The following is a 114,267-nucleotide window of genomic DNA, read 5'->3' on the forward strand; positions in this document are numbered from 1 at the left end:
GCGGGCGACACCTCCTTCAGACCGCTTGCTCTTCTCACCGAGGACACTGATGGCAGCGCCTTCGTCCTGGCACCTCTACGCTCGCCGTGACGGCTATCGAGCCGACTTCTTGGACCACTTTCCAGGCCCTCACCGTCGGCCGAGGAGGTAACGATCCTGGATGGTCTGGACGCGTATGCCCATTTGTTACCGCGCGCTTGGCTCGTAGCGTCCGACGCTCCGCGACAAGGTCGCCGGTCTCTCGGACAAGGCCTTCCTAGGCGCCTCCGTTTGGGTGGCGATGATACTTCGAACCCAATGCCGCGGCCCGTGCCCGCGCCTCCAGCGCCTTGACGCGATGATGCCTTGCAAGGCTGAGGAAGCCGTCGGCGGTCTGGCGGCCGCCGGCCTGACGGCAGGCGTGGGCGATCTCCGCAAACTCTCGCGCGATGCCCTCGTCCGCAACGATGGCGCGGAGCAGTTCATCCATGAGACCGTCGGCGGCGTCACGCATCCGTGCCCTCCCCGGCACGTGTCTCTCCCCGAAACGGGTCGTCGCGACCAATCTGTGGTAAGGCCGTAAAAAACTCAATCAGGGGGATGGATTTGACGGACAAGGCCGCGCCGGCCGTTGCGCCCGAGCAGGGCGGCAGCGTGGCCGAGGAACTTGCCTACCGCCTGCGCCAGCAGCAGCTCGCCGCCGAATACGGGCTTTTCGCCCTGAGAACCCACGATACCGCCGCCTTGCTGCAGGAGGCGACGCGGGTCTGCGCGCTCGGCCTCCACAGCGAGCTCTGCAAGGTCATGGAGTACCTACCCGACGAGCGGCAGTTCGTCGTCCGTGCAGGCGTCGGTTGGAAGCCGGGCGTGGTCGGCCATGTCCGCACGGGAGCCGACCTTGAGAGCCCTGCGGGGTACGCCTTCAGGACCGGCGAGCCGGTCATCTCCAACCACCTGCAGGCCGAGACGCGGTTCCGCACGCCCTCCATCCTGGTCGAGCACGGCGTGAGGCGGGCCGTCAACGTGCTGATCCAGGGCGAGTCCAAACGTTTCGGGGTCCTGGAGGTGGACAGCCCGACCGAGGGCCGGTTCACGCACGCCGACCTCGCCTTCTTGCAGGGCTTCGCCAACCTGCTCGGCGTCGCCATCGAACGGCAAGAGGCCGAGGAGGCGCTACGGGCCAGCGAGAACCGGACCCAGGCCAACGAGACCCTGCTGCAGGGCGCGCTGGCGCATCAGGAGGTGCTGATGCGCGAGATCAGCCACCGCGTCAAGAACAGCCTCTCCATCGTCGCCGGCCTGCTCAGCATGCAAGGCCGCACCGCGACCGATCCGGCCCTGCGGCAGGCGCTTGAGGATGCCCGTTCCCGGGTCCAGACCATCGCCGGCGTCCATGACCGGCTCTGGCGCTCCGACGAGATCCACAGCGTCAACCTCGCCGAGTTCATGGGCGAGCTGTGCGAGGAGCTTCGCTCGTCCGCCCGGCCTGGGCAGACCCTGGTCTGCGACTTCGCGTCGGTCTCGGTCGCGACGGACCAAGCCGTGCCCCTGGGCCTGCTTGCCAACGAGCTCGTCACCAATGCCTTCAAGTACGCCTACCCGGACGGTGGGGGTGAGGTACGGCTCTCGATCCACCCTGGGGAAGCAGGATGCCTGCGCATCACGGCCTGCGACCGGGGCGCCGGATTGCCGCCGGGCTTCGACGCGGGCCGGTCGAGGAGCCTCGGCATGAAGCTCATCGCGACGCTTGGGCGGCAGCTTGGCGGCGAGCCGACGTGGGAGTGCGCCGAGCCGGGAACCCGGTTCTTGCTCGACTTCCTCCCGCGACCGGGCTCGCGGGACAAGGCATAGGGGCAGGCCCCTTCCGGCAAGAGTATAGGATCACGCGGCGTGGATTGCGGGTGCCTTCGAAGTTGCGGTTTCGTGGCCCTCGCCAAGCTTGGCGGTGTCGGGCATATCCTTCATGGGGCACGTAACGAACTTCGGTCCAGCAGCGCCCACGATGCTTTGGGCATGGCAGCGCGGTGGGCGGGTCACCCCCGGACCGCCATCGTCGCGCCTACCGTTGGGAGGGCGGGGTCCTGCAGGACCAACGTCTTCCAACCGTGCGTGGCCGTAGGAAATCACCAGGGTCTCGGCATTTTCCGGGAGCCACGTGTGTCGGCTGTCTTACTGGATCGAATCTGATGCCTGGTGCGCACCGTGGGTGTCTATCACCGGTGGCAATCGCAACCTGGCTCCTCGTCCGGAAGCGGACGTTCCGAATTCGACCCAGCCCCATCGTACGAGCTGCTGCGGGGACTGCCCGAAAGCGGACATACGCCTGGGTTCAATTCGACGGCGAAAAATGAACCTTCGCGGAAGCTGGCCACATCTGCTTCCGTGCTGTCCGATTTGCTAAGTCCGAATGATTGCGATGGGTGGCTTTCTGCTCATCTGGGCGAATGAGGCAATCCTTACCTCAGCATGTGCTCCGCAGCTGGACTGAAGATGTCGATGGATCCCTCGCTTCCGACAGAACGGATGCAGCATGCGAGATGGTTCGCGCGCGCGAAAGCCGACCCACGCTCCGAGCCGAGGACCATCAAGGCTGTAGCCAGCGCATCGGCGACCATGCAGGAGGCATGGATCACCGTGACCCCGAGCAGCCTCGTCTCAACTGGGTGGCCCTGGCGCGGGTCGAAGGTATGGCCGACAAGACGTCCCCCAAGATTGAGGGCGCGCCGGTAGTCGCCTGAAGTGGCGACGGACAGGTCGTGCAGGGCGACAACGATTTCGTCCGCCTCCAACCCGAGAGGTTCCAGGGCGACCCACCAGGGATTCCGGTTTGGCTTAAGGCCCCGCCCGCGTAGCTCGCCGCCAATCTCGACGAGGTGGTTTCTCGCACCCTGTGCCGTGAGCAGCTCCGACAGAACATCGACCGCATAGCCCTTAGCAATGCCGGACAGGTCGAGTTGCAGCCCACCGGGCTGAACTGCGCTCCGCGTCGCCGAGTCGAGGGCGAGCTCGCTCCAGCCAGTCCGGGCGAGTGCCGACGCGATGGCCTCTGCCGCGGGAGGTTTTTCGACGGGACCCGGTGGCCCAAACCCCCAGAGATCCACGAGGGCGCCGAGAGTGGGATCGTAGGCGCCGCCACTGGCTTCGGCGATTAAGCAGGCTGTGGCCAGGACGGTGAACAGCGCATCGGGCAGAGGCTGACGGCTGCCTGCCGGAGCACGGTTGAACCGGCACAATGCGGAATCCGGCTCCCAGTGACTGAGCTGCGCGTTCAAGCGTCCGAGTTCGACCTGGATCAGATCTCGGAGATGGGCAACGTCGCGATCCGGTGGCGGCACGAAGCTGACCGACCAAGTGGTGCCCATGGTCCTCCCGCCAATAACCTCGACTGTGCCGCCAAGCACGGCATCAGGCCCGATCGGTGCCAGCGTCAGCGGAATTAGGAGGCGGCGCACCAGCCGTGCTCTTCGCGTGAGGGCTCGGTGGCGGGTCGACGGGGACTGCGCGCGCTCATCACTGAGGCAGAACCTCGAAGGTCGCGTTGTAGACCGCGCGGCGGCGAGCTCCCGGAATGCTCGACTTATCGTCCTGCGTTTCGGCACCGAACCAGTACAGACCCGCCTGCGAGAACGGCACGGTGACACTGCCATCGGTGGCGGTGGTGAGCTTCGTCTCCTCCGACTTGTCGCGGTAGCGGCTTCCGCCGCGCACCACCTCGATGGCGACGTTGGCGGCCGGCACCCCGTCCAAGAGAAGGGTAAACCTAGCAGCTTCGCCCGCCGCGAGGTTATTGGGATGCGTGTCGAAGCGAAGTTCCAGGCCCTTGCCGCTGGGGGCGAAGGCGCCGCTGTCGGGCTTGCCGAGCGTGACGAACGTTTCCGTGCGCTGCGCGATCTCGGTGACCTTTACCTCCTGGGCATCGGCGGGAATCTCGCGGGCCATCGCCTCGGCGCGGCCGCGCCAACGCTTGGGTTGTCCGCCGAGCTTGTAGCTCGCCATGACCCCATCGTTGACGACCGCAGCCCGGTAGCTGCCGGGCTTAATTAGGTGGAGGTCGAAGGTGCTGCGGAACTTACTCGTCGCAGTGTTCTCCGGCGTGACGGCCGTGCCATCCGGTCCGGTGACCACAAGGCCGTTGAGGCGCATCGGCATGTGCTCGAACACGAAGAGGTCGTTCGAGATCGCCGCGTCGAGGGCGACCCAGGCGTCGCCGCCCGAAAGCACCGTCGACGAAGGCAGCATCCAGGCACGGTGTGCCGCAGCAGGGCCGGCGAGGGCGATGGTGAGGGCGGTCACCAGGGAAACGAGGCGCATCGGAGACAATCCTCAGGGCTTGAGTTCGAGGGAAACGATACCGAGCTCGTCTTTACCCTGGACGGCAGCGTGCACGGCGGCGGTGGGCGGCCAGGACAAGGGCAGGCGCACGACTTCGCGGCCGCCGACCTCGCGGGCCGCCTCGACCACCACTTCGTAGGTGCCGGGTTTTAGACTGGCGAGCGGCGCCGCATCGGCGGCGAAGCGCAGGGCATGGGTGCCGGCGGGACGGGTGGCGCCGCTGATCCCGTCCAGCGGCATCTCGGTCTCACGGCCGATGCGGCGCCACCACTGACGCAGGTCCTTGAGCCACTTGGCGCCGCCCTCGCCCTCGCGTTTGCGGACGTCGTACCAGACCGCGAGGTTGCCGGCAGCAACGCCGCCCGTGCCCTCGATCCAGGCCGCCACGTAGGGGCGGTGGTACTCGGACACGTCGAGACGCGGGATCTGCACGCTGAGGGTGACGTCCCCCGCCAGGGCTGGGGCGGCGAGCAGGGGCGAGAACAGCGCGGTGACGGCCAGACGCATCGGGCGGGGCTTCTCTCAAGCGTGGATGAACAGCAGGAGGACAAGGAGCGGCGCCAGCAGGCCGAGACCCACTACGGGCCAGGTGGCCGGCCGGCGCGTGGAATGGAATTGCAGCAGCACCAACCCGGTGAGGCAGAACACCAGGCAGGCCCCGGCGAACACGTCGAGGAACAGGCTCCAAGCCGCCCCGGTATTGCGGCCCTTGTGCAGGTCGTTGAGGTAGGAGATCCATCCGCGCCCTGTGCGCTCGTGAAGAACGGCACCGGTTGCTCGGTCGAGGCTCACGAAGGCGTCGCCACCGGGGCGCGGCAGCGAGACCAGGGCCTCGTCCCGCGTCAGCTCGGCCTCACGTCCGGTGAGCTTCACGCCGAACTGCGCCGAGAGCCAGTCCCGCACCACCTCAGGCAGGGCCGTCCGGCCGCTCGCCGGCAGGGCGCGCAGCTGGCTGGTGAGATCGGCGGGCAGCGTCGCCTCGCGGCTTTCCACCCGAGGACGTGCCTCAAAGGATCCGGCGTGGTTCAGAGTGATGCCGGTAACGGCGAAGAGCAGCATGCCCACGAGGCACAGCCCTGAACTGACCCAATGCCAAGCATAGAGCTGCTTCAGCCAAAAGGCCCGCCGGGCCCGGGACCGCCGAGTGCGGTCGGCCTCGCTCCGCCCTGCGAGGGTGATGGCGCTCACAGCTCAGCCCAGCGCCGGAGCAGGTTGTGGTAGACGCTGGTGAGCGCGATGACGGAGGCGTTGTCGTCGCTGAGATCCGCCCGCGCGCCCGTGATGCCGCGGTCGAGGTCGTAGAGCAGCGCCCGCGCGCCGTCGTCCTTCACCATGGATTGCGACCAGAAGAACGCCGACCAGCGCGAGCCGCGGGTGATCGGCTCGACACGGTGCAGGGAGGTCGCCGGATAGACGATCATGTGCCCCGCCGGCAGCTTGACCGCGTGCGCGCCGAATGTGTCCTCGATGATCAGCTCGCCGCCGTCATACTCGGATGGGGCGGTTAGGAAGAGTGTGGTCGAGATATCGGCCCGCATGCGGATGCCGGCCCCCGGCACCGCGCGGATCGCGCCGTCCACGTGAGCTCCGAACCCCATGCCCACGTCGTAGCGGTTGAAAAGGGGCGGCAGTACCCGGAGCGGGAGGGCCGCGGCATTGAAGAGCGGGCTGCGCCCGAGCGCCCGCAGGATTAGGTCGCCGAGCTCGCGCGCGGTGGCCGAATCCTCCGGGATCTGAAGGTTGTGCTTGGCACGCGCGGCCTGCTGACCGGCGGTTACCCGCCCATCTACCCAGTCTCCGGCCTCAAGGCCTGCGCGGCAGAACGCGACCTCCTCGGGGGTGAGAACGTTGGGAACCTCGACCAGCATCGGCTTAGTACCTCAGGCCGAGGCTGACCAGCACGGTGCGACCCGATGTCGGGATTGCGCGCGTCGAGAAGGCACCAGCGTAGTTGAGCTCGTCCGTCAGGTTGTAGGCGTTGACGGCCACCCGGTAGGCATCGGTCTCGTAGGACAGGAGCGCATCGAGGGAGAAGGTCCCGGGAATGCGGGTGATGTTGTCACTTGCCGGAAAGTAACCGTCGTCGAAGGAGACGCCGCCGCCGACCGTGATTTTGCCCGGCAGGTTCCACCAGGACCTGCCAAACGGCGTCAGATCGTAGGTCGTCCAGAGCGTGAAGGCGTTCTCCGGCACGTAGGGTGCCGCGTTGCCGATGTAGGTTCCTGAACGCACCGAGCTGCTGAGGTGGGTGTAACCGGCGAGCACGTTCCAAGCCTCGGTGAGCTGGCCTGTCGCCGTGAGCTCGAAGCCCTCGACCCGGCGCTTCTCGCCCGCGTCCAGGGCACCGGTGATGAGAAGGCCCGTGACAGGATCGATATCGAAGCTGTTGCTCTTATCGACCCGGAACAAGGCTCCGGCGAGGCCCAGGCGTCCGCCGAGAACGCTGATCTTGGCGCCGAGCTCGTAGAGCTCGCTCTCCTCGGGCTTCAGGGCGGCCGTGTTCGTCACCTCGATGTTGGTGGAATTGGCGACATACTGCCCCTGCGGGGAGAAACCCTTGGCGAAGGTGACGTAGTAGGTCTGGTCCGGGGTCGGCTGCCAGATCGCACTCGCCTTCGGGCTCACGCCAGTCGAGGCTGCCGTGACGTCGGCCCCGAACACGCCAGTGGTCGTGTTGGTGGTGGCGTAGCTGCTCACGAAGCGATCGACCCGCACGCCGCCGAGGAGCGAGAACTGCTCCGTGAGCCATACCCGGTCGCTGAAGAAGCCGCCAAGATTGGCGCCATCGCTGACGCGGCGATTGTTGTAGTTGCGGGTCAGCGCGTAGCCGGTCTGCTCGAACTGTGGAGTGAGCAGTTGCTGGTTCGGCCGGGTACCGGTGACCGCGAAGCTCGTGCGGCTGTCGGCCTGGTAGAACACGTCGAGGCCCGTCACGACCTCGTGCCGCAGGAAGCCCGTGTGGAACTTGGCGATCGCCGTGGTGACGTTCTGGGCACCCCAGGCATCTTGGTCGAAGGCCGAACCGCCGCCTGCGCTATAGGCGACGAAGGGATTCCCGCCGCTGAAGAAGCCCGACAAGCAGGCGCCAGCGCAAATCGGTGCCGTTGAGGCGAAGTTGCGCTTGTAGAAGGCGAGCCGGCTGTCGTTGGTGACGGTCAACCAGGGGGCGATCTCCCACTTCATCAGCGAGGTCAGCATGTGCACGTTGGCGTCGTCACGGTCGGTGGCGCGGGCGTAGGAGGTTGCGCGGTCAAGGCCGAACTCGGTGAGCGGACGGGCGTAGCGGTCTCCGGGGCGCAAGCCCGTCGGCACGCCGTAATCGGGTGTGCGCTCGCTGCGCTGGAACAGATAGTTCAGGTGCCAGGTGGTGTTGGTCCCCAACCCGAAGCCGAGGGAGGCTGCGATGCCTTCCCGGTCCGACCGGATGTTGTTGCGGTCTTGGATGTCCTGGCGGTGAATGACGCCATTGAGGCGGATAGCCGTGGTGTCGTCAATGCGACGGTTCACATCGAAGGTGCCCCGCCCTGTCGGCCCGCTGCCGCCAAGGCCGTCCACGGCGGTGAAGTCGGTCAGCAGGGCCTTCTTCGAGTTGATGTTGATGGCGCCACCCACCGTGCCGAGGCCCAGGGTCTCACCGGTCGGCCCCTTGATCACCGCGACGTCGCCGATGTTGAAGGCGTCGCGGGCGTAGACACCGAAATCGCGCAATCCGTCGACGTAGACGTCGTTCTTGGCCTGGAAGCCGCGGATGCGGAACTGGTCGCCGTTGAGGCCGCCGTTACCCTCACCCGAGCTGAGGGTGATGCCCGGTACGTTGCGCAGGGCCTGCTCAAGGGTGGTCGCCTGCTGCTGGCGGATCACTTCGCCCGGGACCACCGTGATCGCCTGGGGCGTGTCCTGGATGCGTCCTGGTAGGCGGGAGAGGCCCGTGCTCTCCTGAAGGGTGTTGGGCTGGCGCTCACCGAAGCCCTCGACGCTCAGCATCGGCAGTTCGGCCGCCGCATCCTGTGCCACGGCATCGAAGGGCAGGAAGGCTCCCAGCGTCGCGGCCAGGCCGACACCGAGCGAGGCTGTGGCGCCCGTGTCACGCAGCGAGAGGGAGGCTGACATCTCAAAACTCCTCGAACAAGATGTCAGCGTGTTAGACGCTCACATTCCCGTGAATCAAGTCATGATTGTGTATTTCGCACCGATTGATGCGCAAAAGGGACATATTAGAGTGGCTTCAAACTGGCCAAGACGGAATGATGCAGCAGGGCGACGCTTCATCTCACTAGTTTATAACCCATCTAATTAAAAACAAACGCCTGATACTTGTCCCTAACGCCACCATCTGGCATGCGGCCGAAGATCCCGAGGGCGCTTCACGGTCGCGTGGCCGGGGGCGCAGAGTAAGATGCGGCAACGACTGAACCCGACAAAACCCAAGCTAAACGCCCCCGGATGGGCTGCACCGACGCTTGCTTCCCTGCACCGGCACAGTGAGGCTGATTGGCAACGGATCTTCGCGACACAACCGGACGCGGCCGTGGCCTGGATTCAGCTCTCCGCGCGATCTGGCTTCAAGGCAGCGCAATTGGTCCTCGGGCAGATGCATCTAGACGGACAGGGCGTCGCGCGCGATTCCGCGTTGGCCTATGGCTGGTTCATGAAGGCAGCCGCCCTCGGGAGTATCGAGGCGCGCAACATGGTCGGGCGCTGCCACGAACTTGGCTGGGGTGTGCCGGTCGATCAGGCGGAGGCACTTTGCCACTACCGCAAAGCTGCAGCGGCGGGCCTGGCATGGGGTCACTACAATGCCGGCTGTCTTCTCCTCTACGGAACGGGCCTGCGGCGGGATCACCAGCAAGCCCTCTCGCATTTCCTGGCGGCTGCCTCACAGGAGCACGCCAAAGCCATGGGCCTTCTCGGGCGCTGTCATGAGGAAGGGTGGGGAGTACCAGTCGACCAAGCCGCGGCCGCGACGTGGTATGCGCGTGCCGCCGAAGGAGGTGATTGCTGGGGCGCCTTTAACCTTGGGCTCATGCAGGCCGAGACTGGAGCATCACGGGACGCCGCCATATGGATGGAGCGTGCCGTCGCAGCAGCAACACCGAACTGCCTCGCTGTCATCGTGAAGACTTTGGTCTCGCACTCTGATCCTAAGCTTCGCCAAATTGCCTTGATGGCATCAGATTTGCTGCTTCCTGAGAGTCTGAAGACAGCATATGCCGTACCAGTTCTTGATCGCCTAACTGTGCACGCGTCGGTCCGCTCACGTAAGTCGTTGGGCAGCTTGCATTCGGCTGCCGCGGCAGTGTTCGGGCTTGCACTCCTTTTGTTGGCTCACGTCTTGCCAATGAACCGAAGGGCAGGATAGCAGGAAATCTGCAACCTACTGATATTACTGACTGCGTTACTTTAGCATTGAGGCAGGCGCGAACCACCTGTGCGCTTCGGAGCGCACAGGTGGTTCGCGCCCAGCTTATTGGGAAAACTGACCCTGAACCGAGGTCCGCTTCCGGAAGCAAGGCTAGTTCCCGCTTCTGGCGCAAAGCGTTCCGACGCTATCTTGGGAATGAATGTCCGCCCATTTGGTTTTGTCTCCCGTAAGCGGACAGGCAGAACCCCACCCACTCCGGCCGACGAGCGGACGGACGCGTCCCGATCCGTTTCAGTCCCTAGGCAGGTCCGCTTCCAGGCTGCCGGTGTGGCAGAGGTCGATGACCGGATCTGGCGCGGACCCGATGCGCCGGGTGCACAGCCGGTGGGTTCGGGGACCATATGTCGCCCTACGGCTGAGCTCGGCATCATGGCAGGATCGAATATGACTGGGCGGAGGGGAGCACCGCGGTGGTTCGAGGGGGAACGCATATGGATCAAGTGACCCCGCTCGCCTTGTCCTACGATGCCATCGCCGCCGCCCGGCAAGTGGCGGAGACCGCCGCGACGCGAGCGGAGGCCCACGACCGCGACGGCGGCTTCCCGACCGAGGACGTCGCCGACCTCGGCTGCCTGGGCCTTCTGGCAGCGCCTATCCCGTCCTTGGCGGGCGGCGCCGGCCTCGGCGAGGAGCCGGGCGGCCGTAGGCTCGCGGCGGTGCTGCGACTGGTGGGCTACGGCAGCCTGGCGCTCGGGCGGCTCTACGAGGGACATGTCAACGCGTTGCAGCTCGTCGCCCGCTACGGCACGCCCGCGCAGCGGGAACGGCTGTTCGCCGACGCACGCGACGGCCACCTGTTCGGCGTCTGGAATACCGAGCCGCATGGTGGCGGCCTCGTCCTGGAGGACGGCGCTGACGGGCTGCGACTGACAGGTGCGAAGACCTTCGCCTCGGGAGCGGGCCACGTCACCCGTGCCCTTGTGACAGGTCGTGGTCCGGGCGGAAGCGGCACAGTGATGCTGGTCGTGCCGCTGACGCCTGGGAGCCGGGCGGACCTGTCCGCGTGGCAGCCCCATGGCATGCGCGCCTCGGCCACCGGCACACTCGACTTCGCCGGCATCACCGTCACGGCGGAGAACATCCTGGGCGACCCGGACGATTACTTCCGCCAGCCGGACTTCTCGGGCGGCGCGTGGCGGTTCGCGGCGGTGCAGCTCGGCGGCATCGAATCCGTATTCGATGCCTGGCGGGGGCATCTCGCCGCGACCGGCCGCGGCGGCGACCCGCACCAACTCGCGCGCCTCGGCGAGGGTGCCATCGCGGTCGAAGGCGCCAGGCTTTGGGTGGAACGCGCTGCGGGAGCGGTATCCGATGGCGTCCTGTCGACGGAGCGCGTCGTTGCCCTCGTCAACTTGGCACGGCTCGCCGTCGAACGGGCTGGGCTCAACGTACTGCAGCTCGCTCAGCGCTCGGTCGGGCTGCAGGGTTTTTTGCACCCGCATCCCCTGGAGCGGCGGTCGCGCGATCTCGCCACCTACCTGCGCCAGCCGGGGCCGGACCGGGCCCTCACCGCGGCCGCCGAGGAGATCCTCAGGGCCGGAGGCATGGCCGGGGACCTGTGGGGGGACGGGGCCATGCCGTGAACGGCGTCGGGGTACGGACGCAGCCCCGATTACCGGTAATGCCTCGGCGGCATGTTGCGCCGCTTGCGCGAGGATGACGCCCAAACCCGCAGGAGGTGGGTCCACTTGGCGGAGGAGAACCTCCGCTATGCGTATCGACGGACCTTGGCTGCGGTAACATCCCGGCTCGCCGCAAGCTTCATGGCATGCCTTGCCACACGGCGTGCCAGCACCTGGGCTTCCTTGAGAGACCGCTGGAATGTGCCCAATCCTTCCTGTGCGATCCGCTGCTCGTTGCAGCACTCAAGTGCATGGCAAGCCGACGACAGCGCAAGGAAACCAAGGGTCCCGGCCGAGGACACGCAGCTGTGCGCCTGGAACCGGATCAAATCCCTCTCGGCCAGGGTCGTGCCTTCGCCGAGGAAAAGCGAGCCCAACTCCTCTGCGAGTGCCTCAAGGATGCCCTTCGCACGCGCGGCACCGATCAGGGCGGTGACCTCGTCGAAGGCCGTCCGGTCGAGGAAGCCGGGATCGTTCGCCGCCTCCGTCCGCCATGACGCGTTCGCATCCGGTTTCCGCGACAGCCAATGGTCGATCATCCGATAGAGGTCGGCGCGTTTGAACGGCTTGCCGACGTGATCGTCCATCCCGGCCTCCCGAAACATCCGCACCTGCTCAGGAAGGACGTTGGCCGTCATGGCGATGATCGGCATCGTGGCGGCGGGCGCGTCCAGCGAGCGGATGAGGCGGGTCGCCGCGAGGCCGTCCATGCCGGACATCTGCACGTCCATCAGCACAAGGTCGAACGGCATCCGCTCCAGGGCGCGAACGGCGGCCCTGCCGTCCGGAACCACCTCGACCGCGTAGCCGCCTGCCTCAAGGACCGCGCGGGCAAGCTCCTGGTTGATCGGATTGTCCTCGGCGACCAGGATGCGTCCAATCCGGTGCGGTTCCGGCGCGGGCCTTGCCAGCGTCGGCGGCCGTCCGGCGGCACCCGGCGGCAGCATCAGCGAGAACCAGAACGTCGCGCCGGCACCCTCCGCCGAGAGAAGGCCGATCTCGCCGCCCATGAGGTCGATGAGCTGCTTGCAGATGGCCAGGCCGAGGCCGGTACCGCCGAAATCCCGCTCGATTGAGCCTTCGACCTGGCTGAAGCGCTTGAACAGCCGGTCCTGCTTGCCCTTCGCGATTCCGATGCCGGTGTCCACGACGCCGAAATGCAGCCTCTCGCCGGTCGGGCCGGTGCCTACATGTTTCACGGTTAAAGTGACGCCGCCGCGATGCGTGAACTTGATCGCGTTGTTGAGGAGGTTCAGCAGCACCTGCCGCAGGCGTGCCTCGTCGCCGAACACGTGACGTGGAACCGCCGGATCAATCTCGGCCCGGATCGCCAGGCCCTTCCCTTCGGCCGAGCCGCGGACGATGTTCAGGCAGCTGTCGATCAAGGCGTAGGGAGCGAAATCCTGCCGGTCGAGCTCGATGGCGCCGGCCTCGACCTTGGAGAAGTCGAGGATGTCGTTGACCACCGTGAGCAGGGCAGCCCCGGAAGTGCGCACCAGCTCGGCCTGCCGCTGAAGGTCGGGCTGGAGCCGGCCGGAACCGACCATAAGGTCGGTGAAGCCGATGATGGCGTTGAGGGGCGTCCGGATCTCGTGGCTCATGGATGCCAGGAACTCCGTCTTGGCCGCGCTCGCGCGCTCCGCCTCCAGACGCGCGGCCTCGGCATCCCGGGTCCGGGCGGCGACGCGGTCGCTCAGCGTCGCGTTGAGCTCGCGCAGGGCCGCCTCGCTGTCGCGCAGGGAGCGTTCGGCGGCGTCCCGGGCGGTGTCGTCGCGCATGGTCAGGACGGCGCCCACCGACCGGCCGTCGCGTCCGACCAGGGGCCGGGCCGAGCCGATTGCCAGGACCTCGACGCCGTCCGGCCGCCGCACCCGCCAGCGGGCGTCCCGCACCGTCTCGCCGCGTACCGCCCGCGCCAGCGGTAGGTCGTGGGCGGCGTAGGGCTCCCCGCTCTCCGTGTAGAGATGATAGGACTCGCTGTAGTGGTCCGGCACGACGTCGAGGCGCGCCACGCCGTGGATCGCGGCGGCGGCCTCGTTCACGAGGGTGATCCGGCCCGTGGCGTCGGTGACGATGACGCCCTCGGCGAGCTGGGCCAGGATGGCGTTGTGCGCCGTCTCGACAACCTCGCGATAGCGGGCCTCGCTCTCGGCCGCGGCAAGCTCGGCCCGCTTGCGGGCGTCGATGTCGCGCAAGGCGGCCACGTAGCCGGTGGCGCGACCGTCGACGGGATGGCGGATCAGCGTGAAGGAGACCTCGGTCCAGAGCCAGGTGCCGTCCTTGCGGCGGTAGCGTTGCTGGCTCACGGCGCGTTCCGTCCGTGCCGCCGTCAGGCCGTCGAGCACGGCCCGGTATGCCTCGGCATCGTCCGGGTGGACGCAATCGATGGGGCGGACGCCGAGCATCTCCTCCGGCATGAAGCCGAGGACGCGCACGGCCGCGGGTGACACGTAGCGCCGGGTGGTGTCGAGATCGCAGCGGATGATGACGTCGGAGGTGTTCTCCGCCAGGAGGCGATAGCGGGCCTCACTCGCCTGCAGGGCTTCCTCGGCGGCACGCTTGCGCGTCGCGTCCCGCGTGATCTTGGTAAAACCCAGCAGCCCGCCTGCCTCGTCCCGGATCGGGTGAAGCACGACGCTCGCCCAGAAGCGCTGGCCGTTCTTGCGGACGCGCCATCCCTCGTCCTTGAAAACGCCTTGGTGCCGCGCCGTGTCGAGGGCACCCTGCGGCGCGCCGCGTTCGCGCTCCTCCTCGGTGAAGAAGCAGGAGAAATGTGCACCGACGATCTCCTCGGCGGCGTAGCCCTTGATCCGCTGCGCGCCGTCATTCCAGTTCATCACCGTTCCCGCCGGATCGAGCATGTAGATCCCGTAGTCGCGAACGCCTTCGACCAAGAGGCGGTAGGTCGCCTCGCTTCCCGGGAGGGCTCGGCCCGAGTGCATGCGCTCGCCCGAACCGGCTTCGCCGACCGCCGTCGCGTTCGTCAGGTCCAGGTGCGCGGCGACGATGCGGGCAAGGTCACGGAGCTGCTCGCGCTGCCGCTCGGGGAAGGTGCGCGTCGCGGTATCGACGAGGCAGAGGACGCCGGCGCATACCCCAGGCCGTAGGAAGACCGGCGCGCCCGCATAGAACCGTATGCCCGGCTCGGCCAACACCTGGGGATCCGCGGAAAACCGGGCATCCCGGATCGCATCCTCCACGACCATGATCTCGTCGGACAGGATTGCGTGCCCGCACAAGGGTGTCCGCAGGGACCACGTGCCCGAAACGGACCCGTACTCGGCCTCGCCGCTTCGCTCGTGTCGCGCATCGAGTGAAATCAGGCAGGTCGGGACGTCGAACATCGTCCGCCCGGTTCGACAGATGGCGTCGAGGAAAGCTTCGGATGACCCGCCTAGGGGGGCGGCTGCATGCGCCGCGTCCGCGCAGTCGGTCTCGGTGGGCAGGGGCGTACGCATGGATCTAGGGCTGAACCGGAAAGCCGTATCGGCGAGGAACTGGAATATAGTCTCCAGCGATACCGAAGTGTAAACGCTACCTTAGGCTAGGCTCTCTCGGATCGCATCCCGATAGCCCTATCCGCAAACAAGGCGTAGGGCGTGAGAGCGGGACATCCCGCCGGTTTCCCGAAGGTTTCTCTCCGATGTGGCACCGGCGCCGGACCGCAGACGGGGGTCGTCGCCCGTGGCCGCCTTGCCAGGCCGGCCTCTGTCCCCCCGCGTTGTCCCGGGCGCCGCCGCCGGCCTCGTGCCTGGAATTGTCCGGCTCGGGAGTTCTAACGAACGGCTTTGAGCCCGGTGCGGAAGCTGTGTAAGCAAAGCTTTCCTACCATGAGACGATGCCCTCCATGCCTGAAGACGCACCCTCGCGGTTGCCGGCTGAGACACCCCCGGGCGGCGCCCGCCTCTACGCCTGAATGTTCCTGGCCGTGTCCGTAATCGGCCTCCTCACGGGAGGCCTCGAAAGGCTCGCGCTCCTGCCCGACGCCGCCGCGAAGGCTTGCCGCGCGTTCTACCTGTGCGGACCCCGCCCTCTGAACACGCTCCCGCCGTTCGAGGTGGTCCACGGCTCTGGGTCCACATGGGAACAGGTCGAGAAGGACGATGTCCCGCCGGAACAGAGGCGACTTGAGGCTGAAAACCCTGATTTCAACATCGTCTGGCATCGCGGCGAAGAGACCGGCGGCTGCAGCGGGGCGTTCAACACCACTTGCCGATACCACTACCATGGCCGATGGAGCGCAGGGCCGAAGTGGGAGGCTGCATCGAAGCTGCCGTGGATCGTCCTGGGCTGCGTGTTCCTCGTATCCCTCGCCGTCATCCTTCGTCGCCGCGGCGCGCGCTCCGCATGAAGTCCCCGCGATGAACGACCCCGGCCCTTCGCAAACGACGCCCTTTCCAACGTCGTGACTCGTAGTCCTGGTCGACGCGGAAGATTCTGGCCGCCGAATACCTTCGACTCACCCTCCCGCATGAAAACCCAGGGGGGCACGTCTGGACGCGTCAGCGCGTCCTTGCCGCCATCCAAGAACGGGATCACCGCTCGTTGTGCGGAAGCGGCGGGACAGGCCCGACGCCGACAAGACGGCGTGATGACGAACGATGCGCGTGTGCCTGCAACTTCCCGGACGGAACGAGATAACCATCGGGCAGGCCCTACAGGAGTACGGACCTAGTCCACTCGTGGACGTCTTCGCCTGCCCCGTTTGCAACGGTATCCTATCAATTCGGGCGCAAGCGGCCCTGGCGAGAACGGCACACTTCGCGCATGCCCGCGGCGCTGACTGTCCCACCATCGATGCCGCCGCGGCCCCGTTCGAGAACCTTCGAGCGCTCGACCCCGTTTCCTTGGCCCGCATCCAGCGACAGGCGAGGTTCCATGCGAACTGGCGTCGCCACCTCCTGCATCTTAGTACCTGGGCCCCCGCGCTCGCCGTCGAGGAATTCGTTGCCCGGCTGGAGCTATCACTCGAATTGAACATCTAGTCCTACGTCGGCCTCGCCGACGCTGAGATCCCCATCGTCCTCGCGTTGCTGGACCAGTTCTCGCCCGACGATGCAATGAAGACCCATACTCACCGGCCCCGCGATCACTGGTACCGGTTCTTGGTGAGCCACAGCGAGGCGGCCGGGGCCGACTGACCCTAGCCGGAGCAGGGCGCGACCATCTCGCGCGGCCGCTTCCGGTACAACCGCGAGGGCGTCGCCCCGGCCGGTGCAGACTTCATCGACCTGGAGATCGTGCCGGTGTCGGGCGCCTTCCTGGAAGGGCCCGAGCCGCAGAGGCTACACGACTACAGGGAGGACAAGGTCGACGCCTGGTTTGCTAGGCATCCGGCCTTCGGTCGATGAGCAGGCCCATCAACACGACGGCGGTGCGTTCCAGCGAGACTTCGTCGCCGAGCATCAACTCGGCGTCGAAGGGCCGCCCGGCGGCCGCCGCGTACGGGTCGGCTTCGACAAAATCGCAAGCCCAGACCCGGAGACCGGGCGCGTCGGGCACACCGTCCCGACCAGGTTCCGGCCGGTCGTCGATGGGCCAGGTCAGCCAAAGGCCCCGTTCTGCGAGTTCACATGCGCGGAAGCGGGTGAGGCGCTCCTTCATCGCCGGGAGGTCCATCGGCGCATCGATTGCGCAGACCGGGGCGGACCCGCTCCACAAACCAGCCAAGAGCAGTTGCCGTGCCATACGTTCCTCGACGGTTTACTCGTGCGCCGAGCGTCGGCCAGCGAATCGGCGTGTCAGCTATGATCGTGGGCGGACACGCACGTCACAAGCTGCGTCCGCTCACGCGATACCGTCGAAGGGGATCATTGAGCGCCGAGCGACGGGGGGTGGCTTGCAGCCATAGAGCCGCGACGGGGCGGACGCGAAATCAACGGTCGGGCCGTCCGCCTACGAGCGCGAGGTTAGCTCGGAAGCCTCCAGTGAGTGTCAGACGTTGCGCCCGAGGCGCATGATGTGGTCGCGCAACGCGTTGCAGGCTGGCCCCATCATGGCTCCGACATCGGCTCCGGGCCTAAAGTTGTACTTGATCGTCGTGATGCCGGCCAAGTCGCTCGGGAGCTTCAACTTCGCTCCTTTCGGCTCCATTAGGACGGCGCGCTGGCGTCCAAGGCTTCCCATGAAGAAGCCCAGCTCAAAAACGACGTTGTCCCGGGGTGTCGGCCACTCCTCGTCCCGAACCTCGGTCTTGTCGTCTGGATGGGCGACTGCCACCGCAAAATCGGATTGCATCAACTCTTCTTCGAGCGTCTCAAGCGTGTAGTTCGTTACCTTGAACACGCCGTTCGCCCAGACGACCGTCAGGAACGGGTCGTTCATGAGTGCATTCTCGATGGCCCGCGCCACCGGCAGAGCCTCCGAGGACGAGAACAGGAAGACGCGCGGCTTCTCGTTGGCAGGTCGGATCAGTGCGTTCCGTTGCTCCAGGCGTCGCGCCAATTCCTGCGCCATGCGTCGCCAAATCTCGGGGTGCCGGTCGGCGACGGCGGAGAATGCCGCCTCACCGACCTTTAAGACGACGGCTTCAGTGATCGCCGTGACGGTCGCCGCACGTGCCTGAGACGGCGCCACGGCAGCCATTTCACCGACTTGGTCACCCCGGCCGCGCACGTTGACGCGATGGTCGTTCACCACGACCTCGAAGTCCCCGACCACGATGAAGAACAGGTCGTTGTTAGTGCCTCCCTGTTCGATGATTGAGGTCCCGAGTGCGACGGGCATGAGCTCCCCGACATCAACCAGCGCCTCGGCGAGGCCGGGCGTTCCGGTTACAAGCCTCTGTCGTTCCATTTCCTCCACGAGGTGCTTCCGGCCCCGTTCTCCCTGAAACCGTCCGAGCATGACGCATCCTCTCAACTGTCACCCGCACTGTTCAATGGGCGTCCAATCCATTAGGGCTTCAAGGCTTGGCGACGCCAAGCGGGCACCCGTCCATGGTCCCGCAACAAGCCTTGCCTTCGAATGACTTCCAGAACGACCGCTCCGCGGTGGCGGTGTCCTGCATCGCGCCGACGATCTCGACTAGGCGACCGGCGTGGTCGCGGCATCGCCGGAGCGTAAGGGGACGTTCGTCCTGCCCGCACGGGCAGGCTTGCCTAAGCGTCGCCGGGCTACGTTGCTTGACGAAGATGCGCGCCATCGTCCGGCCGTCGACCTGCAACCGAACCGCGCTCCCCCGAGATGAACACCCTTTTGACCGAACCGTGGCCACGCGTCCGTGGAACAGCCGATCGCGCAGCCGGGGCGAGACCGCCGCGGCCGCTTCGAGCGCCTTGCGCTGGTGTACGGCAGCGCCGCCATGGGCCCATTCGCGACGGTCCGGCCATCGGCGCAGGCGCCGCGCCCGTTCCTGCAGGCGCAGGAACTGCAACACGGCTCCCCACCATGTCGCGCCGTCCGCGGTGGCTTCAAGCGCTAGGCTCTCGTAGGGCTCCCAGTTTAGGCAGAACGACCCATCGGAATTGATATGCCGCATCGGGCAGAACGCCGGGAGACGAGCCCCTAGGGTCGCCTCCCGAACATAAGGCCGCCCGCCGCTCTCCTGGACCTCAAGTTCGTAGCCGTGGAGGCTCCCGTCCGTCATCAGGACGGGCACGGCGGCGCGTAGGCGACCATGAATCGAGGGAAGCGGCGTGATCCCATATGCCGAGGCTGCCGACGCCAGGATTTCGACCGCCGGCTGCGTCATTCCCCGCCGACCTCGACGTAGGGTGTGACCACTTGGTCGGAAGCCCTTTTGACCGCCGGCGCCGCGGCGGCGAACGCCTCCGCCTTGATGGCCTTGGCGGTCCGGTCGCCGTCGGCCGCAAGTCCCTCCACCGCCTCGTTGTAGTCGAGGCCGTCGAAGCGCCGGGACGGACCGAAAAGGTCCCTGACGGCTTGCGTCCCGGAGTCGTATGCGACCTGCCCGATTGCCGTCTGCGTGCCCGTGCAACGCTTCTGTTCAAACTCCGATGCCAGTACGCCGCGGCTAACCGAGCATCGCAAGCGGTCCCCGTGCGCACCGAGCCGCGTCAAGGCTATCGGGCCGAACTCGATGCCTATCGCAAGCCCGCGCTTTTCCACGTCGACCCCCTCCTCGTTGAGCTTCTCCAGGGCGAGCTCGAAGCTGCTCCGAAGGGCCCCGGCGCACAGTACGGCCGTACTCACCGTCCCCTCATCGTCGGTCGTCTGCGCCGTTCCCTCGCACAGCAGGCCATGGACACAGTCGCCAATGAAACGGACCCGACGGCCCTCGAAGTCCACGCCCAGCACCCGGTCGAGTTCAGCGCGGATGACGTGCAGGGCGCGCACGACATCCTCCGACGTCCCCGCTTCCAAGTGGCGGGCCACGTAGGCCGTAAAACCATCGATGTCGGCATAGACGGAGACTGCCTCCTGGCGCCGCGAGTTGGAGGGTGTCAGGGCACTGATGTCGATGGTGCGCAACGGTGGCGTGTGGCGCGAGAAGCCGTAGTTGGAAAGCGGGTTCTTGGCGACGTCGGTACGCCATTCCTCCGCCAAGTCCTCGACGTCAAGACCGAGCTCGGCGTCGGCCTGCGACAGGGCGACCTCGCTGGTGGTCAACTTGGTCTTGGACGGCTCCTTGACCTCCGGCAGGCCTATCGCGCGTCGGGCGTTGTTCGTCAGAAATATGCCGATCGCAGACCCCGCCGCCGAGAACTTCGCGGCATGGTTTGCCGGATTCCCCAGGAACAAGGGCTCGCGACCGCCGTTCCGGCCGTTGTTCACGACGAGGGCGAGACCGCTGTCGATTCCGACCCTGACCCTGGCAGCGGGTACATGCTCGTCGTCGTCGCCTGTGACCGCGCAAACGTCGATGACGAGCTGTGCAACGGCTATCGCGCGATGCAGTCTCCGGCCTTCGGCGCTGCCGTCCTCGTCGTCATCGCTATCGTAGGGCTTGTGAACGACGGCGTGCAGCCGCTGGTTATGGAAATCGACGCGCAGCGCGTCCGCCCTGTTAAGGATGCGGCGCACGCTTCGACCGTGCAGGTCGAGGAACCGGAGCGTTCGCTTGTGGCATGTCTCCCCCTCGCTCGACGTGCAGTTCAGCATGTCATCGAGGTTGAGGATGTCCGCGTAGAGATGCACGGCCTCCATCCGATAGGCTTTCGCCGTGGGGATGTTGCCGAGCGACATCTCGCGCTTGAAGTCGACGATCTCGACCTTCTTCACGTCCTTGATCTTGGCGGCGATGTGTTCGGCCGCTCGGTCACGCTTCCAGCTATGTGCCATATCAACTTCCGCCTGTCGCCGGACCGGGCAAGGACCAGCCTGATTGTGAGTTCCGCGATGGATCGAGGGATGCGGACGTCAGCGCTGCACCGGGCCAACGACATGGCGCCGCCCCTCGATGGTCCCTCACCCGAACGTCATGAGATCTCTTCGGAGAATATTTCCTCCGTGCCGGCATCGGTGACCTGCAGGTATCGGGCCCGACATGAGCTGACCCCGACGTCGAGGACGGCGTAGCCATGGGTGAAGACTCCGCCGCGCGTTTGAAGCCTCGTGCCCTCAATGATGGCGGGCGTCTGCTCAAGGTCGTCGATAGGCTTGTAGATGTCGTCAAGGACGGACACCGGGACGGCGCCGTGGCCGATGCACCGACCGACTTTTATCCCGGAGAACGGCTCGTAGATCCCCAGCGAGTGCTCGTGGCCCCAGAACCAGGCCGCCACGCGGCCGTCTCGGTTCATGCGCTCGAAGGCACGCATCAGGTGGGGGTTGCTCGCCTTCCGCTTGCCTTGCGCCGGCTTGGCGCCGATGGCCGAGAACGCGGAGAACGGCTGGTGATGCGATAGGAGTATGGTCCGACCTCTGAACTCCTCGATCCGCTGGCAGTGCCATTCCAGCTCGTCGTCTTCGAGGTACGTCAGGGCGTCGGCAATCGAGCGGGGATTGTCGTCGTGCAGGCCAGTATCCATGGCAAGAAACTGCCACCTCTCGTCTGTCGAGCGCAGGCAGAAGAAACTCGCGCGCTGCTTGAGGGTATCCTCGTTCAGCTTCGGCAGCAGATCGTAATATCCAACCCCGCCGCAGTACATGTCGTGGTTTCCGGACAGCGTGTACACCAAGGTCGGTCGTTTAGCCCGCAACTCCCGCGTCACTGGGCGGAGGAAGTTGTCCTCGCACTCCTTCCCGGTCCCCGAGTAATAGATGTCTCCGAGGTGGACCAGTACGTCCGGGTGCTCCCCTGCAATGGACCTCAAGACCTCTGTGGCCGGCCGTGCGCCGGTGCCCCAATCGCTTACGAGCGCCAGGCGCGAACCGGCCTTAATCTCGTGCGTCCCCGGACCGGCCTGCGCGGGCCGGACGTACGGGATCGGCTTCCGCTTCCCGTCCGGACCGAAATACCCCGCGTAAGCGCGCAGGGTCGTCACCCATTCCACGTCGCAGGTCCCGGTCCTGTATTCGTCCTCGACCTCGGCCAGCGCAACCTGGTTCCCACTGGCGAGGGCCTTCACGTAGCGCAAGGCTAGCTCGACGCACACCTTGCCCATATCGGCCGGGGAAAGATCCCGCGCCGCCGGCAAGGAAGGCCGCAGCCCTGACCCGATTCCCTCGTCGCGCCCGTACTCCCGTCGCGCAATTGCGGTCGCCTCATCATTGAAGGTTGCCGAGGCCGACCGTTCCAACCCCCGTGCACCCGGCCCGGAGGGCTTAGCGTCGATGCGTTCGGCGACCTCCGCGACCGCCGACTGGAAAAGGGACAGCACCGGATCGCGCACGCTCTCGAAAGTTTCCGGCATCGACTTCACCCACTCCTCTCTTCGTCATCCTGAAACCAGCGCTTCAGCACCGGGAGATATCGCCGGACCTGCTCCCGGTCGCTTTCCTTCTCGTCCTCGGGCAGGTCCTCGTACCGCATGCCGAATTGGCGTTCCCATCGCTCGACCAACTCGGCGGGGAGTACCAGCGAGCCGTCCGACTGGCGGGCCGACTTGCCATGGACGTAACGCTGCCAGTGGGACCAACGCTCGTGTTCGATGGCCGCCAGTTCCTCGATGAGCGCCTCGTCATCCCCACGGTCGCGAGTCATTGCCTGCCCCCCGGTCAGATCAGCTTCTCGGCTACCAGTCGCCTGTAGTGCTCGCCGAGCACGGTCAGTTCGCAACTCTGACTGTCCATCGCGGCATGCCACATGTGGGGCGCCCCGACCGGGCGGACCAAGTTCACCTTCACGTATTTCTGGAGCACGGCGAAGATCTCCGTGTTCGCAGGATCGGGCGCCACCCCCGTGTCTGGCCGTTCCCGTTCCGGCTCGAACGATGGATCGAGCTTGATCCTGTGACCGGGGGCCGGGAAGAGCGTGGCGAGCTTTTTCAGATCGGTGAGAGATATGGGAGGCTTGGCCCTTCGCAACGACACGAACGACTTCACGTTGGTCTTGAACACCGGTCGCTGCCCGCCCCACGGTCCGAGCGACTGGTCGATGTGGGCGTAGACGCTGCCCGGCGTTACGTCCCCGACGAGGTTCGCGGCCGCTCCGTCGAGTGCGTGGACCAGCAGGTTGGTGAACACGCCGGGAGCGCCGTTCCCACCTTCATACGCGTACTCCTTCTCGGTCGACGCGGTCAGGAGGGTCATCCCCTCGGCGATCTCGGCGACGCCGCCGCCGCCCGCCCGGTTCCCGGCTATGCCGCCGTAACAGCTATCAAGGATGATGATCCGGTTCTTCGCCTTCGACTGCCTGGCGAACGTCATGATTTCGCTAAGCGGGAGGCCGTCGTTGCCGTCCTGGCTGTCGCTGGCGCAGAGGAAGCCGCCAGTCTCGTCGACGAAACCGTGGCCCGCGAAGTAGAACAGGGCCACGTCGGGATCGCCCGCGAAGACGGCCTCGACCTCCGTGCGTAATTGCCGACGGTCGAGCGGGTTGCCTCTGTCCGCCGCCGTCAGGAGCCTCGGCGTGGTGAAGTTCACCGACTGGTCGCAGTTGGTTTCGAGGACGCCGGCGACGGCGGTCGCATCGGCGACGCAGCCCTTCAACGGCTTGAGGCGGTCGTAGTGGTCGATGCCAATGATCAAGGCCTTCCGCATCCGGCCCTCACAGCGAGTCGATGAAGGCGGCGATGTTGGCATCGCTCCAGGCAACGGTCCTCACGCCGGCGATTTCGGTCCGGTCGCCGGCGTAGGCCCAGACGCCGATGATCTTCTTACCCTCCTCCTTCGCGCAGGCGATCTCCCACTTTTGGCCGCTCGACTGCGACGAGTTCCTGCTGACCAACACGATTACCCCATGACAACGCCGTATCCGCGTGCGGACTTTGTCCTTCCAATCCGTCTCGTAGGCTTCCTTGACAGATAGGTCGATAAATTCATATGGCGCCCGCGGATGCAGCGACTGTCCTTTAACAAAATCCCGCTGTCGTTCGTCCTCCATCGCGAATGCGACGAAGACAATCTTCTTCGTGGACAAATGCTGCCTCCCGTCATTCTGTTCTTTGCCGCTGTCCAAGCGACGTTTCTAGAGAGCTATGGAAGGACCTGAAGCCGCGCGATTGCGCGGTACTCCCTTGCCCTTGTCGTCGGTAGTTCTCGACGAGAAGCTGCGCGCGCTTAGACTCCGAGATATACTTATCCAAGTCTGACATGCTCTGCAGGTACGGCCATTTCTGGAGGAATTCAGGTGCGGTCGCACCGTCCGAAACGAAGGAGGCCAGGAAGCGCCCCTTCTCCGTGGCAACCCCGATTTCCCATGTAATTACCCACCAATGTGACAGCCGGGTTCAGGCGCCGACGGTTTTGAGGATGGTGCCGAAGGGGCTGCTGCCTGTGAGGCGTGCGGTATCGACGACGGTGCGGATGGCGGCTTCGCCCTCGGCGGCCCACATCGCGCGGTAGCCGTTGGTGACCTTTCGCTGGATCACGGATGGGCGCAGCAGCCGCTCGGAGCCGTTGTTGGTCGGTTCGACCGCGCTGGGATGGGCCAGGAAGACGAGGAGCTGATGGCGAGCCCGACCGATCTTGGCCTGCAGGTCGCGGGTCAAGTCGCAGTGGCTCGGCGTGGCGAGGATGGCGCCCAGTTGCCGATCCAGGCTCCGGCGTTTAGCGGCCAGCGTCGAGGCGGCCAGATCGGTGGCGCGCTCGGCCAGGGCGAACACGGATTGGAGCCAGAGCTGCAGGCGCCAGGGGACAGGATCGTCGCTGGTGTCGACAGCGTAGGCGACATCGCGGGCGAGATGGGCGAGGCAGGTCTGGTGCGCGGCCGCGTGTCCCTGCTGGGCGGTGTAGCGGTCCGAGATCCACACCGCGGGCCGGTGGCCGTCCATCATCTCCCGAACCACGATGGCCCCCCGCGTCGGCGAGGCCGTGTGCACCACCGCGTCGACTGAGTGGAAGACCCAATGGTAGGCGTTACTGCCCTCGATGCGCACGCCGGTCTCATCCGAGGCGACCACCGCGGCCCGACGCAGGGTCGAGACAGCCTCGTCGCGACCGGAGCGGAAGCGCCTCTGCGCGCGCTGGAGCAAGTTCATCAGCCCGCCCTGGCTGAGCGTGAGCCCGAAGAGGTCGGAGAGCGCCGCCTGCAACCGCGCGTAGGACAGCGCCTGGAAGGTCTTGAGATACGTCGCCACAGCATGCAGCCGCGGGCCGAAGGGTGTTCCCCGCGCCGCCTCCGGCACGGCTGCGGCCACCCGCGTCCCGCAGGTCGGGCAATGCACGGCCAGTCGCCGATGCTGCGTCACCACCGGAACAACCTCCGGAAGTTCGATCCGCTCGGAAACGCCGACGACCTCTGTCGGAAGAGCGGTGTGCAGGTCGCCGCCGCAGCATGAGCACCGATCGGGACGATGATCGATCACCGTATCGGGATCGTCACTCATCACCCGGCTATGACCTTCGTGACCAGGCTTGGCGCCGCCAGGCTTGGATTGCTCCCGCCGCTCCTTGCGGTCCGTCGCGGGAGGCTTCGACGAGGTGCGCGAGGTCTTCGCAGGGCGCTGCAATCGCAGCACCAGCTCGATCAGCTCCTCGCGGCTCAACCGCTCAAGATCGATGCGACCCATCCCGGCAGGGAATCAGCGAAACCTAACCCGCGCAAGGGGGTGGGTAATTACCTTCCCATGGCACCCACTACGACGCCCGAGCGATAGGGCTGATCACCGCGAGTAGCTGCGAGCATTCGTCGAGGCGCATCCGTATATAATCTGCCAAATCGGGTCCGCTCTTCATCAACTGAGCGTCGATGACGTCGATATATACGTCCAGGCAGCCCATCCGGAGACGAGTGGCAATTAGTGAAGCGCGCTGAGAGTCTTCCTGCTTGTGAGAGACGAATACCTTCGCCAACCTGCGCTCCCATTCGGAACATAATGGCAACATGGCAGAGGCCGGGGCGCCTGTCGAGTCGACACCGCTGCGGGTGGGCAGTTGTCAGGGTGACCCGCGTTCAAGTGTACTCGCTGGGCCGTACACGGACCGACCAACGAGGCGACGGTGTGGATGGGCAATGAGCTTCTTGCGTTTACGCAAGGTCAGGTTTGGCGTCCGGTTGATGTCAAGACCTGATTGGCGTGGCGGTTTTGTGCCTGCTCGTGCGCCGAATGGGCGATGGCCGGGACGCACATGCACCCCGACCATCGTATAGTCGCTTTCGGTTGGCTTGCTGGAATGTCTGGGGCTCAGGCCACGATGGCAAGGTGCGCGGGTGAGCGCAGAGGAACAGGCGCACTTGACTGCCCTCTCGGGGCGATACCGTGAACCCGTCTGCGTACCGCGCCCTCACTCGGCTTCAGGAGGCGCTTCTGAACCGCGCCGGGTTTCCCGGAGGCCATTTGGTTTGATTCAGGCTGCCAAGGTTTGCACCTCGGCCTGGGCATAGTAGCGCGCTTCAGCCTCGGCGGGAGGGATATTCCCGATCGGTTCGAGCAGACGACGGGTGTTGAACCAGTCGACCCATTCGAGGGTGGCGAACTCGACGGCCTCGAACGACCGCCATGGTCCACGCCGATGGATCAGTTCGGCTTTGAACAGCCCGTTGATCGTCTCGGCGAGGGCATTGTCGTAGCTGTCGCCGACGCTGCCGACGGAAGGCTCGACACCGGCCTGGGCGAGCCGCTCGGTGTAGCGGATCGACAGGTATTGCGAGCCCCTATCGCTATGGTGCACGAGCCCACCACCCTGGTGGGGACGGCGCTCGTGCAGGGCCTGCTCCAAAGCGTCGAGCACGAAGGCGGCATGGGCGGTTCGGGAGACCCGCCAGCCGACGATGCGGCGGGCGAAGACGTCGATGACGAAGGCCACATAGACGAAGCCAGACCAGGTCGCGACGTAGGTGAAATCGCTGACCCACAGGGCGTTGGGCCGCGGTGCCTTGAACTGTCGGTTGACCCGGTCGAGCGGGTACACCGCGGCCGGATCGGGGATCGTCGTCCGGACTGTCTTGCCCCGCACGACACCCTTCAGTCCCATCGCCCGCATCAGCCGCGCCACGGTGCACCGAGCCACCACGATCCCGTCCCGGCCGAGCTGCCGCCAGACCTTGCGCACGCCGTAGACGCGGAAGTTCGCCTCGAACACGCGCCGGATCTCGACCATCAGCGCCGCATCGCTCCTGGCCCGTGCAGGCAGCTTGCCGGGATCGGCACGCCGCGCGGCATGGGCATGGTACGTCGACGGGGCGATCGGCAGCACCCTGCAGATCGGCTCGACCCCATAGACGGCCCGATGGTCGTCGATGAACGCGATCATGTCCGCGACCGGCGGTCGAGCTCCGCCATGGCAAAATACGCCGACGCCTTCCTCAGGATCTCGTTGGCTTGGCGCAGTTCACGGTTCTCGCGCTCCAGCGCTTTGATCCGCTCGCGCTCGTCCGTGCTCGGGCCGCCCCGCTGTCCCGTGTCCCGCTCGGACTGCCGGATCCAGTTCCGGAGCGTCTCGCCCGAACAGCCGATCTTGGCCGCGATCGAATTGATCGCCGCCCATTGCGAGGCATGCTCGCCCTGATGATCAAGGACCATCCGCACCGCGCGGGCACGGACCTCGGGGGAATAGGGTGGGGTTCGCTTCGTCATGGCTCCATCCTCTCAAGAGTTGGAGCCTCCGGGAAACCCGGCGCGGTTCACTTCCGGCTCGTGCGCATGGCCAATTCGGGGTTGAAGGTCGTCCTGAGGACGCCTTCGCCTGTACAGCTCTGGATCGGATCGCGCGAAAAGTCGTTTGTGGAAGATCCGCTGTTCGATCTTCTTGCGAAGGGCCTTGAGCGACCACTCCTCCTCGTGGGTTCTCGCCTCTTCCGCGAGGTCGGCGCCGAGCCGATCCGCAATCTCTCTCACACTCATGGAGCCGTCTGCCGGTAGGATCGCATGGATGTCGCGGACGACACGGTCCCAGAAATGGTCGGTTCGCACGGCCTGCAGGTGCCGCCGGGTCTCGGCTAGCTCGGCTTCCAATGCCGTGACCTGAGCGAGTAGCCCGTCGGCCATGACCAGCGTCTCAGCGCGCAGGGCCCGCTCATCGCACAGGATGATCTCGAAGCGCTCGCGGTCTCTCTCAAAGGCTTGGTCGGCCTCGTTCTGTGCCGCAGCCCACAACGTGGCGGCCGCCCTGGCCAAGCGGGCCGAAACCTCCGGCGGAACCCATCCGCGTGGGGGTACGGGCACGTAGGTCCTGTCCGCTTTTCATTCCAGGAGAAGTGGACCAACGTCACGGGGTGAGCCACCCCGGCTGGTATTTTGCAACAGGCGTGTCCTCACCGTCGACTGCGAGATGAAGCCGCCCTCGGCCTGGATCTCGTCGGCGGCTCAAAGACCATGTTCCCGTCTACCATTGCCACCGCCCCCGGGGGGGTAGAAGCACAATCGGCAGTTGTTAACGGCGGTTCGCAGCCTCTCCCATAAGGTAGCGGTAGTGGTAGCGACGGTTTTATCGCTACTACTACCATTCGGCACAATCCCCGTTGCTTCGAACCTGCTCAATTGGGTGGGTTGGCGGGAGGCCAGGCACGCTTGCCCGGACGCCGCCAAGCTGCCTCAGGGGACCTCGGGTTCGGTGGAAAATCGTCCCGCAGGTTTCTCGCAGATTTTAAATTACCCGAGGGGACGAGGCCTCATCAAGATAGATTAAGCCGAAGGGATTCGTTCATCCTCAATGGGTTGTGGACAGCTTGTTTCGTGACGGCGCATTCGGCCCTGCGGTGGTGCGAGCCGAAGTCTGGTCAAGCCAAGTCCCGCCCAGGTCTCGAATGCCGCGTGGCTTTGCAGCCTGGGGAAGGTGGAACACTCCTCCCACGGGAGGCCTGCGCAGGTCCATTGGACAGCGGCCCCAACATTGCCGTCGCCCCGGCCCCGGATGCCTGCTTCCGTAGGGAGCCAGCGGGCCCGAACGATGCCGGCGCTCACCTGCATGTTGGCCTAACGGGAGAAGTCACGGAGCTGCTTTCGATCCCGACGATCCTGTGCGATGAGGGGTCATCACAATATCGTGAGGACCTACGGCCGGCAGGGCGCCGGTCCGTCGGACCTTGGGTACGCCGGGGGGCCTGGGCTGCGTCGCCGCAACGGCATGCTTCGGAAGATGACCGGCCGCGCGTCCGCTGAAAGCAAAGGCGCTTCAGGGCGTCGCGCGTTTATCAAGGTCCATCGTTCGCCTCGGCCGCGGTCGGAGCGAGCCTCGTCGACAGGGACAGGATGGCTGCGGAGGCCATCAGGCAGAGGGAACCGGTGACCAGGAGGGCGGGTAGGTAGCTCCCGAGCCCGATGCGCGCGGCACCCGCCCCGAAGGCCGCCACCGCACCCCCGAGCTGGTGTCCGGTGAATACCCATCCGAATACGAGGCCCGCCCGTTGCGGGCCGAAGCGCGCGACCACGAGCCTTGCCGTTGGCGGCACGGTCGCGGTCCAGTCCAGGCCGTAGAGCAGGGCGAAAAGCGATAGGCCGGCGAACGAGATCTCGCTGAACGACAGGGCGACGAGGGAGAGTCCGCGTAGGCCATAGAACCAAAAGAGCAGCCAGCCGGCGTCGAACCGGTCGGAGAGCCACCCGGAGATGGATGTGCCGGCGAAGGCGAGCAGGCCTATCAGCGCGAGGACACCGGTCGCTTGGCCGGGGACGACCGCATAGTCAGCGCAGAGCGGGACGAGGTGGGCCTGGATCAGGCCACCGGTGCTCGCCCCGCAGACGGCGAACGTGCCGAACAAGCTCCAGAACACCCCCGACCGCGCTGTCTCGTGGAATGTCGAGGCCATGTCGCGGAGAGGTACGGGGCCGGCGGCGGACGCCGGGTTCGCCCGCGTGCCGAATGGCCGGAGCCCGATATCCTCGGGACGCTCGGGCACCAACGCGGAGACCGCTGCGGCTGCAAGCACGACCAGCCCGCATATGGCCAGGATGCATCCCCTCCACCCGCACGTCTCAACGAGCGCGGCGAGCGGCGGAAGCATGATCAACTGCCCCATGGTCGCGGCGCCGCCGAGGGCCCCGATGACGAGGCCTCGTCGCTCCGAAAACCAACGCGTCGCCACCATCATCCCGAGCGTCACCGAGAGGAGGCCGCTTCCGACCCCGACGAATACGCCCCAGAGGAGGATGAGGTGCCATGTGCGCGTCATCGCAAGCGATGCAAGGAGCCCGGCGGCGATCAGTGCTAGGGCGGACAGCACCACGCGGCGCAGGCCGCAAGCATCGACCAATGGTGCCGCCAGCAAGCCTGCGACGCCGAACAGGAGCCATCGAACCGAGACCGCGGAGGAGACGGCGCCGATGTCCCAGCCGAACTCGCGCTGCAGGGGCAGCATCAGGATGCTCGCGACTCCGGCGGCGGCCGATGCCGCGAGCATGGCGAGGGACGCCACGCCCGCGACGATCCAGGCGTGATGAACGCCTTCTCGCGTCACAGTCGCAGGTCGCCCCGGATGGCTGCCTCAATCCTCGTCGAGCACTCGGTACTCGGCGCCCTCGATGTCCTCGTACTGGCCGGAACCGAGCGCCCAAAGGAATGCAAGCAGGCCGAGCCCTCCGAGCGCGAGGGCAAGGGGGATGACGAGGAGGAGGACGTTCATCGCTCGTTCCTATGCCGCCGGGACCGCGGAAGGAGCTTCGGGCGCGATGTCGGCGGCGCGCGGTTCCGGTCGGGTGAGGCGGACGAGGCGCGCGCGACGTGCGCGCAGCGCGTTCAGCGTGACGATGACCGACGAGCCGGACATCGCCAGCGCGGCGATCAGCGGCGTCACCTGGCCGGCGGCGGCGAGCGGGACGGCGAGCAGGTTGTACGCCGCGGAGAACCACAGGTTCTGCACCATGAGGCGCCTGGCCCCTTTGCCGAAGGCCAGGACGGCAAGCACCGGCGAGAGGTCGCGCCCCAGGAACAGGGCGTCCGCCGCCGCCTGGCTGACGTGCGCCGCCGTGACGGGCGAGAGCGATGCATGGGCGGCGGCGAGGGCCGGCGCATCGTTGAGCCCGTCGCCCACCATCAGAGCCCTACGGCCCCCGCGGGCGAGCGTCTCGATCCGGGCGATCTTGTCCTGGGGCGAGAGGCCGGCTTCCCAATCCTCCAAGCCGAGCCGACCTGCAACGCATGCGACGGCCTCGGTGCGGTCCCCCGACAGGATCATGACCCTGTACCCCGCGTCCTTCAGCTCGGACACCACCTTGGCTGCGTCCGGGCGTAGGGCCTGCCGCACCGGAAAGGCCATCGGCCCGCTATCGCCCGCCCTGAAGCAGATCACCGATGCGTCCGGGTGCGCGGCGAGGGCCGCCGCCGCCTCGTGCGCGGCTCCGCAATAGGCCGGGGACCCCAGCCGCAGCTCGATCCCGTCGACGGTGGCCCGCACGCCGAGACCCGCCGCTTCCTCGGCTCCCGGATACGGCATCGCGCCACCGGCCGCCCGCGCGAGCGCAACGGCCATCGGGTGCCGGCTCGACAGGGCCAATCGGGCGGCCTGCGACGGGATCTCGGGTTCGTCGCCTATCCCGGAAAGCGTCGGCTCGGGAAGGGTGAGCGTGCCGGTCTTGTCGAACACCACGGTATCGACCTCGGCAAAGCGTTCCAGGGCCGTGCCGTCGTTGAGCAGCACGCCCTCGCGGAACAAGGCCCCCGCAGCGACGACCTGGACGGTCGGGATCGCCAGTCCCAACGCACAGGGACAGGTCACGATCAGGACCGCGACCGCGTCGAGGAGCGCCGCGTGCCAGCCGGCGCCCGCCGCGAGCCAACCGACGAGGGTCAGGGCGGCAGCGGTGTGGACCAGGGGCACGTAGAGGCGCGTCGCCTTGTCGGCGAGCACCAAGGCGCGGGAGCGGGCCTCCAGCGCGCGTCCCATCAGGCCCTCGACCTCGTCGAGGAGCGTGGCGCCGGCCGCGGCGCTGACATGGATCGTGAGCGCGCCGCTGCCGTTCAGGGCACCCGCGTAGACCTTGTCCCCGCCACGGACCGTGACGGAGGCGGTCTCGCCGGTGACGAGGCTCTGGTCGAGGTCCGTCGTGCCCTGCTCGACGGTGCCGTCCACCGGGACACGCTCGCCGGGGCGGACGAGCACGCGCGCTCCTGGCGCGAGGTCCGCGACCGGGACGTCGCGGATGGTGCCGTCCGCCTCGATGCGTGCGGCGGTCTCGCTCCGCAGGGCGGCCATGTTCTGCGCGAACGCACGCGTTCGGCGGCGCATGGCCTGGTCGAGGGCGCGCCCGATCAGAAGGAAGAACAGGAGCATCACGGCGCCGTCGAAATAGGCGTGCGTGGCGCCCGACGCGGTTTCAATGACGGACATGGCGAGGGTCAGGACGACGCCGAGGGTTATGGGAAAGTCCATCGTCACCCGCCCGGCGCGCAGGCCCCGGAAAGCGCCTTCGTAGAAGGGGCGTCCCGCGTACGCCGCCGCCGGCAGCGCGATGAGGGCCTGTATCCAGTGGAAGAGGTCGCGGTTCTCGGGAGGCATGTCCGAGACGTTGCCCGCCCAGACCGAGATGGCCAGAAGCATCACGTTCATGGAGGCGAAGCCGGCCACGGCCAGCGCCCGGATCAGGCGCCGGGATTCGACGGCGTCGGCGTCCGACGGGCGCAGGGGATCGAACGGCTGGGCCTTGTAGCCCAGCGTCTCCAGGCGAGCGAGCACCGCGCCGAGGTCCGGCTCGGCGGATGGCTGCCAGGTCACCGCGAGGCGCCGGTCCGTGAAGTTGAGGCGTGCCTTGGCGACCCCGGCAAGATCCGCCAGGCCCCGCTCTATCGCGCCCATGCAGGCGGCGCAGCGCACGCCTTCCACGGCAAGCTCGGCACTCGCCGTCCCGTCCGGCGCGCGCGACAGGAACGTCGCGTAATCACGCGCGAGCGTGGGCCTGGTGTTCGTCTCGTTCCAGGACGCATGGGCCTCGACGTAGGCCAGCGCCATATCGGTGCAGCACATGGACGGTGATCCTTGCAAGGTGGCGCCTAGGGCAGGACGAGGCGGCTCCTGCGCCGGAAGTCGCTGCCGTCCCGGCCGACCACGTCCACGACGAGGTTCCACTGCCCCGCGGCGACGGAAGCGAGGTGCGCGACGTACTCGCCCGGCCCGGCCTCGGTCAGGTCGGCGCCAAGGTCGCTCCGCTTGTCGGTCGGACGCTCGAAACGGGCTTGCAGGCGTCGTCCGGCGAGCGGGGATCCGTCCGTGGCCTGCAGGGTGACGGCGAGCTCCAACCCTCCCGCCTCGTCACGATGCGTCCGGCTGGCAAGCCGCCAGCCCTGCGCCTCGTGCCGGCGGGCGGTTCGGGTCTCCTCGTTGAAGTGCTGGCTGGCTTGGTACGGCGAGGCTACCTCAAGGCCCGACCATGTCCGTAGCGCGGACGCGACGAGGATCGCGTCGGCGCTCGCGATGGTGCCGAAGAAGGCGGCGAAGAGCGCGAGGACCTTGGTCCCGGTCAGCCGGAACTGTCCTCGCGTGGCGGTCGGGAGCTTGCGCGCGATGTCCATGGGTTCAGGGTGCCTTGAAGTGGTCGGTGGCGACGGCGCCCTCGCCGGAGGCGGGGTCCGTGATCCGGAAGGCGACGGGAAGCGATGGGCCGAGGCGGGCGCCCCCTGGTGCGAACACGAGGACGCGGAACTCCTGCGTGGCGTCGGACGGAACGGGCAGGCGGTCCGGCGTGCCGCCGACGACCTCGACGCGCGCATCGGGCAGGCCCTCGACCGAGAGCGAGAGGTGCCGTTCGACGGGCCGCTTATTGATGAGCCTGACCGTATAGCCGTTGCGGATGGTGCCGTCGGACAGGGTGACGAAGAGCGGGTTACGGTCGTGCAGGACGCTCATGCCCGTGAGGCTGCGCGTGGCGAGGCTCTGGAGCATCAGGCCCCCCACGCCGGCCACGAGGAGGCCGTACACGACGGTGCGCGGCCGGACGATGCGCAGGGATGTGGGTCGGCCCTCTGCACGGCATCGGACGTTGGCCTCGGTGTCGTAGCCGATGAGCCCGGCCGGACGACCCAGCTTGCCCATCACCGTGTCGCAGGCGTCGACGCATAGGCCGCACTGGATGCAGTCCATCTGAAGCCCTTCGCGGATGTCGATCCCCGCCGGGCAAGCGGTGACGCATGCGAAGCAGTCGACGCAGCCGCCGGCGGGTTGCCCGGCCGCGCGCAGGACGGCTGTCTTCTTGGCCGAGGTCCGCGGCTCGCCGCGGTCGACGCGGTACAGGATGTTCAGGGAGTGCTCGTCGGTCAGCGAGCCCTGGATGCGCGGCCAGGGACACATGTAGGTGCAGACCTGCTCCCGCATGTGGCCTGCGAGCAGGTAGGTGGTCGCCGTGAGCGTCAGGATGGCGACGTAAGCCGCGGTCGGCGCCCGCAGGGTCGCCAGTTGGCCGACCAGCGTCGGCGCGTCGGCGAAGTAGAGGACCCACGCACCCCCGGTCCACCACGCGATCAGCAGCCAGACGGCATGCTTCGTGGTGCGCAGGCGGACCTTCTCCATCGACCAGGGCGCCGCGTCGAGCCTCAGGCGCTCCCGCCGATCCCCCTCGATGAGCCGCTCGACCGCCAGGAAGAGGTCGGTCCAGACGGTCTGTGGGCAGAGGTATCCGCACCAGACGCGTCCGGCGACCGCGTTCATCAGGAACAGCGTGAAGGCCGCCAGGATCAGCAGGCCCATGACGTAGGTGACGTCCTGGGGCCACAGCTCGATGGCGAAGAAATGGAATCGCCCTCGGTCGAGGTCGAGCAGCACGGCCTGGGAAGGTTCCCCGGGGCCGCGGTCCCAGCGCAGGAACGGCACGAGGTAGTAGATGCCGAGGGTGACCGCGAGGATCGCCCACTTCACCGTCCGGAAGGTGCCCCGGACGGCCTGTGGCTGGATCTTGCGGCGGGCCGCGTAGAGGGCGCCGTTCGGGTCCGGGATGGCGGTGCGGGTCGCTGCGGTCCCGAACTTCTTCGTGCGTCCGGAAAGCACGGTCGTGGACCGTGGTTTCGGGGGAACGGATTTCCGGGCCGGCTCGATCTGCGACATCGTCGTCTTCCCCGCCGGCCTCCCGGGCCGGCACCGATGCCTTCTAGGAAGACGCCCGTGCGCTTTCCTTGATCTCGCTCAAACGCGTTCCGACGAGTGTCGCGCGACCCGCCTCACTTACCCCCGCCCAGGCCATGGACGTAGACCGCGAGCGACTTGATGGTCGCGGGGTCGAGCCGACCCTCCCAGGCGGGCATCACGCCCTTGCGTCCGTTGCCGACCGTCGTGACCACCTGCTGGGGCGACGAGCCGTAGAGCCAGATGGGATCGGTGAGGTTGGGGGCTCCCATCTCCGGGTTTCCCTTGGCCCCCTCCCCGTGGCAGGCCGCGCAGTTGCCGGCGAAGACCTCAGCGCCCTTTTCCTGGCTCGCACCGGGTACCCCCGGCTTGCCGGAGAGCGAAAGTACGTAACTGGCCACCGCTTCGATCTCGGCCCGCGCCAGGACGCCGTCGCGGCCGAAGGCGGGCATGTCCCCGATGCGGGCCTCGCCGTGGCCGGAGCGCGCGCCGTAACGGATGGTGCGTTCGATCTCCTCGGGCGTGCCGCCCCAAAGCCAGTCGTCGTCCTGCAGGTTCGGGTAACCCGTCCGGCCGGTCGCCGAGCCGCCGTGGCAGCCCGCGCAGTTGTCGCCGAACGCCGCCTTGCCGGTGGCGAGGGCCAGGCGCAGGAGCGCCGGGTCCGCGCGTATCTCGGCGATGGGGACGCTGGCGAGCTGCGCCTGCCCGCGGGCATCGCGGACAGCGCGGACGCCATCGACCTCGGCCAGCACGCTGTCGCGCTGCGAATAGCCGAGGACGCCGGCCGTGTAGCCGCTGACGAGCGGCCAGGCGGGATAGGCGACCCAGTAGCCGAACGACCAGATCACCGTCGCGTAGAGGGTGTATAACCACCAGCGCGGAAGCGGGTTATTGTATTCGCTGATGCCGTCCCATTCGTGACCGGTCGTATGGGAGGTTCCGGAATCCGGCTCCCCGGGAAGCGTCGTCTGTGGCACGGCTATCAGTCCTCGCTCAGCGGGAGTTGGGCGGCGGCTTCGAAGCGCGAGCGGTTGCGCGGCCAGAAGGCGTACAGGATCACGGCGGCGAAGATGCCGACGAAGTAGAGGAGGCCGCTGGTCTGCGCGAAGGCGGCTGCGCTTTCGTAGGTCATGGCGCTCACCTGAGGTTCTTCTTGTCTTCGTAGATCTTGAAGTCGACCATGGTGCCGAGGACCTGGAGGTAGGCGACCAGGGCGTCGATCTCCGCGACCCGGGACTTGTCGCCGCCGAAATCGCGGACGTTGGCGCCGGGATAGCGGCGCTGCAGGTCCGCGGCGCCGGGACCGTCCGCGTCGAGCTGGGCCCGCAGGTCGGTTCGGGCGAGCGCGACCATCTCGTCGCTGTAGGGCACGCCCACCGCCCGGTTCGCCTTCAGGTCCTCCGCGATGGCATCGGCGTTCAGGGGCCGGTCGAGGAAGGCATAGGCCGGCATGATCGAGGCCGGCACGACGGAGCGCGGATCCAGCAGGTGCTCGCGATGCCAGGCGTCCGAATACTTGCCGCCGACGCGGGCAAGGTCGGGGCCCGTGCGCTTCGACCCCCACTGGAAGGGGTGGTCGTACATGCTCTCGGCGGCGAGCGAGAAGTGGCCGTAGCGCTCGATCTCGTCGCGCATCGGCCGGATCATCTGGCTGTGGCAGAGGTAGCAGCCCTCGCGGATGTAGATGTTGCGTCCGGCGAGTTCGAGCGGCGTATAGGGCCGGACGCCCTCGACCGCCTCGACCGTGCTCTTCAGGTAAAAGAGGGGCGTGATCTCGACGAGGCCGCCGATGGCCACGACGATGAGCGCGCCGATGAGGAGGAGGATGGAGTTCTTCTCGAAGACCTCGTGCCTCTTCCAGAGGCCCGGCTGGGCGTGCGCCATGGCGATGTGTCCGTGATGTTGAGGAAGGGAGCGTGGGCCGGGAGCCGCCACTGGAAGGCGGCTCCCGGAGGGTCATTCGGCCGGTGCCAGGACGGGCGCGATGGCGTCGTCGGGCGACGCGTCCCGCGTTGCGGCCGTGCGGCCCGCGATGGTCATGGCGAGGTTGAAGGCCATGATCAGCGACCCGATCAGGAACAGCACGCCGCCCAACGCCCGGACCAGGTAGTAGGGCTGCATCGCCTCCACGGTCTCCACGAAGGAGTATTCAAGGAACCCGAGGGCGTTGTAGGCGCGCCACATCAGCCCCTGCATGATCCCGGCGACCCACATCGAGGAGATGTACAGCACGATGCCGAGGGTCGAGACCCAGAAGTGCCATTCGACCAGCTTGAGGGAATACAGCTCACGCCGGTTCCAGAGCCACGGGACCAGGCAATAGAGGGCGCCGAAGGAGATGTAGGCGACCCAGCCGAGGGCGCCCGAATGCACGTGCCCGATGGTCCAGTCGGTGTAATGCGACAGGGAGTTCACGGCCTTGATGGCCATCAGCGGCCCCTCGAAGGTCGCCATGCCGTAGAAGGCGAGCGACACCACCATGAAGCGCAGCACGGGATCGGTGCGAAGCTTGTCCCAGGCGCCGGACAGCGTCATTAGGCCGTTGATCATGCCGCCCCAGGAGGGCATCCACAGCATGATCGAGAAGGTCATGCCCAGGGTCTGCGCCCAATCCGGCAGCGCGGTGTAGTGCAGGTGGTGCGGGCCGGCCCAGATGTACATGAAGATCAGCGCCCAGAAGTGAATGATCGACAGCCGGTATGAGTAGATCGGCCGCTCGGCGCGCTTGGGAACGAAGTAGTACATGATCGCCAGGAAACCGGCGGTGAGGAAGAACCCGACCGCGTTGTGTCCGTACCACCACTGGATCAGGGCATCCTGGACACCGGCGAACATCGGGTAGGACTTCGAACCGAAGAACGAGACCGGGACCGCCAGGTTGTTGACGATGTGCAGCATGGCGACCGTGACGATGAAGCCGAGGTAGAACCAGTTCGCCACGAAGATGTGCGGTTCCTTGCGCTTCCAGAGCGTCGCCAGGAAGACCAGCAGGTAGGCGACCCAGACCAGGGTCAGCCACAGGTCGGCGTACCATTCGGGCTCGGCGTACTCCTTCGACTGGGTGACGCCCAGGAGGTAGCCGGTGCCGGCGATGACGATGAAGAGGTTGTAGCCGAGGACCACGAACCAGGGCGCGAGATCGCCGGCCAGCCGCGCCCGGCAGGTGCGCTGGACGACGTAGAACGAGGTGCCGATCAGGACATTGCCGCCGAAGGCGAAGATCACCGCCGAGGTGTGCAGCGGCCTCAGGCGTCCGAAGGTCGTGAATTCGAGCCCGAAATTCAGCGACGGGGCCCAGAGCTGGAAGGCGATGGTGCATCCGACGAGGAACCCGGCGATGCCCCAGACCATCGCGGCGATGACGGTGAACTTGACCGGGCCGAGATTGTAGTTCGGCTTACCGTCGATGGTCTGGGGCGGCGCGGCCGCCGGGCGCCACTCGTAGCGCTTCAGGATGGCAAGGAACCCGCCAAGGGCGGCAAGGGCGAACAGGCCCATATGGAAGCCGAAGGGAGCATCCACCGCATGGGCCGATGCGAGGGCGCAGAGCAGCGCACCGGTGAGGAAGGCGAGACTGAGGCCCGCCTCCCCTTCGGTCATGTACTTGGGTGAAGGTATCGCGGCCATGGCTTCGTCGATTCGCCTCGCGCAGGGATGGATGTCATCGCGCTTAAGGAGGGGGGCTGCACCGGGCCTTGATTTGAATCAAACGACGGCATCCTCGACGGCGCCGGGGAATTCCGTGGCCTCGGGCCGGCCGGTGCGAGGACGGGGCTCCTGCCCCACGCAGGCACGTCAGTCTTCCAGGATGATGAACCGGATCGAGGAGAGCCATCGCTCGCCGCGCATGTGCCGGCTCTACGGCGTCCGCGGACCCCGGCTCACGGCGGGCGTGGGTATGCCTGTGCCGCGTGCGGCCTGCCTCATGGCGTCCTTCGCGCGGCGATAAACGGCGTGCGGCTACCGCGCCGACAATGATGACGCCATCGGGTTCGATGATTGATCCGGATCAATTGATGTGCCGGCTTGTGTGTTACGAAGCTAGAAGGTGCATATAGGTACAGCCTCAAGCAGAGCGGCCGGAAGCACCAGGAGATCGGCGGGCGGGCGGTTACGGAATAATACTAATCAGGTTCGGCACTGCCTCATCAAGGCTCTTTCCGCCCTGTGCTGACTTGTCGCCCGGCCTTGCCGACAACGTGCAAGAACAATCAGGAGGATACGCGATGAACAAGCCGGAGTTTCTCAACCAGGGCACCAAGGCGCCGTTCTCGGCGCGCTACGACAACTTCATCGGCGGTCAGTGGGTGGCGCCGGTGGCCGGCCGCTACTTCGAGAACACCTCGCCGATCACCGGCCGGGTGATCTGCGAGGTCGCCCGCTCGGACGCCGCCGACGTCGACAAGGCCCTCGACGCCGCCCACGCCGCGAAGGAGGCCTGGGGCCGCACCGCGCCGGGCGAGCGCGCCCGCATCCTGAACAAGATCGCCGACCGGATGGAGGAGAACCTCGACCTGATCGCGCTGGCCGAGACCTGGGACAACGGCAAGCCGATCCGCGAGACGACCCACGCCGACATCCCGCTTGCCATCGACCATTTCCGCTACTTCGCCGGCTGCGTCCGCGCGCAGGAAGGCTCGATCTCCGAGATCGACCACGACACCGTCGCCTACCACTTCCACGAGCCGCTCGGCGTCGTCGGCCAGATCATCCCGTGGAACTTCCCCATCCTGATGGCGGTGTGGAAGCTCGCCCCGGCGCTCGCGGCCGGCAATTGCATCGTGCTGAAGCCCGCCGAGCAGACCCCGGCCTCCATCCTCGTGGTGGCCGAGCTCATCGCCGACCTGCTGCCGGCGGGCGTGCTCAACATCGTCAACGGCTTCGGCCTTGAGTGCGGCAAGCCGCTGGCTTCCTCGCCCCGCATCGCCAAGATCGCCTTCACGGGCGAGACGACGACGGGCCGGCTGATCATGCAGTACGCCTCGCAGAACCTGATCCCGGTGACGCTGGAGCTCGGCGGCAAGTCGCCGAACATCTTCTTCTCCGACGTCGCCAACGAGGATGACGACTTCTTCGACAAGGCGCTGGAGGGCTTCACGATGTTCGCCCTCAACCAGGGCGAGGTCTGCACCTGTCCGAGCCGCGCCCTGGTGCACGAGTCGATCTACGACCGCTTCATGGAGCGGGCGATCAAGCGCGTCGAGGCGATCACGCAAGGGTCGCCCCTGGATCCCGCCACGATGATCGGCGCCCAGGCCTCCTCGGAGCAGCTGGAGAAGATCCTCAGCTACGTCGACATCGGCAAGCAGGAAGGCGCCCAGTGCCTCACCGGCGGCGAGCGCAACATGAAGGACGGCGAGTTCGCGGAGGGCTACTACATGAAGCCGACCGTGTTCCGCGGTCACAACAAGATGCGCATCTTCCAGGAGGAGATCTTCGGGCCCGTCCTCTCGGTGACGACCTTCAAGGACGATGCCGACGCCCTGAGCATCGCCAACGACACCCTCTACGGCCTCGGCGCCGGCGTCTGGACCCGCGACGGAACCCGCGCCTACCGCTTCGGCCGCGCCATCCAGGCCGGCCGCGTCTGGACGAACTGCTACCATGCCTACCCGGCCCACGCGGCCTTCGGCGGCTACAAGCAGTCCGGCATCGGCCGCGAGAACCACAAGATGATGCTCGACCACTACCAGCAGACCAAGAACATGCTCGTCAGCTACTCCGCCAAGAAGCTCGGCTTCTTCTGAGGCGGCATAGACCGCAGGAGCCGACGTTCGATCCGCCCCGGCATCGCGAAGGCCGGGGCGTTTTCGTGTCCTCCAACGGAGCGGGCGACTTCCCAGGGCACGTGGAAGGAAGCGGGGCTCCGTGCCGCCAGCTCGCAGGAAAGGGCGTGGGCTTCACCCGCCCGCATCTCATTGCGCCGCCCGAGCGATCCTCCCGGCGCGGATGAACCCTGGCGCGGAGTCGTTCGACCGTGAACGACGACGAGTAGGCATCGTCAAGCCTCGTAGTGGCCACCGCCCTCACGCTTTCCTCGCACCGACCTGTCCCGAGGCTTCCTTGATCCAGCTCAAGGTTGGCGGGAGCGCCTCATGGAATGAACGTGGTTGTCCATAGGAGGAACAACCGATGCCCAGATCTTCAGAAGCCGTCATTCCCGAACCGGCACGAGCGTTCATGGCGCTCTTCCTGTCAGCCGCAGCGCTGGCCCTGGTGATGGTCATCTCCGCTTTTGCTGCGTTGATATCCGTCCTGGTCTTCAATGCCGGAGCCTTTATCCTCAACCTGATGTTCGTGGTCGGTAAGCTCGTTCTGCCTGTTGCCGTGCTCGGATTGATTATGATCAGCGGTGTGCTTTGGTTCTCCCGCACGCACAGGTCCAGGGCGGCTTGATGTGCCGACGCTCGGTTCAGCGGCGCTCTGCGCCTGGTTAAAGCCTTGGCGACCGTGGCCAAGGCTCTGCCCTGGGTTCGAGGTGCACGTTTCCGGCGTTTACTCGTCGGCATCGGGACGGCGCTAAGTGGTGGGCCACTTCGTGCGACGTAGGTTCACGGCTGTTGGCCGAGATCCCGACATGCTGGCATGGCAAGCCTTCTAAGGAACGAACGGCCAAGACCTGGCATATCCCTCCGTCAGCGCCCACCGTCTCAGATCGATTTATACGAGCCTCATGGTGGGTGCGCCGGAATGCGGTTGATGCGTTCTTGACCTGCAGGATGGCGTCGACGCGGGACGACCAGAGTGCAACTGCAACGGTTGTCGTACGACAAGGCCCTACTCATCGTATAGACCGCCGGGCTGAAATGTCAGGGTAGGTCGTGGTGGCCTCCGGGCCCTCACTAGCTTGCCTCACGACAACGGCCCCCGACCTAGCGTGTCTGTAGGACCGTGAGGACATGGGTGTCCCTCCGCATGCCACGTACATCCCACGGGGATGACAGCCCTCCAAATCCGAGGTACAGTTATATGTATATCTGTATCGCATCGGAGGCTGTTATGCGGCAGTTCACCATGAACATAGATGATGCCCTCCTTCTGGCTGCCAAGCGACATGCACTGGTAGCGGGTTGCACCATGAGCGACCTTGTCCGTGATCTCCTCGCCCGCGAAGTTGGCTGGTCCACGATGAAGGCCGAGCCACCGGTCGACGCGAAGGCGGCTGCGCCGATATTGCAAGCATACTCCTGCGGCCGCCTGAGCCGCCGGCAGGCCATGGGGCGCCTGGGTTTGTCGCCTGATCGCTATCCGGAGTTCGTCGAAGCGATGAATCGCACTTCCGTCGCTTGGCCGACACACGATCCTGAACAGATCGAGCGGGAAGCAGCACTCGTAGCGGCTGCCATCGAGGAAAACGATGATGCGGACTAAGGTCTTGCTACCGGATTCAGGGCCGCTGTTTTCTTTTGTCTCTGTTTCGGGAGGATTGGATCTACTGTTGGCGCCTGGTCTCCCGCTCGTTCTGACCGACTACATCGAATGGGAGGCGACGAGGAGTGGTAGCGCGACTGCGCTGGAGATCAAATCGTGGATCGCCGCCCATCCGAACAAGGTTCGTGTCGTCGAGACGGAACTCGGCCAAGCTCGTATCGCCAGTGAGGTCGCCAAGACCTCCAAGAAGGTCGAGCGGCGAAACGTCGGTGAGGTCACGGTGTTCGAGGCGTTGGCCAACGGCGACGTAGGAGATGGACCTTTCCTCTTCCTGTTCGAGGAGGACAAGTTTGTCGATCCGGGGTTCTACGGACGCCATCCGGTGCATTCGGTGACGACCTTCGGTTTCCTGGTTGGCCTGGAGCGAAGCGGCATCATCCCTTCTGCCGACGTTATTCTCGGCGCGATGCGGTCCAACGGCCGTGAGGGCGTCAAGGCCGTCATTCTCGACCGACCTCATCGAGCTTCGAGGGAGGACGCAGACACGACTTGGCGACCGTAACCTATCCTCCGCCAGCCCGGTGATGAGGCGCCGACACCTTAAGAGCGTCTGACAACCGCGACTGGCGCGTTGAGGTGTATGGCCGAAGCCCTTGTCCCCGACGATCTCCGGGCGGTGACCGTTCCGCCTCCGCCGCCCGCCTGGCCATACCCGAAAGTCGCGTACCGCCGGTCCCAGATCGTGCCGCACTCACCGGGATCCTGTTCGTGCTGCACACTGGATTGCCCTGCGCGTGCCTGCCCCGGGAGATGGGCTGCGGTTCGGGCATGTTGTGCTGGCGACACCTACGTGAGTTAAAAGCAGCGGGCGTGTGGGCGGCCCTCCATCGCGCCTTGCTGGATCGGCTGGATGGAGCCGCGCAGCTGGACTGGCGCCGCGCGGCGCTCGACGGCGCAAGCATTACGGACAAACGTATGGCCCGCCCTGTCCGCAAGTGGCTCTGGATCCGCTAGTCTGAACAGCCTGCACAAACAGCTCCGACCTTCCGGCAAGCCGTTGGCCAAGATGGAGATCCGCGCGTCCTGGAGACCTCATAATGGGATCGGCGTCGAGCGCCATTTGCCAGCCAAAGGCTTCAAGGGCACTTATCGACGGTCAGGCCATCTTCCTCGCCCTACACGCAGATATCGGAAGACCGGCGAGGGCTTTGCCGACCGAGCTTGGTTCAGGCAGCGATAACGGCCGTCCCTTAGCTACGAACGCCGCGTCGACATCCGCCTCGCCTTCAACACCCTCGCCTGCACTGTTGTCATATTCGACCAATGCATAAGCTTGTGTCAGGCGCCCCAAGCCCCTGGCTGTGAGGGAAATGCCTCTTATCTATGCGGAATGATCAAAATCATCCTCCCGATAAGCTTCATTGTCGTGTCCGCAAGCTTCGCATTGGCTGCTTCCAGCAGTGCTCCATCTGACGGTGGAAAGGCCGAGCTGCGGAAGTACTGCACGGGCGATGCGTTGAACCTCTGCGGGGATCTCGACTCCGATGATCCAGCCATGAAGGCCTGCTTCAAGAAGAATCGCTCCAAGCTGTCGGAGAACTGCCGACGCGCCATCGATGCCTATGGGCGGTCTACCAGCAGGTAGCTCAAAGCAGTTCAACTGCATGCCGTAGGCTGGGCGGAACAACCACTCTGATGCCCGGTTCACCGAACGATTCCATGGCGGGATGAGCAAACTTCACCCACCCAGCGAAAGCTGCGGTGGGTTCTTCATGCGCATTGAGACGATGGAAGACGGAACTGAGAGGCTCCAACTCCTCTTGTCTGAACCTGAAAGACCCAGAACGGGTCTGTCGTTGGCCCAAATGAAAGTGTCCTCGTGAAAAAGCTACTTCTTGCCGGCGCCGTTCTCTTCGCTGCTGCACCTGCCTTCGCCCAAAGCGGCTTGCCGCGCCAGCCGGGTACGGGCGGTGCCATCGTAACCCAGGAGCCAAACAGCACTGGCAATGATCGGGATGTTGTCATCTCACGCGGGGCAACCGGCGCCGACACGGCAACCTCTGACTCCGCTGCGGGCGGCAACGCTAACTTGCCGGAGCGAGCCGTACCGAACAGCAGCGCAGGCGGGGGTGGCGGCAGCGGCCAGTAAGCACTTCGGACAACCCTGGCGCTCCTAGTTCATCTACTGCCTGTAGAAATCATCGTCGCCCGCCCGGTGAAATCCGGGCGGGTTATTTGTCGAAAATTTCACTGTTCACCGAGACAGGCACGACCGAACCCTCTCGGTTGGAAGCTCAAGGTAGCGGATGAAGCCCGGAATGACCCTCTTCTTCCCGAGATGGCTGCCGACCGTGAGGTCTTAGAAGACGATGCAGGCTACGAGGTCTCGGACGCGGAGCCGGCACGTTTGGATGCGGTTAAGACATTATTTGAGGCTTCACGATCCGCGCCTTCCGATGGAGAGGCGCATCACTTCTAGATCAGCATCGGGGATGAAGCTAAAAAGCTGATCTTTGAGGCTGAGACCACTGCGAGGTCTCGCGGGGTGAAGCATGGGCCTTAGTTTCGCGAAGCGCCTCACCGCCGCATCGAGTCTCATTCGCCCGATTCCCCGTGCCCAGCATTCACGGCGGGACCGGCGGGGATCATAGGCCTTGTCGGCATGCAGCTTTTCGGGCCTGCGGCGCGGGCGTCCCCGTCGGCCCGAGCGTATCGGAGGGATCGCGTCCGGCGTAGCGGTCAGCTTGGTGCTGTCGTGGGCGTTGGCCCAGCTCAGGACAACGCCGAGCGCCATGCTGCGGGCATCGACGACGCGGTGGCGTCTCGTGCCCGGTTTGCCGTGGTCCTACTCGGCCGCCTGCGCCAAGGCAGTGCCGAAGCGCCGAATCCTTAGGAATTCCCAGGTCTGGGTGAGCGCCGCCGTGAGCCGGGCGATGCGGGCATCGTCGTGGAAGGGCGAGGGCGTGATGCGCAGGCGCTCGGTGCCGCGCGGCACGGTCGGGTAGTTGATCGGCTGGATGTAGATGCCGTGGTGCTCCAGCAGGTGGTCGGCCGCCGCCTTGCACAGCTCGGCATCGCCCACCATCACGGGTACGATGTGGGTGTCGGTGTGCAGCACCGGCAGGCCGGCGGCTTCGAGGGCGGCCTTGGTGCGGGCGGCTTGGCGCTGGTGCGCCTCGCGCTCGCCGTTCGAGCGCTTGAGGTAGCGCACCGAGGCGATGGCGGCCGCCGCGATGGCCGGCGGCAGGGCGGTGGTGAAGATGAAGCCCGGGGCGTGGCTGCGGACCGCGTCGCAGAGCACCGCCGAGCCGGTGATGTAGCCGCCGACGCAGCCGAAGCCCTTGGCCAGGGTGCCCTCGATCACGTCGACCCGGTGCATCACCCCGTCCCGCTCGCTGATCCCGCCGCCGCGGGGACCGTAGAGGCCGACCGCGTGGACCTCGTCGAGGTAGGTCAGGGCGCCGTACTGGTCGGCGAGGTCGCAGATCGCGCCGATGTCCGAGACGTCCCCGTCCATGGAGTAGACGCTCTCGAAGGCGATCAGCTTGGGGCGGTCGCCCGCCGCGATCAGAAGCTCCTCCAGATGGGCGAGGTCGTTGTGGCGGAAGACGCGCTTCTCGCAGCCCGAATGGCGTACGCCCTCGATCATCGAGTTGTGGTTGAAGGCGTCCGACAGGATCAGGCAGTTCGGGATCAGCTTGGCGATGGTGGAGATGCCGGCCTGGTTCGAGACGTAGCCCGAGGTGAAGACGAGGCCCGCCTCCTTGCCGTGCAGGTCCGCGAGCTCACGCTCCAGGTCGACGAGGGGCGAGTTGTTGCCCGCGATGTTGCGGGTGCCGCCCGCGCCGACGCCGCAGCGGGCGGCGGTGCGGGTCATGGCGCCGACCACGTCCGGGTGCTGGCCCATGCCGAGATAGTCGTTCGAGCACCACACTGTGATCTCGGAGGTCCCGCCGTCGGGCTTGCGCCAGTGCGCGGTCGGAAAGCGGCCCGCGATGCGCTCGATATCGGCGAAGACGCGGTAGCGGCGCTCGCCGTGCAGGCGGTCCAGCGCCTCACGGAACATGCCATCGTAGTTGCATCCTGTGCGGATCCTAAGCGGCATGTAGGTGGTCGTGTCCTTACCCGGTCAGTGTTCATCGCCCATCGTTCCCACGAAAGCCTACCGACCGCCCAGGCCGAGGCGACATGCCTGGCGTCGGGGCGGTCACCGCAAGCACCCTCGTCAGCGCGCGACGGCTTCCTACTGCAGTGCCTGGACGGCGGACGCGTTGATGTGGATCAACCGGTCGATGCCGCTCGCCCGTCATCGGGTTCAGGCCGCCTCCAGCACTGCCCGGCCGGCGATGGGAAGGGGCTCTGTCCTTCCGGACGCGCTCCGGGACGAGGCGCGCCGGGTGGGCAGCCCCGCGGATGGTGGGCGAACGGCGTGTTTCCGGAGCAATGCCATCGGCGGGTAGGGCGAATTGCGCCGAAGGGACACCATAACCCGAACGAAGGTCAGTGGCTCATCAGGCAGCACGCATTGCATTGGCCCAACAGATCCCGCGTCACGCCTCCGAAGGCCCATTCGCGCAGCCTGCCATGACCGTAACCGCCCGTGACGATCAGGTCCGATCCGAAGTACGAGGCGGCCTCGCGCAGATCCTCCGCCACGCTCACGCCGGGCGTCCGGCGCCGGATCGGATGGGCGATAACGTCATGTAGCGCGAGGTACGCGGCGACGTCCTCGACCCCTCCCCCGTCCTCCCGCTCCGTCACGGAGACCACTTGCACGCTCTTGGCGCGCTTGAGGAAGGGCATGGCATCGGAGACGGCGCGCCGGGTCTGCGGCGTATCCTTCCAGCCGATCAGCACATGGCGCGCCTCGACGGCCTCGACGCCTTGCGGGGCGACAAGGACCGGCCGGCCTAGACCCATGAGCGCGGCTCCGGCATCCACCGCCATGCCATGGTCAGGACCCCCGTCCGTCCCGCGTCGCCCTACGATGACGAGGTCGGCAGCCCGCGCCTGTTCCTCGACGAAACCGAGGGCGTCCGTGAGACCGGAGCGCCACTCGACGCGGTCCCGACCGTTCGCTGCCTCCCGAAACACCCGTTCGGCAGCCGCCAGATCGTCCAGCGCGGCTTGCCGGATCTTCTCCAGGTTGAGGGCGCTCGACACGGAAGTCTCGCCGTAGCCGCGCGGGTAGTTCGGCTGACAGGCGGCAACGCCTACGAGCCGGGCCCCGAGGCGCTCGGCGACCCCGGCTCCGAGCCTGACCCGTGACGGGACATGGAGCCCTGGATCCACGGAGACCATGATGCTGGCATAGGACATGCGATCCTCCTTCGACGCATCACCCTGTGCATGGTCGGATCAACCTGCCTTGATCTGGCTCAAACCGGATGACCCGTCGGAGTGGGCCTGACAGCTTCGTGAGCATCGGACACGTGTGACGGAGAGGACATAGCCGCAGGCCGCGAGGGCCATTCCAGACGGGGTCGCGGAGCCGAGCGGAAGGATGGTGAGGGAAGCATCCCCTTGATGGGAGGAGCATCGCCGATGAACGGAAGGACGGTCCGACGTCGATCCGAACGCGATGGCGCCGGCCGCGAACAGGGGGACGGAGCCAATCGGGCGGAGCAAGGGCCATCCGTCATTCTCGTTGGGCGAGAGGCGGAGTTGGCGGATTTGATTCAGGTCAAGGTTGGGTCAGCGACGGCCGCGCACAAGGAGGCCGTCCGGCACGGTCACTACCTGCCGGGCTTCTCAGGAGCCATCGTCATGCGTGCATCGACCCTCGTTCTCGCAACCCTGATCGGCTGCGGCAGCCTACCAGCCCTCGCTACCCCATGTGCGCAGCAGATTTCCGCCCTCCAGCGACGTCTCGACAGCATTGGGGCCGTACGCGTCGCGGGGCTGGAGCCGGGCCACACCCTCACGACCGGATCGACCAACGCGCTCCGCCGGTACCTTGCCGATAAGCCGAGCGATCCTCGCGTGACACCGACCCGGGAGAACGTCGCGGCTGCCAGGACACTGATGCAGGAAGCCATCGCAGAGGATGGAGAGGGTAACCAGCGCGCCTGCGAGAACATCCTCACCGACGCGAAGCGCCTCTTGGGTGCCCTGCCGTAGCGCCTGCCGCTCCCTGTATGCCGTCAGCGGACGGCGGGGGCCGTACTCCGACGGACGGGTCCCGTCGCCCTGAGCCGCGCGTACACGGGCCTAACCGGGTCACATCCCCGATTTGGCTCCCCTTTCTGAGCGCCGGGAGCCCAAGCTTACCTTCGGATTGCAGCCCCCGCCTCGCCATGCCGCCCAATGAAGGCAGCGCGCCGCCCCTCGCGGACGGTCCACGGCGTGTATGGTCAAGCAACGACACGAGTGGGAGACAGGATCGTCCCTGCTTCTCGACCCATGACGGACTTCCGAAGGCCCCACCCTCCGGACCCTTGATACGTCTGACCCCGCCCCGGTCGGCCATGCGCTGGGGCGGTGTTCGAGTATGGTCTACTTCCCGCGTGGCGTTCAATCGGAGAGACGGAGCCTCAGGATGTTCCGGAGCACAGATCGCATGGGCCCTGGCGTCGACGGCCTTACAGCCGGCCTCGACCTGCCCTGGCCTCGTGCAGAAAGGCGCGAGGACCCAAAACGGCGCCCCCGGAATCCGACCCGAGGACGAGGCGCGGCATCGAAGGGCGCCTCGGTGCCATGTCCCTGCGCAATCGACCTAACGGACGGCGACTTCACTCGCGGCGTGGCGTGCTTGGCACCGCGCCTTCCACCTGCCGGGGAGCGTCGGGTCCCGTGGGGTTCCCCGCCTCGAAGGACGGTCGCGTGACGTCCGCTGCTTCTACCAGACCATCGGGGCCGCCGGCGGAGGATCCCGAGGGCCTGGGTCCAACGCTCGTCCCAAGCAAGTCAGGCTTGCTGCGGGTGCTGGGGCCAGGGCTGATCACGGGTGCCTCGGACGACGATCCAAGCGGCATCGCCACCTACGGGCAGGCCGGGGCGCAACTCGGCTACGGCCTATGCTGGACGATGCTGTACTCACTGCCCCTGATGGTGGCCGTGCAGATGGTCAGCGCCCGCATCGGCCGAACCACCGGACAAGGCATCGCCGGCGTCCTCAGCAAGCATTATCCCAACGGCCTCTTGCAGGTCGTCGTATTACTGCTCCTAGGAGCCAACATCCTGAACCTGGGGGCCGACCTCGGTGCCATGGCGGATGCCCTGAGCCTGCTGCTTCCGGGGCCACGGTGGTTTTACGTCACGTTGTTCGCCGGCACCTGCGTGCTCATGCAACTCGCCTTGCGGTACACGCGCTATGTCGCCGTCCTCAAATGGCTCACCTTGAGCCTGTTCGCTTATCTCGGGGTGGTGGGCTTCGCTCACGTTTCCGTCAGGGACCTGGCAGCCGGCCTTTTCCTCCCGCACCTCGACGGGAGCGGGGAGTCCCTGACAACCCTGGTCGCCATCTTCGGGACCACCATCAGCCCCTATCTGTTCTTCTGGCAGGCAGCCGAGGAGGCTGAGGATCTGCACGCCTACCCGTTGCGGCATGACCTCGCGCATGCGCCGGAGCAGGGCAAGGCGGCCCTCCACCGGATTGAGGTCGATACGGTCGTCGGCATGACGTTCTCGAACGTCGTCGCGCTCGCCATCATGGTCACCACGGCCGCGGTGCTGCATCCGCTCGGCATCACCGACATCCAGACCACCGCACAGGCCGCCGAGGCATTGCGACCCCTGGCCGGACCGTTCTCGGCAACGGTCTTTGCGCTGGGCATCGTCGGCACGGGGCTCCTTGCTGTGCCCGTGCTTGCGGGCTCCGCGGCCTACGCGGTCGGCGAGGCGAGACGCTGGCCTGTTGGATTCGGGCGGCGCGTCCATGAAGCCAGGGCCTTCTACGGCACCGTGGCGCTTGCCACCATCGTCGGCATGACCATCAGCCTGGGCGCGGTGGATCCCATCCGCGCGCTCTACTGGAGCGCGGTCGTCAACGGTGTCGTTGCCGTACCGATCATGACCGTGATGATGCTGGCAGCCGCCCGCACCGACATCATGGGTGCCTTCGCCATCCGAGGACCGCTCCGTGTGCTCGGCTGGACAGCAACGGGACTCATGTTCGTCGCCGCGGCCGCGATGGTCTGGACCGCTTTCGTCTCGTTTGCGTAGGCCGCGGCGGTCGCGCCGCATCGGAAAGGCCGACGAGCTCCCGCACCGGTTCCATGCCGCTTCGCCTTGGCGAGGGAAGGACCGTTGTTTCTGCGTCGGCGGACGGCAAGCGAGGCTTTGCTTTCGCGTTTGCAAGCCGATCCTTCCCGTATCCTAAGGGCCTGGTCTTTGGCTGGTATCACTCCGCGATTCCGCTCAGAGGGGATCCCATTTCCTCAGGTGGCATATTCCTTGGGCCTTCGCCCACGGGCGGCAACGCCTACTTCCGAGGAGCCGCTCACGGGAGCGAGGTCCCATGTTCGGGACTTCCGGCCCCTTGATGGCTATTCGGAGCATCGGAGCGATCCGATTGCGTCCGCAGATAGGCGATGACATCCGCCCGGTCGAGCGCGTCCTCGATCCCGGGAAAGGTCATGCTTGTGCCGGGCGCAAACTTGGCAGGGCTGGCGAGCCAGGCGTCCATGCGGTCCGGTGACCATATCCCGCCCCTCGATCTCAGCGCCCCGGTGTAGGCGAAGTGCCGGCTGCTGCCCGTGATAGGCGTGCCCATCACGCCGAAAAGGCCAGGGCCGCCGCGGTCCCCAGCCCCTTTCTTGATCGTATGGCAGGCAGCGCACCGACCGAACAGGCGACCGCCCCTCTCGTCACTCGCAACCTTCAATGCATCGCTCAGGCTTGGGTTGGCCCCAAGTGCTTGCCGCCTCTCCGCGCCGTCGTCGCCGCACCCCGAGAGGGCGGCGGCGAGCGCGGCGACCGCGCGCCACCTGCAGGGCACCTATCCGTTCCGTTTCATGTCAGGATGGGTGGCGCGGTCGAGGAGGCCGGAATGCTGGCCTAGCACCGCCGCTGACGAGCCGACGATCAGGGGATCCGGCCCATGCACCAGGTGCGGGTCCCGGTCGGGATAGGGAAGTGCGGATAGGAAGGCTTGCATCGCGTTGAGGCGCGCACGCCGCTTGTCGTCCGATTTCACCACCGTCCAGGGAGCGTCGGCCGTGTCCGTGTAGAAGAACATTGCCTCCTTGGCCTCGGTATACTCGTCCCACTTATCCAACGAAGCGCGGTCGATGGGAGAAAGCTTCCAATGCTTAAGGGGATCGCTCTCGCGCGCCTTGAACCGCCGCAACTGCTCCGCCTGCGTGACCGAGAACCAGAACTTGACCAACCTGATGCCCGAGCGAACGAGCATGCGCTCCAACTCGGGCGTCTGCCGCATGAACTCCAGATACTCGGTTGCGGAGCAGAACCCCATCACGCGTTCGACCCCGGCTCGATTGTACCAGGAACGGTCGAAGAAGACGATCTCGCCTGCTGCCGGCAACTGCTCGACGTAGCGTTGGAAGTACCACTGCGTGCGCTCGCGTTCGCTTGGCTTCTCCAACGCCACGACACGCGCGCCGCGAGGGTTCAGGTGCTCCATGAAGCGCTTGATGGTTCCGCCCTTGCCCGCGGCGTCCCGTCCCTCGAACAGGATGACCACCTTTTCGCCGGCATGCTTGACCCAGTTCTGCAGCTTGAGGAGCTCGATCTGCAACGGCAGAACCTGCGCTTCGTATGCCTTCGCTGTCAGGCGGGTCGAATAAGGGTACTCCCCACTCTCGAACGCATGCCGGATCGCCTCGGCATCGTGCCGCCCGCCCTGCGCGCTGCGTTGGAGCAGGTCCGGTTTGGCAACCTCCGGCATCCCGGCGACGGAAGGGGCCATCGATGTTTCCGTATCCGTCTCCGTAGGCTCCGGCGTCGAACGGGGCGGCGCCGCGACCTCGCTTTCCGCCGGCCTGTCGGAACGTCCGGACGTTCGGGGCCGTGCGTCCTTGGAATTAGTGTTACGCGCCGCTTCGGTGCTCGTCTCCGGCATATCCGTCTCCGATGTTGCTCGCGCTTCCGAGGGGCGGTCCGGACAGCGTCAGCGACCGCTTCCGCCACAGTGGAATCCGCCCATTGCGGCTTGGCAGGCACTCCGCAGCTGTGTCCTCGCAGGAACTCGCCTTGCCTCCTCCCCGGGGTCATTCGTGGGGAGAAACGTGCGGCGTCGTACCGGCAGCCCGCGGGGACCGCCCGCCCATCAGGTGGCTGGGAACCTCGTCCGTCGTACCGGAGGTCCCCTCCTCCCAAGCATCGAGGGAGCACTCCGCTGAACCAGGAGCCGCGACGTGGGTCCGTAGTGCCTCAGCGGCCCAGAGAGAGGTGGTCGTCGACGGAGCATACCCCGGGAACGGACCATGCCGCCTGCTCGGCAAGCTCGCGCTCGCCCCAGGCCCGTACGCTTCCGTCGAGGATCACCCTGTCGCCGTCCAGGGTGACGTCGATGGTGTCCGGATCGGTCGAGGCACGTTCCAGCACGTCGAGGATGGCCGCCTTGACCACCCCTTCCCGCGCCTTCGGTGGAATGGTGACCAAGTCGATCACGCCGCGAACCCATGCAAAGCTCCGACCGCCCTTCCGAGGGTTGACTTCAGCGTTGGGCAGGTGACGGAACCCTGCAGGGTCACTGCGCCGCCTTCGACCTTGATCGCAACCGAACCCGCATCGATGCCAAGGTCCCGCTCCAGGGTGGTGGCGACGCGAGCCGCAAGGGTCTCGTCCTGGGACCTCGCCATGCCCTCGGGGCACACGGCGACCTGTCCCGCCAAGGCGCGCACGCCTTTGACTTGCAGGACCGCCCGTTCGATGGCCGCCTTCTCGCTGTAGCTCGCCACGTGCCCGCTGAGCGTCACGATGCCCTCACCGACAGCCACCCCGATTTGCTGGCCGCGCGAGGCCTGCGCAGCATCAAGTGCTTCCAGCACGTCACGGCGAAGGTCCTTGTCCGTCATGTCGCTCTCCCTGTCCCATTCAGAGGGTTCGTGGCATGGTTCTAAAAATTCGACCGATGCCGATCCTTGATCCAGCGCAAGGCGTTCCGCTGCCGACGGAGGCACTGTCGTCATCGTGGACGGCGGACACATCGCCTACCGGTCATGGAGCGTCGGCTTCGCCGCGGAGGCGGCGACACAGCCCGTCAGGCGAAAGGCTCACCTAGAGCGAAAGCCTGTAATCCGTCGTATGCATTCGTTCCGTTGGCATGTCCGACCGGTGATCACCCTTCGACCGGCATCACGCGCCGCATCGCCGTTCCACCGGGGGTCCAATTGCGGGGGCGTGCGCCTAGCTCGGTGACGGGCCGGCAGGGCTTGCCCCAGCGCCCTCGTCGACGGCGACCTGGTCCCTGCCGTTTCGCTTAGCCTCGTACAAGGCCCTATCGGCGCGGGCGACGAGAGCCCCCATGCCCTCGTCCGCCGTGTGTTGCGCGACGCCCGCCGAGACGGTGACGTGGCCGATCTCCTCAGCGGTCTCCCGCTTGATGAGACGCCGGCCTCGGAGCGCGTTTCGGATACGCTGCGCCAGCCGTGCAGCGGTTCCGCTGTCGGCGCCGGATAGAAGGAGCGCGAACTCCTCGCCACCGTACCGTGCCACCATGTCCGCCGGCTGGACGTGATCCGCGAGCAGCCGGGCGATCAGCCGGAGCACCGCGTCGCCGGTCTGGTGGCCGTACGTGTCGTTGAACCGCTTGAAATGGTCCACGTCCAGGAGGACCACGCAGAAGGCTGGTCCGCCCGACTCCTTGGCCCGGGCGATCAACCGACGCAGCCGGGTCTCGAAGGCCCGTCGGTTCGCAACGCCCGTCAGATCGTCGACCGCAGCCCGCTGACGGACGTCGGACAGGCTGGTCCGTAGCTTCGCGATCCGCCGTGTCGATGCCGTGAGTTCGCGTTCCAGCTCCCGGTTGCGCTGGCTCGCCTTGGTCGTCTCCGATGCCAATGCCGCGACCGCCTGCACGAGCGCCTGGACCGTCGACGTATGCCCGAGGCGCTTGTTCCACAGGTCGAGGACTTGCCCGTATTCCGTAAACCCGTCGCGTCCCCCGGTCATTCGTTCGACCAAGGCCTGCGCCTCCCGTTCGAGGGCTTGCGAACCGTCGGCCATCGCGTCGAGGTCGAACTCGGGCGAGAGGTGGCGCCGATGCATTTCTTCGAGCTCCGCATCGGACGGCGTGCCGCGTTCAAGGAGTTCGCGAAGCTGGCGAGCGAGCGTCGGAGCCGCTCCTTGCTGGAGATGCAGGAAGAGTTCGTAGTTGCGGGCTGTCGGCGCGATGTTATGCCGATTCAGGATTTTCCATGCTTCGTTCGCATGCCTGTGCAGGCGCGAGTCCGATCCGCGTGGCATCACGCCGTCGGGCACGATGGTCCCATCCATCGTATGTCCTTCGGCCTGTGTTTGTCTCATGCCGCACTTCTACCCATCATCGACAAGCTCGCCCCGGCGCGTTCAAGCGTTTATTCATAGCCAGCGGTGCGAGTTCCTTCACGAGTATGCTTGCCTTCGATTTCGCCCGGATGAACACCGCTTGCGTCGCAGGTCGGTGGGAGGAGTGAGAAAGAGCGAGATCCGCGCATTGCGACGGTCAGCTCTATCGTTGTCTCCACGCGGATGAGCTGGATCGATCCATTAAACGCGGCGCTCTCGCTTTTGCTCTCGATGTTCAGATCTAGAAGCCAGCGCCCGGGTTCAACCGGACATGAAGTATAGTGAAGTGAGCCCTATCGGTAAGTCGACCTCATATTTTTCAACCGGCCTCACTTCCAGTATTTACACCTCCATAGCGGAGTATTTTACCCTGCGAGATTCTCAAGCCTTGCCGCCTCGGACAGGTGAGCGAACGGGTCCCCGACCGGCGAACCCAGGCCGACACCGGTATGGCTTCAAGGCGCCGTCAGACGACGCGCCGTCCGCTTTCGTCATCGAGGTACTACCTCAGCGCACCCGGGACCCGAGCGACCCTCCTCTGGAACCCGTTAGATGGCATCCGTACCGGAGACCTCGGTTCGAAGCGCCAGGCTGTCATGTCGCCGGGCGGCTCGTGTCTCGCGGTCACCGCCCGGTTGCCCTCGACCGTCGGCGTGGGCGCGAAATTCCATAGGCATCGGACTCCGAAACGGCGTCGAACTTCGTCGAAGAGGCTCAGCTCCTGCTCCGTAAGAGGACGCTTCCTGCTTTGCGCCACGCTGAGCCGGGCTGCCTCATCGAGTCTACGCTGCCCGGGGCTGACTGTAAGGAGGACCTTGACCCGGGTAAGTTCGGCTGGGCCCTAAGCGAACTGTACTTGGCAGCTCAGGCGCATGTGGTCATCGTCCCAAGCCGATCACGCAAGCACATTCCGGTCACATCCACGGCTAGACGTACTATCCGTTGCCTTGCCGTTGGGTAAGGTTCGCGCAGCGGCCAGACGTCGATTGTCACAGGCTCGGCGTCCACAGGTGCGATTGGTCGAAGGCCGGCTTATGTCATGGCCGCGGGTGAGGGGCGTCACGTCCCAGACATCGGCGCTGTCCGAGCCATGGGTCCGGTGGCGGGGAGACGCTCCGATCCCCACGGCAGGTTCGCACAGGCCACTGGCGCGCGACGATTGCGCATCTCATCTGGCCGCGCATAGGCATCGAATTTATTCATGGAAAAGAGTATTCCACCTCTGAATGAACGTTCCACATCGGCATGCGCGGCCGTAGGCGTGGCAAAAGAGCGAAAACGATGCCTACGCGATCCCTTATGTGGCCGATGGGGCCCTCGCATTCAGAGGAATCCGGCAGACGCGGTCTCTCCTCACGGCATTTCCTAAAGCTCATCGAGGACGGCGGCGAGATCGGTTTCTGGTCCAGCGACATGGCCGGTGACCACATCCGGGCATCGGTCGGCCTCTACAGGATCCTCGGTCTGGATCCGTCCGTCGAGGTGACCTTCTCCCTCATCAGGGAAATGGTGCATCCCGGGGATCGCGCCGCGCAGGCCGATCTCCTGACGCTCCTGCGGGCGGGGCATGCCGTGAAGCGGGAATTCCGGATCATCCGACCAGATCGGACGCAGCGCTGGATCTCAAGCCGGGCCGAGGTTCTCCTCGGAGCGGACGACCGACCGAGCCGCGCCATCGGCGTCGTCCAAGACGTCACGGAGCGTCACGAGGCGCGACGCTCGGTCGAGCAGGAGCAGGACAGATGCCGCGCGTTGATCGAGGCGACCGCGGCCGTGGTCTGGTACGCGAGCCCGGACGGGGCGGTGTTGGAGATGCCGCAGTGGCTGGAACTGACCGGCCAATCCCAGGAAGAGGTGCAGCGAACCGGATGGCTCGGGGCGGTGCACCCCGAGGATCGTCCGCGGACCGAGGCGGCGTGGCGCACGGCTGTGTCACATGCCTCCCCCTACAACACGGATTACCGCATCCTTTGTGCGGACGGGATCTATCGCTGGTTCAATTCGCGCGGGGTCCCGATCCTGAACCGGGACGGTTCCGTCCGAGAGTGGACCGGGGTGTGCCTCGCCATTCCCGGGCGGAGACGCTTCGAGGACGTTCCGCCGGATTTGAGCCCCTCTCCCGTCCCGCCCGCCTCGCTCGACCTGACCCCGGCGCAGATCCGCGGTGCTCGCGGCATCGTCGGCTGGTCCTGCGCCGAGTTGGCCGCGAGGGCGTCCCTGTCGGTCTCGACGGTGCGGCGCCTGGAGGAGGAAGTCGTGACGGTCCGGCCGCGGCGGGACAGCGTCGCGGCCCTGCGGCGGGCACTTGAGGAAGCGGGCGCAGAGTTTACCTGGGAGCCGACAGGCCTGCCTGGCGTTCGCCCCACCTCTCGGTGATGACTGAACCGGGGCCCGGCTCCGTGCAAGGTGGAGCGGACGGAGATGCTGTCCCTCGACGTCGGCCTGTCGCCATCCTCAGGGTCGTTCCAGCAGCCTGGGATGGCGCTCGGCCTTGCTTCTATTCCGGTGGTTACCCAGCAGCATCGCAGGTGCCATTGCTTAGAATGGCGCTTTCTGCAAGCCAGCGAGATTCGCCAACGGCTGTATCTTTCATCCTAAGGTGTTCGGCGCGGAGAGCTCACCGAACATTCAGTGTCCAAACCATACAGCCTTTGCGAATGAGCTCCGGAAATTTCGCGCGAATTGCCGGACGTTTCGCACGTAATGCCGGGCTGACCATCATGACAGCCTCTAGACGTCGAGGTTGGCCACGCTCAGCGCGTTGTCCTGGATGAACTCGCGGCGGGGTTCCACCACGTCGCCCATGAGCTTCACGAACAGGTCGTCGGCGTCCTGGGTGTCCTTGACCTTGACCTGTAGGAGGGAGCGCACGTCGCGGTCGAGGGTGGTTTCCCAGAGCTGCTGGGCCGTCATCTCGCCGAGCCCTTTGTAGCGCTGGAGCTGAAGGCCCTTGCGGCCGAAGGCCATGACCGCCTCGAACAGGCCGACGGGGCCGTGCAGGGTCGTCTCGTCGCCCTTGCGGGCGTAGGTGACGGGCTGGTCGTAGATCTCGCGAAGGGCCTCGGCCCGGTCGGCGAGACGACGGGCCTCCTGCGAGGCCAGCAGCGACGCGTCGAGGGTCACCACCTGACGCACGCCGCGTAAGGTCCGGCTGACGACGTAGCCGCCCTCCGCGACCGAGCCTTCCCAGCCGCGCTCGATGTCGTCGGCGATCCGGTCCATGCGCCGGGCCATCTCTTCGGCCAGCACCTCGGCTTCGGCCGGTGCCTCGTCGACATTGGCGCGGAAGGCGCCGGCGATCAGGCCCTGCTCGACCACGGCCCGGTCGTAGCGGGTGTGGAGCGCCTGCATCAATCCCCGGAACTGGCGCGCCTCCTCAACCAGGGCTTTGAGCTGCGCACCGCCGAACTCGGTGCCGGAGGCGAGCCGCAGCACAGCCCCCTCGACGCCGGCATCGATGAGGTAATCCTCCAGTGCCCGCTCGTCCTTGAGGTAGATCGCGGACTTGCCCTTGGCGGCTTTGTAGAGCGGCGGCTGGGCGATGTAGAGGTGCCCGCGCTCGATCACCTCCGGCATCTGCCGGAAGAAGAAGGTCAGCAGCAGGGTGCGGATGTGCGAACCGTCGACGTCGGCATCGGTCATGATGATGATGCGATGGTAGCGCAGCTTCTCCGGGTTGAAGCCCTCGCGGTCGGTCGACGAGCGGCCGATGCCGGCGCCGAGCGCCGTGATCAGCGTGCCGATCTCGGCCGAGGACAGCATCCGGTCGGCCCGCACGCGCTCGACGTTCAGGATTTTTCCGCGCAACGGGAGGACCGCCTGGAAGGTGCGGTCACGGCCCTGCTTGGCCGAGCCGCCGGCGGAATCACCCTCCACCAGCAGGATCTCGCACTTCGAGGGATCGCGCTCCTGGCAATCGGCGAGCTTGCCGGGCAGCGAGGCGATGTCGAGAACCCCCTTTCGGGTCACGGTCTCGCGGGCCTTCCGGGCCGCCTCGCGGGCCGAGGCCGCCATGATGACCTTGGCCATCACCGAGCGGGCGAGCGCTGGATTTTCCTCGAGCCAGTTCGACAGGCCCTCATTGAGGACGTTCTCGACCGCCGGGCGCACCTCGGAGGAAACGAGCTTGTCCTTGGTCTGCGAAGAGAATTTCGGGTCCGGCACCTGCACCGAGATCACGGCGGTGAGGCCCTCGCGGCAATCCTCGCCGGTGAGCGAGATCTTTTCGCGCTTGGCGATGCCGGACGATTCGGAATAGCCGGTGATCTGGCGCGTCAGCGCGGCGCGGAAGCCCGCCATGTGGGTGCCGCCATCGCGCTGCGGGATGTTGTTGGTGAAGGGCAGCACGGTCTCGTTGAACGAGTCGTTCCACCACAACGCCACCTCGACGCGGATGTTGTCGCGCTCGGCCCGCACCATCACGGGCTTCTGCATGCCCTCGATGGGTTTGCGCGAGCGGTCGAGGTAGCGCACGAAGGCCTCGATACCGCCTTCGTAGAACAGCTCCTCGCGCTTGTGCTCGGCGTGGCGGGCGTCGGTGAGCACGATGCGCACGCCGGAGTTCAGGAAGGCGAGCTCGCGCAGGCGCTTCTCCAGCGTCGCGTAATCGAACTCGATCATCGTGAAGGTTTCGGTGGAGGGCAGGAACGACACCTCCGTGCCGCGCCGGCCGTTGCCGTCGCCGACGATCACCAGCGGCGAGACCGCGTCACCGTGGCGGAACTCCATCGCGTGCTCTTTGCCGTTGCGCCAGATGCGCAGGCGGAGCCATTGCGAGAGGGCGTTGACGACGGAGACGCCCACCCCGTGCAGGCCGCCGGAGACCTTGTAGGAGTTCTGGTCGAACTTACCGCCGGCATGGAGCTGGGTCATGATGACCTCGGCCGCCGAGACCCCCTCCTCCTTGTGGATGTCGGTGGGGATGCCGCGGCCGTTGTCGGAGACCGTGACCGAACCGTCGGGATTGAGGGTGACGGTGACGAGGTCCGCGTGGCCCGCGAGCGCCTCGTCGATGGCGTTGTCGACCACCTCGTAGACCATGTGGTGCAGGCCCGAGCCGTCATCGGTGTCGCCGATATACATGCCGGGGCGCTTGCGCACGGCGTCGAGCCCCTTGAGGACCCGGATGGATTCCGCGCCGTAGGCATCGGCGGCGAGGTTGTGGGAGCTGTCGGACATGAACTTCCTCGGGCAGGCGGGCACTTGGGCTGGGCTCGTCGGCCCAGGCCGAACCCCCGCACGCCTGCGTTTCTTACTTGCTCACGCAATATAGGCGTTTCGCGTTGAGAATGCATCGTTTCCGGGGCTCTGGGAGCCCGGAAACAGAGCCATTCTAGGCGACCCGCGTTAACCTCCGGTCAAGGCATCCCCGAGGACGCCTCGAACGGTGTTCTGTGGGGGCGTCCTGACGCCTCAATCCTGCAGGAACGGGTTCGTCATCCGCTCCTCGCCCAGCGTGCTGGTGGGGCCGTGGCCGGGAATGAAGGCCACATCGTCGCCGAGCGGCAGAACCTTGTCCTTGATCGCCCGGATCAGCTGTTCGTGGCTGCCGCCGGGCAGATCCGTGCGGCCGACCGAGCCCTTGAAGACCACGTCGCCCACCAGCGCGAAGCGCGCGTCACGGCTCATGAACACCACACTGCCCGGAGAGTGCCCCGGTGCGTGCAGGATGTCGAAGGTCAGGCCGCCGACCTCGACGAGGTCGCCATCGACGAGCCAGCGGTCGGGCGTCACCACCCGGGCCCCGTCGAGGCCGTAATTGGCACCCGTCTCGGGCAGGCTGTCGAGGAGGTAGCGGTCCGCCTCGTGCGGTCCCTCGATCGGCACGGCCAGGCGCTCGCGCAGCTCGGCCGCGCCGCCCGCATGATCGATGTGCCCGTGGGTGAGCAGGATCTTCTCGATGGTGATGCCTTGCGCAGCGATCGCCGTCTCGATCCGGTCGAGGTCGCCGCCCGGATCGACCACGGCGCCGACCTTGGTCTCGTCCGACCAGATCAGCGTGCAGTTCTGCTGGAAGGGGGTCACCGGAACGATTCCGGCGCGGGGCGTGCCTGGCATCAGGGGTCTCGCGGAATGGCGCCGCGGCGGCGCGGAGCCAGCCTGTCTATCCCGAGATCGGCGCGGGCGCGAATCCGTCGCGTCTCCGAGCACCGATCCGTCAAACTTCGGCCTCGCCACGGGGCTAGCGGAGCCTTAACCAACATCCGGCCGCACGTTCCGGACGGCTCCCTTCCCTCCCGGGTCCCTTGCGCACATGTTGAAAACCGCCTTCGTCGCCGCACGGGACCGGCAGCGCCTCGGAGAGATCGCGTCCGTCCTCATCGGCTTCGGCGTCACGAAGGTCGTGGAACGCCTCGGCCTCGCGCAGGTGGCGCGCCTCGCCAAGCGCCGGACACCGCAGGTGGACATCGCCCGCCTGTCGCAGCCACAGCGGGTGCGCCGGGCCATCGAGACCCTGGGGCCGACCTTCGTGAAGCTCGGCCAGATCCTGGCGAGCCGGCCCGACCTCCTGACCCCGGAATGGACGGAGGAACTGGAAAAACTCCACAGCCAGGTCTCGCCGATCCCGTGGGAGCGCATCCGCCCGCAGCTGGAAGAGGATCTCGGGGCCCCGCCCTCGGAGGTCTTCGCCGAGTTCGACACCACGCCGCTCGCCGCCGCCTCGATCGCGCAGGTCTACCGCGCCCGGCTGCATACCGGCGAGGAGGTGGTGGTGAAGGTCCTGCGGCCAGGGCTCCGCAAGATCATCGAGGCGGACCTGCGCCTGATGGGGCACGCCACCCGCATCGTCGTGGACGAATGGCCGGAATTCGGCCGCTACCAGCCCCAGGAGCAGATGCGCCACCTCGCAAGCGGCCTCTACGGCGAGCTCGACCTCATCAACGAGGCGCGCAACTGCGAGACCATCGCGGCGATCTTCGCCGACCGCGAAGACATCGTGGTGCCCAAGATCCACTGGGAGTGGACCTCCGAGCGCGTGCTGGTGCAGGAATTCGTGCACGGCATCCCGCCCAACGACCATGCCCGCCTCGATGCCGCCGGCTACGACAAGGTGCAACTCGCCCAGAAGGGCACCGACGCCTTCCTGCAGATGGCGCTGATCGAGGGCGTGTTCCACGCCGATCCGCATCCCGGCAACATGCTGATCATGCCGGACAACCGGATCGGCTTCATCGATTTCGGGATCATCGGCCGCCTGTCCCAGCGCCGCCGCACGCAGCTCCTCATGCTGATCGGCGCCATGCTGAAGGAGGATTCCGATGGGCTGATGGCCGTGCTCCTCGACTGGAGCGGGTCGAGCAACCCGGACCTGACCAAGCTCGAAGCTTCGTCGCAGGCCTTCGTCGCCCGCCACACCGGCGCTTCCCTCGATTTCGGCGCGCTGCTCACCGACTTCATGACCATGGCCCGCGAGAACGACCTCGCCATGCCGACCGATCTGGCCATCCTGTTCAAGGGGCTGGTGACGGCGGACGGGGTGATGCGCCAGCTCGATCCCGGCTTCGACCTCTTCTCGGCCGCTGGTCCGACCGTGAAGCGCAAGCTCGCCTCGCAGTTCTCGATCAAGGGCCTCACCCGCAAGGTCGAGGCCGTGGGCGCGGGCCTGTTCGGCGCGGCCTCCGAGCTGCCGACCCTGATCCACCTCATGCTGGTGCGCCTGAAGCAGGGCCGCGTCACCGTGGAGATCGAACTTAAGGGCATCGAGAAGCTCACCCGCGGCATCGAGCGCGCTGCCGCCCGCATCGCCGTGGCGCTGATCGTGGCTGCCTTCGCGACGCAGCTGGCACCGCGCTTCATGGACCTCGGCACCCCCGCCTTCGTCACGGTCGGCGCGATGGTGTGCGTGATCGGTGTCGGCTGGCTGGTGCTGCTGGGACGCAACAAGTAGGATCGAGGCGCCCCCCTAGGACGTCGCGGCGGGTTCGGCCTCGCGGGCGCGGACGGCGGAATACTCCGCCGTCGCACGCGCCTTCGACAGGTCGTGGGCGTTCTGGAGGTTGAGCCAGAACTGCGGTGACGTTCCGAACCGCACGCCGCGCCGGATCGCGGTATCGGCGGTGATGCCGCGCCGGGCCCGGACGATCTCCGAGATGCGATTGGGGGGCATGCCGATCTCCGCCGCGATCTGGCGGGCCGAGAGGCCGAGCGGAGTCAGGTCCTCGTCCGCGAGGATGTCGCCGGGATGGGTGCGGATGCGGGGCACGACCCATCTCCGCGTTCATCCCTAAGATCACCCACCCTTGTCTCCTTAAATCAGCCGCGTTGTGCCGCACATCTGCCACGCTTGCGCCCGTGGTCTCGGCTATGACCGTACGGCCCCTCCGCGTCATGACCCAGCTTCCGGTATCCCGGCCCGCATGAACATCATCCTGATCAAGCTGTTCGCCACGGCGCTGACGCTCAGTCAGGTCACGACGCGGCCGGACGCGGTGAAGACGCAGTTCGATCCGGTGGCCGACAAGGCCCAGGTGGTCCAGATCCTGCGCGACGGCTGCGCCCACATGCGCAAGGCCTTCGACATCGAGGACATCAACCTCGACGAACTCATCTCCACCGCGATGGAGGATCCCTCCGCCGTGGCCGGGGCGAGCGCCCCGAAGATCCTGCACGGCCTCGATATCGGCGAGTTGAACGTCAGCTACCGCCAGTTCTGCAAGGGCGAGAATCTGAAGGATTCCCCGTTCGACGCGGGCGAGGTGATCGCCTTCTACAACAAGGCGCTGATCGACCTGCCTTCGGCGGAGGCCCTGAAGGAGCGCAAGCTGCCGGGCGCCAGCCTCATCCTCGACGGGGCGGGCAAGCGCTACGCCGAGGCCTTCGAGGCCAACGGCCGGCGCCTCAGCGTGCCGATCGGCGAGGTGCCGGTGATGGTTCAGAAGGCTTTCGTGGCGGCGGAGGACAAGCGCTTCGAGACCCACAAGGGCATCGACGAGCGCGGCGTGATCCGCGCCTTCATCGGCAACCTCGCGTCCCCGGGCCGCCCCGCCGGCGGCTCCACCATCACCCAGCAGGTGGTCAAGAACCTCTCGGTGGGCGACGACGTCACCTACGAGCGCAAGATCCGCGAGATGATCGTGGCCTCTCGCCTGGAGCACATCCTTTCGAAGGCCGGCATCCTCGAACTCTACCTCAACGGCATCTATCTCGGGCGCGGCGCCTACGGCATCGAGATGGCGGCGCGCAGCTACTTCGGCAAATCGGTGGGCCAACTCAGCGTCACCGAGGCGGCGCTGCTGGCCGGCATGCCCAAGGGGCCGAACTTCTACAGCCCCGACAAGTACCCCGACCGGGCCCGCGAGCGCCGCGCCTACGTGCTTGCCCGGATGAAGGAAGAGGGCGTCATCACCGAGGCGCAACTCGCGGAGGCGGCCAATGCCCCGCTGGGGCTGACATCCGTCGAGGCGGCCCGGCGCGATTCCGGTTTCTACTTCGTGGATCATCTCACCCGCGAGGCGCGCACCTTCGCGGGGGTCGATTCGCTCACCGCCGCCAGCCACGTGGTGCGCTCGACCCTCAATGCCGGCCTGCAGACCGCCACCGAGACCGCCCTGCAGGAGGGGCTCGCCACCTACGAGCGCGCCACCGGCCGCGCCCGCTACGAGGGGCCCGAGCTGAACATCGCCGACGCGGTGCGCAAGCTCGAGGGGGCGGCGCCGGCTCCCGAAGCTTCGCCCCTCGGCGTGCCTCTCCTCGTCGGCGATGCGCCGAAACCCACCCCTGCCCCGAAGACGAAGGCCGAGCGCAAGGTGGCGGCCGCCGCGGAGAAAGCGGCCGAGAAGGCCGCGTCCAAGGTCGAGCGCCCCAAAGCCGCCTGGCAGCGGGCGCTGGAGACCGCCCGGCCCGTGCTCTACGACGTGCACTGGCCGCTCGCCGTGGTGCTGGACACCGGGCGCGGTGGCACGGCGAAGGTCGGCCTCGCCGACGGCCGCACTGCCAGCCTCGAGCCCGGCCCCGCGCGCGGGAAACTCCAGCCCTACGACGTGGTGCGGGTGAAGCTGCGCGACCCGAACGGAAAGGCGCCGCGCGCCGACCTGCGCGTGCGCCCCGGCGTGCAGGGCGCGGCCCTGGTGCTGGAGAACCGCACCGGGCGCATCCTCGCCATGGCGGGCGGCTTCTCGTACCCGGTGAGCCAGCTGAACCGCGTGACCCAGACCGTGCGCCAGCCGGGTTCGACCCTGAAGCCGCTGACCTACCTCGCCGCCCTGAACGCCGGCCTGCAGCCCAACACCCTGGTGATGGACTCGGCCGTCACCCTGCCGCCCATCGGCGGCGTCGGCGATTCCTGGTCGCCCAAGAACTACGACGGCGGCGGGGCCGGGGCCACGACACTGCGCCGGGGCCTCGAATTCTCGAAGAACCTCGTCACGGCCCGTCTGCTGCAGGGCGGCATCGCCGACAAGGCGCCGGCCAGCCTGCAGAAGGTCTGCGACCTGGCCCTGGAAGCCCAGATCTACGCCGAGTGCGAGCGCTACTACCCCTTCGTGCTCGGTGCCCAGCCCGTGCGGATGGTGGATCTGGCCGCCTTCTACGCGGCGGTGGCCAACGAGGGCGCGCGGCCGGCGCCCTACGCCCTCGAATCCGTCGAGCGCGACGGCAAGACCCTCTATACCCGCGAGGCGCGGGCGCCGGCCCGCATCGGGTCGGCCGACCGGGTGGCGTTCTACCAGTTGAAGACCATGCTTCAGGGGGTGACCAACCACGGCACCGCCGCGGCGCTGAGCCGGTTCTCATCCGCGATCGCCGGCAAGACCGGGACTTCGGAGAACGAGAACGACGCCTGGTTCGCGGGCTTCACCAACGAGATCACGATCGTGGTCTGGGTCGGCTACGATAACGCCGACGGCACCCGCAGAACCCTCGGGCGTGGTCAGACCGGCGGGCACCTCGCGGTTCCGATCGCCGGCACCATCCTTCAGGCCGCCTGGGCCAACGGGGTCCCGCGCACCCCCCTCGCTCCGCCCTCCCCGGAGGCGCGCCCGTTTCTCGCCGATGCCAGCATCGAGCCGCGCAGCGGCGAGCGGGTGGAAGGCGGTGGCTTTCGCGAGCACTTCCGGATCAAGGACGGCCGCATGGCCGACACCCAGTATCAGCTCCTGCCGCGCGAGACCCGGACCGCCATGCGTCCCGATGCCGAGGATGGCGACCTCGGCGCGGACGAGGACGCGCCCGACACCGCAGGCGGCCTCTTCGGCGGTCTGAGCGGAGGCCGGCGCGCGCTGCCCGAATCCGATCTCCTCGATCCCTATGGCGAGCGGCGCAGCCGCCGGGCGCAGGGCGAGACCTATCAGCCCTGGCCCGGCACGCAGCGCTCCCCCTTCGGGGACGACGAGGAGATCCGGCCGCGTCCGCGCCGCCGCGATCCCGACTACCTGTTCGGTGACGAGCCGCGCTTCTAGGACGCAGCTGCCGCCCTTCCCCTTTCCCGACTGATCGAGGCCCCGACGTGCGCAGCCAAGCTCCGGCGACCCTTCTCCTTGCCCTGGTCCTGACGACCCCGGGCGCGCTCCGGGCCACCGCCCAAGAGGGCATGAAGCTGCAACCCGCCGCCGGTTCGCCGGCCTCCGACCGGATCAGGGACGTGCCCTCCATCGAGGCGACCGGCGTCGCGACCCTGAAACCCGGCACCATCCTGTTCACGGATCATCGCGACGATCCGGCGAAGCCCGAGAACGGCCTCGTGCCCTACCTCGACTGGGGCCGCCTCCGTCCGGGCGAGCGCGCCGCGCTGGCGCCCCACCCGGCCTATGCCGAGCCCGACTACGTGCAGACCCTGAACGGTGTCGCCAAGCGCCGGCACGAGACCCTGAAGGTTTACGTGGCGCAGGGGCGCTTCGTGGTGAACCGGGCACCGGAGACCATCGACCTCGCGTCCTACGCGACCCTCGGCTTCGTCACCAAGATGGACCCGGTCATCAAGCACAAGGCACTCAACCCCGCCGACGTCACGCCGACCAAGGACCCGGCCGCAGCCTTCGCCCGGCGGCCCGACCGGCCCTGGTGCGATGTCGGCACGACCTGCATCGAGTCGCGCTATGACCTCGAGGGCAAGTTGCCGCTCGGCGTGAAGCTCGCCAACCGCCTAGAGGACGGCGCCAGCAAGAAGATCGCCGAGTTCGTCGCGTTCCAGAGCGAATTGCGGACCCTGCCTCCGGCGGAGGCCGGGCCCCTGGCGGGCCTGACCAAGCTCGATACCCCTGTGACGGGGGGGCTGGAGCAGACGATCTTCTGGGTCAACCAGATCCTGCGCTTCGGCAAGTTCCTCGCGGTCTTCCAGCCCATGCCGGGCGATCCGTCGAAGACGGTGGTGACCACCTACATGGCCCTCGCGATCAAGGCCGATGTCCTCGACCGCAAGCAGGAATATGCCCGCGTGCCGGTGCTCAAGAACCTGCTGCCGGCCCAGGTGCTGATGGGCAACTCGTCCTTCAACACCGGCACCTCGATCAGCGCCGGCCTGCCCACCTATGCCCGCAACCGCATGATCGCGTTCGCGGACGCGCTGGCGAAGAACTGAGCGTCACCCGGATCGCGGTGGCGATCCGGGGCATCGCGGAGTCAGTTCCCGCGGCTGGCGATCGAGGGCATCGAGGGCTGCGTGTACTGGCGGTTCACGTCGCGCCGGGTCTGCGTGCCGTTGGTGTCGCTGGAACGGCGGTAGTTGCTGGTGTCGAAAGACTCCGAGAGGCCGCTGCGGCCGCTCGGGCTGTCGCTGTTGCAGGCGCAGAGGCCGCCCAGGAGGGTGGCGGCGAGGACGAGGGAAGCGAGGCGCATCGGTCGGGATCCTGGTGATGAGGCCCGCCCGTGGTGCTGCCGCGGTCCGGCGCGCGTCAAGCGCAAGGCTAACGAATCGTCGCCGGTTCCCGCCGGAGTGATGTCACCGCGCCACGAAACCGCTCACCTTGGCGGAAAGGAAGCCCCGGTTTTCAGGCCGAACGTGTGAAATCCCGGTCCCCTCAGGCTGGCGCTTTGCTCACGAACACGCGACACATGCTGGCGATGAGCAACGTGGTCCCCTTCCTCCGACGCCCTCCGGCCCCGCCCGCCGCGGTTTCCGACGTGGTCGCGGTCGCCGACGACCTCTTCGCCCTCCTGGAACAGCTGGAGGTCGTGAGCGCCCGGGCCGCCTCCATGGGGCGCCCGGCCCGCGAGGTCGAGCGCACGGTTCAGAACCTCCTGGACGCCGTGACGGCCGTGGAGCGCGCCCTCGACTGCATCGGCGAGGGGGACGAGGCCGGGCAGGCCTGAACCCTCGTGTTCCGGGGAATCGGCCCCGGCACTATATGCACGAGGGGCAGCCGGTTCTGCGGATCTCGGGCCGGTGATTGCCTCCCCATCAAACCCTGCCCATGAATTCGACAAAATTGTCCGAGCTACGTCTACTTGTAGACAGACGGCCTCGGTGACGATGCGCTACACGCCGGAGAGACAGACGGTGAACACAGCGCGCTCCATGGACTTGGCCTCCGGCCCGCCCCTTCCGGGCAATCTTCTCCTCGATTCTCTGCGCGCCGAAGATCGGGCGTTGCTCGACCCGTATCTTGAAGTCTCCACCTGTCAGCGCGGCGAGACATTGTTCGAGGTCGGGACGTCCGTCACGGCGATTGCTTTTCCATGTGACCGAACCGTCGTCAGCCTGATGGTGGTCATGCGGGACGGGCGTGGCGCCGAGACCGCCACTGTCGGCCGTGAGGGCGCGGTGGGGGGTGTCGTCAGCAGCGGCTTCCTCCCGGCCTCGACGCATGCGGTGGTACAGATCGGCGGCCCGGTGCTCCGCCTCGACGCCGCGCGCCTGCAGGAGGTCAAAGCGCGTTCGCCGCTGCTGCGAAACCTGTTCACCCGCTACGGCGATTGCCTGCTGGCGCAGGTGCTGCAATCGGTGGCCTGCAACGCCCTGCACCCGATCGAGGCCCGCTGCCTGCGCTGGCTCCTGACCCTGCAGGACCGGATGGGAACGGAATCCCTGCCGGTGACGCACGAGCTCCTCGCCGCCATGCTCGGCGTGCAGCGGACCTACCTGACCCGGATCCTGAGCGCGCTTCAGCGGCAGGGCCTGATCGAGGTCGGGCGGGGGCGCATCATCATGCGCAGCAGGCCCGCGGCCGAGATGGAGGCCTGCGAGTGCCACGGGGTGGTCCGGCGTCACTACGAGGCGGTCCTCGGCGCGATCTACGGGGCCGACGGCCTGCTGCTCGCGGTTCCGCCGGCGATCAACCGGGCGAGACCGGAGGGGATTCGGTCCCTCGCCGACCCCGAACTGGCCTGATCGACCGACCCCTCCCGCGAACACCCCAGACCGGATCGCCCGAACCCCACGATGACGACACCACCCGCAGACGGGCCGCAGGGCATGCCACAGGATGCGTCCGGTTCGGACTCGTCGCCTGCACCGGCGTGCGGCGGCGACGCCTTCCTGCTGCGGCTCGCGGTGGAGGCCGCCGGCATCGGGATCTTCGACTACGACGTCGTAACCGAGACCCTTCACTGGGACGCGCAGACCCGCGCGCTCTTCGGCGTCGGCACACAATCCGTCACCTACGTGGGCACCTTCCTACCCGCGCTGCACGGCGACGACCTGGCGCGGGTGGACGGGGCCGTGCGCGCCGCCCTCGATCCGTCGGGGTCGGGGACGTTCGACTGCGAGTACCGGATCGGAGCCGGCGCTGCCGAGCGCTGGCTGGCGGCCCGCGGCCAGATGGTGACGGCGGCGGGACGCGGCCCGCGCCTCGTCGGCACCGTACGGGACATCACGGAGACCAAGCGGGCGGAGATCGCCCTGCGTGCCACCGAGGAACGGTATCGCCTCGTGGCGCGGGCCACCAACGACGCGATCTGGGATTGGGATCTCAACGCCGACGTCGTGCTCTGGAACGAGGCACTGACCACCGCCTATGGCTGGGCGCCGGACCAGGTCGAGCCCACCGGCGCCTGGTGGCTGTCCCGGATCCACCCGGAGGACCGCGCAGGCGTCGAGGCGGATATCCGCGCAGCGATCGTCGGTGGTGCCGCCGACTGGAGTCACGAGTACCGCTTCCTGCGCGCCGACGGGAGCTATGCCGATGTCCTCGACCGGGGCTACACGGTCCGCGACGGCTCCGGCGCGCCACTGCGGATGATCGGCGCCATGCTCGACCTCACCGAGCGGAACCGGACGAGCGCTCAGTTCCGCGCCGTGTTCCAGGGCGCCAATATCGGCATCGTCCAGTTCGATCCCCGCACCGTTCGCGCCCTCGCGGTGAACGCCAAGCTCTGCGAAATCTGGGGCGCGCCCGAAGCCGAGATCCTCGGCCATTCCCTGGCCCGCTGGACGCCGCCCGAGGATGACGGCGAGCGGATGGCGCTGCACGCGCGCCTCGCCTCCGGGCAGACCATGCAGGTCCGCCTGGAGAAGCGGTACCGGCGGCTCGACGGGCGCATCATCTGGGCCCGGGTCAACCTCGTCTCGCAGCAACTCGGCAACGACATCCATGCCACCGCGATGATCGAGGACATCACCGAGGAAAAGCAAGCCGATGCCCGCCGCGAGGCCCTGATCGCCCTCAGCGATCGCCTGCGCGACCTGCGCACCCATGCCGAGATCGTGGCCGCCACGGCCGAGAGCCTCGGCCGGACCCTCGGCGTCGCCCGCGCGGGTTATGCCCAGGTCGATCCCAGCGGGCAGGTGGCCTCGATCACCCCCGACTGGGTCGCCGCGGGCGCCCGGCAGGCCGCCGGTGCGAAGGGACTGCCCATCGCCCCGCGGCCCACCCTGGCCGCGAGCGTCGTCCGCCTCGGGCGCGGCGACGTCATCAGCGTTGGGGATCTCGCCGCCACGCCGGAGCGCGTCGACGATCCCGAGAGCTATGCCCGCCTCGGCATCCGCGCGGTCATCAAGGTGCCTGTCCTGCGGCGCGGCCGGCTGGTCGGCATCCTCTACGTCCTCGACACCTCTGCACGCGACTGGAGCGCGGGCGAGGTCGGCTTCGCCCGCGAGGTGGCCGAACGGGCCTGGGGCGGCCTCGTCCGCGTCGAGGCGGACGAGCAGCAGCGCATCCTCAACCGCGAACTCAGCCACCGGCTGAAGAACACCCTGGCCATCGTCCAGGCGATCGCCTCGCAGACCCTGCGCAACGTCACGGACGTGGAGGCGGCCAAGGAAGCCCTGGCCGCGCGCCTCATCGCCCTCGGCAAGGCGCACGACATCCTGCTCGCCGGGGTGCATGAGAGCGCCGAGATGGAGGCGGTGATGCGCGGCGCCCTCTCGATCCACGACGACCGCCAGCCCGGGCGCTTCCGCCTGTCCGGCCCACCGGTCTCCCTCGGCGCGAAGGCCGCCCTGTCCCTGGCACTGATGCTGCACGAACTGGCGACCAACGCAGCGAAGTATGGCGCGCTCTCGGTCCCCGAGGGCCGCGTCGCCCTGGAATGGTCCCTGCGGGACGACGCCTCCGGGCCCATCGTCGACCTGTCCTGGTCCGAGGCGGACGGTCCCCCGGTGGTGCCCCCCACCCGGAAGGGTTTCGGCTCCCGGCTGATCGAGCGCGGCCTCGTCGGCGCCGTCGGCGGCACGATCCGCCTCGACTACGCCCCCACCGGCCTGATCTGCCGCGTGGTGGCGCCCCTCGCCGGCTTCCAGGCGAATTCCTGATGCCGAGTCTGTGTGAGCCTGACCCCGAGGTCAGGCTCACACGGGCCAAGCGTACAGCAGCCGCGCATCTAAGCGGGTGGACTTTGAAAGCGTCAGGCTGATCGTAGGCTCATCCGGGTCAGGAATGCATCCCATGCCGCCAAGCCCGGGGCGGACATCCCGTCCAGCCCTGGAACGCGCGGCTGAAGTGGGCCGGGTCGGCGTAGCCGAGATCCAGGGCGATCTGTCCGATGGGTCGATTGGTGGATGCGAGTTGCCGCTTCGCCTCTGATACCAAAGCTGCTGTCAGGCAGGCCGCAAAGGTGGTCCCGTGAGTCTCGAACCGGCGCTGAAGCGAGCGGCGCGACAGGCTGAGTCGCCTACAGAGCCAATCGATCGACGGCCGCGACTCAAGCATGCCGAGCCGGATCAAGTGATCGGCGCAGAGAAGGAAGTCGCCCGGATCGGGGACAGGTGTGGCGTCGATCTGGTCCGCGTCGGAAACGCTGCACGGGTTGGGTGTCCCGAGATATCGGGCGTCGAAACGGACGCTAGCGCCGCTGCGCAGACTCAGGCCGCAGCCGAGCGCGTCCTCGATCGCGCCGCGATCTTGCAGGATTGCGCCCGAAACGCTGGCTTCCTCGGGCACGAAACCGGCCCCTAGAAATCGTCGCAGCACGTCGAGGATGTAGCCGAGCGCCAGGATCTCGTTCTTCTGACGCCCGACCACGCTCGCATCCGTCACAGCGTAGGTCACGTCGGCACGTCCATCGCGAACGGTCACATCCATCGCAGTCGCGGTCTGAAGATGCTCGCTGATCAGGGCCGTACCCAGGTTCAGGGCGACACCGAGGGTTTCGGAGGCACAGACGCGCACGCCGTAAGGGCCGAGACTCGCGACCCCGGCTTCGAGCGACAAACGAGCGGGTAAGGCTGCGTCGCCGATCTCGCGCGCAGCGTTCTCGACAATGGAGAGTTGATCGGAGAGACGCATGAGCCGATCGGGCTCCTCGATGAGCCGCAGCGGCATGTCTGCGCGCCGGAAAACTCGTGCGACCGAGCCGCCAGCCCGCTCCACCGCCTGCGCGACGGGTCCCATCGAGCGTGCCTTCGTCAAGCCGATTCGCATCGCGTTCGCTCCCCGCTTCGGAGGCTTGGCCTGTTGGCACCAGATGGCAAGACCTGTGATGCTGCTCCGGCATGATCCAGGCCCGGCCCAATGCACCGAAGCGTGCGAAAGCGGTCTCAGGGAGAAACCCATCATGCCGTCGACCTTCATCCGCAGCCGCGGTCGCGTTCGTCTGACCTTTCTGCTCGCCGCGCTGACAGGGCTCATGGCCACCGGCGCTGCCCCGGCCGAAGTCCTTCCCGCACCGGACCTCGCCATTCTGCCGATCCGATTGCTCGACACCTCGGGTGAACCGAATGATCAGTCGGCGGTCCACACGTCCCGTTTGACGGCAATGGCAAGCGACCTCTCTGCGCAACTCGGTGGTGACAGCGAGTTCCGAATCATCGGGATATCGGCTGCGGTCCTCGCACAGGCCTGTCCCGAGTCTGATGCCGTCTGCATCCTGGCGCAGGCGCGAAGGACCGGGGCACCGCTTGTCTTCGTCGGTGTCATCCACAAGAGCAGTACGCTCATCATGCAGATGTTCGCGCGCGTGGTGGACACGGAATCCGGTGCCGCCCGGATCACCCGCGAACTCAACTTCCGCGGCGATACCGACGAATCCTGGCAGCGGATGACCACGTTCCTGACACGAGACATCGTCAAGGAATTGCACACGAAGAACTGAAGCGCTTCGGCCACCTGCGCGTAACCCCCGCATTGCCGCTGCACCGCACCCTGGGCTAGAGGGCCGGACCATGTGGACTCGCCTCGCCCATCCCGGCCACTTCCTGCGCTGGACGCAGCCCGTGATGCCGTGGCTCGCGGGTCTTTCGGCCCTGCTCCTCGCGGCCGGCCTCTACCTGACCTGGTTCGTGGTGCCGCCCGACTACCAGCAGGGCGAGACCGTCCGGATCATGTACATCCACGTGCCGGCGGCCTGGCTGGGGGTGTTCTTCTACGGGGCCATGGCGCTCTCGGCGCTCGGCACCCTGGTCTGGCGCCATCCCCTGGCGGACGTGGCGCAGCGCGCCGCCGCGCCGATCGGCGCGGCCTTCACGCTGATCTGCCTCGTGACCGGCTCCCTCTGGGGCAAGCCGATGTGGGGCACCTACTGGGTCTGGGACGCGCGCCTGACCTCCATGCTGGTGCTGTTCCTCATCTATTGCGGCATCATCGCCCTGTGGCGGACCATCGAGGACCCCAACCGGGCCGCGCGCGCCATCGCGATCCTGACGCTGGTGGGCGCGGTCAACCTGCCGATCATCAAGTTCTCGGTGAACTGGTGGTCGACGCTGCACCAGCCGGCCTCGATCATGCGCATGGGCGGCTCCGCCATCGATCCGAGCATGCTCTATCCGCTGCTGGAGATGATCCTCGCCTTCACCCTGCTCGGGGTGACGCTGCACCTCTACGCCATGCGTACCGAGATCCTGCGCCGCCGGGTCCGCGCCCTGACGATTCGCGAGGCCGAGCGGCTCGATGCGGGCCAGCCCTCCTCACGCGGCTCCACCGCCGCGCCCTCCCCCATCGGACAGGCCGTGCAGGGGCTCTGAGGCCCCCGCTGCCCGGCTTGCCCGCCCCCTGCACGGCCCCTCTGAACGCCCCTGAGGTTCGGACATGATTCTCGGCCCGCATGCCGGCTACATCCTCGGCGCCTACGCCTTCACCGTCCTCGTCATCGGCGCCCTGATCGGCCACGCCCTGCGCGATCACCGGACGCAGAAGCGGGCGCTGGCCACGCTGCAGGACGGCGCGGGGGAGCGCCCGTGAGCGAACCCGTGACGGAGGCTCCGGCGCCGGCCCGCCGATCGCTCCTGGTGATCCTGCCGCTGGTCACCTTCGTGGTGCTCGCCGGGATCTTCTTCCTGCGGCTCCGCTCGGGCGTCGACCCGGCCGCCATTCCCTCCGCTCTGATCGGCAAGCCCGCGCCCGCCTTCGCCCTGCCGGCGATGCCCGGCCTCTCGGCCAACGGCGCGCCCGTCCCCGGCCTTGCGCGCAGCGATCTTCTCGGCGGTGTCACGGTCGTGAACTTCTGGGCGTCCTGGTGCGCGCCCTGCCAGATCGAGCATCCCCAGCTGATGCGCCTCGCGCGGGAGCCCGGGGTGCGGCTGGTGGGGATCGATTACAAGGACACGCCGGAGAACGGTCGCCGCTTCCTGACGCGCAACGGCGTGCCGTTCCAGGCGGTCGGAATGGATGTCGAGGGGCGCGCCGGCATCGATTTCGGCGTCTACGGCGTTCCCGAGACCTTCATCATCGGACCGGACGGCACGATCCGCGACAAGCTCGTCGGCATCGTCACGCCGGAGAATTATGCCAGCGTCCTCGCCAAGGTCCAGGCCGCCGGCCAGCCTGCGGTACGCTGACGACCGGCCGCGCTTTCAGCGTTCGGGCGTGAGCAGGCGCTGGTACTCGGCCTCGGGCACGCCGTAGCTGTCCCCAGCCGCGACCTTCAGCTTGGCACGATCCAGCACCTGGACGTGCGAACGCCGGGCCTTGATCGCTCCGGCGCCCTCGAGGTTGTGGATCGCGGTGGTAACCCCGGGCCGGCGCACGCCGAGCATCGTCGACAGGAACTCGTGGGTCACCGGGAACTCGTCGCCATCGACCCGGTCGTGGCACATCAGCAGCCAGCGGGCGAGGCGTTCCTCCAGGGTGTGGCTGCCGTTCGACAGGGCGGTATCGGCCGTCTGGAGATGCGTCACGTAGGCGTAGCGGGCAAAGACCTGCCGCAAGCTGACCCGATCCTCGATCAACCGGCGGAAGGCTTCGCTTTCCACGCGCACCGCCTCGCCCTCGATCTGCACGAAGGTTTCGTGCGGTGTCCGGTCCACGTCGAGCAGCAGGGGTACGCCGACGAGGCCCTCCCGGCCGGTGATGCACACCTCGATGCGCCGGCCTCCGGGCGTGGTGGCCACCTCCGAAGCAATGCCGGATTCGAGGAAGTGCAGATGGGTGATCGGCGCGTGGGCCGCGATCAGGACATCGCGGCGCGAGAGGGATACGGACTCGGCGATTGCGCGGACGGCGTCGTAATCGTTCCCTTCGAGGGTGCCGAGAAGCCGGTTTCGAACGTATCGCTGTGACGGCACCGACATGAAACGTTGCAGCTCTATAGAGCAGCCATCAGAATTATGCTGCTCGGAAAGTGGGATCGAGATCTCTCATAGACGGATCGACGTCACAGGGAACTGGCGACACAGCGTCTGTACTATCTCGTACAATCTCCTTCATTCTGGATGAGTTCAGTGATGTGCGGAAAGGTACGTTATCAGACACCCGGAAACGGGATGCTCATGAGGATCGTGCCGGACTCGTCGGTGATCTCGAAGCACCGTGCGCTCCAGAGTCGGGAATTGCCGTAGGTTTCGGGACGCCCCATGATGTCTTGGATGATTTCCAACGCCATGATGCGGGCATCGTCCAGGTTCGGCAGGTCGTCGCCGTCCGGATCGACGATCAGGGCATCGTGATCCCTGATGTTGAGGAAGTATCGAGGCATAAGCGTCTTGTCCGGCGCGCACCGGGGTAATGCCGCATCGCGCGCGGATCGAACGGCACCGCTTGAGCAGCTTGAGCTACCCACCTTCGTCCTCACACGGACCTTAGGCCGCCCGTGCCCTGGCCTCAAGCATCCCCGCGGGGAGAAAGGGACGCATCGGGGGTACCCGAGTGCCGTGACCCGAACGCAACACTGTATCGTCTTCCGCCTCCGAACCATACGCGACGGAGGCGGCCGAACACAATTCACGATGGCATAGAAGGAATGAGAATAGAAGCTCCGGGTAAACAACTAAAGATTATTCTTTCAGTATAAACCTTGGAGTTGCATTTACAGAGATAGAGCAATCGACCTTTGTACGGTATCGGACTAATCTGTACGAAGACATTCTATTCACAAGGCTCATCTAATGTGTCATGTGCGCTTCGTTGCCTGACGCTGTTCGGGCTCCGGGAGATGACGTGTTCGGCCTCCCCACTTGAGATTGCCGGAGTTGTGACGTCGCCCGTCGTTCAATCTGACATTCGCAACCGTCTGCTTCGAGCGCTCACTGCGGTCGATTTCGATCGGCTTCGTCCGGATCTCGTGCGCTGCTCCTTCGAGCAGGGCGCGATCCTGGAAGCGCCCGGCCAGCCGGTGGAGGCCGTGCATTTCCCCGAGCCCGGGATGCTGTCGGTCGTGGCCCATGCCGCCGACGGCACCCAGGCCGAGGTCGGCATCGTCGGGCCCGAGGGCATGACGGGCCTGCCCCTCCTCAACGGCGTCGATGCTTCGCCCCATACCACCCTCGTCCAGGTGCCCTGCCGGACGCTGCGCATCGAGACCGAGGCCTTCCGCCGGGCGCTCGTCGACAGTCCGGCCTTGCAGGAGCACCTGCAGCGCTACGCGCAGGTGTTCACCGTGCAACTGGCCCAGGGCGCGCTCTGCAACGCGCAGTTCACCATCGAGCAGCGCCTCGCCCGTTGGCTCCTGATGTGCCACGACCGCGCCGACCGCGAGGACCTCCCCCTCACCCACGAACTCCTGTCGCTGATGCTCGGCGTACGTCGCGCGGGCGTGACCACGGGCTTGCGGGTGCTCGAACTCGCCGGGGCCCTGAAGACGCGACGCGGCGGCATCGGCATCCGCGACCGCGCGGCCCTCATGGCCATCGCGGGGGCCTCCTATGGTGTGCCGGAGGCCGAATACGCCCGGATCCTCGCGGGCGTCTGAAGGCGCCCCGTCGCCGTCTCAGACGGCGCCCGGCTCCTTGCGTTCGTGCCGCATCAGCAATGGCGTCTGGGCGAGCGCGAAGGCGATGGTCAGCGGCATGATGCCGAACACCTTGAAGCTGACCCAGAAATCCTCCGTCTGGGTGCGCCACACCACCTCGTTGATGACGGCCAGCACGAGGAAGAACACGCCCCAGCGGAAGGTGAGCTTGCGCCAGCCCTCGTCGGTCAGGGCGAACATCGAGTCGAGCACCACGGAGAGCAGGGACTTGCCGAAGGCGAGCCCGCCGAGCAGCACGAGGCCGAACAGCGTATTCACGATGGTCGGCTTCATCATGATGAAGGTCTTGTCCTGAAGCGCCACGGTCAGGCCGCCGAACACCACCACCACCACGCCCGACACGAGCGGCATGATGGGCAGGCGCCGCATCAGGGCGTAGTGGATCGCCAGCGCCACCAGGGTGGCGGCGATGAAGGCGCCGGTGGCCGCGAACAGCTTCTGGTCGGGATGGACCCCGAGGCGCTCCGCATAGGCGTTGCCGAAGAAGAAGATCATCAGGGGCCCGAGCTCGAGGGCGAGCTTGAGGAGAGGTGGAAGGTGGCGGCGCGGGGGGATGGCTTCGATCTGCATGGGGTCCGTCATAGTGGAGGCGCGGCGCGGGCGTGACGCGACACGGCGTTTCAGGGATGGGCGCGCCCGTCAGCCCGCGTCGAGCCCCGCGATGGCGCGGGCGAAATCGCGCGCCGCGAAGGGTTCCAAGTCCTCGACGCCTTCGCCGACGCCGATGAAGTGCACGGGCAGGCCGAACTTGGCCGCCAGCGCCACCAGGATGCCGCCCCGCGCCGTGCCGTCGAGCTTCGTCATCACGAGGCCCGTGACGTTGGCGGCCTTCGAGAACAGCTCGACCTGGCTCAGCGCGTTCTGGCCCACGGTGGCGTCGAGGACGAGGAGCACGGCGTGGGGGGCCTCCGGATCGATCTTGCGGATCACCCGCAGGATCTTCTCGAGTTCCGCCATCAGCCCGGCCTTGTTCTGGAGGCGGCCGGCGGTGTCGATCAGCAGGACGTCGGTGCCCTGTACCTTGGCCGCCTCGTAGGCGTCGAAGGCGAGGCCGGCCGCGTCGGATCCCTGCGCACGGGCGATGACGGGCGTCTGCGTGCGCTGGCCCCAGACCTTGAGCTGCTCGATCGCCGCCGCCCGGAAGGTGTCGCCGGCCGCCAGCATCAGCGAATGCCCCTCCGCCTTGAGCTTCAGGGCGAGCTTGCCGATGGTGGTGGTCTTGCCCGCGCCGTTGACGCCGATCATCAGGATCACGAAGGGCTTCTTCGACGTATCGATGCGGAACGGGATCGCCACGGGGGTGAGCGCGCGCTCGACCTCGGCCGCCAGGATCTCGCGCACCGCGTCCGGCGAGATGCCCTTCTCGTAGCGGCCCTTGCCGACGGCCTCCGAGATCCGCGTCGCCGTCTCGATGCCGAAATCGGCCTGGATCAGGGCGTCCTCCAGCTCCTCCAGGGTGTCGGCGTCGAGCTTGCGCTTGGTGAACAGGCCGGTGACGCGCTCGGTCAGCGCCGTGGAGGTGCGCTTCATGCCCCCCGTCAGCCGGCTCCACCAGCCACGCTTCGGCTCGTCCGCGCCCGCCTCGGGCTCCGGCATGAAGATCTGGGTTGAGACCTCGGGTTCCGGCTCGGGTTCCGCCGCAACCGGGGCCGGCTCGGCCGTGAAGGCCGGCTGGGGCGTAAAGGTTTGGCTCGTTGTGTCGGCGGCCTCGGCGCCGCGCGCCGGGTCGTCGCCGGCGGTGCCGGCGGGCGGGCGTTCCTGCGCACCTTCTACGGGTTGGAGGTCGGCCCCCTCGAGTTCGTCCGGCACCGCGTTCTTGCCCGGCGCCCCTTCGTCCGGCTCCCCCGGGGGAGGCGGTACGTGGGAGACGTCCGTCGCGGCCGTGGCGAAGTCCGGCTGACCCTCGGAGAACGAGGCGGGGGATTCAGGCGGGGGCGCGACCGGCTCGATGGCCGGCGCAGGTTCAGGCGCAGGTTCAGGCGCAGGTTCGGGCGCAGGTGTCGGCGCCGGGGCGGGTTTCGGGTCCGGCGGCTGCACGGGCACCGGCGCCGGGCGCGGCTCCTCCTTGGTGCCGAACATCTTGCGCAGCAGCCAGCCCGGCCTCTTGTCTTCGCTCATTCCCGCTTGCTCCCCGGACCCGGCATGGTAAGCGCCAAGGCCATGCCCCCAGCCGATGCCCTCGTAACAGACATAGGCGCGCGCCTCCTCTACCGCGATGCCCTGGTGCTCGTCATCGACAAGCCGGCGGGTTTGCCCGTCCATCCCGGCCCGAAAGGGGGCGAGACCCTCACCGACCACCTCGATGCCCTCCGTTTCGGCCTGCCCCGGCGCCCGGAGGCCGCCCACCGCCTCGACCGCGACACCTCCGGCTGCCTCGCCCTGGGGCGCCACGCCAAGGCGCTCGCACGCCTGAACAAGCTGTTCGCCGCGAGCGGCACGGTAGAGAAGACGTACTGGGCCCTGGTCGAGGGCGGCCCGACGGAGGAGGCCGGCAGCATCGAACTGGCCCTGGCCCGCCGCTCCGACGACCCGCGTTCCTGGTGGATGAAGGCCGACCCGGCGGGCGACCCCGCGCTGACGCGCTTCGTCGTGCTTGGGCGCGGGGGCGGCCTGACCTGGCTCGCCCTCTCGCCGGTCACCGGGCGTACCCACCAGCTCCGCGTGCATTGCGCCGCGATGGGCTACCCGATCCTCGGCGACCCCATCTACGGCACCGCGCCCCGCAGCGGCGGCCCCGGCCTCCAGCTTCATGCGCGGGCCCTGAGCCTGCCGCTCTATCCGAAGAAGCCGCCGATCCGGGTGGAAGCTCCGGCCCCGGCACAGATGCGGGCGGGGCTCGAAGCGTGCGGATACGCGGCGGCAACAGGGGCCTGACCCCGCCGCCCCGGCGCCGGCCTCAGGCGGCGATGAGCACGCGTCCGTCATGCCCAGCGATCGTCACCTCGCGAAAGACGCCGGCGGGCGTCTCGGGCGGCAGGCGCACCGGCGTGAACCCTTCCGTGCGCCCGATGCCGCCGCGCTCGGTGAGTACCCGGTGCCGGCGCCCCACCTCCCCCGCCAGATGCGTCGCGAGGGCCGCCGCCCCGGCCTCCCGCAGGCGGGCCGCGCGTTCGCGTACGACCGCGTCCGGCACCGGCGGCATCCGCGCGGCCGGCGTGCCGGGGCGTGGCGAGTAGGGGAAGACGTGCAGATGCGTCAGCCCGCATTCGGTCACGAGGTCGAGGGAGCGGGCGAACTGCGCCTCGGTCTCGGTGGGAAAGCCCGCGATGAGGTCGGCCCCGACGACCGCGCCGGGGCGTGAGGCCCGCACGGCCTCGCAGAACCGGATCGCGTCCGCGCGGGTGTGACGCCGCTTCATTCGCTTCAGGATGAGGTCGTCCCCGGCCTGGAGCGAGAGATGGAGATGCGGCATCAGGCGCGGCTCGCCGGCGATCGCCTCCATCAGGGCCGCGTCGGCTTCGATGGAGTCGATGGAGGAGAGGCGCAGCCGCCCGAGTCCCGGCACCCGTGCGAGGATCGCCTGGACGAGGTGCCCGAGGCTTGCGCTCCCGGGAAGATCGCGGCCCCAGGCGGTGAGGTCGACGCCGGTAAGCACCACCTCGCAGCCGCCCGCCTCCACGATGCGGGCGACCTGATCGATCACGTCGGGCAGGGCGACGGAACGGGAATTGCCGCGCCCGAACGGGATGACGCAGAAGGTGCAGCGGTGGTCGCAGCCGTTCTGCACCGGCACGAAGGCTCGGGTCTGCCCGGCGATGCCGGAGATCCGGGTGGGGGCGGCCTGGCGCACCGCCATGATGTCGTCCACGCGAGCGCGGGCCTCGGGGGGGCTCGGCTCCGACCATGTCTCCGCCCGGCCCTTCGCGTCGTTGCCGACGAGGCGCGCAACCTCCGGCATCGCGGCGTAGGCGGCGGTCTCCACCTGCGCGCCGCACCCGGTCACCACGATCTCGGCCCCCGGCCGGGCGCGGGCGAGCCGGCGGATCGCCTTGCGGGCCTGGCGCCCGGCCTCCGCCGTCACCGCGCAGGTGTTGACGATGACGAGGTCGCGGCTTTCCGCCCCCGCCGTCGCATGCCCGCGCATCACCTCCGACTCGACGGTGTTGAGGCGACACCCGAAGGTCAGGGTCTCCACTGCCATGCTCAGGCCGAGCCTTCGGGTGAAAACATCTCCGGCGGGAAGTTGCCGTCCCATTCGAGCGCCACGGGGCCGGTCATCAGCACGTGGTCGTCGGCCCGCCACTCGATGACGAGGTCACCGCCGGGGAGATGCACCGTGGCCCCCCGCCCGATCATGCGTAGGCGCGAGGCCGCCACCACGGTGGCGCAGGCGGCGGTGCCGCAGGCCAGCGTCAGGCCGGCTCCGCGCTCCCAGACCCGGAGCTTGATCCTGTCGGGCGCGACCACCTGGGCGATCGAGATGTTGGCGCGTTCCGGAAAGATCGGGTGGTTCTCCAGCATCGGGCCGATGCGGGCGAGATCGTAGCTGTCGGGGTCGCGCTCGACGAAGAAGATCGCGTGCGGATTGCCCATGTTGACGACGCCGGGCGAGTGCAGCACCGGATCGTCGATGGGACCGACCTGCAGCTCGATCCGCCGCGTGTCCTGGAACGGCTCGGCCAGCGGGATCTCGTCCCAGGCGAGCTTCGGCCGGCCCATATCGACGGTGAAGGAGCGCTCGGCGACGCGCTTGACGCTGACCACGCCGCCCTGCGTCTCGAGGGTCAGCCGGCCGCTCTCCGCCGGGCGCGCCATGGCGGGGTCGTCGAGCATCGCGTAGGCGACGCAGCGGGTGCCGTTGCCGCAGGCGCCGGATTCGGAGCCGTCCGTATTGTAGATGCGCAGCGACGCGTCGGTTCCGGGCAGGCGCGGGTCGTGGATGACCATCAGCTGGTCGAAGGCCGAGCGCGGGTGCTCCGCGATGGCGCGTGCCTCTCCGGCCGCGACGCGGATGGCGGTGCCGCGCAGGTCCAGCACCACGATCTGGTTGCCGGCGCCGTGCATCTTCAGGAATCGTCGATGGGCAAGCTCGCTCATGCCGCCGTGTCTCTCGTCCTCGTCCTCGGGGGTTCCATCCTGCGGCCTATAGGCCAAAGCGACGGGGCGCGCACGGGGGCGGAGGGCGCGGCAACGTTGCAGAAGGGCCGCGCCGCGACACCATCGTGCGGGCCGGCACTCGGGACGCCTCGCCGGACGTCGCGGTCGCCACTACCTTGTGGCGATTCTCCGGGGTCGTCCGACACGACGGCAGCCGGGCCTCAGCGACCTTCCGGAGCCCGCCCCTTGACCCGCTCTCGTTCTCCGCTGCTCGCCGGTTGCCTCGCCCTCGCGGGGATCTGCGCCGCACTGCCCGTTCTCGCCCAGCCGGCCGCGCCGCCGGCCGCGACCAGCCCCCTGCCCACCACCACGAACCCCGACCCGAAGAACCCGGCCGTCCCGGATATCCCGGTCCCGGCGCAGGCGGGTGCGGCGCCCGTGGCCACACCGCCGGCCGGCTCCCGCCAGACCCTGGTGGCGACGCCGGGGGACGCCAACGACGTGGACGAGGTCTCGCTGCCCGCCAAGCCCGCCGCGATCCTGGCGGGCCGGGCGAAGTGGGAGGAGGCGGTGCCGAGCCTCAAGGCCGCCTTCCAGCGCATCGAGGCGGACCTCGCCAAGGCCGGCATCCAGGCCGTCGGCCGTCCGCTGGCGGTCTTCGCCAAGACCGACGACGACGGCTTTCAGTACGACGCCATGATCCCGATCGCGGCGATGCCCGATCCGAAGCCGGCGGACTCCGAGGGCCTGCGCTTCGGCACCACCCCGAGCGGGCGCGCCCTGCGCTTCCCGCACAAGGGCTCCTACGACGAGATCGACGGCACCTATGAGACCCTGACGGCTTATCTCGACGCCAAGGACGTGGTGGTGCAGGACCGCTTCATCGAGGAATACGTCACCGACCTGACCGACAAGGCCGACGAGAAGCTCGACGTGAACATCTACGCGCTCCCGAAGTAGGTCGCCCTCACGGCAGGGCGAGCTGTCCCGGCGGCGCAGCGCCCTGCCCGCGCTCCAGGGCGAGCAGGAAGCGCTTGGTCTCCAGGCCGCCGGCAAAGCCCGTGAGGGCGCCGGCGGCCCCGATCACACGATGGCAGGGCACGACGATCGGCAACGGGTTGACGCCGTTGGCCGCGCCCACGGCCCGGCTGGCCTTGGGCCGCCCGATGCGCCGGGCGAGTTCGCCGTAGGAGATCGTCTCCCCGGGTGGGATCTCCGTGAGGGCTTGCCAGACTTCGCGCTGGAACGGCGTGCCGCGCGGGTCGAGGGCGAGGTCGAACCGGGTCAGGCGGCCCGCGAAATAGGCATCGAGCTGCGATCGCGCCTGCCCGAAGGCGGTGTCGTCCCGGTGCCAGTCCGCGCCCGGCGTCACGGCGCCCTTGCCGGCCGGAAAGCCGATGCAGGCCAGGCGTTCGCCGGCCCCCGCGAGCACGAGGGGGCCGATGGGGCTGGGCAGGATCGTGTAGCGCGTTCCAGACATCTCGTTCTTCCGCTCCGCGAGCCTCACGATCGACACCGGGGCGGACGCGGTCCCGGCGACGGTATCGGGTCATGGGTCCGACACGGGCGTCAGGGGCGGGGTCGTGGATGGCCCGACGCGGGTAAGCCATCCGGATCCGCCGGCACCTCCGGTGCGCTGCGTCGGTCCATCTTGTCCAGCGGGAGATCCGGCAATCCGGGCAGACGGGCGAGGTCCACCGCGCGTGACCAGCTCGTGCCGGCGTCGGGAGTCAGGCCCATCGCCTCGAGGGTCCGGTTTCCACCCACCTGCTGCCGGCCGATATCCGCGTCCGGATTGATCTGCAGGAGGGTCGAGCCGAGGGTGACGTTGTCCTGGATCGCGTTGCGCTTGGCATGGGCCGGCTCGTCCGTGTTGAACGTCGCCAGGTCCGGGTACTGCGTGCGCCAGGCGGGCGAGCGGACCGGCATGGCGCGCAGATCGCGCTGTTCGTCGCTGTCCGGGCTCAGGACTGGAGGGGGCCCCCCCGGCCGCAGGGGCCAGGAGACGCCGCGCCCGTCGAGGAAGACACCGGGTTCCGATCGGATGAACGCGTTGCCGACGACGCTGTTGTCGCGCCCGCCTCCGATGAAGACCGGCTGCGGGACGCGCAGGAACAGGTTGCCTTCGACCCGGATCCCGCTCGCGCGATCGTCGAGATAGACGCCCTTCGTTTCGAATCCCCCTGCGGGTCGAAGATCGTGCAGGAAGTTGTTCCGGATGATCGTGCCCCGGGCCGTGATGTCCCGGCCCGTATAGATCGCGCCGGCATCGGAGGTTTCGTTGACGACGTCGGTCAGCTCGTTCAGCGCGATCAGATGATTGTTGCCCTTGAAACCGATCGCGATGTGCTGCGCATGGGCGACGACGTTCCCGACCGCCCGGGCTCCGACGCCTTCGAGGCGGATGCCGTACTTCTCGGTCCGGCCGAGGCGTGAGAAGCGGACGATCCGGTTGTCCTCGGCGAAGTTTTCCGAGGGTGTGAGGGTCTGGCGATCACCCCCGTCGAGGGTGACGCCGCCTTCGCCCGTATCCGCGATGAGCGAGCGGCGCACGCCCGAGCGGACGGATTTCTCGACGACGACCCCCCGGGCGCCCGCCCAGCGGATCCGGCAATCCGCGATGACGATGTCCCGGGAGCCTTCGATCGACACCGCATCGCCGCGAACCCGCTCCAGGGTCAGATGTTCGATCCGCAAATCGTGGGCGCCCACGATCCGGATGAGCCCCTCGGCGCGCGAAACCTCGACCGTGTTCGGGCCGGGCCGCCGAGGGATCAGGTAGACGATCCCGTCGGCGGGATCGCGCCACCATTCCCCCGGGCGATCGAGTTCCGCCAGGGCATGCGAGACGTAGAAGCGTGCGCCGGGGCGAAGGATGTCGCGCGGGCTGTCACGCAGCAGCAGCGTGTCGGCCCCGTCGTCGAGCGTCAGGGCGGGCAACTGTTCATAGGACCAGTCCGCCCCGAGATAGCCCGCCACCCAGAGGTCGGTCTCCTTCCTCCAGGCGGTCGCCTGCTGCGGGGTGATGCGCAGGGTGGTGTCGTTCGCCGCGGTCTCGGGCGGTCTGAGGGACGACCAGCCCGTATTCGGCCAGCGCGCCGGCGTGAGTGCGCCGTCGGCGTCGAAGATCTCGAGGCCGACCGGGGCGGCCACGACGCTGTGCACGCGCTTGACCTCGATGCTGGGCTCCAGGGCGGCGGCCTGCGGCAGGGCGAACGCGACGATCGCGCGCCGCTGGTCCGATGGTGCGCCGGACGGGACGGGGCGTTCGACGCGCCGGAGGGGGACGCTGCCGCTGATCCGTGCCGAGCCATCCTTGGGTCCGCGCAGGATCAGCGATGCGCCCGGTCGTCCGGCTCCCGCTTCGTCGATGCGGACCGGACGTTCCAAGCGATGAAGGCCGGATGCGAGTTCGATGACGATCGCATCGTGTCCGGCGCGCCGGAGGGCCGGAAGGCGCGCGATCGCGTCACCGAGCGTGGCGACGACGTGGCCGCTCCCCTGGCCCGCCCGGTGTGGGTCCACGCGAATGACGGTTTGCGCAGCGGCGGGGGACCAGACCGAGCCGAGGCAGACGAGAGGCGTGCCGACGAAGAGGACGATCGCTTTCATGCACTTGGAAGGCCGCGTCATCTTCAGGAGGCTCCGATCCCGCGCGAAACGAAAGCCCAACGCGACCCGTCCCGACAATGCATGCCGGCGCTCTCCCGGCGAGTCTCTCCGGTCAGGGTGTATTTTTTCTGCCGAAGCCAGGCGCCAGGCTCCCGGGTCGCGCGGCGATGCCCCGCCCCGGGGATCAGGGACCTGGTCCCCGGGGCGGGAGCGGTCGAGGCGCCGGCGCTACTCCGCCGCCTCGCTGTAGGAATCGACCGGCGGACAGGAGCAGACGAGGTTGCGGTCGCCGTAGGCGTTGTCGACCCGGTTGATCGGGGGCCAGTACTTGTCCATCCCGAGGCTGCCCGAGGGGAAGCAGGCGGCTTCCCGGGAATACGGTCGTTCCCAGGTCCCAACGAGGTCACGGACCGTGTGGGGGGCGTTCTTCAGCGGGTTGTTCGCCTTGTCGATCCGCCCCTCCTCGATGGCGCGGATCTCCTCGCGGATTGCGAGCATGGCGTCACAGAAGCGGTCGATCTCGCCCTTGGTCTCGGATTCGGTGGGCTCGATCATCAGGGTCCCGGCCACGGGCCAGGACATGGTCGGCGGGTGGAAGCCGCAATCGATCAGCCGCTTGGCGATGTCGTCCACGCTGACCCCTGCGCTCTTCTGGAAGGGCCGCACGTCGATGATGCATTCGTGGGCCACCCGCCCCTGCGCGCCGGAATACAGCACCGGAAAGGCCCCGTTCAGGCGGCTGGCGATGTAGTTGGCATTGAGGATGGCGATGCGGGTCGCCTGGGTCAGGCCGCGCCCGCCCATCAGCAGGACGTAGCTCCACGAGATCGGCAGGATCGAGGCCGAGCCGTAGGGGGCGGCCGAGACCGCGCCCGCCTCGCCGGTCTGCGGATCGGAGGGCAGGAACGGGATGAGGTGGGCCTTGACGCCGATCGGGCCCATGCCGGGGCCGCCGCCGCCATGGGGAATGCAGAAGGTCTTGTGCAGGTTGAGGTGGCTGACATCGGCACCGATGTCGCCCGGCCGCGCCAGACCCACCAGGGCGTTGAGGTTGGCGCCGTCGAGATAGACCTGTCCGCCATGGCCGTGGACGATGTCGCAGATCTCGCGGACCTGAACCTCGAACACCCCGTGGGTCGACGGATAGGTGATCATGCAGGCGGCGAGGTTTTCGGCGTGCTGCTCGGCCTTCTTGCGGAAGTCGGCGAGGTCCACGTTGCCCTGCGCGTCGGCACCGACCACCACCACGCTCATGCCGCACATCTGGGCCGAGGCCGGGTTGGTGCCGTGGGCCGAGGAGGGGATGAGGCAGACGGTGCGGTGCGTCTCCCCCCGCGACAGGTGATAGGCGCGGATGGCGAGGAGCCCGGCATATTCCCCCTGCGCGCCCGAATTCGGCTGCATCGAGATCGCGTCGTAGCCGGTGATCGCGCAGAGCTTTTCGGAGAGGTCGCCGATCAGCGCGTGATAGCCCTGCGCCTGATCCACCGGCACGAAGGGGTGGATCTCCGCGAATTCCGGCCAGGAGATCGGCAGCATCTCGGCGGTGGCGTTGAGCTTCATGGTGCAGGAGCCGAGCGGGATCATCGCCCGGTCCAGCGCGAGGTCGCGGTCCGCGAGGCGGCGCATGTAGCGCGTCATCTCGCTCTCGGCCCGGTTCATGTGGAAGATCGGGTGGGTGAGGTAATCCGAGGTGCGCACCAGGCTCTCGGGCAGGCGGGGCTCGGGCCAGGCCTCGTCATAGGCCAGATCCACCCCGCCGAAGGCGCGCCACACGGCCTGGAGAATGTCCGGCCGGGTGCGCTCGTCCACCGTGATGCCGATGCGGTCGCCGCCGACCTTGCGCAGGTTGACGCCGTTGGCGACCGCCTGGGCGAGGATCACACCCTGGAACGCGCCGACCCGGACCGTGATGGTGTCGAAGAAGTGCTCCGGCTCCACCGTGAAGCCCAGGGCTTCCAGGCCGGCGGCGAGGCGCACCGCGTCGCGGTGGACGCGGGCCGCGATGGCGCGCAGCCCGCGCGGGCCGTGGAACACGGCGTACATGCTGGCAATGACCGCGAGCAGCACCTGCGCGGTGCAAATGTTCGAGGTCGCCTTCTCGCGGCGGATATGCTGCTCGCGGGTCTGGAGCGCGAGGCGGTAGGCCCGGTTGCCGCGGGCATCCACCGAGACCCCGACGAGGCGACCCGGCAGGGTGCGCTTGTGGGCGTCGCGCGTGGCCATGTAGGCGGCGTGCGGGCCGCCATAGCCCATCGGCACGCCGTAGCGCTGCATCGAGCCGATGGCGATGTCGGCGCCCATCTCGCCGGGCGAGGTCAGGAGGGTCAGCGCCAGCGGGTCGGCCGCGACGACGGCGACGGCGCCCGCCGCGTGCAGGGCCGCGATGGGCTGGGTCAGGTCGGAGATCCCGCCGCAGACGCCGGGATACTGGAAGATCGCGCCGAACACGGCGCCCGGATCGAGATCCGTGGCAGGGTCGCCGACCACGATCTCCCAGCCGAGGGGGGCGGCGCGGGTGCGCAGCACCGCGATGGTCTGGGGCAGACACTCGGCATCGACGAAGAAGGCGGATCGGCCGTTGCGGGCGATGCGCTGGGCCATGCCCATGGCTTCGGCCGCCGCCGTCGCCTCGTCGAGCAGCGACGCGTTGGCGATGTCGAGGCCGGTGAGATCGCAGACCAGGGTCTGGAAGTTCAGGAGCGCCTCGAGGCGACCCTGGCTGATTTCGGGCTGGTAGGGCGAGTAGGCGGTGTACCAAGCCGGGTTCTCGAAGATGTTGCGCTGGATCACCGGCGGCATCGTGGTGCCGTGATAGCCCTGGCCGATCAGCGAGACGAGGAGCCGGTTCCGGTCGGCGATGCCCCGCATGTGCTCGATCACCCGGCGCTCGGTCATGGCGGCTCCGAAGTCGAGGCGCTCCTCCTGCCGGATGTCCGCCGGCAGGGTCTCGTCCATGAGGGCGTGCAGGCTGTCGGCGCCCAAGACGCCGAGCATCGCGTCGATCTCCTGCGTCGTCGGGCCGATATGGCGGCGGTTGGCGAAGTCGTAGGGGTCGTAGCGGTCGTGGGGCATGGGGGCCTCGAATGTCGCTGTTGCGGAAATGAGGGCGCGTTTCCCTGCCCCTTGCGGAGAGGGATTGAGGATGGGGGTCGTCGGGTGACCCTCACGCTTCGAAGGCCGGCGGAGCCACCCCCACCTCCGCCTCCTCCCCACAGGGGAAGGAGGGCGCGTTCCGGGGATCGATTCGTTGGCGCTACTTCGCGAACGCGGCGTAGGCCGCCTCGTCCATCAGGTCGTCGAGGCTTGCCGGGTCGTCGAGGCGCAGGCGGTAGAGCCAGCCGGCGCCCTGCGGGTCGGCGCCGACGCTGGACGGGTCGGCCACCGCCGCCGCATTGACCTCGGTGACCTCGCCGGAGACCGGCGCGTAGACGTCGGAGGCCGCCTTCACCGACTCGACCACCGCCGCCGCCTCGCCCTTGGTCAGCTTTGCACCGACCTTCGGCAACTCGATGAAGACGAGGTCGCCGAGCTGTTCGGCGGCATGGGTGGTGATGCCCACCGTAGCGACGTCACCTGCGCAGTCGAGCCACTCGTGCTCGTCCGTGAACTTCCGCATCGATCTCTCCTGGTTGTTGGCAGTACGGCTCAGGCGCGCTTGAAGCCCGCTGGAACGAAGGGCAGCGCCGCGACCGTGAGGGCAAGGCGCTTGCCGCGCACCTCCGCGAACACGCGGGTGCCGCGTGTCGCGAGCGCGCTCGGCAGGGTGCCCATGGCGATGGGAGCCCCGAGGCTCGGCCCGAAGCCGCCCGAGGTGACCTGCCCGATCGCCGCGCCGGTCTCGTCGGCGAAGAGCGGCGCGCCCGCCCGCACGGGGGCCGGACCCTCGGGCCGCAGGCCGACGCGGCGGTGGGCCGGGCCGGTCTCCAGGGCGTCGAGGATACGCGCGGCCCCGGGGAAGCCGCCGGCGCGGGCCCCGCCCCGCCTGCGTACGGCCGGGATCGCCCAGGACAGCCCGGCCTCCACCGGGTCGGTCCCGACATCGATGTCGTTGCCGTGCAGGCAGAGGCCCGCTTCCAGGCGCAGGGAATCGCGGGCGCCCAGCCCGATCGGCAGCACGGCGGGATCGGCGAGCAGCGCCTCGGCCAAGGCCTCGGCCCGGTCCTCGGGCACGGAGATCTCGAAGCCGTCCTCGCCGGTATAGCCCGAGCGAGTGACGAGGGCGGGGGCCCCGGCGAGATCCAAAGCCCGCACGTCCATGAAGCGCATGGCGGCGACCTCCGGCGCGAGGCGGGCCAGGACCGCCTCGGACCCCGGCCCCTGCAGGGCGATGAGGGCACGGTTCAGCACGGTCACCGTGCAAACCTCGGAGAGGTGCGCCCGCAGATAGGCCTCGTCGGCGACCTTGTTGGCGGCGTTGACCACGAGGAGGAGGCTGTCGCCCCAGTGCGAGACCATGAGGTCGTCACGAATGCCGCCGGACGCATCGAGGAGCAGTCCGTAGCGCTGGCGTCCCGGCTTCAGGCCGAGCACGTCGATGGGCAGGAGTGTTTCGAGGGCGCGGGCCGCGTCGGCGATGTCGCCCGAGCGCGGCGTCAGGCGGATCTGCCCCATATGCGAGACGTCGAACAGGCCGGCTTCGGCCCGCGTGTGCAGGTGCTCCTTGAGCAGGCCCGCCGGGTATTGCACCGGCATGGCATAGCCCGCGAAGGGGACCATGCGGGCACCGAGGCGCAGGTGGAGCGCGTGCAGGGGCGTGCGGGCAACATCAGGGGACATCGGATCACTCCACGACAAAGGGCGCCGGACGCGCATACGAGCGTTTCCGGTTGCCCCCATCTGTCACGGGTACCTGAGAGCTTCTCCCGAGCCGCCGGAGCGGTTCGGGATTTCTCCTTCGGTGGACGCCGTCAGGCGCCTCTCTCCAGATTGTCCAGCGGTACGGTGATTGTGCCTGAGAGTTTCCGGGGGTGGTTGCTCCGTCGGCGCCATGGCTCAAAAGATTCGAACGCGAAACTCTCGGCCTGGGCTCTCCCGTATCGCCTTTGCTGACCCAGTCAGGGTTTCACATTGCACTGCATCACGCAAGACATGCGAGGGCGAGGCGGCGTGACGCTCGCGCAAATCCGTCACCCGTGGCGGTCTCCGACCGGTTCGGGGAACCGAGCGACGGGGCGCGGATTCCGTCCCTATGCCGATCGCATCCGGGCACGACCTCGCCGGCCCCCGCCCCCGCCGGACCCGTTCCACGAAGGCCGAGCCGGCCCTCGCTGATCCCGCCCTGTCCGACAAGGCGCTGGCGATCCATGCGCGTCTGTGTCCGGTCTACGACTGCCCGATCCCGTATTTCCACAGCCTCGATCCGTTGAGCGAACTCGTCTCCTCGCTGCTCTCGCACCGGACCCGAAACGCGGAATCCGGTCGCGCCTTCAAGGCGCTGCGGGCCCGTTATCCCGACTGGGAGGCGATGCTGGCCGCTCCCGTCTCCGAGGTCGAGGCGACGATCGCGGGCGTGACCTGGCCCGAATTGAAGGCGCCGCGCCTGCAGGCGATCCTCGGCGCCGTGCGGGCGCGCCACGGCGCCCTCACCCTCGACTTCCTGCGCGACCTCGCCGTTGACGAGGCCCGCGCCTGGCTTGAGGCGATCCCCGGGGTTGGGCCGAAGACCAGCGCGGCGGTGCTGTCCTTCAGCGTGCTGCGGATGCCGGCCCTGCCGGTGGACAGTCACCACCACCGGGTGGCGCAACGCACCGGGCTGATCGGTTCCCGGGTCGATGTCGGGCCTTCGCACCCGATCCTGCGGGCGCAGCTTCCCGACGACTGGAGCGCACAGGCGCTCTACGACAATCACGAAGTGCTGATGCTGCACGGGCAGCAGGTCTGCCATCATCGCAATCCGGCCTGCGGCCGGTGTGTGCTGCTCGACCTTTGCCCCGAGGGACAGGCCCGGATGGGGGCGGGCGGAGCGATCCGCGAACCGTGATGGGGGCATCGGGCTGCAGGACGCCTTGACCGGTCCCGGCGCGGCGTCCAGAAACCGGCGCTTGGCCGAGCCGCGTTGCGTCGGCGGCCGCCTCACCCCAATCCGCACGAGGACCCCGCGCGATGACCGCGTTCAAGGAACTGGTGTTCTCGGGCGTACAGCCGACCGGGAACCTGCATCTCGGCAACTATCTCGGTGCGATCAAGCGATTCGTCGAGATGCAGGCGCGCGATGCGCAGTGCCTGTACTGCGTCGTCGACATGCACGCGATCACCCTGTGGCAGGATCCCGCTGCCCTGCGGGGGCAGATCCGCGAGGTGACCGCCGCCTTCCTCGCCGCCGGCATCGATCCGAAGCGCTCGATCGTCTTCAACCAGAGCCAGGTGCCCCAGCACGCGGAGCTCGCCTGGATCTTCAACTGCGTCGCCCGCCTCGGCTGGCTGAACCGCATGACGCAGTTCAAGGACAAGGCCGGCAAGGACCGCGAGAACGCGTCCATCGGGCTCTACGCCTATCCCGTGCTGATGGCCGCCGACATCCTCGCCTATCGCGCCACCCACGTGCCGGTGGGCGAGGACCAGAAGCAGCACCTCGAACTGACCCGCGACATCGCCCAGAAGTTCAACAACGACTTCGCCGAGTCGATCGCCGCCCATGGGCACGACGCGGGTGCGGGGTTCTTTCCCGTCACGGAGCCGCTGATCGGCGGCCCGGCGGCGCGCGTCATGTCCCTGCGCGACGGCACCAAGAAGATGTCGAAGTCGGATGCCTCCGACAATTCGCGCATCAACCTCACCGACGACGCCGACGCCATCGCCGCCAAGGTGCGCAAGGCCAAGACCGACCCGGACGCCCTCCCCTCCGAGGTGGCGGGCCTCGCCGGACGGCCCGAAGCCGACAACCTCGTCGGCATCTTCGCGGCCCTGAAGGACGTGTCGCGCGAGGACGTGCTGCGCGATTACGGCGGCGCGCAGTTCTCCGCCTTCAAGGGCGCCCTCGTGGAACTGGCCGTCGAGACCCTGGCGCCGCTGGGATCCGAGATGAAGCGCCTCGTGGCCGACCCGGCCGAGATCGACGCGGTTCTGGCCGACGGCGCCGAGCGCGCCGAGGCCATCGCGGCCCCGACCCTGGACGCCGTGAAGGACATCGTGGGTTTCGTCCGGCGCGGGCCGCGCCTGCGGCCCGTACCCTGACGCGGACGAGCCTGGCATCGGACGGGGACAGAGCGCGGAGATTTCGATGACCGACTGGAACCCCGCCCTCTACACCCGCTTCGAGGACGAGCGCACCCGACCGGCGGCCGAGCTTCTTGCCCGGGTTCCCCTCGAGGCACCGTGCCTCGCCTACGATCTCGGCTGCGGCCCGGGCAATTCCACCGCCCTGATCGCCGCCCGTTTTCCCAAAGCGGAGGTGATCGGCCTCGACACGTCACCGGCCATGCTGGAAAGCGCGCGCAGCCGCCTGCCCGACCTCACCTTTGCGCAGGCCGACGCGGCGACCTGGCAGCCGGACCGTGCACCGGACCTGATCTACGCCAACGCGGTCCTGCAATGGCTTCCCGACCATCCGGTGCTGCTGCCCCGGCTCTTCGGCCTCCTGGCGCCCGGCGGCGTGCTCGCCGTGCAGATGCCCGACAACCTCGCCGAGCCGTCGCACCGCCTGATGCGCGAGGTGGCGCGGACCGGTCCCTGGGCCGGGGCGATCGGCGATCCCGCATTGGCCGGCCGGCTCGGGCGCATGCTGGATCCGGGGGGTTATTACGACGTGCTGGCGCCGCTCGCCGCCGAGGTGGATGTCTGGCGTACGGCCTATCACCACCGGATGGCGGATGCGGCCGCCATCGTCGAATGGGTCCGCGCCACGGGATTGCGGCCCTTCCTCGACCCGCTGACGCCCGACGCGCAAGCCGCGTTCCTCGCCGCCTATACGGCCGCGATCGAGGACGCGTATCCGCCCCGCCATGACGGAAGGCGCCTGCTCGCCTTCCCGCGGGTCTTCATCGTCGCGCGACGGGCGGGCTAGCGCGTCGCGGCTCAACTCTCGCCGCGCGCGACCCGGGCCTCGTACTCGGCCAGGTCGAGCTGACCTTCCTTGGCGACGCGGGCCTTATCCTCATCGGAGATCACGTCGCCCACCATGTCGAGGCGCTTCCAGAGGGCGAGCGGCGTCTCCTTCTCGGGCCGGGGCACATACTTGTTCTGCGCCACCTTCTGGTACTTGTGGATGTAGCGCGGGCAATTGACCCAGGCCTTGGTGACCTCGACGCGCACGAGGTACTTCGCCTCGGTGTACTCGGCCATCAGGGGATCGTCGCGCAGCATCCGGGCATGGCCCTGAATGCGGACCCGGTGCGGGGTCTCGAAGTCGATGAACAGCAGGCCGACCTTGGACTGCCCCTCGATGTTGCCCATCGAGTACCACATGCCGTTGCCGTCCAGCCCCGGGAACACGAGCGTGTTGGCGTCGAGCACCTTCACGAAGCCGGTGCTGCCGCCCTTGTAGGAGACGGTGGGCATGCCGTCGGGGTCGACGGTGGAGAGGAAGAACATGTCCCGGCTGCCGATGAAGGCGGCCTCGTCCTTGCCGATCTCGTCATGGACCCAGCCGGTATCCAGCCGCTCGGCGAGCTTGACGGTGTTGTACTCTTCCTGGAGCGCGCGATGCGCGTCGTAGTAGAGCGATGCCATGGGTGTCCTCCGCGTTTCGGCTGCTCTCAGGTGGGCGGCCGTTGCGGAGCATGATCGCGGGAAATCTGGTGAAGCACAACAGTGGGCGGGCTCCTTCGTCCCCATGACGAAGGTGACATGGCCCGCTGTCGCGCACGAAAAAGCCGGCGCCGCTCCCGCGACACCGGCTTCCTCCGCGACGTGCAGCCGAGCAAAGCCCGGCTGCATCATCCCAAAACGTCAGTTCTTAGCCTTGTCGACCAGGGCCTTCTCGGAGATCCACGGCATCATGCCGCGCAGCTTGGCGCCGACTTCCTCGATCGGATGGGCGGCGAGCTTGGCGCGGGTGGCCTTGAACGAGGTCTGGCCGACCTTGTTCTCCAGCATCCAGTCGCGGGTGAATTTACCCGACTGGATGTCGTTCAGGACGCGCTTCATCTCGGCCTTCGTCTCCGGCGTCACGATGCGCGGGCCGGTGACGTACTCGCCGTACTCGGCGGTGTTCGAGATCGAGTAGTTCATGTTGGCGATGCCGCCCTCGTAGATGAGGTCGACGATGAGCTTCACCTCGTGCAAGCACTCGAAATAGGCCATCTCGGGGGCATAGCCGCCCTCGACCAGGGTCTCGAAGCCGGCCTTGATGAGCTCGACGAGGCCGCCGCAGAGCACGGCCTGCTCGCCGAACAGGTCGGTCTCGCACTCTTCCTTGAAGGTGGTCTCGATGATGCCGGCGCGGCCGCCGCCATTCGCCGAGGCGTAGGAGAGGCCGAGGTCGTGGGCGTTGCCGGAAGCGTCCTGCGCGATGGCGATCAGGGTCGGCACGCCGCCGCCCTTGAGGTACTCGCCGCGCACGGTGTGGCCGGGCCCCTTCGGGGCGACCATGAGCACGTCGAGGTCCTTGCGGGGCTCGATGAGGTTGAAGTGCACGTTGAGGCCGTGGGCGAACAGGAGGGCGGCGCCCTGCTTCATGTTCGGCTCCAGGGACTCCTTGTAGATGTCGCCCTGCAGCTCGTCGGGGGTGAGCATCATGACGACGTCGGCCTGCTTGGCGGCGTCGGCCACGTTCATCACCGTGAAGCCCTCGTGCTCCGCCTTCTTGGCGGTGGCCGAGCCCTCGCGAAGCGCGATGACGATGCCCTGCACGCCGGAATCGCGCAGGTTGAGCGCGTGGGCGTGGCCCTGGCTGCCGTAGCCGACGATGACGACCTTCTTGCCCTTGATCAGGTTCAGGTCGGCGTCACGATCGTAATAGACCCGCATGGCGGTACCTTCTCTTTTCTCTCGATTGAGCATGAGTGCGCTCCGGCGCCCTCATCTGAAACGACATCCGCGCGGCCGTGCGATCCGCGCGCTTTTAGCGAGGCGATCCCCTTGACGGAAGGGGCATTGTCGCATGCCTCGTTGTTTGCCCCCGGCCTCTGCGGCTCAGGCCGGCAGCTTCAGGCCCTCGCGGGCGAAGACCGCCTGTACGGCGGGCCGCGCGGCCATGGCCCGGGCATGCGCCGTCCAGGCGGGGAAGCGCTCCGCCATGTCGAAACCCAGCGTCGGGCCGCGGCCCCAGATCCAGAACAGCAGCAGGTAGGGATCGGCGACGCTGTAGTGTTCGCCGACGGCCCAGCCGCCGTTCGAGAGCTTGACCTCGGTCATCGTGAAGAGGTCGCCGCAGGACTCGACGCCCTTGGCCTGGATGCCGGGATAAGCCGATTCGTCGCCCGTGTAGCGCTCGGCCCGGCGGATATGCGCGTAGGCGATGTGGTGGCCGGTGGAGAGCCAGCCCAGCCACTCGTCGACCCGGGCCTGGTCGCGCGGCTCCTGCGGCCAAAGGCCGGCCTGCGGGTGGGTGCGCGCGATATGGCGCAGGATCGCGGTGTTCTCGGTGAGGACCCAATCCCCGTCCGCCAGTGCCGGCACCCGGCCGCGCTCGTTGACGGCGAGGTACGCGGCCGCGCGCTGATCGCCCTTGGCAAGGTCGAGCCGCACGGTCTCGTAGGGCGCGCCGGTCTCCTCCAGGGCGATGTGGGAGGCGAGCGAGCAGGCTCCGGGGGCATAGTAGAGGGTGGTCATCGTGATCTCATGTATTGGGAACGGCGGCGGGCAGACCGATCAGTTCCATGATGCCGAGGCGAATTCGCAGAAGAAGATCGGACGGAACAGCGCCGACGCGGCGGAAGCCGCGGGACGATCGGTCGACGCAACGGATCTGATCGAGAAGAACTGCGCCAGAGACGCCCAGGCCGTCCGGAAGCAGAATCTTTGTCGGCCACGGCGAGACGTTCCTGGTAATCCGACAGATGATCGCCGTCGCATTCCGCAGGTGGAAGGCCAAATCCGATAATACGTTCGCCGGACGGACGCCGCTCTGCTCGCGCCCAAGCGTCGGCCTCAGGTCAACCCAGACGATATCGCCGGCCTGAGGAACTGGATGATCATCGGTCATCATCGTCGCAAATGATCTCGGCGCCGACGTCCGGCCCCCAATCGACGAGTTCGGGACGTTGCGACGGACCCAAGCGATCCATCTCCGCAATCATCTCGGCCAAGGTGGGTACGACGATACCGTTCACGGTTCGAGGAGCGCCCGCATCCGGCGTTTGCCGCTTGGGGAGAACTTCCACCGTTTCACCTTCGTGCAGGCCGAGTTGCGTCACGGCTTGAGGCGACAGTCTCACGACAAGATCCTCACCCCAGCGAACGACCTTCGCTTCCATCGCCCCGCTCTCCTGAATCGTGAGGCGAACCTTAGCATGTCCGTTGCCGGACCTACATCGGCTCGGCGCCGCGCCCCATCGCGGCGATGCCGGTGCGGGAGATCTCCACGAGGCCGATCACCGTCATCAGGCCGATGAAGCGGTCGATCTCCTCCGTCGTGCCGGTGACCTCGAACACGAAGGAGTTGAGGGTGGCGTCGAGCGTCTTGGCGCCGAAGGCGGCCGCGAGGGTCAGCGACTCGGTGCGGTGTTCGCCGGTGCCGGCCACCTTCACGAGGCAGAGTTCGCGCTCGAGGGCCTTGCCCTGCAGCGTGAGGTCGACGACCCGGTGCACGGGGACCAGCCGGTCGAGCTGCGCCTTGATCTGCTGGATCACCGCGTCGGTGCCGGTCGTGACGATGGTGATGCGCGAGAGGTGGCGCGCCACTTCCGTTTCCGACACCGTCAGGCTCTCGATGTTGTAGCCCCGTCCCGAGAACATGCCCGAGATGCGGGCGAGCACGCCGGGCTCGTTGTCGACGATCACGGCCAGCGTGTGCCGGTTGATCGGCTCGACCCGGCCGGCGTCGGGGTAATGCGTGTTCATGGCGTTCATGGCGTGACCCGGATCTTCGTCTGTCGTGGCGTGTCGTGTGAAGGCCCGGCCGGGCCGAAGGCGGGCCGGGCGGAAATCGCCCGGTCCGGGTAGGCTCAGACCAGCATCTTGCCTTCTTCCGAGATGACGTCGCCGATCTCGACCCCGGTCTCGCCGAGGTAGTCGGACAGCAGCATCTCGTTATGCGCCTTGCCCGACGGGATCATCGGGAAGCAGTTCTCCTTCTTGTCGACGATGCAGTCGAAGACGACCGGGCCGTCGTAGTCGAGCATCTCGGCGATGGCCGCGTCGAGGTCGCCCGGCTTCTCGCAGCGGATGCCCTTGGCACCGTAGGCCTCGGCGAGCTTCACGAAGTCCGGCAGGCTCTCGGAGTAGCTCTGCGAGTAGCGCGAGCCGTGCAGCAGCTCCTGCCACTGGCGCACCATGCCCATGTACTCGTTGTTCAGGATGAAGATCTTGACCGGCAGGCGGTACTGCACCGCCGTGGACAGCTCCTGCATGTTCATCAGGATGGAGGCCTCGCCGGCGATGTCGATGACGAGGCCCTCCGGGTGGGCGAGCTGCGTGCCGATGGCCGCCGGCAGGCCGTAGCCCATGGTGCCCAGGCCCCCGGAGGTCATCCAGCGGTTGGGGTCGTCGAACTTGAAGTACTGCGCCGCCCACATCTGGTGCTGGCCGACCTCGGTGGTGACGTAGGTCTCGCGGTCCTTGCAGGCCTCGTAGAGGCGCTGCACCGCGTATTGCGGCTTGATGATCGTGCCCGACGGCCAGTAGGCGAGGCAATCGCGCGCCTTCCAGGTGCGGATCTTGCTCCACCAATCGTCCATGCGAGCGTGGTCCGGCCGGCGCGGCAGCGCCCTCCAGGCCGCCAGCATGTCTTCGAGCACCGAGCCGCAATCGCCGACGATCCCGACATCGACCTTGACGACCTTGTTGATCGAGGAGGCGTCGATATCGATGTGGATCTTCTTCGAGAACGGCGCGAAGGCGTCGAGACGGCCGGTGATGCGGTCGTCGAAGCGTGCGCCGACGCAGACCATGACGTCGCAATCATGCATCGCGAGGTTGGCCTCGTAGGTCCCGTGCATGCCGAGCATGCCGAGGAACTTCTCGTCCGAGGCCGGGAAGGCGCCGAGACCCATCAGGGTCGAGGTCACGGGAAAGCCCGTCTCGGCGGCGAGTTCCCGCAGCAGGGTCGAGGCGTGCGGACCGGCATTGATGACGCCGCCACCGGTGTAAAGGATGGGCCGGCGCGCGCCGGCCATGAGTTCGACGGCCGCCTGGATCTGCGCGGCGTCGCCCTTGAAGGCCGGCTTGTAGGTCTTGTGGCCGTTCTGCGTCGGGCGCTCGTAGACGCCGGAGGCGAACTGCACGTCCTTGGGCAGGTCGATGACGACCGGGCCGGGCCGGCCGTTGGCAGCGACGTAGAACGCCTCGTGCAGGATGCGCGGCAGGTCGTCGATCGATTTGACCAGGTAATTGTGCTTCGTGCAGTGGCGGGTGATGCCGACCGTGTCGCACTCCTGGAAGGCATCGGTGCCGATCAGGTGCGTCGGGACCTGGCCCGTGATGCAGACGAGCGGGATCGAATCGAGCAGCGCGTCGGTCAGGCCCGTGATGATGTTGGTGGCGCCGGGGCCCGAGGTGACGAGGACGCAGCCGACCTTGCCCGACGAACGGGCATAGCCTTCCGCCGCGTGCACGGCGCCCTGCTCGTGGCGCACGAGGATGTGCTTCAGGGTCTCTTGGTGGAAGAGGGCGTCGTAGATCGGCAGCACCGCGCCGCCGGGATACCCGAACAGCGTATCGACACCCTGATCCTGAAACGCCCGGATGACCATTTCGGCCCCGGTCATGACCTCGCCGCCCATCGTCCTGCTCCTTGAAACTGTCTGCGCTGTTCGTGTCGTCGGCTCGTCGCGGCAATAAAAAAGGGCCCCGAGGGACCCTGCATGCGCCACCATCCGGATCGCGGACCCTGGTGTCAGGTCCGCCCCGTCAGTGGCGCTTCCGTTACGATAAGGATGGCACGCATCGTCTGTCGTCTGCCTCGTTCGTCCACCCGTTGCGCCGGAGCGGCGGGTGAATCGAAAATCGTGTCGCGTGTCTTACCGAACGGTGCTCCCCCGGTCAACGCCGGGGGCGCAATATTGCAGATCTACTCCGCCGGAACTTCTCCGAGGACCGCGCCGGTCCTCGGGTCGGCATCGAACTTCATCCTGCGGCCCTCCTTGAGGCCTTCGCCGTCCCAGTGCCCGTCATCGGCCTCCAGCTTGGTGATCTCGGAATAGCCCGCCCCCTTCAGGGCCTGCTTCATCTGGGCCGGAGTCAGCCAGTCGGGGCCGGGTGCCTCGGCCCGTGCCGTGAGGGGAAGCGCGCAGAGAACGGCTGCGAGCGCGCATCGGGCGATCCGGGACATGGGAACTCCTGTCGGGGGGAAAGAAGGCGGGTGCACGAGCGCTACCCGAGACGGTGCGGTACGGCGAGCCGAATCGATGTCGCGGCGCGGAACCGCGTGCGTGTTTGCGCGTCCTCGTGGACCTGTCCTAATCTGGGCGGGAGACGGGGAGGCGCGCGCCTTCGGACCGCTTGCCGCCCGCGAGGAGACCAGGTCGTGCCCGAGACCACCGCCTATCTCCTCCTCGACGTGGCCGGCGTACCCTGCGCGATGGCGCGGCCCTCGGTGAGCGAGGTCCTGCCACTCCCGGACCTGCACGCGCCGCCGGCCGGCGGGGGGCCCCTGGCGGGCTTCCTCAATCTCGGCGGAGACCCGGTTCCCGTGGTGGATCTCGCCCGACTCCTCGGGTTGAGGAGCGGGGACGTCTCGGGCGACGACCCCTACCGGCACATCCTCCTCGATGCGAAGGGCACCACCGGTTTCCTGGTCGACCGGGTGGAGGACCTCGTCACGGTCGAGGCCTCGGCGGTCCGCCCGGTCTCGGCCGAGCGCACCCTCAACGGCTGCGTCACGGCGGAGATCGCGCGCGGCGACGGCCTCGTGCATGTGCTGAGCCTGTCGCACCTTCTGACCGAGGAGGAGCGTGCCCGCCTGTCGGCGCTGGCCGGTGCGGCCGCCGAGCGCCTCGCCGCGCTCCCCGCCGCCTGATCCGGATCGTGCCTTGAAAGGCCGGTGGCAGGATGCCGGACGCCATGAATCCTGACGCTTCGAGTCCTGACACCTCGATGTCCGGCGGTGCGACCCGCGTGCCCCGCTCCGGTCCCGCGGCCGATCCGGGTTTTCCGGCCCTCAAGGCGCGGATCATCGCCCGCACCGGCCACCATTACTATGCCGACAAGGACGATCTGCTGTTCGACCGCCTGCGCAAGCGGTTCCGGGCGAACGGGCTCGCCGACGCGGCCGCATACGGCGTGCTCCTCGACGACCGGGTGGCGGGTGGGCCGGAATGGGCGGCGCTGGAGGCCGAGATCACCATCGGCGAGACCTTCTTCTTCCGCTATGCCGAGCAATTCACCGCCCTGCGCACGACGATCCTGCCCGCCCTGATCGCGGCCCGGTCTGCGGAGCGTAGCTTGAGGATCTGGAGTGCCGGCTGCTCCACGGGGGCGGAGCCCTATTCCATCGCCATCCTGATCCATGAACTCCTCGGGCCGGCCCTGCCCGACTGGCGCGTCTCCATCCTCGGCACCGACATCAGCCAGGACGCCCTTCAGACGGCGCGGGCGGGGGTCTACGGACGCTGGGCCCTGCGCACCCTGCCCCCGGGCGAGCGCCTGCGCCATTTCCTGCCGGGCCCGCCCGCTGCCGGTGCGGGCCGCGACGGCACCTACACCCTGCGCCCCGAATTCCGCCGGATGGTGCGCTTCGAGCGGCGCAACCTCATGGACCTCCTCGACGGCCGGGCCCCGCCGCCCGCCGAGTTCGACCTCGTCCTGTGCCGCAACGTGCTGATCTACTTCGAGGCGGAGGCGGTCCTCGGTATCGTGCGCGCGCTCGGACGGCGCCTGCGCCCCGAGGGCTGGTTGCTCCTCGGTCATGCCGAACCGAACCCGGCCATCTCCGCGCTGTTCGATCCGATCAATCTCCCCGGCACCGTCGCCTATCGCCCGCCGGGTACGGGGGGGACGCCTCTCGTCATGGACTGGAATGCGGAGGGCGGCGCCGGACGGTCCGGTGTGCCGGAGCCGGCACCGGCCGCATCGGACCGCGTACCGGTGGCCGGGTTCACGCATCACTTTGTCGATCCGCGACCGGCCGATCCGCTCCCGGCTGATCCGCAAGTCGCCCGAGCGCCGCGCCTCGAGATCCCCGAACTTCAGGATTCCGGCCTCGACGAGGCAGCCCCGGGGGACGTCGAATCCGGGGTGGACCTCGCGCGCATCCGGGCGCTGGCCGATGCCGGGGAGACGGCGCAAGCCTGGCGGACCCTGCGTGTCGCGATCCGCGCCGCGCCCACCGATCCGGCCCTGCACTACTATGACGGGCTCCTGGCTCGCAGCCTGGGGCGGGACGCCGAGGCCGAGCGGGCCCTGCGGGGGGCGCTCTACCTCGACCGGGACTTCGTCATGGCGCATTACCAGCTCGGCCTGCTCCTGCTCGGCCTCGGCCGGAACGGGGAAGCCGCGCGCGCCCTGGACAACGCGATCCGCCTTGCCCAAGCCCTTCCGGCCGGCGCGGTGGTGGCCGAGGGCGACGGGCTGGGCCCACGGGAACTCGCGCGCAGCGCCGCCCTCGCCCGCGCCGGGCTGACAGGAGATGGTCCGTGACCCAGACCCGTGGCGAGGCCTGGGCGGCCCCGCACCCGCGCGTGCCGACACAGGAGCGCACACTGGGCTTGCTGGAGGAGCGCTCGCGCGCCCTCGCCCGCCGCGGGCGCGCGGCGGCGGAGGCCACGGCGACGCGGAGCTATCTCGTCTGCGCCTGCGGGGGCGACCGCTTCGGCCTTCCCCTGGCGCAGGTGGCGCAGGTCCTGCCGATGCGGCCGGTGACACCCCTGCCGGAAGCGGGGCCAGCCGTGCTCGGCCTCATCGCCCTGGCCGGGCGCGTGGTCAGCCTGCTCGCCCTGGCCCGCGCGCTGGGCCGTCCGGCGGATCCGGCCGGCGAGGCGGCGCACGTGGTGCTGGTGCGCGGCGGCGCGGCACCGGTGGCGCTGGCCGTGGACCGGGTCCTCGGCGTCGCGGAGATCCCGGACGCGGCACTGGATACCGCCTATGCCGAGGCGGGTTTGAGCGCCGAGGCGGTTTCGGGCTATGCCCCGCCCGGTGCCGGACCTGGAGCCGAATCCGGGTTCGTCGCCATCGACCTGCCGCGCCTGATGCGGCGATACCTGTCCTGATGCCGGAGTTCGGGGCGCACGGCGCCCTCGGGACCGGCTGGATTGCGGAGCCTTGAGCCAGCAGTGTCGTTCTCGATCGGAAAACGCATCCTCCTCGGCTTCGTCGCCATCACCGTGGTCGTGGTGGCCCTGGGTCTCTACGCCCTCGGCCAGATCGCCACGGTGCGCGAGACCACCGATTCCATCGTGGCACGCGACCTCACGGTGGCGCGGCAACTCGACGATCTCGCCAACAAGGCCCGCGACATGGGCCTGCAACGCCGAAACGCGATCATCGCCCTGCTGATGCGGGCCCGCGGCGGCCCCGAGCGGGAGGACGTGTCCGGAGCCTGGCGCCGGACCGCCACGGAAGCCGACGCGATCCTGGCCGAACTCGTCCGCGCCACGGAGGGCTATCGCGCCCGTTCGATCTCGGAGGAGCGCGGCCTCACCTGGCGCAAGCTCAACGCCATCGCGATCGAGGCGATGGCCGAGTTCCGGGAACTGCGCACCGCGAGCGAGGCGCAGTTCGCCGCCATCGCGGCCAAGGACGTCGACGGCGTCGAGGCGCGCAACGAGGCCCTGAACCGCAACCAGGACCTGTTCCTCAACGATATCGAGCGCACGCGCGGCGCCCTCGACGAGGGTATCGCGGCCGGGCAGCGCAGCGTCGCCGACCTCTACGAGCGCAGCCGGCTCTCCATCCTCATGACGCTCGCGGCCTGCATTCTCCTCAGCATCCTCATCACCATCCTGATCAGCCGGGCCGTGGTGCGGCCCCTGGAGGAGGTCATGGCCTTCGTGGAGCGGGTCGGCGAGGGCGACCTCTCCGGGAACCTCGCGGCGCGCGGCAAGGACGAGATCGGCCGGCTCGGGCGCACGCTCAACCGGATGGTGGCGGGTCTGGCCGACCTCGCCCGCACCAACCGGGCGGCGACGGCCGACCTCAACGCGGCGGCGGCCGAGATCCGCGCCTCCGCCCAGGAACAGGCGGCCAGCGTCGAGGAGCAGTTCGCGGCCGTGCAGGAGACGGCGGCCACGGTGGACGAGATCACGCATTCCGGCGCGCAGATCGGCAAGCGGGCCGGCGAGGTGATCGCCACGGCGCAGTCCACGGCCCAGACCTCCCGCGCCGGACTGCGCGCCGTGGCCGACACGGCGCGTGCCATGGACGCGATCCGCGAGCAGGCGGAGGCGGTGGCCGGCAACATCGTCGCCCTGTCGGAGAAGACGCAGGCCATCGGCGACATCATCAGCACCGTCAACGACATCTCGGAGCGCACGCACCTCCTCGCCCTGAACGCCGCCATCGAGGCGGCGGCGGCGGGCGAGAGCGGGCGCAGCTTCGCGGTGGTCGCCTCCGAGATGAAGCTGCTGGCCGACCAGGCCAAGGCCGCGACGGGGCAGGTCCGCACCATCCTCGGCGAGATCCAGCGCGGCATCAACACGTCCGTCATGCTCACCGAGGAGGCGGTCAAGCGCGCCGCCACCGGCAAGGCCCGCTCCGACACGACCCAGCGGACGATCGAGGAGATCACCGCCCGGGTCGAGGAGAGCGTGCAGACCTTCCAGCAGATCGTCGCCTCGACGAACCAGCAGCAACTCGGCATCGAGCAGGTGATGGGCGCCCTGCAGAACATCCGGCAGGCGAGCCAGCAGACGGCGGCCGGCACCCGCGAGGTCGAGGCGGCCTCGGCCAACCTCACCGAACTCGCCCAGGCCCTGATGGCCCTGGCCGAGCGCTACCGGCACTGAGACTCCGGTTCCGCCGGTCCGAGGCGCTCGAGATGCGAGGGACGATGATGGTCAACCAAGGGTTTGCGGACATCCGCGAAGGCCGCGAGCCCGCCCCAAGTCCCTGTCGGTCCTGAGCACCGAATGGACATCCGCCAACTCCTTCTCGCGGCCTTCGAGGTCGAGCACCGCGAGCACATCGACGCGATCCGCACGGCCCTGGCCGGCGGCGGCGCCGAATCCGGTCCGGACTGGAACGACGTCTTCCGGCGGGCGCACAGTCTGAAGGGGGCGTCCCGGGCCGTCGACCTGCCGGCGGTGGAGGCCGTCGCGCATCGCCTGGAGGCCTTGTTCGAACGCGTCTCGGCGCAGGATGGCGGCCTGTCGCGGGACGATGCCGCCGCCGTCCACCTCGCCCTCGATCGGATCGAAGCCTATGTCGCCGGGCTGACCGAAGGTGCCGGACCCGACATGCCGGGCGACGCCCTCGCGGCCCTCGATCGGGCCCTCGACCCGGCCGCCGCCCCGCCGGAGCCCCCGGCACCTCCTCCTCCAGCCCCTCCCCCCGCCGCCCCGCCGGTCGTGCCGGTCGCCAAGAATGTGCCGGCGGACGCCCTGGCCGAGGGCCAGCAGGCGCTGCTGCGCATCCCGGCGGATGCGATCGAGGCGCTGACGCGCGCCACGCACGACCTGGCGAGCGCCCTCGGCGGCGAGGCTCTCGTGGCCGACGGTCTGACCCGCCTCGCCCGCCGGGCCGCCGAACTCGCCCGCCTCGTCGAGCGCCTGCGCCTCGCGGACGCGTCGAGGGCCGGCGCGGCGGGCGAGACCCGGGCGGAAGCCGACTGGCGCACCCTGGAGTTGGGCCTCACGGGGCTCTCCCGCGACGCCGCCGAGGTGTCGCGGATGCGCGGCGCCCTGGGCGCCTCCGTGGAGGGGGCGATGGCGCGGGTCTCGGGCGAGGCCGAGCGTCTGGCCCTGGTGCCCGCCGAGACGGCCTTCGGCGGTTTCCCCCGGGCGCTGCGCGAGCATGCCCGCGAGGCGGGACGCGAGATCGAGGTCGCGGTGCGGGGCCTGGAACTTCCCGTCGACCGGGGGATGCTCCAGGTCCTGAAGGATCCCGTGCTGCACGCCCTGCGCAATGCCCTCAGCCACGGGGCCGAACCGCCCGAGGCGCGCGAGCGTCAGGGCAAGGCGCCTGCACTCGCCATCGGCCTCGACGTGTCCGTTCAGGGCGGTCGGCTCGTCATCCGTATCGGGGATGACGGGCGCGGACCGGATCTCGCCGCCATCGCCGAGACCGCGCGCCGTCGTGGCCTGCTCGCGCCAGGGGCTGAGCCGGGCCCCGAGGCCCTGCTGGCCCTCGTGCTCGAACCCGGATTCTCCACCGCCGCCGCCGTCGACACCCTCTCGGGCCGCGGCATCGGCCTCTCGGTGGCGGCCGACGCCGCGCGCCGCCTCGGTGGCACGGTCCGGCTCGCGCCGCGCGCGCCCTTCGGCACCGAACTCGTCATGAGTCTGCCGCTTTCGGCCGCGCGCCGAGCGATGCTGCTGGTGGAGGCGGGCGGTGTCACCTACGCCCTGCCGAGCACGTCGGCCGAGCGCCTGATGCGGCTGGGCGAAGCGGACCTCGGATCGGCCATGGGGCGCACCGTCACGCGGGTGGAGATCGACGGCGTTGCCGCAACCATTCCGGTTCTCGACCTCGCAAGTCTCCTCGGCGCGGCCACCGAGGGACCACGCACGGGTGAGACGCGTCCCGCGATCCTACTGCGTACCGCCGGGCGGCGCTGCGTGCTGGCCGTCGATGCGCTCGCGGACGTGCGTACCCTGCGGGTGCTGCCGGCGCCTCCGATCGGCGCCGATGCGCGCCTGATCTCCGGGACCGTGATCCTCCCGGGCGACCGACCGGCCCTCGTCCTCGACGCTGAGGGGCTCGCGGCGCGCGCCGCGGATTCCGGGAATGGTGCGGCGCCACAATCTACTTTAACGCGCGGAACGATCGTGCAGGCGCCACGTTCGACGATCCTCGTCGTGGACGATTCGATCACGACGCGCACCTTGGAGAAGGGCATCTTGGAAGCGGCCGGGTACCGCGTCGTCGTCTGCGTCGATGGTCAGGACGCGCTCGACCGCCTGCGCGCGGGCATCGAGCCCGTGGATCTCGTGGTGGCCGACGTGGAGATGCCGCGCCTCGACGGCTTCGGCCTCGTGAAGGCCCTGCGCGCCGACACCGCCTTCGCCCGCCTGCCCATTATCCTGATGACCTCGCGGGGCGACGCCGAGGACGTGGCGCGCGGCCTCGATCTCGGCGCCGACGCCTATCTCACGAAGCAGAGCTTCGACCAGCGCCAACTCCTCGACACGATCGGGCAATTGCTGTGAGCGGAACCGGGGCGCCCGCGCGGGTGCGCGTGATGCTGGTCGAGGATTCCCTCGTGGTGCGCCAGCTCCTCATCCACATCGTCGGGCGCGATCCGCGCCTGGAGGTGGTGGCGGCCGTGGCCTCCGGCGAGGAGGCTCTGGCGACCATCGGCACGGCCCGCCCGGACGTCGTCTCGATGGATATCCGGCTTCCCGGCATCGACGGGCTGGAGACGACCCGGCGCATCATGGCGGAACGCCCCACACCGATCGTGGTCATCGCCGACGCGATCGAGGATTCCTCGCTGCGGATCTCCATGAACGCCCTGCGGGCGGGGGCCCTCTCGGTGGTCGAGAAGCCCGTTGCCACCACGCATGCGGGCTACGATGCGGTGGCGACCGAGATCTGCACGCAGCTGCGCATCATGGCGGCCGTGCCCGTGATCCGCCGCAGGCCGATCGGCTCGGAATGGGCGGGTCGGGTCGGGGCCGTCCCGGCGCCGCTCTCGGCGACCCTCCGGGTGCCCGAGACCGCCAGCATCCTGGCCATCGCGGCCTCCACCGGCGGGCCCCCCGCCCTCGCCCGGGTCATCGGTGGCCTGCCCGCGAATTATCCCCTGCCCGTCCTCGTCGTCCAGCACATGGGCGCTGCCTTCATGGAGGGCTTCGCCGCCTGGCTGAACGGCGTCGTCGGCCTCACCGTCACCGTGGCCCGGGACGGCGAGCGGGCCGAGCCGGGCCATGCCTACGTGGCACCGGGGGACAGGCACCTCGAACTCGGACCGGGCGGGCACCTGCGCCTGACCGATGCGGCCCCGGTCGGCGGGCAGCGGCCGGCCGCCACGGCCCTGTTCCGCTCCGTCGCCCGCCACGCAGGCCCGCGCGGCATCGGCGTGCTCCTGACCGGGATGGGCGAGGACGGAGCGACCGGCCTCCTCGACATGCGCCGGGCCGGGGGCCTGACGATCGCCGAGGACGAGAGCACCGCCGTGGTCTTCGGCATGCCGGCGGCCGCGATCCGGCTGTCCGCCGCCGGCAGCGTGCTGCCCCTGGACCGCATCCCCGCCCACCTGGGCCGCCTCGCGGAGGAGGCCCCGTGAGCGAGCCCTCCGCCGAGCCCCCCATAACCCGGACTCCAACCGAGCCCCCGCCACGCCTGCTCCTCGTCGAGGATTCGGAAACCCAGGCCCTCGAACTGCGCCTGCTCCTCGAATCGCGCGGGTTCGCGGTGGAGCGCTGCGCCACGGCGGAGGCGGCCCTCGACCACCTGAACACCCGCCTGCCCGACCTCGTCGTCGCCGACCACCACCTGCCCGGCATGAACGGCGACGAGTTCGCGCGCCAGCTCCGGCTCTCCCTGCGCACCCGGGCCCTGCCCCTCCTGATGCTCACCGGAGCCCGCGATGGCGAGCGCCAGGGCCTGGAGAGCGGGGCCGACGCCTACGTGGCGAAATCCGCCGACCGGGACCTCCTCGTCCTGCGCATCCGCGCCCTCCTGCGCGAGCGCACGGGTGGCCCCGACGGCCCCGGCGTTTCCGCCTTCCGGCGCGGGCGCGTCCTGGTGATCGACGGCAGCGCCACCTACCGCACCTTCCTCGCCGGCCTCCTGGCGCATGAGGGACACGAGGTCGCCACCGCGGATGGCCACGCCACGGCGCTGGCCGCCCTCGATGCAGCGGGCGCGGCGTTCGACTGCGTGACCATCGACCTCCTGGGGGCGACCTATGACGGGCTCGCCCTGTGCCGGGCGATCAGCGACGGCCGCCGCGCCGCGCTGGCGGGTCGGGAATCCGGCGCGCCCACCTTCCAGGTCGTGGGTATCGCCGGAACGATGCCCACCAAGGATTTCCTGGTGGCGGCCTTCGCGGCCGGCGCCGACGACGTCGTTTCGAAGTCGGATGGCGAGGTACTCGTCCTGCGGGTGCGCAGCCTCGTGCGCCGCAAGCTGCTGGAGGAGGACAATCGCCGCATCGCCAGCGAGTTCGGCGAGCGCGAGCGCGCCCTGGAGCGGGCCCGCGCCGAGGCGGAGGCCGCCGAGGCCCGCGCGGCCCTGGCCGGAGCCCTCGAACAGGCGAACGCGGATCTGGCCACCGCCAACCGCAAGCTCACCGACGCACAGGCCAAGCTCGTCCAGGCCGCCAAGATGGCGTCTCTCGGCGAACTCGTGGCCGGCATCGCCCACGAGATCAACAACCCGCTGGCCTTCATCCTGGCGCACCAGGGCACGGTGGAGCGCGTCCTGGGGGAGGTGGTCGCCGAGCCGGACTCCCCGGACAATCCGCGCCGCCTCGGCAAATGCGGCGACCGCGTCGGCGCCATGCGGATGGGCCTGACCCGCATCCAGGACCTCGTGCTCAACCTGCGCAAGTTCTCCCGCCTCGACGAGGGCGAGCGGACCCGCGTGCACGTGCCGGAGGCGATCGAGACCGTGCTCGCCCTGATCCAGCACAAGCTCGGCGACCGGATCGCGGTGGTGCGCGACTTCGCGGGCAGGCCGGAGATCCACTGCACCCCGGCCCTGCTCAATCAGGTGGTGATGAACATCCTGGGGAACGCGGCCGATGCCATGCCGGACGGCGGCACCATCACGATCGAGACGCGGCTCACGCCGGAGGCCGATCTCATCCGCATCAGCGATACGGGACCCGGTATCCCGGAAGCCCTGCGCGAGAAGATCTTCGAGCCGTTCTTCACGACGAAGCCCGTTGGGTCCGGTACGGGGCTCGGCCTCGCGATTGCGTACAGCGTGGTACAAGCGCATAGCGGCTCGCTCGGCGTCGAGGCCGCTCCCGGTGGCGGAGCCTGCTTCGTGATCGGTATCCCACGGCAGACGGACTGAGCATGTCAGTAGGTACGATCCTGGCCGTCGACGACGAGCCGGATATCCTGATCGCCCTCGAAGATCTGTTCGAGGACGAGTACCGCGTCCTCACCACGACGAAGCCCGCGGAGGCGCTGAAGATCCTGGCGGACACGCCCGAGATCGCCGTGATCCTCTCCGACCAGCGCATGCCCGGCCTGACCGGGGACGCCATGCTGGCCGAAGCGCGCAAATTTCACGACGCCCAGGCCATCCTGCTGACCGGTTACGCCGATATGAGCGCGGTGATCGCGGCCCTGAACCAGGGGGGTATCACCGGATACGCCACCAAGCCCTGGGATGCGAACCTGCTGCGCAACACCGTGCGACAGGCCTTCGAGCGCCACCGCCTCGGGCGGGACCTGGCCACCGAGCGTGCCCTGCTGCGCGGACTCCTCGACAATGCCGAGGACGCGATCTCGTTCAAGGATGCGGCCGGTCGTTTCGTCCGTCTGAACGCCCACAAGGCGGCCAGCCTCGGGCGCTCCGTCGCCGATTGCCTCGGACATACCGAAGGTAAGATCTCCGGCGACGGGACTTCCACGATCGTCGATGCCGAGGCGGTCGCGGTGGGGGACGTCGCCGAGACCCTGGTCGCCGACGGGACGGCCGGGGCCGAGCGCTGGCGCCACGTGACCCGCGTCCCAATCCGGGATGCCTCCGGTTCCGTCACCCACCTCGCCACCATCGAGCGGGACGTGACCGAGCAGAAGTCCCTGGAGGCGCGCCTGCGCCAGTCCGACAAGATGCAGGCGCTGGGCACCCTGGCCGGCGGCATCGCGCACGACTTCAACAACCTGCTGACGGCCATCCTGGGAAGCCTCGAACTCGCGGGCCCGAAGATCGCCGATCAGCCCCGCGTCCAGCGCCTCGTCGGCAACGCGATCCAGGCGGCGCAACGCGGTGCCACGCTCACGCGCCGCCTCCTCAGCTTCAGCCATGCCCGCGACCTTCGCCCAAGGTCGGTCGATGTGAACGGACTGATCGAGGGGATGCACGACCTCCTCGGCGGAAGCCTTGGCGGCCTCGTCACTGTCGAGACCCGTCTCGCCCTGGAGGGGCCGGCGGCCAGCGTCGATCCGGACCAGCTGGAACTTGCGATCCTCAACCTGTGCATCAACGCCCGCGACGCGATGCCGGAGGGGGGGCGGATCGTCGTCAGCACCCGCGCGCTGACCATCGCCGACGATCCCGATCTGGAGCCCGGCCCCTATCTCAGCGTCGAGGTCGCGGATACCGGCAGCGGGATCGCGCCCGAAATCCTGGCCCGGGTCTGCGAGCCGTTCTTCACCACGAAGTCCGTGGGACAGGGTACCGGTCTCGGGCTCGCCATGGTGTTCGGCCTCGCCCAGCAATCCGCCGGTCGCCTGCACATCGAGAGCGCGCTCGGGACCGGCACCCGCGTGGAACTGGTGCTGCCCCGCGCCGAAGCTGCCATTCCGGCCGAGGTCACCGAACCGGTGAGTGCGGCACTCCCTGCCCGCCCCGCCCGGATCCTCGTCGTGGACGACGACCCAGAGGTCCGGCACGTGACCGCCTCCTTCCTGGCGAGCTTCGGCTACGAGGAAAGCGAGGCCGGCGACGGCTCGACGGCGCTCGCCCTCCTGGAGCGGAGCGCCTACGATCTCGTGGTCGCCGACCTCGCCATGCCGGGCATGACGGGCGTCGAACTCGCGCAGATCATGCGTGAGCGCTGGGCCAAGATCCCGGTACTCATCGTCACTGGGCATGCCGAGGCGATTCCCATCCCCTCCGACCTGCCGGTCCTGCGCAAGCCGTTCGAGTCCGTGGATCTCGCCGCCGAGGTCTCGCGCCTTCTCGACCGGGCCGCGTGAGCGGTCGGCGTCCGGCCTCGAACGACGACGCCGGGTCCGAAGCATAAAAAAAGGCGGCCCGAAGGCCGCCTTTCTCGTCTTTGATTGGGTTGGACCCGTGACTTACGCGGCGTCGTCCACGAGCACGGGGCCGGAATCCTTGCCGCGCGCGTCGACGTCACGGTCGACGAACTCGATGACGGCGAGCGGGGCGTTGTCGCCGTAGCGGAAGCCGGCCTTCATGATGCGGCAGTAGCCGCCCGGACGGGTGTCGTAGCGCGGGCCGATCACCGCGAAGAGCTTGCGGACCATGGCCTCGTCGCGGATCTGCGACATGGCGAGGCGACGGGCGTGCAGGCTGTCGGTCTTGCCGAGCGTGATCAGCTTCTCGATGACCGGACGCAGGTCCTTGGCCTTCGGCAGAGTGGTGACGATCTGCTCGTGCTTGATCAGCGCGGCCGACATGTTGGCGAACATCGCCTTGCGGTGCTCGGTGGTGCGGTTGAAACGACGACCGCGAAATCCATGACGCATGATGGCTGGTCCTTGGTTGATGGCCGCCGTGCCACGGTACGGCCAAGCGCCTCGAAAGGCTGTTCATTCCGCATAACCCCGCGGCGGGATTCTTTTTCGAGTGCGTTTGAGACGAACCCGAATGTCTCGGCCAAACCGGCGGCGCCGAGCTGCGCCGCCAGGTTCAGCCCGAGGCGGCTCGCCTCAGTAGTGCTCTTCGAAGCGCTTGGCGAGGTCTTCGATGTTCTCCGGCGGCCAGCCGGGGATGTCCATGCCGAGATGCAGGCCCATCGCGGCCAGCACTTCCTTGATCTCGTTGAGCGACTTGCGACCGAAGTTCGGGGTGCGCAGCATCTCGCCCTCGGACTTCTGGATGAGGTCGCCGATGTAGACGATGTTGTCGTTCTTCAGGCAGTTAGCCGAACGCACGGAGAGTTCGAGCTCGTCCACCTTCTTGAGCAGGGCCGGGTTGAAGGGGAGCTGCGGCGCGAGCGGCTGCGCCTCCTCCTTGCGGGGCTCCTCGAAGTTCACGAACACCTGGAGCTGGTCCTGGATGATGCGCGCGGCATAGGCCAGCGCATCCTCCGGCGACACGGCGCCGTTGGTCTCGATTGTCATCGTCAGCTTGTCCTTGTCGAGATCCTGGCCCTCGCGGGTGGTCTCGATGCGGTAGGACACCTTGGTGACGGGCGAGAACAGGGCGTCCACCGGGATCAGGCCAATCGGCGCGTCCTCGGGACGGTTGCGCTCGGCCGGGACGTAGCCCTTGCCGGTGGCGACCGTGAACTCCATGCGGATCTCCGCGCCGTCATCCAGCGTGCAGATGACGAGGTCGGGGTTCAGGATCTGGACGTCGCCCACCGTGCCGATGTCGCCGGCGGTGACGAGGCCGGGGCCGGTCTTGCGCAGGGTCAGGCGCTTGGGGGCCTCGGTCTGCGACCGGATGGCGATGGTCTTGATGTTGAGGACGATGTCGGTGACGTCCTCGCGCACGCCCGGAATCGACGAGAATTCATGCAGCACGCCGTCGATCTGCACCGAGGTCACGGCCGCGCCCTGGAGCGAGGACAGCAGCACCCGGCGGAGCGAGTTGCCGAGGGTGGTGCCGAAGCCGCGCTCGAGGGGCTCGGCGACGACGGTGGCGACCCGCTTGGGGTCGTGCCCGGTCGAGACCTGGAGCTTGTTCGGCTTGATGAGCTCTTGCCAGTTCTTCTGAATGACCACGATGCTACCTCTCGCAAGATCGGCGCGGGCCACGAGGGTGGTCCACGCAATCGCCCGTCGACACCGCGCCTTCGGCGTCGAACGGGCTCAGAACGGATGCGTCCGCTGAAGACGGACGGTTACTGTGCCGCGACCCAGAGTTCCGGAACGAAACTATAGGCGGCACCGTCCCGGGCGACGTAGCCCAGGGCGGGAAATTCCAGGTGCGCGCCCGCCACGAAGGTGCGGTCGTTCGCCACCATGTCGAGCATGCGGCGACGCACGGCTCGTGCCTGGTCGCCGTCGGTGTCGAACACCATACCGGCTTCCGGCTGCTTGAACTGGATCGCCGGCAGATGAACGACGTCCGCCCACATCAAAAGCGACGCGTCGCCTGACGTGATCCGGTAACCGGTATGCCCGGGCGTGTGGCCGGGCAGCGGAACCGCCTCGATGCCCGGTGCCACGGTGCCGCCGGTGATGGTGCGCAGGCGCCCGCCATAGGGAGCCGTGGCTTGGCGGGCCATCTCGAAATAGGGCTTGGCATCGTCGGGAGCCCGCGAGAGCGCGCCGTCGTCGAGCCAATGGGCGGCCTCGTTGGCATGCATCACGAGTTCGGCGTTCGGAAACCGGGCCACGCCCTCACCCGCGATCAGACCGCCGGCATGGTCTGGGTGCAGGTGCGTGAGCAGGACCGTCTCGATGGAGTCCGGTGCCACGCCGGCCGCCGCGAGGGCGGCCGGAACGCGGCCGAGGGACGGGCCACCGAAGCTGCCCATCCCGCTATCGATCAGGATCGGCTTTCGCCCC

98 protein-coding genes, 3 pseudogenes, 1 riboswitch and 1 other annotated feature (1 of these 103 only partly in view) are annotated in these 114,267 nt (G+C 67.9%); of the genes and pseudogenes, 36 read left to right on the forward strand and 65 right to left on the reverse strand.

Annotation, left to right across the window (positions count from 1 at the left end; all coding sequences use genetic code 11):
* Positions 1 to 256: 256 nt before the first annotated feature.
* Entirely contained in the window at positions 257 to 493 is a 237-nt protein-coding gene (locus tag OF380_RS26150; RefSeq protein WP_264048550.1) for a hypothetical protein, read from the reverse strand.
* Positions 494 to 579: 86 nt separating this feature from the next.
* On the opposite strand from OF380_RS26150, the gene OF380_RS26155 reads away from it, so the two are divergent.
* Positions 580 to 1,830 (forward strand): sensor histidine kinase, encoded by a 1,251-nt coding sequence (locus tag OF380_RS26155; RefSeq protein WP_264048551.1) that lies wholly within the window; start codon positions 580 to 582, stop codon positions 1,828 to 1,830.
* A gap of 605 nt (positions 1,831 to 2,435) precedes the next feature.
* Here the strand turns inward: OF380_RS26155 and OF380_RS26160 are convergent.
* From OF380_RS26160 to OF380_RS26185, 6 genes are read right to left on the reverse strand one after another with little or no spacing between them, the layout of a single operon-like run.
* A complete protein-coding gene (locus tag OF380_RS26160) occupies positions 2,436 to 3,431 on the reverse strand; it encodes an FAD:protein FMN transferase (RefSeq protein ID WP_264048552.1) in 996 nt (331 codons plus the stop codon).
* 58 nt (positions 3,432 to 3,489) lie between these two features.
* Positions 3,490 to 4,290: a DUF4198 domain-containing protein gene (locus tag OF380_RS26165; RefSeq protein WP_264048553.1), complete on the reverse strand. Its 801-nt coding sequence runs from the start codon at positions 4,288 to 4,290 to the stop codon at positions 3,490 to 3,492.
* A gap of 12 nt (positions 4,291 to 4,302) precedes the next feature.
* Positions 4,303 to 4,818 carry a DUF2271 domain-containing protein gene (locus OF380_RS26170; RefSeq protein WP_264048554.1) on the reverse strand — a complete coding sequence of 172 codons (516 nt, stop codon included), beginning with the start codon at positions 4,816 to 4,818 and terminating at the stop codon, positions 4,303 to 4,305.
* A gap of 15 nt (positions 4,819 to 4,833) precedes the next feature.
* Complete coding sequence (locus tag OF380_RS26175) at positions 4,834 to 5,499, reverse strand: PepSY-associated TM helix domain-containing protein (RefSeq protein ID WP_264048555.1); 666 nt, start codon at positions 5,497 to 5,499, stop codon at positions 4,834 to 4,836.
* Positions 5,496 to 6,179 (reverse strand): Fe2+-dependent dioxygenase, encoded by a 684-nt coding sequence (locus OF380_RS26180; RefSeq protein WP_264048556.1) that lies wholly within the window; start codon positions 6,177 to 6,179, stop codon positions 5,496 to 5,498. The genes OF380_RS26175 and OF380_RS26180 overlap by 4 nt, the downstream gene beginning before the upstream one ends.
* A gap of 4 nt (positions 6,180 to 6,183) precedes the next feature.
* Complete coding sequence (locus tag OF380_RS26185) at positions 6,184 to 8,421, reverse strand: TonB-dependent receptor (protein WP_264048557.1); 2,238 nt, start codon at positions 8,419 to 8,421, stop codon at positions 6,184 to 6,186.
* Positions 8,422 to 8,707: 286 nt separating this feature from the next.
* Here OF380_RS26185 and OF380_RS26190 point away from each other — a divergent pair, with 286 nt between their 5' ends.
* The gene (locus OF380_RS26190; protein WP_264048558.1) at positions 8,708 to 9,670 is read left to right on the forward strand and encodes a tetratricopeptide repeat protein; all 963 of its coding nucleotides are present in this window, start codon (positions 8,708 to 8,710) and stop codon (positions 9,668 to 9,670) included.
* A gap of 494 nt (positions 9,671 to 10,164) precedes the next feature.
* The gene (locus OF380_RS26195) at positions 10,165 to 11,316 is read left to right on the forward strand and encodes an acyl-CoA dehydrogenase family protein (RefSeq protein WP_264048559.1); all 1,152 of its coding nucleotides are present in this window, start codon (positions 10,165 to 10,167) and stop codon (positions 11,314 to 11,316) included.
* Positions 11,317 to 11,441: 125 nt separating this feature from the next.
* On the opposite strand, the gene OF380_RS26200 is transcribed toward OF380_RS26195, so the two are convergent.
* Complete coding sequence (locus tag OF380_RS26200; RefSeq protein WP_318784348.1) at positions 11,442 to 14,813, reverse strand: PAS domain S-box protein; 3,372 nt, start codon at positions 14,811 to 14,813, stop codon at positions 11,442 to 11,444.
* Between the two features lie 458 nt (positions 14,814 to 15,271).
* Here OF380_RS26200 and OF380_RS26205 point away from each other — a divergent pair, with 458 nt between their 5' ends.
* Positions 15,272 to 15,706: a hypothetical protein gene (locus OF380_RS26205; protein WP_264048561.1), complete on the forward strand. Its 435-nt coding sequence runs from the start codon at positions 15,272 to 15,274 to the stop codon at positions 15,704 to 15,706.
* A 974-nt stretch (positions 15,707 to 16,680) separates the two neighbouring features.
* Here the strand turns inward: OF380_RS26205 and OF380_RS26210 are convergent.
* From OF380_RS26210 to ccoN, 22 genes and pseudogenes are all read right to left on the reverse strand, one after another.
* On the reverse strand, positions 16,681 to 16,959 hold the full coding sequence (locus tag OF380_RS26210) for a hypothetical protein (protein ID WP_264048562.1): 279 nt from the start codon (positions 16,957 to 16,959) through the stop codon (positions 16,681 to 16,683).
* Positions 16,960 to 17,289: 330 nt separating this feature from the next.
* Entirely contained in the window at positions 17,290 to 18,201 is a 912-nt protein-coding gene (locus tag OF380_RS26215; RefSeq protein WP_264048563.1) for a TIR domain-containing protein, read from the reverse strand.
* A gap of 58 nt (positions 18,202 to 18,259) precedes the next feature.
* A complete protein-coding gene (locus OF380_RS26220) occupies positions 18,260 to 18,730 on the reverse strand; it encodes an E2 domain-associated cysteine-rich protein (protein ID WP_264048564.1) in 471 nt (156 codons plus the stop codon).
* A gap of 9 nt (positions 18,731 to 18,739) precedes the next feature.
* Positions 18,740 to 19,048, reverse strand: a pseudogene (locus OF380_RS28850) (E2 domain-containing protein); the annotation flags it as partial.
* Positions 19,045 to 20,598 carry a nucleotidyl cyclase domain-containing protein gene (locus OF380_RS26225; protein ID WP_264048565.1) on the reverse strand — a complete coding sequence of 518 codons (1,554 nt, stop codon included), beginning with the start codon at positions 20,596 to 20,598 and terminating at the stop codon, positions 19,045 to 19,047. The pseudogene OF380_RS28850 and the gene OF380_RS26225, both read right to left, overlap by 4 nt.
* A 137-nt stretch (positions 20,599 to 20,735) precedes the next feature.
* Positions 20,736 to 22,112 (reverse strand): metallophosphoesterase family protein, encoded by a 1,377-nt coding sequence (locus OF380_RS26230; RefSeq protein WP_264048566.1) that lies wholly within the window; start codon positions 22,110 to 22,112, stop codon positions 20,736 to 20,738.
* Between the two features lie 5 nt (positions 22,113 to 22,117).
* Entirely contained in the window at positions 22,118 to 22,402 is a 285-nt protein-coding gene (locus OF380_RS26235) for a hypothetical protein (protein WP_264048567.1), read from the reverse strand.
* A 14-nt stretch (positions 22,403 to 22,416) separates the two neighbouring features.
* Positions 22,417 to 23,400: a caspase family protein gene (locus tag OF380_RS26240; protein ID WP_264048568.1), complete on the reverse strand. Its 984-nt coding sequence runs from the start codon at positions 23,398 to 23,400 to the stop codon at positions 22,417 to 22,419.
* Between the two features lie 7 nt (positions 23,401 to 23,407).
* On the reverse strand, positions 23,408 to 23,818 hold the full coding sequence (locus tag OF380_RS26245; RefSeq protein WP_449817912.1) for a TIR domain-containing protein: 411 nt from the start codon (positions 23,816 to 23,818) through the stop codon (positions 23,408 to 23,410).
* A 271-nt stretch (positions 23,819 to 24,089) separates the two neighbouring features.
* Positions 24,090 to 25,370, reverse strand: a complete 1,281-nt coding sequence (gene tnpC / locus OF380_RS26250) for an IS66 family transposase (RefSeq protein WP_264048569.1) — start codon at positions 25,368 to 25,370, stop codon at positions 24,090 to 24,092.
* Between the two features lie 67 nt (positions 25,371 to 25,437).
* Positions 25,438 to 25,686: a toll/interleukin-1 receptor domain-containing protein gene (locus tag OF380_RS26255; RefSeq protein ID WP_264048570.1), complete on the reverse strand. Its 249-nt coding sequence runs from the start codon at positions 25,684 to 25,686 to the stop codon at positions 25,438 to 25,440.
* A gap of 462 nt (positions 25,687 to 26,148) precedes the next feature.
* Positions 26,149 to 27,377, reverse strand: a protein-coding gene (locus OF380_RS26260) for an IS3 family transposase (RefSeq protein ID WP_264045157.1) whose coding sequence is annotated in 2 segments (ribosomal slippage) — positions 26,149 to 27,089 and positions 27,089 to 27,377 — 1,230 coding nt in all. Because the reading frame shifts where the segments join, the coding sequence is not laid out codon by codon here.
* Positions 26,980 to 27,096 (reverse strand) — a sequence feature (AL1L pseudoknot). It overlaps the preceding gene by 117 nt.
* A 12-nt stretch (positions 27,378 to 27,389) precedes the next feature.
* On the reverse strand, positions 27,390 to 27,917 hold the full coding sequence (locus OF380_RS26265; RefSeq protein ID WP_264048571.1) for a hypothetical protein: 528 nt from the start codon (positions 27,915 to 27,917) through the stop codon (positions 27,390 to 27,392).
* A 1,016-nt stretch (positions 27,918 to 28,933) separates the two neighbouring features.
* On the reverse strand, positions 28,934 to 30,154 hold the full coding sequence (locus tag OF380_RS26270; RefSeq protein WP_264048572.1) for an MFS transporter: 1,221 nt from the start codon (positions 30,152 to 30,154) through the stop codon (positions 28,934 to 28,936).
* A 69-nt stretch (positions 30,155 to 30,223) separates the two neighbouring features.
* Positions 30,224 to 30,361 carry a cbb3-type cytochrome oxidase assembly protein CcoS gene (gene ccoS, locus OF380_RS26275; protein WP_264048573.1) on the reverse strand — a complete coding sequence of 46 codons (138 nt, stop codon included), beginning with the start codon at positions 30,359 to 30,361 and terminating at the stop codon, positions 30,224 to 30,226.
* Positions 30,362 to 30,370: 9 nt separating this feature from the next.
* Complete coding sequence (locus OF380_RS26280) at positions 30,371 to 32,698, reverse strand: heavy metal translocating P-type ATPase (protein WP_264048574.1); 2,328 nt, start codon at positions 32,696 to 32,698, stop codon at positions 30,371 to 30,373.
* Between the two features lie 26 nt (positions 32,699 to 32,724).
* Entirely contained in the window at positions 32,725 to 33,243 is a 519-nt protein-coding gene (locus OF380_RS26285) for a FixH family protein (protein ID WP_264048575.1), read from the reverse strand.
* 4 nt (positions 33,244 to 33,247) lie between these two features.
* The gene (gene ccoG / locus OF380_RS26290) at positions 33,248 to 34,768 is read right to left on the reverse strand and encodes a cytochrome c oxidase accessory protein CcoG (RefSeq protein ID WP_264048576.1); all 1,521 of its coding nucleotides are present in this window, start codon (positions 34,766 to 34,768) and stop codon (positions 33,248 to 33,250) included.
* Positions 34,769 to 34,881: 113 nt separating this feature from the next.
* Positions 34,882 to 35,763: a cytochrome-c oxidase, cbb3-type subunit III gene (gene ccoP / locus OF380_RS26295; protein WP_264048577.1), complete on the reverse strand. Its 882-nt coding sequence runs from the start codon at positions 35,761 to 35,763 to the stop codon at positions 34,882 to 34,884.
* A 5-nt stretch (positions 35,764 to 35,768) separates the two neighbouring features.
* Positions 35,769 to 35,918 (reverse strand): cbb3-type cytochrome c oxidase subunit 3, encoded by a 150-nt coding sequence (locus OF380_RS26300; RefSeq protein WP_264048578.1) that lies wholly within the window; start codon positions 35,916 to 35,918, stop codon positions 35,769 to 35,771.
* A gap of 5 nt (positions 35,919 to 35,923) precedes the next feature.
* A complete protein-coding gene (gene ccoO, locus OF380_RS26305; protein ID WP_264048579.1) occupies positions 35,924 to 36,670 on the reverse strand; it encodes a cytochrome-c oxidase, cbb3-type subunit II in 747 nt (248 codons plus the stop codon).
* 72 nt (positions 36,671 to 36,742) lie between these two features.
* Positions 36,743 to 38,386 carry a cytochrome-c oxidase, cbb3-type subunit I gene (ccoN, locus tag OF380_RS26310; protein ID WP_264051496.1) on the reverse strand — a complete coding sequence of 548 codons (1,644 nt, stop codon included), beginning with the start codon at positions 38,384 to 38,386 and terminating at the stop codon, positions 36,743 to 36,745.
* Positions 38,387 to 39,012: 626 nt separating this feature from the next.
* Between ccoN and adh the strand changes: the two genes are divergently transcribed.
* The 5 genes and pseudogenes from adh to OF380_RS26335 all read left to right on the forward strand — a co-directional run.
* Positions 39,013 to 40,533: an aldehyde dehydrogenase gene (gene adh, locus OF380_RS26315; protein ID WP_108034709.1), complete on the forward strand. Its 1,521-nt coding sequence runs from the start codon at positions 39,013 to 39,015 to the stop codon at positions 40,531 to 40,533.
* A 433-nt stretch (positions 40,534 to 40,966) separates the two neighbouring features.
* Positions 40,967 to 41,182, forward strand: a complete 216-nt coding sequence (locus OF380_RS26320) for a hypothetical protein (protein ID WP_264048580.1) — start codon at positions 40,967 to 40,969, stop codon at positions 41,180 to 41,182.
* Between the two features lie 603 nt (positions 41,183 to 41,785).
* A complete protein-coding gene (locus OF380_RS26325) occupies positions 41,786 to 42,157 on the forward strand; it encodes a hypothetical protein (protein ID WP_264048581.1) in 372 nt (123 codons plus the stop codon).
* 67 nt (positions 42,158 to 42,224) lie between these two features.
* Positions 42,225 to 42,719, forward strand: coding sequence for a hypothetical protein (locus OF380_RS26330; RefSeq protein ID WP_264048582.1), 495 nt, complete (start codon positions 42,225 to 42,227; stop codon positions 42,717 to 42,719).
* Positions 42,720 to 42,883: 164 nt separating this feature from the next.
* Positions 42,884 to 43,120, forward strand: a pseudogene (locus tag OF380_RS26335) (transposase); the annotation flags it as partial.
* A 1,642-nt stretch (positions 43,121 to 44,762) separates the two neighbouring features.
* Here OF380_RS26335 and OF380_RS26350 read toward each other — a convergent pair.
* The 3 genes and pseudogenes from OF380_RS26350 to OF380_RS26360 form a co-directional block, all read right to left on the reverse strand.
* A pseudogene (locus tag OF380_RS26350) lies at positions 44,763 to 45,002 on the reverse strand (IS5/IS1182 family transposase); the annotation flags it as partial.
* A complete protein-coding gene (gene hemA, locus OF380_RS26355; RefSeq protein ID WP_264048585.1) occupies positions 45,003 to 46,262 on the reverse strand; it encodes a 5-aminolevulinate synthase in 1,260 nt (419 codons plus the stop codon).
* A 395-nt stretch (positions 46,263 to 46,657) separates the two neighbouring features.
* Complete coding sequence (locus tag OF380_RS26360; protein ID WP_264048587.1) at positions 46,658 to 47,476, reverse strand: universal stress protein; 819 nt, start codon at positions 47,474 to 47,476, stop codon at positions 46,658 to 46,660.
* A gap of 354 nt (positions 47,477 to 47,830) precedes the next feature.
* On the opposite strand from OF380_RS26360, the gene OF380_RS26365 reads away from it, so the two are divergent.
* Both OF380_RS26365 and OF380_RS26370 read left to right on the forward strand, forming a co-directional pair.
* Positions 47,831 to 48,277, forward strand: a complete 447-nt coding sequence (locus OF380_RS26365; RefSeq protein WP_264048588.1) for a hypothetical protein — start codon at positions 47,831 to 47,833, stop codon at positions 48,275 to 48,277.
* A 792-nt stretch (positions 48,278 to 49,069) separates the two neighbouring features.
* Positions 49,070 to 50,320 carry an NRAMP family divalent metal transporter gene (locus OF380_RS26370; RefSeq protein ID WP_264048589.1) on the forward strand — a complete coding sequence of 417 codons (1,251 nt, stop codon included), beginning with the start codon at positions 49,070 to 49,072 and terminating at the stop codon, positions 50,318 to 50,320.
* Between the two features lie 277 nt (positions 50,321 to 50,597).
* On the opposite strand, the gene OF380_RS26375 is transcribed toward OF380_RS26370, so the two are convergent.
* The 5 genes from OF380_RS26375 to OF380_RS26395 form a co-directional block, all read right to left on the reverse strand.
* Entirely contained in the window at positions 50,598 to 51,095 is a 498-nt protein-coding gene (locus tag OF380_RS26375; protein ID WP_264048590.1) for a c-type cytochrome, read from the reverse strand.
* On the reverse strand, positions 51,096 to 52,178 hold the full coding sequence (gene ppk2 / locus OF380_RS26380; protein WP_404810515.1) for a polyphosphate kinase 2: 1,083 nt from the start codon (positions 52,176 to 52,178) through the stop codon (positions 51,096 to 51,098).
* A gap of 311 nt (positions 52,179 to 52,489) precedes the next feature.
* Positions 52,490 to 52,729, reverse strand: coding sequence for a BON domain-containing protein (locus tag OF380_RS26385; RefSeq protein WP_264048592.1), 240 nt, complete (start codon positions 52,727 to 52,729; stop codon positions 52,490 to 52,492).
* Positions 52,726 to 53,136 carry a BON domain-containing protein gene (locus OF380_RS26390; protein WP_264048593.1) on the reverse strand — a complete coding sequence of 137 codons (411 nt, stop codon included), beginning with the start codon at positions 53,134 to 53,136 and terminating at the stop codon, positions 52,726 to 52,728. Before OF380_RS26390 ends, OF380_RS26385 begins: the two co-directional genes overlap by 4 nt.
* A gap of 331 nt (positions 53,137 to 53,467) precedes the next feature.
* Positions 53,468 to 54,541 (reverse strand): GGDEF domain-containing protein, encoded by a 1,074-nt coding sequence (locus OF380_RS26395; RefSeq protein WP_264048594.1) that lies wholly within the window; start codon positions 54,539 to 54,541, stop codon positions 53,468 to 53,470.
* A gap of 1,347 nt (positions 54,542 to 55,888) precedes the next feature.
* Between OF380_RS26395 and OF380_RS26400 the strand changes: the two genes are divergently transcribed.
* The gene (locus OF380_RS26400; RefSeq protein WP_264048595.1) at positions 55,889 to 56,983 is read left to right on the forward strand and encodes a PAS domain-containing protein; all 1,095 of its coding nucleotides are present in this window, start codon (positions 55,889 to 55,891) and stop codon (positions 56,981 to 56,983) included.
* Positions 56,984 to 57,337: 354 nt separating this feature from the next.
* On the opposite strand, the gene gyrB is transcribed toward OF380_RS26400, so the two are convergent.
* Both gyrB and OF380_RS26410 read right to left on the reverse strand, forming a co-directional pair.
* On the reverse strand, positions 57,338 to 59,785 hold the full coding sequence (gene gyrB, locus OF380_RS26405; protein ID WP_264048596.1) for a DNA topoisomerase (ATP-hydrolyzing) subunit B: 2,448 nt from the start codon (positions 59,783 to 59,785) through the stop codon (positions 57,338 to 57,340).
* 234 nt (positions 59,786 to 60,019) lie between these two features.
* On the reverse strand, positions 60,020 to 60,664 hold the full coding sequence (locus OF380_RS26410) for an MBL fold metallo-hydrolase (RefSeq protein WP_264048597.1): 645 nt from the start codon (positions 60,662 to 60,664) through the stop codon (positions 60,020 to 60,022).
* Between the two features lie 196 nt (positions 60,665 to 60,860).
* Between OF380_RS26410 and OF380_RS26415 the strand changes: the two genes are divergently transcribed.
* Positions 60,861 to 62,495 (forward strand): ABC1 kinase family protein, encoded by a 1,635-nt coding sequence (locus tag OF380_RS26415; RefSeq protein WP_264048598.1) that lies wholly within the window; start codon positions 60,861 to 60,863, stop codon positions 62,493 to 62,495.
* 15 nt (positions 62,496 to 62,510) lie between these two features.
* Here OF380_RS26415 and OF380_RS26420 read toward each other — a convergent pair whose 3' ends face one another.
* Positions 62,511 to 62,810 (reverse strand): HigA family addiction module antitoxin, encoded by a 300-nt coding sequence (locus OF380_RS26420; RefSeq protein WP_264048599.1) that lies wholly within the window; start codon positions 62,808 to 62,810, stop codon positions 62,511 to 62,513.
* A 154-nt stretch (positions 62,811 to 62,964) separates the two neighbouring features.
* Here OF380_RS26420 and OF380_RS26425 point away from each other — a divergent pair, with 154 nt between their 5' ends.
* Both OF380_RS26425 and OF380_RS26430 read left to right on the forward strand, forming a co-directional pair.
* Positions 62,965 to 66,003: a penicillin-binding protein 1A gene (locus OF380_RS26425; protein WP_264048600.1), complete on the forward strand. Its 3,039-nt coding sequence runs from the start codon at positions 62,965 to 62,967 to the stop codon at positions 66,001 to 66,003.
* A 131-nt stretch (positions 66,004 to 66,134) separates the two neighbouring features.
* On the forward strand, positions 66,135 to 67,121 hold the full coding sequence (locus OF380_RS26430) for a hypothetical protein (RefSeq protein WP_264051497.1): 987 nt from the start codon (positions 66,135 to 66,137) through the stop codon (positions 67,119 to 67,121).
* Between the two features lie 41 nt (positions 67,122 to 67,162).
* On the opposite strand, the gene OF380_RS26435 is transcribed toward OF380_RS26430, so the two are convergent.
* Entirely contained in the window at positions 67,163 to 67,378 is a 216-nt protein-coding gene (locus OF380_RS26435) for a hypothetical protein (protein WP_264048601.1), read from the reverse strand.
* A gap of 225 nt (positions 67,379 to 67,603) precedes the next feature.
* On the opposite strand from OF380_RS26435, the gene OF380_RS26440 reads away from it, so the two are divergent.
* The 3 genes from OF380_RS26440 (at position 67,604) to OF380_RS26450 (ending at position 71,231) form a co-directional block, all read left to right on the forward strand.
* Positions 67,604 to 67,852 (forward strand): hypothetical protein, encoded by a 249-nt coding sequence (locus OF380_RS26440; RefSeq protein WP_264051498.1) that lies wholly within the window; start codon positions 67,604 to 67,606, stop codon positions 67,850 to 67,852.
* Positions 67,853 to 68,057: 205 nt separating this feature from the next.
* Complete coding sequence (locus tag OF380_RS26445; protein ID WP_264051499.1) at positions 68,058 to 68,870, forward strand: Crp/Fnr family transcriptional regulator; 813 nt, start codon at positions 68,058 to 68,060, stop codon at positions 68,868 to 68,870.
* A gap of 51 nt (positions 68,871 to 68,921) precedes the next feature.
* Entirely contained in the window at positions 68,922 to 71,231 is a 2,310-nt protein-coding gene (locus tag OF380_RS26450; RefSeq protein WP_264048602.1) for a PAS domain-containing sensor histidine kinase, read from the forward strand.
* A 118-nt stretch (positions 71,232 to 71,349) separates the two neighbouring features.
* Here the strand turns inward: OF380_RS26450 and OF380_RS26455 are convergent, their stop codons facing one another.
* A complete protein-coding gene (locus tag OF380_RS26455) occupies positions 71,350 to 72,339 on the reverse strand; it encodes an AraC family transcriptional regulator (protein ID WP_264048603.1) in 990 nt (329 codons plus the stop codon).
* Between the two features lie 133 nt (positions 72,340 to 72,472).
* On the opposite strand from OF380_RS26455, the gene OF380_RS26460 reads away from it, so the two are divergent.
* The 4 genes from OF380_RS26460 (at position 72,473) to OF380_RS26475 (ending at position 74,690) form a co-directional block, all read left to right on the forward strand.
* Entirely contained in the window at positions 72,473 to 73,009 is a 537-nt protein-coding gene (locus OF380_RS26460) for a DUF3280 domain-containing protein (protein ID WP_264048604.1), read from the forward strand.
* A gap of 70 nt (positions 73,010 to 73,079) precedes the next feature.
* The gene (locus OF380_RS26465; RefSeq protein WP_264048605.1) at positions 73,080 to 73,877 is read left to right on the forward strand and encodes a heme ABC transporter permease; all 798 of its coding nucleotides are present in this window, start codon (positions 73,080 to 73,082) and stop codon (positions 73,875 to 73,877) included.
* A gap of 64 nt (positions 73,878 to 73,941) precedes the next feature.
* The gene (gene ccmD, locus OF380_RS26470; protein WP_264048606.1) at positions 73,942 to 74,094 is read left to right on the forward strand and encodes a heme exporter protein CcmD; all 153 of its coding nucleotides are present in this window, start codon (positions 73,942 to 73,944) and stop codon (positions 74,092 to 74,094) included.
* A complete protein-coding gene (locus OF380_RS26475) occupies positions 74,091 to 74,690 on the forward strand; it encodes a DsbE family thiol:disulfide interchange protein (protein WP_264048607.1) in 600 nt (199 codons plus the stop codon). Before ccmD ends, OF380_RS26475 begins: the two co-directional genes overlap by 4 nt.
* A gap of 15 nt (positions 74,691 to 74,705) precedes the next feature.
* On the opposite strand, the gene OF380_RS26480 is transcribed toward OF380_RS26475, so the two are convergent.
* Both OF380_RS26480 and OF380_RS26485 read right to left on the reverse strand, forming a co-directional pair.
* Positions 74,706 to 75,422, reverse strand: coding sequence for a Crp/Fnr family transcriptional regulator (locus OF380_RS26480; RefSeq protein ID WP_264048608.1), 717 nt, complete (start codon positions 75,420 to 75,422; stop codon positions 74,706 to 74,708).
* Between the two features lie 173 nt (positions 75,423 to 75,595).
* Entirely contained in the window at positions 75,596 to 75,910 is a 315-nt protein-coding gene (locus tag OF380_RS26485) for a DUF6894 family protein (RefSeq protein ID WP_264048609.1), read from the reverse strand.
* 501 nt (positions 75,911 to 76,411) lie between these two features.
* Here OF380_RS26485 and OF380_RS26490 point away from each other — a divergent pair.
* Positions 76,412 to 77,038, forward strand: coding sequence for a Crp/Fnr family transcriptional regulator (locus OF380_RS26490; protein ID WP_264048610.1), 627 nt, complete (start codon positions 76,412 to 76,414; stop codon positions 77,036 to 77,038).
* Positions 77,039 to 77,056: 18 nt separating this feature from the next.
* Here the strand turns inward: OF380_RS26490 and OF380_RS26495 are convergent, their stop codons facing one another.
* On the reverse strand, positions 77,057 to 77,668 hold the full coding sequence (locus tag OF380_RS26495) for a septation protein A (protein WP_264048611.1): 612 nt from the start codon (positions 77,666 to 77,668) through the stop codon (positions 77,057 to 77,059).
* Positions 77,669 to 77,737: 69 nt separating this feature from the next.
* The gene (ftsY, locus tag OF380_RS26500; protein ID WP_264048612.1) at positions 77,738 to 79,216 is read right to left on the reverse strand and encodes a signal recognition particle-docking protein FtsY; all 1,479 of its coding nucleotides are present in this window, start codon (positions 79,214 to 79,216) and stop codon (positions 77,738 to 77,740) included.
* A 24-nt stretch (positions 79,217 to 79,240) separates the two neighbouring features.
* Here ftsY and OF380_RS26505 point away from each other — a divergent pair, with 24 nt between their 5' ends.
* A complete protein-coding gene (locus tag OF380_RS26505; RefSeq protein WP_264048613.1) occupies positions 79,241 to 79,972 on the forward strand; it encodes an RluA family pseudouridine synthase in 732 nt (243 codons plus the stop codon).
* Positions 79,973 to 79,994: 22 nt separating this feature from the next.
* On the opposite strand, the gene mtaB is transcribed toward OF380_RS26505, so the two are convergent.
* Together mtaB and dapF are read right to left on the reverse strand one after the other, a co-directional pair.
* Positions 79,995 to 81,239 carry a tRNA (N(6)-L-threonylcarbamoyladenosine(37)-C(2))-methylthiotransferase MtaB gene (mtaB, locus tag OF380_RS26510; RefSeq protein WP_264048614.1) on the reverse strand — a complete coding sequence of 415 codons (1,245 nt, stop codon included), beginning with the start codon at positions 81,237 to 81,239 and terminating at the stop codon, positions 79,995 to 79,997.
* A 2-nt stretch (positions 81,240 to 81,241) separates the two neighbouring features.
* Positions 81,242 to 82,135, reverse strand: coding sequence for a diaminopimelate epimerase (gene dapF, locus OF380_RS26515; RefSeq protein WP_264048615.1), 894 nt, complete (start codon positions 82,133 to 82,135; stop codon positions 81,242 to 81,244).
* Between the two features lie 246 nt (positions 82,136 to 82,381).
* Here dapF and OF380_RS26520 point away from each other — a divergent pair, with 246 nt between their 5' ends.
* Complete coding sequence (locus OF380_RS26520) at positions 82,382 to 83,095, forward strand: GyrI-like domain-containing protein (protein WP_264048616.1); 714 nt, start codon at positions 82,382 to 82,384, stop codon at positions 83,093 to 83,095.
* A 7-nt stretch (positions 83,096 to 83,102) separates the two neighbouring features.
* Here the strand turns inward: OF380_RS26520 and OF380_RS26525 are convergent, their stop codons facing one another.
* From OF380_RS26525 to gcvT, 5 genes are all read right to left on the reverse strand, one after another.
* Entirely contained in the window at positions 83,103 to 83,615 is a 513-nt protein-coding gene (locus OF380_RS26525) for a methylated-DNA--[protein]-cysteine S-methyltransferase (protein ID WP_264048617.1), read from the reverse strand.
* Positions 83,616 to 83,704: 89 nt separating this feature from the next.
* Complete coding sequence (locus OF380_RS26530; protein WP_264048618.1) at positions 83,705 to 85,768, reverse strand: right-handed parallel beta-helix repeat-containing protein; 2,064 nt, start codon at positions 85,766 to 85,768, stop codon at positions 83,705 to 83,707.
* A 207-nt stretch (positions 85,769 to 85,975) separates the two neighbouring features.
* Positions 85,976 to 88,822 (reverse strand): aminomethyl-transferring glycine dehydrogenase, encoded by a 2,847-nt coding sequence (gene gcvP / locus OF380_RS26535; protein WP_264048619.1) that lies wholly within the window; start codon positions 88,820 to 88,822, stop codon positions 85,976 to 85,978.
* A gap of 181 nt (positions 88,823 to 89,003) precedes the next feature.
* Positions 89,004 to 89,366, reverse strand: coding sequence for a glycine cleavage system protein GcvH (gene gcvH, locus OF380_RS26540; RefSeq protein WP_264048620.1), 363 nt, complete (start codon positions 89,364 to 89,366; stop codon positions 89,004 to 89,006).
* 29 nt (positions 89,367 to 89,395) lie between these two features.
* Positions 89,396 to 90,526 carry a glycine cleavage system aminomethyltransferase GcvT gene (gcvT, locus tag OF380_RS26545; RefSeq protein WP_264048621.1) on the reverse strand — a complete coding sequence of 377 codons (1,131 nt, stop codon included), beginning with the start codon at positions 90,524 to 90,526 and terminating at the stop codon, positions 89,396 to 89,398.
* Between the two features lie 153 nt (positions 90,527 to 90,679).
* Positions 90,680 to 90,794, reverse strand: a riboswitch (glycine riboswitch).
* Between the two features lie 144 nt (positions 90,795 to 90,938).
* On the opposite strand from gcvT, the gene OF380_RS26550 reads away from it, so the two are divergent.
* The 3 genes from OF380_RS26550 to tam all read left to right on the forward strand — a co-directional run bounded on the left by OF380_RS26550 (position 90,939) and on the right by tam (position 93,752).
* Positions 90,939 to 91,730: an endonuclease III domain-containing protein gene (locus tag OF380_RS26550; protein WP_264048622.1), complete on the forward strand. Its 792-nt coding sequence runs from the start codon at positions 90,939 to 90,941 to the stop codon at positions 91,728 to 91,730.
* A 122-nt stretch (positions 91,731 to 91,852) separates the two neighbouring features.
* Positions 91,853 to 92,923, forward strand: coding sequence for a tryptophan--tRNA ligase (gene trpS / locus OF380_RS26555; RefSeq protein WP_264048623.1), 1,071 nt, complete (start codon positions 91,853 to 91,855; stop codon positions 92,921 to 92,923).
* A gap of 46 nt (positions 92,924 to 92,969) precedes the next feature.
* Complete coding sequence (gene tam, locus OF380_RS26560) at positions 92,970 to 93,752, forward strand: trans-aconitate 2-methyltransferase (protein WP_264048624.1); 783 nt, start codon at positions 92,970 to 92,972, stop codon at positions 93,750 to 93,752.
* Between the two features lie 11 nt (positions 93,753 to 93,763).
* Here the strand turns inward: tam and OF380_RS26565 are convergent, their stop codons facing one another.
* The 8 genes from OF380_RS26565 to OF380_RS26600 form a co-directional block, all read right to left on the reverse strand.
* Positions 93,764 to 94,417: a pyridoxamine 5'-phosphate oxidase family protein gene (locus OF380_RS26565; RefSeq protein ID WP_264048625.1), complete on the reverse strand. Its 654-nt coding sequence runs from the start codon at positions 94,415 to 94,417 to the stop codon at positions 93,764 to 93,766.
* Between the two features lie 219 nt (positions 94,418 to 94,636).
* Positions 94,637 to 95,656 (reverse strand): ketol-acid reductoisomerase, encoded by a 1,020-nt coding sequence (gene ilvC / locus OF380_RS26570; protein ID WP_056175215.1) that lies wholly within the window; start codon positions 95,654 to 95,656, stop codon positions 94,637 to 94,639.
* A 165-nt stretch (positions 95,657 to 95,821) separates the two neighbouring features.
* Positions 95,822 to 96,466 (reverse strand): glutathione S-transferase family protein, encoded by a 645-nt coding sequence (locus OF380_RS26575; RefSeq protein ID WP_264051500.1) that lies wholly within the window; start codon positions 96,464 to 96,466, stop codon positions 95,822 to 95,824.
* 1 nt (position 96,467) lies between these two features.
* Positions 96,468 to 96,836 carry a type II toxin-antitoxin system PemK/MazF family toxin gene (locus tag OF380_RS26580; RefSeq protein ID WP_264048626.1) on the reverse strand — a complete coding sequence of 123 codons (369 nt, stop codon included), beginning with the start codon at positions 96,834 to 96,836 and terminating at the stop codon, positions 96,468 to 96,470.
* Positions 96,823 to 97,104: an AbrB/MazE/SpoVT family DNA-binding domain-containing protein gene (locus OF380_RS26585; RefSeq protein ID WP_264048628.1), complete on the reverse strand. Its 282-nt coding sequence runs from the start codon at positions 97,102 to 97,104 to the stop codon at positions 96,823 to 96,825. Before OF380_RS26585 ends, OF380_RS26580 begins: the two co-directional genes overlap by 14 nt.
* A gap of 52 nt (positions 97,105 to 97,156) precedes the next feature.
* Positions 97,157 to 97,699 carry an acetolactate synthase small subunit gene (gene ilvN / locus OF380_RS26590; protein ID WP_264048629.1) on the reverse strand — a complete coding sequence of 181 codons (543 nt, stop codon included), beginning with the start codon at positions 97,697 to 97,699 and terminating at the stop codon, positions 97,157 to 97,159.
* Positions 97,700 to 97,794: 95 nt separating this feature from the next.
* On the reverse strand, positions 97,795 to 99,570 hold the full coding sequence (locus tag OF380_RS26595; RefSeq protein ID WP_264048630.1) for an acetolactate synthase 3 large subunit: 1,776 nt from the start codon (positions 99,568 to 99,570) through the stop codon (positions 97,795 to 97,797).
* A gap of 287 nt (positions 99,571 to 99,857) precedes the next feature.
* A complete protein-coding gene (locus OF380_RS26600; protein WP_264048631.1) occupies positions 99,858 to 100,118 on the reverse strand; it encodes a PepSY domain-containing protein in 261 nt (86 codons plus the stop codon).
* Positions 100,119 to 100,367: 249 nt separating this feature from the next.
* Between OF380_RS26600 and OF380_RS26605 the strand changes: the two genes are divergently transcribed.
* The 8 genes from OF380_RS26605 (at position 100,368) to OF380_RS26640 (ending at position 111,762) form a co-directional block, all read left to right on the forward strand.
* Positions 100,368 to 100,805: a chemotaxis protein CheW gene (locus OF380_RS26605; protein WP_264051501.1), complete on the forward strand. Its 438-nt coding sequence runs from the start codon at positions 100,368 to 100,370 to the stop codon at positions 100,803 to 100,805.
* A 77-nt stretch (positions 100,806 to 100,882) separates the two neighbouring features.
* Positions 100,883 to 102,424 carry a CheR family methyltransferase gene (locus OF380_RS26610; RefSeq protein WP_264051502.1) on the forward strand — a complete coding sequence of 514 codons (1,542 nt, stop codon included), beginning with the start codon at positions 100,883 to 100,885 and terminating at the stop codon, positions 102,422 to 102,424.
* On the forward strand, positions 102,421 to 102,993 hold the full coding sequence (locus OF380_RS26615) for a chemotaxis protein CheW (RefSeq protein ID WP_264048632.1): 573 nt from the start codon (positions 102,421 to 102,423) through the stop codon (positions 102,991 to 102,993). Before OF380_RS26610 ends, OF380_RS26615 begins: the two co-directional genes overlap by 4 nt.
* A gap of 63 nt (positions 102,994 to 103,056) precedes the next feature.
* On the forward strand, positions 103,057 to 104,727 hold the full coding sequence (locus OF380_RS26620; protein ID WP_264048633.1) for a methyl-accepting chemotaxis protein: 1,671 nt from the start codon (positions 103,057 to 103,059) through the stop codon (positions 104,725 to 104,727).
* A gap of 123 nt (positions 104,728 to 104,850) precedes the next feature.
* Complete coding sequence (locus OF380_RS26625) at positions 104,851 to 107,088, forward strand: hybrid sensor histidine kinase/response regulator (protein ID WP_264048634.1); 2,238 nt, start codon at positions 104,851 to 104,853, stop codon at positions 107,086 to 107,088.
* A 32-nt stretch (positions 107,089 to 107,120) separates the two neighbouring features.
* Entirely contained in the window at positions 107,121 to 108,167 is a 1,047-nt protein-coding gene (gene cheB, locus OF380_RS26630) for a chemotaxis-specific protein-glutamate methyltransferase CheB (protein WP_264051503.1), read from the forward strand.
* The gene (locus tag OF380_RS26635) at positions 108,164 to 109,906 is read left to right on the forward strand and encodes a response regulator (protein ID WP_264048635.1); all 1,743 of its coding nucleotides are present in this window, start codon (positions 108,164 to 108,166) and stop codon (positions 109,904 to 109,906) included. The genes cheB and OF380_RS26635 overlap by 4 nt, the downstream gene beginning before the upstream one ends.
* A gap of 2 nt (positions 109,907 to 109,908) precedes the next feature.
* Positions 109,909 to 111,762 (forward strand): response regulator, encoded by a 1,854-nt coding sequence (locus tag OF380_RS26640; protein WP_264048636.1) that lies wholly within the window; start codon positions 109,909 to 109,911, stop codon positions 111,760 to 111,762.
* A 102-nt stretch (positions 111,763 to 111,864) separates the two neighbouring features.
* Here OF380_RS26640 and rplQ read toward each other — a convergent pair whose 3' ends face one another.
* The 3 genes from rplQ to OF380_RS26655 all read right to left on the reverse strand — a co-directional run.
* Positions 111,865 to 112,275: a 50S ribosomal protein L17 gene (gene rplQ / locus OF380_RS26645; protein WP_264048637.1), complete on the reverse strand. Its 411-nt coding sequence runs from the start codon at positions 112,273 to 112,275 to the stop codon at positions 111,865 to 111,867.
* A gap of 183 nt (positions 112,276 to 112,458) precedes the next feature.
* Positions 112,459 to 113,478, reverse strand: a complete 1,020-nt coding sequence (locus OF380_RS26650) for a DNA-directed RNA polymerase subunit alpha (RefSeq protein WP_244010551.1) — start codon at positions 113,476 to 113,478, stop codon at positions 112,459 to 112,461.
* A gap of 119 nt (positions 113,479 to 113,597) precedes the next feature.
* On the reverse strand, positions 113,598 to 114,267 hold the 3' portion of the coding sequence (locus OF380_RS26655) for an MBL fold metallo-hydrolase (RefSeq protein WP_264048638.1). 206 nt of this gene lie beyond the right edge of the window; 670 of the gene's 876 nt are visible here — the last part of the coding sequence; the start codon falls outside the window, past its right edge; its stop codon occupies positions 113,598 to 113,600.

This window comes from Methylobacterium sp. FF17 (assembly GCF_025813715.1).
Taxonomy (GTDB): domain Bacteria; phylum Pseudomonadota; class Alphaproteobacteria; order Rhizobiales; family Beijerinckiaceae; genus Methylobacterium; species Methylobacterium flocculans.

Excerpts from the sequence above, each read along its gene's own strand:
- OF380_RS26215 (WP_264048563.1), bottom strand. The coding sequence starts at position 18,201 with ATGCTCGGACGGTTTCAGGGAGAACGGGGCCGGAAGCACCTCGTGGAG.
- OF380_RS26600 (WP_264048631.1), bottom strand. The coding sequence starts at position 100,118 with ATGTCCCGGATCGCCCGATGCGCGCTCGCAGCCGTTCTCTGCGCGCTT.
- OF380_RS26190 (WP_264048558.1), top strand. The coding sequence starts at position 8,708 with ATGCGGCAACGACTGAACCCGACAAAACCCAAGCTAAACGCCCCCGGA.
- ftsY (WP_264048612.1), bottom strand. The coding sequence starts at position 79,216 with ATGAGCGAAGACAAGAGGCCGGGCTGGCTGCTGCGCAAGATGTTCGGC.
- OF380_RS26170 (WP_264048554.1), bottom strand. The coding sequence starts at position 4,818 with ATGCGTCTGGCCGTCACCGCGCTGTTCTCGCCCCTGCTCGCCGCCCCA.
- OF380_RS26640 (WP_264048636.1), top strand. The coding sequence starts at position 109,909 with ATGTCAGTAGGTACGATCCTGGCCGTCGACGACGAGCCGGATATCCTG.
- gcvP (WP_264048619.1), bottom strand. The coding sequence starts at position 88,822 with ATGCCCCACGACCGCTACGACCCCTACGACTTCGCCAACCGCCGCCAT.
- OF380_RS26200 (WP_318784348.1), bottom strand. The coding sequence starts at position 14,813 with ATGCGTACGCCCCTGCCCACCGAGACCGACTGCGCGGACGCGGCGCAT.
- OF380_RS26605 (WP_264051501.1), top strand. The coding sequence starts at position 100,368 with ATGGCGCGGCCCTCGGTGAGCGAGGTCCTGCCACTCCCGGACCTGCAC.
- OF380_RS26415 (WP_264048598.1), top strand. The coding sequence starts at position 60,861 with ATGTTGAAAACCGCCTTCGTCGCCGCACGGGACCGGCAGCGCCTCGGA.
- OF380_RS26505 (WP_264048613.1), top strand. The coding sequence starts at position 79,241 with ATGGTAAGCGCCAAGGCCATGCCCCCAGCCGATGCCCTCGTAACAGAC.
- OF380_RS26425 (WP_264048600.1), top strand. The coding sequence starts at position 62,965 with ATGAACATCATCCTGATCAAGCTGTTCGCCACGGCGCTGACGCTCAGT.
- gcvH (WP_264048620.1), bottom strand. The coding sequence starts at position 89,366 with ATGCGGAAGTTCACGGACGAGCACGAGTGGCTCGACTGCGCAGGTGAC.
- dapF (WP_264048615.1), bottom strand. The coding sequence starts at position 82,135 with ATGAGCGAGCTTGCCCATCGACGATTCCTGAAGATGCACGGCGCCGGC.
- trpS (WP_264048623.1), top strand. The coding sequence starts at position 91,853 with ATGACCGCGTTCAAGGAACTGGTGTTCTCGGGCGTACAGCCGACCGGG.
- OF380_RS26625 (WP_264048634.1), top strand. The coding sequence starts at position 104,851 with ATGGACATCCGCCAACTCCTTCTCGCGGCCTTCGAGGTCGAGCACCGC.
- cheB (WP_264051503.1), top strand. The coding sequence starts at position 107,121 with ATGCTGGTCGAGGATTCCCTCGTGGTGCGCCAGCTCCTCATCCACATC.
- OF380_RS26360 (WP_264048587.1), bottom strand. The coding sequence starts at position 47,476 with ATGTCCTATGCCAGCATCATGGTCTCCGTGGATCCAGGGCTCCATGTC.
- OF380_RS26445 (WP_264051499.1), top strand. The coding sequence starts at position 68,058 with ATGGACTTGGCCTCCGGCCCGCCCCTTCCGGGCAATCTTCTCCTCGAT.
- OF380_RS26255 (WP_264048570.1), bottom strand. The coding sequence starts at position 25,686 with ATGTTGCCATTATGTTCCGAATGGGAGCGCAGGTTGGCGAAGGTATTC.
- OF380_RS26320 (WP_264048580.1), top strand. The coding sequence starts at position 40,967 with ATGGCGCTCTTCCTGTCAGCCGCAGCGCTGGCCCTGGTGATGGTCATC.
- OF380_RS26580 (WP_264048626.1), bottom strand. The coding sequence starts at position 96,836 with ATGATGACCGATGATCATCCAGTTCCTCAGGCCGGCGATATCGTCTGG.
- OF380_RS26595 (WP_264048630.1), bottom strand. The coding sequence starts at position 99,570 with ATGGGCGGCGAGGTCATGACCGGGGCCGAAATGGTCATCCGGGCGTTT.
- OF380_RS26325 (WP_264048581.1), top strand. The coding sequence starts at position 41,786 with ATGCGGCAGTTCACCATGAACATAGATGATGCCCTCCTTCTGGCTGCC.
- ccoG (WP_264048576.1), bottom strand. The coding sequence starts at position 34,768 with ATGTCGCAGATCGAGCCGGCCCGGAAATCCGTTCCCCCGAAACCACGG.
- OF380_RS26440 (WP_264051498.1), top strand. The coding sequence starts at position 67,604 with ATGAGCAACGTGGTCCCCTTCCTCCGACGCCCTCCGGCCCCGCCCGCC.
- OF380_RS26180 (WP_264048556.1), bottom strand. The coding sequence starts at position 6,179 with ATGCTGGTCGAGGTTCCCAACGTTCTCACCCCCGAGGAGGTCGCGTTC.
- OF380_RS26550 (WP_264048622.1), top strand. The coding sequence starts at position 90,939 with ATGCCGATCGCATCCGGGCACGACCTCGCCGGCCCCCGCCCCCGCCGG.
- ilvN (WP_264048629.1), bottom strand. The coding sequence starts at position 97,699 with ATGAACGCCATGAACACGCATTACCCCGACGCCGGCCGGGTCGAGCCG.
- OF380_RS26205 (WP_264048561.1), top strand. The coding sequence starts at position 15,272 with ATGTTCCTGGCCGTGTCCGTAATCGGCCTCCTCACGGGAGGCCTCGAA.
- OF380_RS26430 (WP_264051497.1), top strand. The coding sequence starts at position 66,135 with ATGAAGCTGCAACCCGCCGCCGGTTCGCCGGCCTCCGACCGGATCAGG.
- ccoN (WP_264051496.1), bottom strand. The coding sequence starts at position 38,386 with ATGACCGAAGGGGAGGCGGGCCTCAGTCTCGCCTTCCTCACCGGTGCG.
- OF380_RS26530 (WP_264048618.1), bottom strand. The coding sequence starts at position 85,768 with ATGACGCGGCCTTCCAAGTGCATGAAAGCGATCGTCCTCTTCGTCGGC.
- hemA (WP_264048585.1), bottom strand. The coding sequence starts at position 46,262 with ATGCCGCTTAGGATCCGCACAGGATGCAACTACGATGGCATGTTCCGT.
- gyrB (WP_264048596.1), bottom strand. The coding sequence starts at position 59,785 with ATGTCCGACAGCTCCCACAACCTCGCCGCCGATGCCTACGGCGCGGAA.
- ilvC (WP_056175215.1), bottom strand. The coding sequence starts at position 95,656 with ATGCGGGTCTATTACGATCGTGACGCCGACCTGAACCTGATCAAGGGC.
- OF380_RS26280 (WP_264048574.1), bottom strand. The coding sequence starts at position 32,698 with ATGTGCTGCACCGATATGGCGCTGGCCTACGTCGAGGCCCATGCGTCC.
- tam (WP_264048624.1), top strand. The coding sequence starts at position 92,970 with ATGACCGACTGGAACCCCGCCCTCTACACCCGCTTCGAGGACGAGCGC.
- OF380_RS26465 (WP_264048605.1), top strand. The coding sequence starts at position 73,080 with ATGTGGACTCGCCTCGCCCATCCCGGCCACTTCCTGCGCTGGACGCAG.
- OF380_RS26300 (WP_264048578.1), bottom strand. The coding sequence starts at position 35,918 with ATGACCTACGAAAGCGCAGCCGCCTTCGCGCAGACCAGCGGCCTCCTC.
- OF380_RS26185 (WP_264048557.1), bottom strand. The coding sequence starts at position 8,421 with ATGTCAGCCTCCCTCTCGCTGCGTGACACGGGCGCCACAGCCTCGCTC.
- OF380_RS26455 (WP_264048603.1), bottom strand. The coding sequence starts at position 72,339 with ATGCGAATCGGCTTGACGAAGGCACGCTCGATGGGACCCGTCGCGCAG.
- OF380_RS26525 (WP_264048617.1), bottom strand. The coding sequence starts at position 83,615 with ATGTCTGGAACGCGCTACACGATCCTGCCCAGCCCCATCGGCCCCCTC.
- OF380_RS26235 (WP_264048567.1), bottom strand. The coding sequence starts at position 22,402 with ATGACTCGCGACCGTGGGGATGACGAGGCGCTCATCGAGGAACTGGCG.
- ccoS (WP_264048573.1), bottom strand. The coding sequence starts at position 30,361 with ATGAACGTCCTCCTCCTCGTCATCCCCCTTGCCCTCGCGCTCGGAGGG.
- OF380_RS26565 (WP_264048625.1), bottom strand. The coding sequence starts at position 94,417 with ATGGCATCGCTCTACTACGACGCGCATCGCGCGCTCCAGGAAGAGTAC.
- rplQ (WP_264048637.1), bottom strand. The coding sequence starts at position 112,275 with ATGCGTCATGGATTTCGCGGTCGTCGTTTCAACCGCACCACCGAGCAC.
- OF380_RS26495 (WP_264048611.1), bottom strand. The coding sequence starts at position 77,668 with ATGCAGATCGAAGCCATCCCCCCGCGCCGCCACCTTCCACCTCTCCTC.
- OF380_RS26450 (WP_264048602.1), top strand. The coding sequence starts at position 68,922 with ATGACGACACCACCCGCAGACGGGCCGCAGGGCATGCCACAGGATGCG.
- ppk2 (WP_404810515.1), bottom strand. The coding sequence starts at position 52,178 with ATGCCGGAGACGAGCACCGAAGCGGCGCGTAACACTAATTCCAAGGAC.
- OF380_RS26225 (WP_264048565.1), bottom strand. The coding sequence starts at position 20,598 with ATGGCACATAGCTGGAAGCGTGACCGAGCGGCCGAACACATCGCCGCC.
- ccoO (WP_264048579.1), bottom strand. The coding sequence starts at position 36,670 with ATGGCGCACGCCCAGCCGGGCCTCTGGAAGAGGCACGAGGTCTTCGAG.
- OF380_RS26285 (WP_264048575.1), bottom strand. The coding sequence starts at position 33,243 with ATGGACATCGCGCGCAAGCTCCCGACCGCCACGCGAGGACAGTTCCGG.
- OF380_RS26390 (WP_264048593.1), bottom strand. The coding sequence starts at position 53,136 with ATGACGGACAAGGACCTTCGCCGTGACGTGCTGGAAGCACTTGATGCT.
- OF380_RS26240 (WP_264048568.1), bottom strand. The coding sequence starts at position 23,400 with ATGCGGAAGGCCTTGATCATTGGCATCGACCACTACGACCGCCTCAAG.
- OF380_RS26210 (WP_264048562.1), bottom strand. The coding sequence starts at position 16,959 with ATGAAGGAGCGCCTCACCCGCTTCCGCGCATGTGAACTCGCAGAACGG.
- adh (WP_108034709.1), top strand. The coding sequence starts at position 39,013 with ATGAACAAGCCGGAGTTTCTCAACCAGGGCACCAAGGCGCCGTTCTCG.
- OF380_RS26155 (WP_264048551.1), top strand. The coding sequence starts at position 580 with ATGGATTTGACGGACAAGGCCGCGCCGGCCGTTGCGCCCGAGCAGGGC.
- OF380_RS26165 (WP_264048553.1), bottom strand. The coding sequence starts at position 4,290 with ATGCGCCTCGTTTCCCTGGTGACCGCCCTCACCATCGCCCTCGCCGGC.
- OF380_RS26480 (WP_264048608.1), bottom strand. The coding sequence starts at position 75,422 with ATGTCGGTGCCGTCACAGCGATACGTTCGAAACCGGCTTCTCGGCACC.
- OF380_RS26610 (WP_264051502.1), top strand. The coding sequence starts at position 100,883 with ATGTCCGGCGGTGCGACCCGCGTGCCCCGCTCCGGTCCCGCGGCCGAT.
- OF380_RS26230 (WP_264048566.1), bottom strand. The coding sequence starts at position 22,112 with ATGCCGGAAACTTTCGAGAGCGTGCGCGATCCGGTGCTGTCCCTTTTC.
- OF380_RS26195 (WP_264048559.1), top strand. The coding sequence starts at position 10,165 with ATGGATCAAGTGACCCCGCTCGCCTTGTCCTACGATGCCATCGCCGCC.
- tnpC (WP_264048569.1), bottom strand. The coding sequence starts at position 25,370 with ATGGGTCGCATCGATCTTGAGCGGTTGAGCCGCGAGGAGCTGATCGAG.
- gcvT (WP_264048621.1), bottom strand. The coding sequence starts at position 90,526 with ATGTCCCCTGATGTTGCCCGCACGCCCCTGCACGCGCTCCACCTGCGC.
- mtaB (WP_264048614.1), bottom strand. The coding sequence starts at position 81,239 with ATGGCAGTGGAGACCCTGACCTTCGGGTGTCGCCTCAACACCGTCGAG.
- OF380_RS26400 (WP_264048595.1), top strand. The coding sequence starts at position 55,889 with ATGCCTACGCGATCCCTTATGTGGCCGATGGGGCCCTCGCATTCAGAG.
- OF380_RS26460 (WP_264048604.1), top strand. The coding sequence starts at position 72,473 with ATGCCGTCGACCTTCATCCGCAGCCGCGGTCGCGTTCGTCTGACCTTT.
- ccmD (WP_264048606.1), top strand. The coding sequence starts at position 73,942 with ATGATTCTCGGCCCGCATGCCGGCTACATCCTCGGCGCCTACGCCTTC.
- OF380_RS26585 (WP_264048628.1), bottom strand. The coding sequence starts at position 97,104 with ATGGAAGCGAAGGTCGTTCGCTGGGGTGAGGATCTTGTCGTGAGACTG.
- OF380_RS26410 (WP_264048597.1), bottom strand. The coding sequence starts at position 60,664 with ATGCCAGGCACGCCCCGCGCCGGAATCGTTCCGGTGACCCCCTTCCAG.
- OF380_RS26150 (WP_264048550.1), bottom strand. The coding sequence starts at position 493 with ATGCGTGACGCCGCCGACGGTCTCATGGATGAACTGCTCCGCGCCATC.
- OF380_RS26435 (WP_264048601.1), bottom strand. The coding sequence starts at position 67,378 with ATGCGCCTCGCTTCCCTCGTCCTCGCCGCCACCCTCCTGGGCGGCCTC.